This is a genomic window from Aquimarina sp., assembly GCF_977115655.1.
Window position 1 is genome coordinate 1 of sequence record NZ_CDSBKO010000006.1, and the last position, 115343, is coordinate 115343.

The 115343-nt window shown below is 35.0% G+C and carries 52 protein-coding genes, 1 tRNA gene and 1 pseudogene (1 of these 54 running past the window's edge); 4 read left to right on the top strand and 50 right to left on the bottom strand.

The features are described 5' to 3' along the window. Window positions 1–764 precede the first annotated feature (764 nt). The 14 genes and pseudogenes from ACZIYX_RS03905 to ACZIYX_RS03970 all read right to left on the bottom strand — a co-directional run bounded on the left by ACZIYX_RS03905 (window position 765) and on the right by ACZIYX_RS03970 (window position 19048). Window positions 765–2609 carry an IucA/IucC family protein gene (locus ACZIYX_RS03905; RefSeq protein ID WP_462680889.1) on the bottom strand — a complete coding sequence of 615 codons (1845 nt, stop codon included), beginning with the start codon at window positions 2607–2609 and terminating at the stop codon, window positions 765–767. Between the two features lie 5 nt (window positions 2610–2614). Beyond that, window positions 2615–3223, bottom strand: coding sequence for a GNAT family N-acetyltransferase (locus tag ACZIYX_RS03910; protein ID WP_462680890.1), 609 nt, complete (start codon window positions 3221–3223; stop codon window positions 2615–2617). 12 nt (window positions 3224–3235) lie between these two features. Next, complete coding sequence (locus ACZIYX_RS03915) at window positions 3236–5698, bottom strand: GNAT family N-acetyltransferase (protein WP_462680891.1); 2463 nt, start codon at window positions 5696–5698, stop codon at window positions 3236–3238. A 9-nt stretch (window positions 5699–5707) separates the two neighbouring features. After that, complete coding sequence (locus tag ACZIYX_RS03920) at window positions 5708–6865, bottom strand: MFS transporter (protein WP_462680892.1); 1158 nt, start codon at window positions 6863–6865, stop codon at window positions 5708–5710. A gap of 226 nt (window positions 6866–7091) precedes the next feature. Further along, window positions 7092–8426 (bottom strand): lysine N(6)-hydroxylase/L-ornithine N(5)-oxygenase family protein, encoded by a 1335-nt coding sequence (locus ACZIYX_RS03925; protein WP_462680893.1) that lies wholly within the window; start codon window positions 8424–8426, stop codon window positions 7092–7094. A 12-nt stretch (window positions 8427–8438) separates the two neighbouring features. Continuing rightward, the gene (locus ACZIYX_RS03930) at window positions 8439–9944 is read right to left on the bottom strand and encodes a pyridoxal phosphate-dependent decarboxylase family protein (RefSeq protein WP_462680894.1); all 1506 of its coding nucleotides are present in this window, start codon (window positions 9942–9944) and stop codon (window positions 8439–8441) included. Between the two features lie 321 nt (window positions 9945–10265). Continuing rightward, window positions 10266–10652, bottom strand: coding sequence for a protein-export chaperone SecB (locus ACZIYX_RS03935; protein ID WP_462680895.1), 387 nt, complete (start codon window positions 10650–10652; stop codon window positions 10266–10268). Between the two features lies 1 nt (window position 10653). Continuing rightward, the gene (locus ACZIYX_RS03940) at window positions 10654–10878 is read right to left on the bottom strand and encodes a hypothetical protein (RefSeq protein WP_462680896.1); all 225 of its coding nucleotides are present in this window, start codon (window positions 10876–10878) and stop codon (window positions 10654–10656) included. Continuing rightward, window positions 10865–11440: a hypothetical protein gene (locus tag ACZIYX_RS03945; RefSeq protein ID WP_462680897.1), complete on the bottom strand. Its 576-nt coding sequence runs from the start codon at window positions 11438–11440 to the stop codon at window positions 10865–10867. Before ACZIYX_RS03945 ends, ACZIYX_RS03940 begins: the two co-directional genes overlap by 14 nt. Before the next feature lie 134 nt (window positions 11441–11574). Beyond that, window positions 11575–12678, bottom strand: a complete 1104-nt coding sequence (locus tag ACZIYX_RS03950) for a phosphoglyceromutase (RefSeq protein WP_462680898.1) — start codon at window positions 12676–12678, stop codon at window positions 11575–11577. 30 nt (window positions 12679–12708) lie between these two features. After that, on the bottom strand, window positions 12709–14163 hold the full coding sequence (locus tag ACZIYX_RS03955) for a SusD/RagB family nutrient-binding outer membrane lipoprotein (RefSeq protein WP_462680899.1): 1455 nt from the start codon (window positions 14161–14163) through the stop codon (window positions 12709–12711). A gap of 10 nt (window positions 14164–14173) precedes the next feature. Next, on the bottom strand, window positions 14174–17383 hold the full coding sequence (locus ACZIYX_RS03960) for a SusC/RagA family TonB-linked outer membrane protein (protein ID WP_462680900.1): 3210 nt from the start codon (window positions 17381–17383) through the stop codon (window positions 14174–14176). Window positions 17384–17659: 276 nt separating this feature from the next. After that, a pseudogene (locus tag ACZIYX_RS03965) lies at window positions 17660–17974 on the bottom strand (LptF/LptG family permease); the annotation flags it as partial. A 189-nt stretch (window positions 17975–18163) separates the two neighbouring features. Further along, window positions 18164–19048, bottom strand: a complete 885-nt coding sequence (locus tag ACZIYX_RS03970; protein ID WP_462680901.1) for a diacylglycerol/lipid kinase family protein — start codon at window positions 19046–19048, stop codon at window positions 18164–18166. A gap of 551 nt (window positions 19049–19599) precedes the next feature. Here ACZIYX_RS03970 and ACZIYX_RS03975 point away from each other — a divergent pair. Both ACZIYX_RS03975 and ACZIYX_RS03980 read left to right on the top strand, forming a co-directional pair. Continuing rightward, complete coding sequence (locus tag ACZIYX_RS03975) at window positions 19600–21555, top strand: LTA synthase family protein (RefSeq protein ID WP_462680902.1); 1956 nt, start codon at window positions 19600–19602, stop codon at window positions 21553–21555. A 126-nt stretch (window positions 21556–21681) separates the two neighbouring features. Beyond that, window positions 21682–21903, top strand: coding sequence for a hypothetical protein (locus ACZIYX_RS03980; RefSeq protein ID WP_462680903.1), 222 nt, complete (start codon window positions 21682–21684; stop codon window positions 21901–21903). Between the two features lie 299 nt (window positions 21904–22202). Here ACZIYX_RS03980 and ACZIYX_RS03985 read toward each other — a convergent pair whose 3' ends face one another. The 6 genes from ACZIYX_RS03985 to ACZIYX_RS04010 form a co-directional block, all read right to left on the bottom strand. Beyond that, entirely contained in the window at window positions 22203–22871 is a 669-nt protein-coding gene (locus ACZIYX_RS03985; protein ID WP_462680904.1) for a DUF2490 domain-containing protein, read from the bottom strand. A gap of 1 nt (window position 22872) precedes the next feature. Further along, window positions 22873–23499, bottom strand: a complete 627-nt coding sequence (locus tag ACZIYX_RS03990; protein ID WP_462680905.1) for a carbonic anhydrase family protein — start codon at window positions 23497–23499, stop codon at window positions 22873–22875. A gap of 11 nt (window positions 23500–23510) precedes the next feature. Next, window positions 23511–24353, bottom strand: a complete 843-nt coding sequence (locus ACZIYX_RS03995) for a universal stress protein (protein ID WP_462680906.1) — start codon at window positions 24351–24353, stop codon at window positions 23511–23513. Between the two features lie 12 nt (window positions 24354–24365). Further along, window positions 24366–25961, bottom strand: coding sequence for a SulP family inorganic anion transporter (locus ACZIYX_RS04000; RefSeq protein ID WP_462680907.1), 1596 nt, complete (start codon window positions 25959–25961; stop codon window positions 24366–24368). A gap of 150 nt (window positions 25962–26111) precedes the next feature. Then, window positions 26112–26441 (bottom strand): hypothetical protein, encoded by a 330-nt coding sequence (locus ACZIYX_RS04005; protein ID WP_462680908.1) that lies wholly within the window; start codon window positions 26439–26441, stop codon window positions 26112–26114. A gap of 1 nt (window position 26442) precedes the next feature. Further along, window positions 26443–27111, bottom strand: coding sequence for a TetR/AcrR family transcriptional regulator (locus ACZIYX_RS04010; protein ID WP_462680909.1), 669 nt, complete (start codon window positions 27109–27111; stop codon window positions 26443–26445). 194 nt (window positions 27112–27305) lie between these two features. Here ACZIYX_RS04010 and ACZIYX_RS04015 point away from each other — a divergent pair, with 194 nt between their 5' ends. Then, window positions 27306–28877: a protein adenylyltransferase SelO gene (locus tag ACZIYX_RS04015; RefSeq protein WP_462680910.1), complete on the top strand. Its 1572-nt coding sequence runs from the start codon at window positions 27306–27308 to the stop codon at window positions 28875–28877. 76 nt (window positions 28878–28953) lie between these two features. On the opposite strand, the gene ACZIYX_RS04020 is transcribed toward ACZIYX_RS04015, so the two are convergent. The 5 genes from ACZIYX_RS04020 to ACZIYX_RS04040 form a co-directional block, all read right to left on the bottom strand. Next, complete coding sequence (locus ACZIYX_RS04020; RefSeq protein ID WP_462680911.1) at window positions 28954–29523, bottom strand: RNA polymerase sigma factor; 570 nt, start codon at window positions 29521–29523, stop codon at window positions 28954–28956. A gap of 221 nt (window positions 29524–29744) precedes the next feature. Further along, entirely contained in the window at window positions 29745–30413 is a 669-nt protein-coding gene (locus tag ACZIYX_RS04025) for a response regulator (protein WP_462680912.1), read from the bottom strand. Window positions 30414–30562: 149 nt separating this feature from the next. Then, window positions 30563–32404 (bottom strand): tetratricopeptide repeat-containing sensor histidine kinase, encoded by a 1842-nt coding sequence (locus ACZIYX_RS04030; protein ID WP_462680913.1) that lies wholly within the window; start codon window positions 32402–32404, stop codon window positions 30563–30565. 32 nt (window positions 32405–32436) lie between these two features. Continuing rightward, on the bottom strand, window positions 32437–32595 hold the full coding sequence (locus ACZIYX_RS04035; RefSeq protein ID WP_462680914.1) for a hypothetical protein: 159 nt from the start codon (window positions 32593–32595) through the stop codon (window positions 32437–32439). Window positions 32596–33146: 551 nt separating this feature from the next. Beyond that, a complete protein-coding gene (locus ACZIYX_RS04040) occupies window positions 33147–33386 on the bottom strand; it encodes a hypothetical protein (RefSeq protein ID WP_462680915.1) in 240 nt (79 codons plus the stop codon). Window positions 33387–34502: 1116 nt separating this feature from the next. Between ACZIYX_RS04040 and ACZIYX_RS04045 the strand changes: the two genes are divergently transcribed. Next, on the top strand, window positions 34503–35177 hold the full coding sequence (locus tag ACZIYX_RS04045) for a DUF4386 domain-containing protein (protein ID WP_462680916.1): 675 nt from the start codon (window positions 34503–34505) through the stop codon (window positions 35175–35177). A gap of 51 nt (window positions 35178–35228) precedes the next feature. Here ACZIYX_RS04045 and ACZIYX_RS04050 read toward each other — a convergent pair whose 3' ends face one another. The 25 genes from ACZIYX_RS04050 to ACZIYX_RS04170 form a co-directional block, all read right to left on the bottom strand. Further along, on the bottom strand, window positions 35229–35870 hold the full coding sequence (locus ACZIYX_RS04050) for a 4'-phosphopantetheinyl transferase family protein (RefSeq protein WP_462680917.1): 642 nt from the start codon (window positions 35868–35870) through the stop codon (window positions 35229–35231). Between the two features lie 2 nt (window positions 35871–35872). After that, window positions 35873–36802, bottom strand: coding sequence for a phosphoglyceromutase (locus ACZIYX_RS04055; protein WP_462680918.1), 930 nt, complete (start codon window positions 36800–36802; stop codon window positions 35873–35875). Between the two features lie 6 nt (window positions 36803–36808). Next, a complete protein-coding gene (fabD, locus tag ACZIYX_RS04060; RefSeq protein WP_462680919.1) occupies window positions 36809–37966 on the bottom strand; it encodes an ACP S-malonyltransferase in 1158 nt (385 codons plus the stop codon). 33 nt (window positions 37967–37999) lie between these two features. Beyond that, window positions 38000–39280: a beta-ketoacyl synthase N-terminal-like domain-containing protein gene (locus tag ACZIYX_RS04065; RefSeq protein ID WP_462680920.1), complete on the bottom strand. Its 1281-nt coding sequence runs from the start codon at window positions 39278–39280 to the stop codon at window positions 38000–38002. A gap of 79 nt (window positions 39281–39359) precedes the next feature. Then, window positions 39360–39620 (bottom strand): acyl carrier protein, encoded by a 261-nt coding sequence (locus ACZIYX_RS04070; RefSeq protein WP_462680921.1) that lies wholly within the window; start codon window positions 39618–39620, stop codon window positions 39360–39362. A gap of 61 nt (window positions 39621–39681) precedes the next feature. After that, complete coding sequence (locus ACZIYX_RS04075) at window positions 39682–40386, bottom strand: MBL fold metallo-hydrolase (protein ID WP_462680922.1); 705 nt, start codon at window positions 40384–40386, stop codon at window positions 39682–39684. A gap of 59 nt (window positions 40387–40445) precedes the next feature. Continuing rightward, a tRNA-Cys gene (locus tag ACZIYX_RS04080) sits at window positions 40446–40520 on the bottom strand. 38 nt (window positions 40521–40558) lie between these two features. After that, window positions 40559–41524, bottom strand: a complete 966-nt coding sequence (locus tag ACZIYX_RS04085) for an acyltransferase domain-containing protein (protein ID WP_462680923.1) — start codon at window positions 41522–41524, stop codon at window positions 40559–40561. Between the two features lie 188 nt (window positions 41525–41712). Further along, window positions 41713–43068, bottom strand: a complete 1356-nt coding sequence (locus tag ACZIYX_RS04090) for a DUF1302 family protein (protein WP_462680924.1) — start codon at window positions 43066–43068, stop codon at window positions 41713–41715. 357 nt (window positions 43069–43425) lie between these two features. Further along, a complete protein-coding gene (locus ACZIYX_RS04095) occupies window positions 43426–44211 on the bottom strand; it encodes an enoyl-CoA hydratase/isomerase (protein WP_462680925.1) in 786 nt (261 codons plus the stop codon). Beyond that, a complete protein-coding gene (locus ACZIYX_RS04100; protein ID WP_462680926.1) occupies window positions 44199–45458 on the bottom strand; it encodes a hydroxymethylglutaryl-CoA synthase family protein in 1260 nt (419 codons plus the stop codon). Before ACZIYX_RS04100 ends, ACZIYX_RS04095 begins: the two co-directional genes overlap by 13 nt. 382 nt (window positions 45459–45840) lie before the next feature. Beyond that, window positions 45841–47838 (bottom strand): aminotransferase class V-fold PLP-dependent enzyme, encoded by a 1998-nt coding sequence (locus ACZIYX_RS04105; protein WP_462680927.1) that lies wholly within the window; start codon window positions 47836–47838, stop codon window positions 45841–45843. 65 nt (window positions 47839–47903) lie between these two features. After that, window positions 47904–48524 (bottom strand): class I SAM-dependent methyltransferase, encoded by a 621-nt coding sequence (locus ACZIYX_RS04110; protein ID WP_462680928.1) that lies wholly within the window; start codon window positions 48522–48524, stop codon window positions 47904–47906. Window positions 48525–48871: 347 nt separating this feature from the next. Continuing rightward, a complete protein-coding gene (locus tag ACZIYX_RS04115) occupies window positions 48872–50074 on the bottom strand; it encodes a cysteine desulfurase family protein (RefSeq protein WP_462680929.1) in 1203 nt (400 codons plus the stop codon). 18 nt (window positions 50075–50092) lie between these two features. Continuing rightward, window positions 50093–50914 (bottom strand): C-GCAxxG-C-C family protein, encoded by an 822-nt coding sequence (locus tag ACZIYX_RS04120; RefSeq protein WP_462680930.1) that lies wholly within the window; start codon window positions 50912–50914, stop codon window positions 50093–50095. A gap of 217 nt (window positions 50915–51131) precedes the next feature. After that, on the bottom strand, window positions 51132–65006 hold the full coding sequence (locus tag ACZIYX_RS04125) for an SDR family NAD(P)-dependent oxidoreductase (RefSeq protein WP_462680931.1): 13875 nt from the start codon (window positions 65004–65006) through the stop codon (window positions 51132–51134). A gap of 67 nt (window positions 65007–65073) precedes the next feature. Continuing rightward, window positions 65074–66312: a hypothetical protein gene (locus ACZIYX_RS04130; RefSeq protein ID WP_462680932.1), complete on the bottom strand. Its 1239-nt coding sequence runs from the start codon at window positions 66310–66312 to the stop codon at window positions 65074–65076. Between the two features lie 28 nt (window positions 66313–66340). Then, window positions 66341–80767, bottom strand: a complete 14427-nt coding sequence (locus ACZIYX_RS04135; protein ID WP_462680933.1) for an SDR family NAD(P)-dependent oxidoreductase — start codon at window positions 80765–80767, stop codon at window positions 66341–66343. 34 nt (window positions 80768–80801) lie between these two features. Then, a complete protein-coding gene (locus tag ACZIYX_RS04140) occupies window positions 80802–91490 on the bottom strand; it encodes an SDR family NAD(P)-dependent oxidoreductase (protein WP_462680934.1) in 10689 nt (3562 codons plus the stop codon). 10 nt (window positions 91491–91500) lie between these two features. After that, window positions 91501–110838, bottom strand: a complete 19338-nt coding sequence (locus ACZIYX_RS04145) for an SDR family NAD(P)-dependent oxidoreductase (RefSeq protein WP_462680935.1) — start codon at window positions 110836–110838, stop codon at window positions 91501–91503. Window positions 110839–111165: 327 nt separating this feature from the next. Further along, window positions 111166–111996 (bottom strand): SRPBCC family protein, encoded by an 831-nt coding sequence (locus ACZIYX_RS04150; RefSeq protein WP_462680936.1) that lies wholly within the window; start codon window positions 111994–111996, stop codon window positions 111166–111168. 87 nt (window positions 111997–112083) lie between these two features. Next, window positions 112084–113352 (bottom strand): GMC family oxidoreductase N-terminal domain-containing protein, encoded by a 1269-nt coding sequence (locus ACZIYX_RS04155; RefSeq protein ID WP_462680937.1) that lies wholly within the window; start codon window positions 113350–113352, stop codon window positions 112084–112086. 98 nt (window positions 113353–113450) lie between these two features. Continuing rightward, window positions 113451–114338: an outer membrane lipoprotein-sorting protein gene (locus ACZIYX_RS04160; protein ID WP_462680938.1), complete on the bottom strand. Its 888-nt coding sequence runs from the start codon at window positions 114336–114338 to the stop codon at window positions 113451–113453. A gap of 74 nt (window positions 114339–114412) precedes the next feature. Next, window positions 114413–115141, bottom strand: coding sequence for a DUF4386 domain-containing protein (locus ACZIYX_RS04165; RefSeq protein WP_462680939.1), 729 nt, complete (start codon window positions 115139–115141; stop codon window positions 114413–114415). 146 nt (window positions 115142–115287) lie between these two features. Beyond that, on the bottom strand, window positions 115288–115343 hold the end of the coding sequence (locus ACZIYX_RS04170) for an efflux RND transporter permease subunit (RefSeq protein WP_462680940.1). The gene runs 2521 nt beyond the window's last position; 56 of the gene's 2577 nt are visible here — the last part of the coding sequence; the start codon falls outside the window, past its right edge; its stop codon occupies window positions 115288–115290.

A 115343-nucleotide genomic window follows, 5' to 3' on the forward strand; every position in this document is an offset into this window, starting at 1 on the left:
ATATAGAAAATTATCAACCAAATATTTGTTTTTAAGCACAGTTCATCCCAGTGCAAACTGGGATCTACTTTATGATACATTGGTGTTACTGGATTCCGTTCTGCAACGGAATGATACTACTTCGACAGGCTCAGTTTGACAAAGCAACGCTCTATTCATTTTTGTCATCCCAGTGCAAACTGGGATCTATTTACTATACATTATAGTACTACCGGATTCCGTTCTGTAACGGAATGACAATACTTCGACAGGCTCAGTTTGACAAAGCAACGCTCTATTCATTTTTGTCATCCCAGTGCAAACTGGGATCTATTTACTATACATTATAGTACTACCGGATTCCGTTCTGTAACGGAATGACAATACTTCGACAGGCTCAGTTTGACAAAGCAACGCTCTATTCATTTTTGTCATCCCAGTGCAAACTGGGATCTATTTACTATACATTATAGTACTACCGGATTCCGTTCTGTAACGGAATGACAATACTTCGACAGGCTCAGTTTGACAAAGCAACGCTCTATTCACTTTTGTCATCCCAGTGCAAACTGGGATCTACTTTATGATACATTAGTACTACTGGATTCCGTTCTGCAACGGAATGACAATACTTCGACAGGCTCAGTTTGACAACACAACGCTCTATTCATTTTTGTCATCCCAGTACAAACTGGGATCTATTTTATTATACATTACTACTACTGGATTCCGTTCTACAACGGAATGACAATACTTCAACAAGCTCAGTTTGACAACACAACGCTCTATTTATTTTTGTCTTCCCAGTCTATACTGGGATCTATTTTACGATACTTTGCTATAGGGTTTTTTAATGTTCCTACCAATCGTAAACTTCCTATTGGATCTGCCAGGTTTAACATGTGTTTTGTATTACTTAATTGTAATCGGTTTAAACAACAACGATCAAATTCTGGTTTAAAAAGGTCATATCTTAAAAATTTCTCTTTTAATTCGGGATGTTCTTTTTGGTAGGTATGTATACATTCTGCAACCAGTTTCCAAAATGATTCTTCTGGATAATCGCCGTGTTCTGCTAATATATCTGCCATGAACCTAAAAAAGCAATCAAACACATCTGTAAAAATGGTAAGGATCTTCATCGTATCTGTAGTCTCGGTATACAATCGTTTTACTTCTGCTGGCAGCTCCATATCTGGATTAAAAACAATGACTTCTTCGGTAATATCTTTCATCAATACTTTTACCGGGGTATGGTTTTCCATAACCATAATCAGGTTTTCGCCATGGGGCATAAAAACCATTTCGTAGGTATAAAAACAGTGTATCAAGGGGCTTAGATAGCAATACAAATATTTTTGCAACCATCTGGTAGTATCCAAGGGCGAAGATTTTATGAGTTCTGCTAACAACGAATTACCATACGCATCTATATGTAAAAATGCTGCCATGGTCATTACCTGCTGCTTTTCTTTAATTTTAGACATCGGGGATTCTCTCCACAATGCCGAAAGCATTTTATTATATGCACTTGCCTTACCTAAAGCCTCGTAGCTAAAATTTCTATATCCTACCGTAGCAACTTCTCCCAGCATGGTAAAATCTGTTTTAGCTAGATATGGGTCTTTTTCTAAAAGTTGGGTTATCCAAGAGGTGATATGCGGGGTACTTTGCATATAATATGGGGATAACCCTCTCATAAATCCCATGTTTAAAATAGAAAGTGCCGTTTTAGTGTATAGTTTATGGGGATTGCTCTTATTGTATAGCGTTCGTATGGATTGCTGTGGGGAGTAGTAGTCTTCTCCTTCTCCTAAAAAAACAAGCTCTCTGTTTGCTATTTCTTTTGCAAAAATTTGAATGATCTTATTCTGCCATTGCCACGGATGTACTGGTATAAAAATATAAGATTCTATATCCAACCCTAAAGTTTCTAATCTGTTGTTAAATTGAACAATACTCGATACTCCTAGTTCTCGTCGCATTAAAGATTTATATTCAAATCCTTTAACACAAGTAAATGTCGCTTTGCTTTTATGTCCTGCTAACCAAATAATCGGAAAGGTAGTATCGCTTTCTGGAGCATATTTACCATAATCTTCGGCATCAAAGCCAATTCTACCATTATTGGCTACAAAACAAGGATGTCCCTCTGTCATGGCATGTTCTATGACTTGAAAACTACCGTTTACTAATTCTGAAGCGCTTAATCTTTTGTGTTGAAATTTATATGCTGCACCAGATAAGGTACTGGTAATTTCTTCTAGATAGGTTGGCAACATATCTTCTGGAATCCCTAAAATATCTTTAAACTCGATAATAAAGTCCATAGCGTCTACTGGTACCTGTATTCCATTTTGCTTCTTTATTAACGTAGCTTCATTGATGTGCCAATGATCCAGTTTTCGTTTTTTAGATTTAAACGTATAGATTATCCCAGAAATATCGGTAGATAGATGGTAATAAGTCCAATCTTTTTCCTGGTATTGTGGTTTTGGTTCTATTAATAGTTCGTGCGCAAACTCGCTAATAGCTTTTTTTACTAATGCCAGATTTACTGTATTCCAAATTTTGGGTTGAAGATGGGTAAGTTTTGTTTCTGTTTTAATGGGTCTATCTATCGTAATCATCGGTCTTAATTTTGGTTCGCACTTTTATTTGCTTCTTGTACAAGTGCTTTTTCGTATGCTTTTCTGGTACAAAATGCCAGTGCTGCTTTTTTATGAGGTAGTTCTATTTCTTTTAGGTATTGAAAACCTGCTCTTTTATTAAGGGTATGTATCTTTTCGTTTCGTACATCTGGCTCTACTACAATACGTTCTGTTTTTGGATTATGAAAAAGAAACTCTATGATGGTAGAGAATATATGCCAGGTAAAATTTGGAATCCTTTTTTCTGCAGGGCTAACCAAAATATGCATTCCGCAATCTCCTTTTTTAACTTCATAATGTTCTGCTATTATATCTTTTGAAGGATTATAGCGCTCCATTAAAAAAATAGGTTGCTCATTTAGCACTCCTATAAAAGCATCATGATCGGGCGATTCTACTATTTCTTGATAGGTTTGTTTAACTTTATCCAAAGTATGTTCTTGCATCCCCCAGTAGGTAGCATAAGGTTTTGTAACCCAATCATAAATGGTTGTACTATCTTTTTTTATTGAAAAAGGTCGTATTTGTATGTCTCCAAGCCCTTGAATATTTTTAGAAAAAATAATATTTTGGGGTATCACAGTAGTATTCATAAACAAATGTTTTTATATAGTAAAACCAGATTTTTCTCTTTTAAAAGCAGCGATAGGGTTTTGTAATTTTCCTGCAAATTGTAGTAATGCTACAGGATCGTCTAAATCAATCATTTGTTTATGGTTATTAAGTTGTAATCGATTAAGACAGGATAAATGAAAATCTGGTGCAAATAAATCGTATTGCGTAAACTTAGCTTCGTATTGTGGGTATCGCTCTTGATATTCCTGAATATTTTCTGCTACCAACTCCCAAAAATTTTCTTCGGGATATCCTGCATGTTCTACCAAAATAGCAGACATAAATCGAAAGAATCCGTCAAAAATATCTGTAAAAACCGACAACAGCTTAACATCTTCTGGTACGGGAGCATACATTCGTTTTAAATATTCTGGCAATTCTACTTCGGGGCTTAAAACACAGGCTTCTTCAGTAATATCTTTAAGCAATGCTTTTACCGGAATATTATTTTCTAATACCATAATAATGTTTTCGCCATGTGGCATAAACACTAAATCAAAATGATAAAAACAATGTAATAGCGGGCTTAGATATGCTTTAAGATAGTTACGCAACCAATCTGCGGTAGATAGCCCAGAGGCTTCTATAGTTTTAGGCAAAAATGCTACTCCTGTATGATCTATATGTAAAAAGGCAGCCATCGTCATTGGGGTTTGTCCTTCTGTTACTGCTGACATCGGGCTTTCTCGCCATAAAGATGCCAACATTTTGTTGTAGTCGTTATGTGGTCCAAATTCTTCGAAATAAGGGTTTACATAACTAACCGAACCTATTTCTCCCAACATTCTAAACCCTGTTTCCTTAATATAAGGGTCTTTATACAATAGGTTTTCTAGCCAAACTGCCATTTTTGGGGCGGTTCCCAGATAATATAATGGCAATCCCCTCATGAATCCCATATTTAAAATAGAGAGTGCTGTTTTGGTATAAAACTTAGTTGGATTAGAGATATTAAATAGTGTTCTAATAGACTGCTGGGCGAGATATTGGTCTGGTCCATATCCAAGACAAATTAGAGTGCCTTTGGCTATTTCTGGAGAAAAAATATTGGCTAATTTATTAAACCATTGCCAAGGGTGCATGGGTATAAAGTAATACTCTTTAGGATCTAACCCTTTGTTTTTGATTATGGTATTAAATGCGGAAATGGTGTCTGGATCCAATTCTTGCTGTATCAACACCTCATAAGGTAAATCTTCGATAGCGGCATATACTGCATTGCTTTTATGCCCTGCCAGCCAGATCAGGCTAAAGGAGTTTCCTGCCTCTGGTGCATAGGATCGATAATCACTACTATCAAATCCTATTCTACCATTATTAGCTACAAAACCAGGGTGTCCCTCCATCATAGATTGTTCTATGGTCTGAAAATCGGCAGATACTAAATCGGCAGATACCGGATTTCCTTTTTGGTGCTTAAAGGCACTCCCATACAGCGTACTTACTATTTCTTCTAAATACACTGGCATAGCAGTATCTTGTATCCCCAATTGCTTTCTGAACTCTTTAATAAACAAAATAGCATCTAGTCGAACCGTCTCTCCATCTTTGTGTTTTTTAATGGTCGCCTCGTTAATCCATAAATGCTGTAATGCTAATGGTTTTGCCTCAAATTTATATTGAATGGTAGGGTTATCTGTTTTTAAGACATAACTATTCCATCCTTCTTCTTTATTTTTTAAGATTTCAGGCTGGATAAGTAATTCGTGGCTAAATTCGCAAATTGCTTTTTTAATAAGTAAAGTATTTACTTTATCCCATAACTGGGGTTGCATGTGGGCTACGGATTGCTGAGGCGAAACGGCATTATCTAAGGTGTTCATAGCACTTCGTTTATTTATTTGTGGAATTATTTTAAGTTGTTGGTGTTTTTTTCTGGTTAAAAAGGCTAATTGCGCAGTTTTATGGGGGAGTTCGACTATGGCGTCTAGCTTAAACCCTACTCGTTGACATATTGCAAACATCTTTTTATTTCGTATATCCGGCTCTACAACTATTCTGTGTATGTTTTTATCCTGAAAAACAAAATTCATAATAGTATCAAACATATACCATGTAAAATCGGGGATCTTACCTTTCTTTGCTGGTGGTGCAACGATAATATGTATCCCACAATCTGTGTCTTTGGCAGGATAATATTCTCCTACCAAATCTTGTTGTGGGTGGTATCTTTCTAGTATAAAAACGGGCTGTTGTTTATACTCTCCTACAAAAATATCGTAATGATCGGGCGCTAATAACCTGGTATATTCCTCTTTTACATTTTGTAAAGTAGATTGTTGCATCCCCCAAAATATGGCATACTCCCGATTTACCCAATCGTGTAGTACTTCGCTATCTTTTTGAACCTTAAAATGTCGTATATAGATTTCTCCAAAACCCGAATAAGAGTAGGTAAACTCGAATCTGCTTTTCAAAGAATTTATAGTATTGTTATGTTCTTGAACTGGCATATCAAATAGTTACGTTTTTGCTAGTTGTTTTGTTTTTTCGGTAAATACAGTACGAAACAGCACATAGTAAATCCCTAATGTTACCAGAAAACCTATAAGCGATACGGTAAATGGAATTTGTAATCCATGATGGTCTACCAAAATACCTACCGAAAAGGATGCGAGTAATACCCCCAGATTCTGAAAAAAGTGCACTTTACTATAGTCTGTAGCATAGTTTTCTGGAGTGCTATATGCAAATAATAGTACATCAAAACGTACTACTCCCTGAAAAATAGCCCATCCATAAATGATTCGCCCTGTGATTACAATTGCACCAAAAGGTATTCCTTGAAGCAACAATCCTATTATTCCTAAAAATAATGCCCCCAGAATACCTTGGTATCCATTTTTTTGCTTTCGTTTTGAGTTGATCCAAAGGGCTAGTAATGCTACAAAGCCCGGGATAGCATAAATGGTTCCTGAAATTAGTTTATCGGTATACCCCGAAAGGGTTTCCCAATACACAGAGAAAAAAGGGCGAATAAGAAAATCACTAAAATATAAGATCATGGTTACTATCCCAATCTTTAAAATAAAGCCTTTGGGGATGCCTTTATTTTTGTGCTCGTGAGTAGTTTCTATTTCTTCTATTTTTTTTGTATCATATTTTTTACTTGCTAATACATAGGCACTTATTCCCATCTGTACAAAATCTCCCATTGCCATAATCAAAAAGATATAACTGGCATCTACCAGATCTACGGTAAGCCCTCCTAGTACGGCTCCTAAAATCCCTCCTAAATGCACAACTACCGATAATAAACCTATGGTAGATGTGTGTTCTTTTGGGGTGATTACTTTTAAGATATAGGGATAAACCAATAGGTAACTACCTTTAAAAAGAACCATTACAAGCGATAGTATCCAGAAGTTTATATAGGAATCTGTAGCATAGCAAAACAATGCTAATATACCTGCTACAGCTTGTGTGTATATCAAAATACGAAGCTCTGCTGTTTTTTTGGATATGTATGCCCAAAATGGAAATGCAATCATGACCATAAAACAAATTGCAGCAAAATAATATCCTACATATTTTGGGTCTGTAACGCCAAAACGGGTTTCAAAAAATTGTGGGTAAAAAGGGTGCAACAGATAGTCACTTACCACTGCTACCAAAGTCATTAGTATTAGAATGTTTTTTAGGTTCATGCTAGCTTTATGATTATGAGGTTGTCTAAAAAGAGAACTGAGCTTATCAGACTGAGCTTGTCGAAGTCCGGTAAAATTGATGTTTTTAATTACATTTCGACAAGCTCAATGTGACACCCAAATATGCTATTTTGACTAAATACTAGTACAAGTTCAGGCTAACAATTTGGATTTGAGTCGACTTAATAGACAACCTCTTTTAAGAAATTAAAGTCTTTTCAATACTAATTTCCTCTTCTTCAGTTACTTCAAATTGCTGAAATGCAATGCGTTTTTCTATTGGATAGTGTTCTTTTCCTGTTAGTTCTTTAATAATAAAAGAATTACGATAGCATGCCATTCCCAAATCTGGTGTTACAAACCCATGCGTGTGCAATTCGGCATTTTGCACAAAAATATCTTGCGCTCTTTTATCAATACTATAATTGCGATGTACTGCGTACCGGTCTTTATCATCCCAAAGGATTTGATCTGTAATCCCTTCTATAAATTCAGGTTTTTGATATGCATATCCGGTTGCCAGTACTAACGCTTCTGTTTGATGTCTGTATCTTTTGTCTTGCTCTATTTGATGTAATTCTAAATCAAATTTTTGTTGCGATGTATCATATTGTGCTAAGGTTAACTCTGAGTTGGTACGTAGTTTAATGTTAACCGTATTGGTTAATTGCTTTGTATAGATCATATCAAAAATACTGGCGATAAGATCCTGATTAATCCCTTTAAAAAGATGTTTTTGATTTTTAATTAAGTGATCTCTTTTGGATACTGGCAAATTATAAAAGTAATCTACATACTCTGGAGAAGTCATTTCTAAAGTTAGTTTAGAATACTCTAACGGAAAAAATCTTGGGGATCTGGTAATCCAGTTTAATTGGTATCCCAGAGTATCTATATCCTGCAACAGGTCATAAAATATCTCTGCAGCACTTTGCCCACTCCCTAAAACGGTAATAGATTTTTTGCTTTGTAGTACCGCTTTATGATGAAGGTAAGACGAGGAATGAATTGCTTTTCCTTTTAAGTGTTTACAACAATCTGGTACAATAGGTTGTGTTCCTGTTCCTAAAACCAGTTTTTTTGCTTTATAGATTTTTAATTCTTCTGTTTTTGTACATTGTGAGGTAACTACATAATACTTCTCCTCTTCGTTATATTGAATATGAGTTACTTTGGTATTAAAAAACAGATTAGGTAATTGCTGGATTACCCATTGGCAATATTGGTTGTACTCGTTACGAAGTAGTAAAAAGTTTTCTTTTATATAAAAAGAATACATTCGCCCTTGTTTTTTGATATAGTTTAAAAAACTAAAAGGACTGGTTGGATCTGCCAAAGTAACCAAATCTGCCATAAACGGGATTTGCAAGGTGGTGTCTTGCAATAGCATGCCCGGGTGCCAATCAAATTTTGAGTTTTTATCTAAAAAAACACCTTCTAAGCCATTAATGGGATTTGTTAAACATGCTAAACCGAGATTAAATGGGCCTATCCCTACTGCTACAAAATCTATTATTTTATCTTTAGTATTCATCTTTATTTTGTTTTAATTATTTGCAGTATAGGCTAGTCCTTGTTCTTTAATCATTTTAATAACCTCTATCAGATCTTGTTTTGTAGATCGTGGATTTAACAGGGTAAATTTTAAATATGTTTTGCCTTGTAATTTTGTACTGGCAACAGAGGCTTTTCCAGATTTAAACAGGGTATTTTTAATATGCATATTTATCATATCTAACACCGTATTATCTTCTACTCCCGGTATTTTAAACCGAAACACCAGCGTGCTGAGTTCTGGTTGGTGGGCAACTTCAAAATAGATATCGTCTTTGATAATATCATATCCTTCTAATGCCAGATAATGTACTTTTTCCAGAAAAGAACCCAGAGTTTTAGCTCCGGTAACCTTTAATGTAAACCACAGTTTTAAAGCATCAAATCTTCGGGTGGTTTGAATAGATTTTTCTATAAGATTAGGATATTCTTCATCCCTGCTTTCTAAAGGATTCAAATAATCGGCGTAGTACGATATATATTTAAAATGAGTCGTATCCCTTACCAAAAAAGCGCTGGAACATACAGGTTGAAATAATGTTTTATGAAAATCGATAGTTACAGAATCTGCTTTTTCTATTCCTTTTAATACCTGTTTATGGGTATCGGTTAATACATAACACCCTCCATACGCGCCGTCAACATGAAACCAGATATTGTATTCTCTTGCTATTTTTGCCATGGTATCCAACGGATCAAAACTTCCAAAATCTGTGGTTCCTGCGGTACCAACAATAGCAATAGGAATGTTACCTTGTTGTTTTTCTTTTTCTATAGCTTGCACCAATGCATCTGCCCGCATTTTCATTTTATCATCGGTAGGTACTGGTATTACAGAATCATATCCCATACCTAGTAAAGCTGCATTCTTTTTAATACTAAAATGCGCTTTATCGGAACAAAAAATACGAAACTTACTTACCTCATCAGACCAACCGTTTTCCTTTAGGTTAATACCATAATGGGTAAACGCATAATGGTCTCTTGCCATTAAAAGGGCTTTGAAATTAGATTGTGTCCCTCCGCTGGTAAAAACCCCGTCTGCTTGTGAGGGTAAGTTCATTTCGTTGCAAATCCAACGAATAATTTCTTGTTCAATCAAGGTTGCAGAGGTGCTCTGGTCCCAGGTTTCTACAGCTGTATTTACCGATGAGGCTATTAAATCCCCTACTAATGCTGGTAACAAAACAGGGCAGTTAAGGTGTGCTACATAATGTGGATGATGAAATGAAATTGCATGATCTAAAAAGATATCTTTGATTTCTTGCAGTGCTTCTTCCAGGGTTATATTAGTTGAAGAACTTACAGAAATTCCTTTTTTACGGGATTTTAATCGCTCTGATGATTCTCCACTATAGAAACAATCGTTATCCAAAAAGGTTTTAATATATTGAACTGTTTTTTGTATATATTCTTCGTACTCATATTTAGAATGAGCATCAAAAAGGTAATCAACCGCAAGATTGGGTTTTAGGGTAAGTTGGGTTTCCGATAGCATTTTATTTTTATTTGATCTAAATAAGTTTTAATGCAAAACTACGGAGCAACAGAATTAATAAAATGACGGGAACTGGATAAAAAAAGACGTGGTGAAGATTTTATATTCTTGTCTTATTTGTTTTTGATGATGATTCCAGATCGCTATAGTTTTCAAAATATAATAGAGGTAAATATTAAATTTTGAAAATAGTAATACCTTATAAAATGATTCTTAACCTCTTAATTTAAAACAAAAAGGGCTGATTTAGTAAATATATTTGATACCTAAAAAGAATACTTATTCTATAGAAAAGGTGTTAATAACAACTTAGAAATTGATTTAAATATCCTCTCTTTCTTTGGATAGATTTACAAAATTAATTGAAGGCAGAATAACAGATTCGTATCCTGATTGTAATGTTAAGTTTGAAATGTATGCTCTTAAATATGGAAAAGCTATTGCGGGAGCGTTAATTTTAGGAAAATCTGAAAGTTTAAATTCCTCAGTAATATTATTATCTAATTTAAAAATAAATACAGATTCAATATTTAAGTCAAATCTTTTATCTCTTACTTCAATTTCAAAACTGATCTTGAACAATTTTGGATTATCTTCTGGAAAAAAATGTACTGTACTAAGATCAAATGAATTTTCTTTTTTATTTTCCTCTGGAGTAGCCGAAAAATTCAAATTTAACACTTTCCAATTTTCTAATTGAATTTTCATATTATGCCGCTAATGCCATTGAATCCTGAGTATTTGAATCTATACTATTATCGATACTTGATGTATAAAAAATCTGCTCAATAACTTCAAAAGACTGATTATCGATATCCAAATCTATATTTATTTCAAAGCCATATTTACTGACAGCCACTTCATAAAGTTCTTCTGCAGTAATATTCTGAAAATAATTGTCAATTTTTGCTTTTATGTCTTTATTTAGTTTCATCTTTTATATCTCCTGTAAAAACAATATTTGTGTCTACTATATTAGTATCTGGTTCAAAAACTGTACAAATTGTACAATTAGGAGTTCTTAAGTTAATTCGCTTAATTCTTTCTTTAGCAAATTTAATGTAAAAATTTCCTTTTACAACGTCAATAGGTAAAATACCTTCTCCTCTTGCTAAATTAATTAGTAATCCATCCAAAAAATCTAATTTTTTATTAAGTTTATTGATCTTATTTTCAAAACATTCAAGAAAATAATTTATTATTTCAACTCCTTCTTCTTTTGTCAAATCCAATAAATTATCTTCATTTACTTCAATTATTGATTTTATTACACAATACTGTTTGTACTTATCCCTATGATTCAAATTGTCCCAAGCCTGAACTATTGCCCATTTTTTTGCTTGCTCTTCAGGTTTAGAACTTATACCTTCTATAAAAAAGTAAACTCCATTTCCTAGCCACTCCTTATCTCCTATTGATCTTTTATAATTAGAAGCAATAATTTCTTTAGCCGAATTAACACTTGTACCATGATACCCTTTGAATCGGTGCGTCATCAATCTTTTTTTAACAAACTTAAAAAAATAAAACTACCACTATGATAATAAACATTGTATAATTATCCTATTTCATAAAAAACGACCAATTTTAATAAACTGGTCGTTTTTTACCTTACTGTATATAGATGCAATTACTTTTTTATAGGCACTATAACATCTATAACTTTTCCTGCTTTTTCTACAGGGTATTTTTTACCTATTATTGCAGAGACCGTAGCAGCTATTTGATTACTATATAGCTGCTCTTCTGTACTTACTTCCCCTATAGGGGTTATTCCTTTACCAAAGGTTACTATCCATACTTGTCCTGCTCCTTTTACTTTTTTACCATGGCTTTTCCAGGTATCTAAAGGATTGGTTCCTCGTCCATGATCTGTAGAAATGATAAACACAGTATTATCTTTATAAAAAGAATCCTGTTGTGTAAACTCCCATAATTCTTTAATCAGGTTATCTGTATTATGTGCTGCATTCAGATAGGCTTCATAATCTCCATCGTGTGCAAAATCATCGGTTTCTCCATACGCAATATATACTAATTCGGGATGTGTTTTTTTCATATATTCTAACGCATAATGATGGGTAAAGGCATCTAATCTAACCGAACTCCAAGGGCTTGGTATTTGCTCTTGTAATTGATTTAAAAACACTTCTCTTTCACTTAGATTAACACCTTTTGCAGCCTCAAAACCTGCATTGACAGGAACTTGAGATCGCTCTTCATTTACGATAAACGGAAAAACATCCCAACTACCAAAAGCAGCTACTTTTCCTTTATACTCTGGCATTTCATGGATTATCTCTAATACTGTTTTATTAGGGTTATTTATTTTATCGTTGCTATGGATGTTTTTATCATCGGCAACTCCTGTTAAGATTTCATTATACCCGGGGTACGAAAACCACATAGTATTAGTTAGATCTACTTTACTCCCTAGATTTCTGTTACCGTGCAATTGCCCCATTTTACTTATGTTTTTCCAGAAAAATGGTAATAAGGCTTCTCTTCTGTCTTTTGGATTAGATCTCCAAAAATCAGATTTTAATTTTGTAGTATCTTTTACATAGGTTTTATTTGCTACCAATAAGGAATCTGCGCCAGAGTACAGTTCCTGCCAACGTAATCCATCTAAAGTGATCCAAATGACTTTAGTTGTACTTTTTTCTTGTGCTTTCCCTCTACTACCAAAAAGTAGTAAAGCAAAAAATATACTATATATTATATTTTGTTTCATCTTTTTGTTCTATAATTGATTTCACAGGAATTAGTTTTCCCACCAACCTTTTGCATTAATGGTATTTCCTCCTATTTCTGAAACTGCTTGTTCGTAATTTTGGCTGTTTAAAGTCTGCTCGTTATCCGGATACAGAAAACGTACAGGTACCTTATCGTTGTTTACATTATCTGGTCCCGGAGTAATAAATGATGGTAATCCTGTTCTTCTAAAATCATACCACCCTTCATATCCGACCAAAAAAGAAGCCAGCCATTTTTGGGTGATTATCGTTTCCAATCTGCCATCGTACACCACTCCTGTTTGTAAAAGATAGGCGTTGATATCCTGATTGGTTTCCCAATAGGCAAAAGATAGTCGTACTCCTTCTTCATAAAAAGTTTTTGCATCGCCTGCTATCCAACCTTGTTGTGCTGCTTCTGCAAGTATAAATTGTACCTCTGCAGCTTGTATTATAGCTGCTTTTACACTGTTTGGAGATCTATAAAAGAACGATTCCCTTAATCGGGATACATTTTTTGCCCCCCCATTAAAGGTTGAAGCATTGTCTTCACTTAAACCATTAGGTAAACCAACATATAAATCAGGAGCATCCTCTGGATTATCGGTTGGTTGAAACCATGAAAATAAACGACCGTCATTAAATTTCTTTAATATGGTTTCGCTGGTCTGACTAAGCCTGTGCTCATCAAAACTACCTATTCTGCTAGTACTTATTGACCAGGAATCTGTTTGTGTGGTTGCCGGATAGGTCATTACAGCATTTTCCTGATTTGTTTTTATAAACATACCATTATCTACTATCGTCTTCATTTCTGAAGATACATCTACTTTATTCGAGATTCTTAGCAAATACCGTAGCCTTAGAGAATTTGCAAACTTTAGCCATTTTTTGGTATCTCCTTCATATAAAATATCTCCTCCATTCAAAGTTCCTGCAATACGAATCGTTTTTCCCAATGCTAATAATTCTGATGCTTTTTTAAGATCCTGAAGGATGGTCTTATAAATAACTTCTTGATTATCATATTTTGGGGTAAAATTACCTTCTGTACCCTGTAATGCTTCGGTAAAAGGTATATTCCCCCAATTATCGGTTAAGATAGAAAACACATACGATCTTAATACCAATGCTATCCCCTCGTACGTAGTATTTTTGGTTTCTTCTTTTACAGAAGATTTTAAAATAATATCTATTTCCGGAAGAATCCCATAATATTCATCCCATAAACCAGATTCTGATCCCCACTCATAACGGTCAAAACCTGTAAAGTTAATTTTTGCGGTTAGTTGTCCTACGATATTACCACCATTCCATCCGGATTGTACTGCCCGGTTTGCTACGGTAGATATTGCAGTAGATAACAGAAGATCCTGACTAGCTGTTTCTGGTTCGTTAAGGTTCGTATTTGTTTCTTCAAAATCATTGGTACAGGATAGTATTGTTATACATATCATTATTCCTGCTACTATATATTTTTTCATCTTTTTTACTTTAAAAAGTTACATTTAGATTTAGCCCATAGCTTCGAGAGCTTGGTAATGCCATGTCTTCTACTCCAGGCACAATAACGCCACCATTAAAAGAGATGGTTTCGGGATCAAAATGAGGGTTCTCTGTCCATAGTGCCAGATTTCTACCTACTATAGACAGGGACATGCTTTGCATAAAAGTCTTTTTAAGAATACTATTAGGAAAATTATATCCCAAACGTACTTCGCGAAGTTTTAGAAAAGAGGCATCAAATATTCCTATTTCTTCGTTATTTCGATTATAACGCCACCAGTAATAATCCCGACCAGATAATACAACATCATTGTTTCTATAACTACCATCTGTATTTTGTATTACTCCTTGTGAGATAATTCCTGACTCTCTGCCTTGTGCCGTAAAATCCATCATACCAGAGGTACCCCCAATCAAAGTGGTTCTGGACATTATTTCTCCTCCTTGTCTCCAATCTAATAAGAATCCAAAATTAAACCCTTTGTATGTAAACGTATTTTGCCAACCTACTGTAAAATCGGGGTTATAATTTCCTAGTTTTTTTACATTAGGATCCCGTATCGAAAATCCATCTTCGTTATGAACTACTTGTCCAAAAAATGCACTTTTAGGATCATCAACGGTTACAAAACCGGTACCATAAATATCTCCCATTCTGCCTCCAACTTTTGCCAGTACATCCACATAGTTTGAAGAAATCTCGTACGTATCTAAATCATCAATTAATGATTTTACTTTACCGCGGGCACTGGTAAAGTTAATATTGGTATCCCATGTAAAGCCTCCTGTTGTTTTTATTGGTTTAGCATTTAATACTACTTCAATACCTGTGTTTTCAATTTCGCCAGCATTAATGATTCTTGATTTAAACCCAGAAGTATTAGGTACTGGTAATTTTAGGATTTGGTTTTTTACGGTAGATTTATAGTAAGTAACATCCAACCCTAAACGATTATTAAAAAATCGAAGATCTGTACCAAATTCTACTGAGGTAGCTTCTTCTGGCTTTAGGTTTTCGTTTCTTAAAATATCCGACGCATTTACCCTTTGATAACTTCCAAAAGGCTCACTAAATGAAAACGTGTTTTTTAACGAGTATGGATCTGTATCATTACCTACAACTGCCCAACCTCCCCGAAGTTTTACAAAGGAAAAAACTTCTGGCATTTCTATCATATCAGATACTATTGCACTAAGTCCTACAGATGGGTAGAAGTATGAATTACTATTCTTTGGCAGGGTGCTTGACCAATCATTTCTTCCTGTTATATCTAAAAAGAGGAAGTTTTTGTACGCAAGATTTACAAAGGCATATAGTGAGTTAATCTTACGTTTGTCGTTAAATTGTGTTTTTGCCAATGGCTCGGCTGCATTTTCAAAATTATATATTCCTGGTACAGAAAGGGAGTTTGCGCTAATTCTTTTATACCGATTTTCCTCTTCTCTAAGGTTACCTCCAAAAGATAATCCTACGCTAAAGTCATCATTAAGTGATTTATTATATTGCAGTAAAAAGTCTGTATTTTGTTCTTTAAAAAAGATATCATCCTCGCGATACTGTCCTTTTGCAAATCGTTGTGTACTGTAGGCTCGTTTACTTACTCTTAATTCGTTAAAGTAATCTACCCCTGTACGCAGCATAAGAGAGAGGTCTTTGGTTATCTGTATATCTGCTCTGGCATTACCAAAGATCCTGTTTTTATCAAATCCGTTTGTGTTTTCGTTTAATGTAAAAAAAGGATTATCGTGCCAGTTATAATTATAATTAAACTGTTGTCTTCCTTCTAATCCTGGTTGCCAGTAATCCCTTAGGGAATTCATGTTAATTTGTCGACCAAACCACACCCATAAATACATTATGTTTTCTGTACCGTAAGAGTTATTGGGTCTGTTATCACTTTGACTGTTTACATAGTTAACCGAAGAAGATATTTTTAACCATTTGGACAGGTTATAAGATCCGTTTAAGGCATACGTTCTTCTGTCGTAGTCTGTATTTGGTAAGATTCCTTCACTTTTTAAATTAGTTAAAGAAAGTCTTACATTACCGTTCTCATTACCACCGGTCAAGGCTAAATTAGTGGTTAATGTAGATCCTGTTTTAAAAAAGTCTTCAATATTACCAGGGTTAGATTTCCAGGGTGTAGGAATGATTTGGTCTGCAAAAGTGCCATCTGCATTTCTTGGTCTTCTGGCAAAATCCCCTGCTCTAAAACCACTGGTAGTAGGGCTATCATGTTGTGCTATTAGCTGACCATTTAATCGGGGTCCCCAACTCTCATCGATATTATCGTTTGTTCCTCCTCCAAAACCGTCTAAAAATTCAAATTCTCCTCCGGCTCCTTGTCCGTATTGATTTTGATATTTTGGTATTCTTAATGCGTTCTCAAAAGTTACATTTTGCGTAAAACTAACTCCTAATCCTTTTGATTTTTCTCCTGATTTTGTAGTAATTAAAATTACTCCATTTAACCCTCTCGATCCATAAAGTGCTGTTGCATTTGGTCCTTTAAGGATAGACATGGATTTAATATCGTCGGGGTTTATATCCTGCGCTCCGTTACCAAAATCTGTTTCCAGATTGCCTTCTGCACTGTTACTTACGGTACGATTGCTTATAGGTATACCATCTACAACAAACAAAGGGGAGTTATTGCCAGGGATAAGAGAACCTTCTCCCCGTATTGTAATTAAAGAGGTAGAACCTACACCAGATCCTCCTCCTGTTATTTGTACCCCGGCAGCACGACCCGCCAAAGAATTGGTAACGTTAGTTTCTCTTGCGGTTGTAAATTGATCTCCCTGTACTTCTTGTACGGCATAACCTAATCGTTTCTTTTCTTTCTCTATACCCAAAGCAGTTACCACCACCTCATCCAGAGCTTCTGCAGAAGCTATTAATGCAATGCTTCCTAAATTTTTAATCTCACCAGAATTTATGGTAATTGAAATAACCTTATCTTCAAAACCAAGATAAGAGATAGCAATGTTGTATTGCCCTTCTGGTATGCCTGTTATTTCAAAATTACCATCAAAATCTGTAACTACTCCTTTTTGAGCTTCCCTAAGCATAATGTTTGCCCCCGGAAGCGGAGTTTGACCATCTGTAATTATTCCCTTGATACTAGATTCCTGACTGCTGACTACAATAGAAAAAAAGTAAAATAGTACTGAAAAAAGTGTTAATGAACTTTTCATTTGCGAAGTTTAAAATTTTACTAATACTAAATTTATTGGTCAAAATTGTATATAAATTTCAATATTTGTAAAGTTTTAACATTATTTAATCATTACTATACTAATGAGAAATCGTAAACCCAGTGTTAAAAATATTAAATGAATTTAATCACTCGCTATCGATTAATGAAAAGCTATTGTGTTTTTAAAGCTATAAGAAATTGCTATTAAGGAAAATAAGTCTGCATAAAAATTATCCAGACAAGTACCCAAAGACTTTTAAAATAAATGTTCCTTTTATCGTTTAGCCGATATAAGCAGGTATATTGCAAGAACCCCAAATACAATATTTGGCAGCCATACTGCTATCCAGGGTTCAAAATCAGCCTGTACTGCTAAGATACCCAAAACTTCATCTATAAAAATAAAACCAAAAGCCAAAACAATACCTAGTGCCAAATTAACTCCCATTCCTCCACATCTTTTCACAGAAGACACTGCCACTCCAATTATAGTAAGTATAAATGCTGAAATTGGTATACTCCATCTTTTATAAGCTACCGCCTTATACAGGTTAAGATCGGGAGAACCATATTTTGTTTCGATCTCTACTTTCTGAAAAAAATATCTTAGTAATCTCCTGCACCTTGCGAGAGATCCATGTATATATTGTAACGATCTCCTGTACCCTTGCGAGACTTAAATAGTATTTTTAACCAGGGAAACACCGATTGTTAAATAAAATTATCGTGAGAAAAGTCGAATCCTTTTGGATTGTAAATAAAAAGAAATGATGTTCCTTTATGTAGTGATCACATTAAGAGATTTTTCTTTTAAGGAGATGGTGATATCCTTTTCTTCAATATGATATAGCTCTCCATCAATCTGTGCCTCAAAAACACTTCCTTTCACTCTTAAAAGATGCATACTTTTTGTTTGAGAAATTTGCGTTTCTTTAAGAATTTGATGTTTTCTAAAAAGCATTAAAGCACCAAACAGAATGACCTTTAATTTACTTATTTTAGGTATAATAATGGTATCCAATAAACCGTCTTGTAAAGAAGCCTTGGGGGTTAAACTTATTTTATAGCCTAATTCGTTTGAGTTGGACACAAAAATCATAAATGGATTTACCAATATGGTTTTATTATCCATATTGATTTTAATTTTTTTTTGCTTATTAAGCTCTCTAAATGATTTTAATGAGGCTTTTATATAATTATACAGCGTTCGCTGATTTGAGGCTTCGTAATTTTTAATCACATTTGCATCAAAACCAACTCCGGCATTACTAAAAAAATAATGTTCGTTAATTGTACCAACATCTATTTTTGTAACATTTTCTTGTTTGATTAATGCAACTGCCTTTTCTATAGTTTTTGGTATATTAAGGTTAGAAGCCAGCCCGTTTCCTGAGCCTGTTGGTATAATCCCCAGTCTAATCGATGTGCCCACAATACAAGATGCAACCTCATTAACTGTTCCATCACCCCCACAAGCCACAATAATGGTTGCCCCTTCATTTATAGATTGTTTTGTTAACTCTATTGCATGCTTTTTATGGTCAGATAACTTTATAGTCAGCTTATACTTGTCCTTTTCAAAATATTTATGCAAAGTATCTCCTGTAAAAACATTATTGCCAGATCCTGCAATAGGGTTTATGATAAAATGAATGTGCTTCACTTAGCTATTTACTTAATTTAACATTTTTATTATACAGCATTCCATCATTGATAATCTATCTTATACTTATAACCACACTTGACTTTTATTTCCTACAAAATCAAGCTATCTGATAATTTTTCAAATAGAATCAATTAAATGGGGTGACGTGAATATAATTCAGAAATCTAAAAATAAAATCCAACTCGTAATCGTTAGTAATATGATACCAAATCTGTCATTTTATGGTAATAATAAATAGTTTTTTACATAAAACCAAATTTACTTCAAAAGTAGTTAATCTCATTTCTTAAGATTATCTTTACGACTTGGTAAGGTTTGGTTGCCAAAGTTTGAATTACAGAGTTATAAGCCTTGTATTGTAATTAAATATAAAACATGGCTTATTAAAATATTTATTGTTTTTTATTATAAACAACCTTAGAGCAAGCTAGTTGGTATGCTTCTGAAAATATGTTTTGTTTTTGTTTTTGAAGCAAACCCCGAAAGAATGAAACCCTCAATAAAGGGCTCTAATCGTAAAAAAACAAAAAAATTAAAACATTATACTATTGAAATTACTTAAAGAGTTACCAGGTAAAACTACTTTTTTAAAGCCAATTTTAAAATTTTATATTATTGGTTTATCCATTACTACAATAAGCAGGATATTTTTAACCCTGATCTTTTGGGAAAGGGTTACTGCTACTGCTAATTTTTGGCACCTTTTTTTTATTGGTATCCGAATGGATATTATACTACTTACCTATATTGCTAGTTTGCCTACTATTTTACTTATATTTTTACCAAATCCAATACTAAAAAAATTAAATGGGTTTATTAGATATTTCTTAGCAATATGTTTGTTCTTTTTGGTGTTTATGGAAATTGCAACCCCTACGTTTTTGTTACAATATGACACCAGACCAAATAGATTATTTGTAGAGTATTTGTTGTACCCAAAAGAAGTTTCTAATATGCTTGTAAAGGGTTTTGGGTTACAATTGCTACTGGCTTTTATTGCTTTGGTTTTTGCAGCTGTATTTTTATTTAAAAGATCCAAACGTTGGTTCTGCTTGGGAGAAGAGGTGCCTTATACATCCAAACTCTTGCTTTTTCCTATTGTAGGTTTTTTACTTTTTTGGGGAGCAAGATCTTCTCTTACATCTGTTAGACCTATTAATGCAAGTAATGCCATCTTCTCTAAAGATCAATTTACCAACAGCTTAGCACTAAGCTCTTTATACACTGTTTCATTTGCTGTTTACTCCTTAAAAAATGAAGAAGACAGCTCTAAAATGTATGGTAAAATGGATGAGAAAGAGGCAATAGACCGAACTCGTAAATATATGAGTACTGTTCCCTCTGATTTTACAAATAGTGAAATCCCCTTATTACATAAACAAAAAAGCACCCATAAAACAGATAAACCATACAATTTGGTTATTTTTTTACAAGAAAGCTTAGGGGCAGAATATGTGGGTTGCCTTAATGGATTACCACTAACCCCTAATATAGATAAACTTTCTAAAGAAGGAATGCTGTTTACAAACCTGTATTGTACAGGAACAAGAAGTGTGCGTGGAATAGAGGCTGTTGTTACCGGTTTTTTACCAACACCAAGCAGAAGTGTTGTTAAGTTGGGTAAGGCTCAAAATGGTTTTTTTACCCTTGCTGATGTGTTGGGCAGAAAAGGCTATGAAACCAGTTTTATCTACGGAGGGTTTTCTAACTTTGATAATATGGCATCTTTTTTTAATGGCAATGGATTTAAGAAAATTATTGATGAAAATGATTTTAAGAAAGATGAATATGCCTTTAAAGGGGTATGGGGAGTATCTGATGAGGATCTGGTAGCAAAAGCAAATGACCTTTATAAATCTTATGGGGACACCCCGTTTTTTTCTTTAATGTTTTCCTCTTCTAACCATACCCCTTTTGAGTTTCCGGACGGCAGAATTGAACTTTATGACAAAGAAAAAAACACGGTGAACAACGCTATTAAATATGCCGATTATGCTATCGGTAAGTTTTTTGAAATGGCAAAAAAAGAAGCTTATTATGATAATACTGTTTTTGTCGTAATTGCAGATCATAATACAAGAACCTATGGCAAAAATCTAATTCCTGTTCATAAATTTCATATTCCTGCATTTATAATTGCTCCCGGTATAGAAGGTGGTGTAAATTATGAAAAACTATGCAGCCAGATAGATATCCCTCCTACCTTGCTCGACCTTACCGGTTTGGACATACAAACACCAATGCCCGGCAGAAATTTATTTGATTTAAAAGATGATGTGCCTGGCAGAGCAGTTATGCAGTTTCATACCACAAATGCTTTTAGAGTAGGAAATGAAATGGTCGTGTTACAACCCAATAAAGAACCCGTACAGTTTGAAATAAATGGAGACGAGAATTTGAAAGAAAAACAAGTAGATCCCGAACTAGCAAAAGATGCTCTTGGACATATTATTACAGCTTCCTCTATGTACAAAAAAGGAACTTATAAATTACCTGAAAATTAAGTTATATATATCCAAAAATATTTTCTATACAACAAAAACAAAGCTAATTCCTATAAAATAGTTAATTTTGCCTAAATACATGCTTATATTTTTTAAGTGTTTTGTATTTTTAAAAAAAAGCAGATTATGGAATTAATGAAAAGAGCTATAGAATTCGAAAGCCGAAAAATGATTAATATGTCTACAAGTGACAGAGTTGCTGCCTCCAGAGAGGCAAAAGAGCTTATCCTGGCTTTAAACGAAGTTTATAAAGAAACTAAAGATTCAGAAATCATGGATGTCATGAAACTTCTAACCGCCAAGAAGCAGAAAATAGAAAAACGTCTTAAAGGACTTCCTAGCGTATAGTGTATTTTTTTTTTAGTATTTGGGCATTATTTTCTCTGCACAAAATTATAGGTTCAAAAAAAAAAAAACATTTTAAACAATTTACTTTTTAAATGTTTAAAAAGTAAATTGTTTAAAATAGTATGGATAATTTTGAATAAAATTTTTATACGCTATCCCGAGCCTTTCCCAAAGAAAACAGAATACCTATCAACAACTTTGGGAAGGACCAGAGATCAAACACGTTCTTTAAAATCAATTGTCCTACATTTTTTCATTATCAATAAAGCTCTAAACAAAGCTATATTAAGGTACTTTGTCTAGTTTTTTTTTCGAAGATCTGTATTAAATACAACTCCAAATTGAATAAATCCCTTTCCTGTGTCTCTTAGTCTTTGGTACAAAAACCCTGCTTGTACATTTAGATTTTTAGAAAATTGATAGCCAAAACCTCCATAAAGCCTGTTTCTATCAAAAAGTTCTTCTTTACCATTAATAAAAATTTCATCATAAACTCCCAAAAACAATGTCCCTTCCTCAATCTTAGGTTTATTAATTGGTAAAAAAATCATTAAGCGGTATCTAAAGCGTGTATTAAACTCATTTTCAATAAAACGTTCTTCCATACGATAACGATGTTCAAACTTTGATCGCCATATAGTATTGGTGGTAATAAACTGCTGCCAGATACGATGTTCTTCAACCTCCGGGCTATTACGGTCAGATTCATATAAATGATTACCAATATATGCATAACCAGCTGTTACAAAGGCATTTTTGTCAAAATGATAATTAAGACCTGTCCTCAATAATAATTGCTCGATATTAACTGGTGCAATAGTATGATTTCGATATTGTATTTCTGTATGAATACTTAATTTTTCATTCACCTTATTTGTACCAAAATACATTAACCAATTCCCTGTTTCATCTTGCCCAAAAACTGATGTAGCTATCCAAAACAGGAATAAAAAAAAATTAAATTTCATTTTAAAAGAATTTAACCACGCCAGTTTCAAGGTCATACATTCCTCCTACAATTTTTATTTCTCCTTTGTTTTCCATTTCTGCCAGAACCTCGCTTGAAGAACGAATATTATCCATCGTCATCATCACATTTTTTTCTGCAACTTCATTAACAAAATCTATATTTTTTGAATTTCTCAATGCTTCGTCTTTTGGCTCTTTAACTGCATCGACTGCGGGCTCTATCTTATTTATCAAAGCGGTTAAGTTACCTAACCTGGCATGATCACAAGCGCCTTTGATTGCCCCACAGGCAGTATGCCCCAAAACTACCAGCAACTTTGTGCCTGCTAATTTACAAGCAAACTCCATGCTTCCCAGAATATCTTCGTTTACAAAGTTCCCTGCAATTCGTATACTAAAAATATCTCCCAACCCTTGGTCAAAAACTAACTCGGCAGACACTCTGGAGTCGATACAGCTTAATATAGTAGCAAAAGGAAATTGCCCGTCTGCTGTTTCATTTACCTGCTGCAATAAGTTTCTATTAGCCTTTAGATTGTTTTGAAAACGTTCGTTCCCTTCGATTAAAAAATCCAAAGCTTTTTTTGGGGTCATTGTACGTTGTGTTTCTTTTGTATGTGCTTTCATAAGTACTATTTTTAGTTAGCCAGTATAAGAACCGGAACATTTATTTTATTAATGGTTTGCTTTATTTTTGTATTTATTAACCTCAGGGGTTTATTTGGTTTTAGATCCTTTGTTCTCTTTATGCAAAGTAGCTCTACCTTGTTCTTTTCGATATATTTTGAAAGACTGTCACTATTACCTGCTCCTTCTTCAAACTCAAAAACTGTTGTATTTATAATTCCTTCTTGTTCTGTTGATTTTAAAAAGGAAGTCTTCTTTTTAACACTGTTTGTTTTTTTAATTTTAAAAAGTGTAAAAGGTTTACTCGAGTTTTTCTTTAAATCTTGTGTTATTTCAATTTCATTACTCATCGACATATCATCAAGAAAACCAAGAGAGACATTAGTATAGGATTTTAAATTTTTCTCATCCCCGGAAATAAGAATCCCTCCTTTATGATTCTTTAATAAGTAAGAGGTTAAACCATCTCCCAAAAAGTTTATCATTTTAGTTTTTCGTTTACCAATAACAACAATATCTGGCTGTGTTTTGGTAATATGATTTTGTATTTCTGCAATAACGTTTCCGAAGGTAAAACTATAAATCACAGGGATGTTTTCTGAATCTGATATAGTGTTTACTAGTTTTTGCATTGCTTTTTTTAAAGCTATCCTCTCCTCTTCCAATGTTCGTATTACTGCTATTTGATTATCCTGTTTAACAACCTGAATAGGGGGTTTAACATAAAGCACCTCTATTCCTGCATCTATCACCTTAGCTAAGTTTACTGCATTACGCAAAGCTGTATAAGAAGATTTGGTCTGGTCGATTAATACCAATAACCTGTATTTAGATTTTAATATGTTAGTTATCATAAGTCTTTAGTTTTAAGAATTTTTAGGTCGAAGTTTAAAAAACTGAATAAAGCTTTCCGGATTTTCTACAGTACCTCTTTCTGAAATAAGATGGATATCGATATTTCTATTTCTTGCTTTTTCAGAAAAATCTTCCAAAATTTCAATGATATCATTATCTAAATATCTTGTTTTACGAACGTCAAGTTCTAAGTAGGTATCCCAGGGAAGACTATCTAACTCTTTAAGTATTGCTCCTTTATTAAAAAATGTTACCTCTTCTGCTAATGTCATCTTAATTTTATGTTTTCCATTACTCTTATCTTCGATATGCAAGAAGTGTGAATTTTGAAAACTTTTAATTAAAATAACTACAATCCCAACTGCCAAACCAAGCCCTATACCTATTAACAGGTCTGTAAACACAATACCTATAACCGTAACTATAAATGGCACAAATTGTTTCCAACCCAGTTGGTACATTGTTTTAAACAAACCTGGTTTTGCAAGTTTATATCCAACTATAAGAAGAATAGCTGCCAAAACCGATAAAGGAATTTTATTTAAAAGCCTTGGGATTAAAATAACGGATATTAATAATAAAAGACCATGTAAAATAGCTGCCATTTTTGTTTTACCACCGGATTGAATATTGGCAGAACTACGAACAATTACCTGGGTAATAGGAAGACCTCCTATAAGCCCGGAAATAATATTTCCTGTTCCTTGCGCTAGTAATTCGCGATTAGTTGGTGTTACTCGTTTACGAGGATCTAATTTATCTGTTGCTTCTACACATAATAAAGTTTCCAGACTAGCTACCAAAGCTATAGTAAATGCGGTCACCCATATTTGTGGATTAGTAATCGCTCCAAAATTCGGGAAACTAAATTGTGCTAAGAATGAAGACGCATCCTCTGGCACAGGAACACTTACAAGGTGCTCTGAGGAAACCCCCCAAGTGGCGTTATCCTTTGTAACTATAAAATATATAATACCCGCAGCAACTGCCACTAAAGGGCCTTGAATTAATTTAAAAATTTTGCCTTTATCAGAAAGCACATTACTCCATAAAAGAAGAATTACTAAACCAATAACAGCTATCAAAGTAGCTCCCGGGCTTATTAAATTAATTGCATTTAATATTTCTGAAAACGTATTTTCTCCATCTACCTGAAAAAATGCAAAATCACCTTCCGGATCTTTATCATAACCAAAAAAATGAGGTATTTGTTTCAGTATAATTATAATCCCAATTCCTGTTAGCATTCCTTTAATAACAGAGGAGGGAAAATAATACCCTATAATACCTGCTTTTAAAAAACCAAATACCAATTGTATAACACCTCCTAAAACTACCGCTAAAAGAAAGTTTTGGTATCCTCCTAATGCACCAATAGCAGTTAAAACAATTGCTGCAAGTCCTGCGGCCGGACCACTAACACCTACTGGGGAACCACTTATAGCTCCTACTACAATACCACCTATGATACCAGATATCAAGCCAGAAAACAAAGGAGCTCCACTAGCCAATGCAATACCTAAACATAAAGGCAATGCAACAAAAAATACAACAATACTTGCCGGAATATCGGCTTTAAAATTTTTAAAAGGACTTAAACTACTCATAGGTATAACGATTTGAAAAATGCCATAGATATATCTGTTTACCAAAGCATTTATCAATTAATAATAATATTACATAAATTAACAAGCTCCTTATCAATGGAACTTTCTGGTGTTTTTATAGCTTATAAGCTAAAAAGTGTGGGGTATTAATTATATGAACTCTGGTGGTGGGATAGGGATTTCAATATCAAAATCCCATAAAGATTGCAATACTTTATAACAAGAACATTCTGATAAGAATGCAAAATTAATTTGACTAGAATTTAAAATCTGAAGTTCGATTTTCTCATCTTTACTGTCATCTTCCTGATTTCCTTCCTCATCAGAATCTTCTCCCATACCTAGTTCTACTAATTCAAAACCATCCTCTGTAAAAAAAGTGATGGTCTTTATTGCAGGCTGTAATAGTACACCAAAAAGTACCGTAAAAAATACACTATACCTTATAAAACTTAATATGTTACTACAGAACAACTTCATTTTATAAAATAGTTTTTTGAACTAAGTCTGTATAAAATCGAACAATATTATTTTTACCTTCCTTAAAATCTGTTAAGGCAGGAAGATGTTTTGAAAAATAATGTTGATGATGCGCTCCTTCAATTACCGTAGATACAAGCATGTGAGGAAACTCAAACTTTGGGTTTACCTCCAAAACAATGTCACTCACTCTTTGTACTAATCTTTTATATGTTTTATAAAAGCCTTTTTTATTTTCCTCATCTATATCTTTTGTATAATAAGCTTTAGCAGACTCTGATATGATGATTTTACTAAGTAGTATTTCATTAATAAAAGTAAAAGAGTTGTCTTCTTTTACCTCCTGAGTAAGTAATGTAATAGCATTGTTCAATTTGTCTGTTGCCGAAACAACATTGGTTGTAGCAAACACTAATTTATACTCTATCCAACTCCAGTACCAATTGATTAAATAAATTAACAATGCGTGTTTACTTTCAAAATATCGATAAATTGAGCTTTCGTTAGAACCAATAGCAACTCCCAATTTTCTAAATGTAAAAGACTCAAACCCTAAATCATTAATCATTTCTATACTAACACGCACTATTTTCTTTCCCAATTCTGAAGATTCGGGATTTTTTGTGTACAATTCAGGATTGATTGTGATATGTATAGGTAAATTTTCCATTTATAAAAACAAATATATGAAAGTATTACTATTATATTTAATAAGTTTAACTTTTTTTTACAATTGTACTAGTTTCTTTGGTGATCTATATAAAAAGAAATGATCAAATTCCTATAATAAAAAAGACCGTAATAATAAAGATGCTAATTAATTAGTACTTATAATATCTTTGTAATAAATAAAACAATTGCACTTTGGATTTCAAATTGAACATACAAGATAAATTTAACAAGGAACTCCCCGAGGATCCTAATACAGAAAATAGCAGAAGACAAGTTACCAAAGCTTGTTTTTCTTATGTAACTCCAAAAAAAACCGCAAAACCACAAATAATACATACTTCATTAGAAATGCTAGCCGCAATAGGACTTACCAAAGAAGATGCTAAGAGCGCTAGTTTTTTGAATGTTTTTACAGGAAACGAAATACTACCAAATACCAATCCCTATGCTATGTGTTATGGAGGGCATCAATTTGGTAATTGGGCAGGGCAGTTGGGAGATGGTCGTGCCATAAATCTGGCAGAAATAGAACATGATAACAAAAATTGGACTTTACAACTAAAAGGAGCCGGAGAAACCCCCTACTCCAGAACTGCCGACGGCTTGGCTGTTCTAAGATCATCCATACGCGAATACCTATGTAGTGAGGCTATGCACCACCTAGATGTGCCTACTACAAGGGTTTTATCCTTAGCTCTTTCCGGAGATCTCGTATTACGGGATGTTTTATACAATGGTAATCCAGAGTACGAAAAAGGAGCTATTGTATGCAGAGTAGCACCATCTTTTTTGCGTTTTGGAAATTATGAGATATTTGCATCCAGACAAGATACCAGTACTTTAAAAACACTTGTGGATTACACCATAAAAAACCATTATTCTTATCTAGGAAAACCATCTAAAGAAACCTATATCAAGTTTATAAAAGAGGTTGGAGATAAAAGTCTGGATATGGTTATGCATTGGCAACGTGTTGGCTTTGTACATGGGGTTATGAATACGGATAATATGTCGATTCTGGGATTGACTATAGATTATGGGCCATACGGCTGGCTAGAAGGATATGATCATGGCTGGACTCCTAATACAACAGATAACACCCACAAAAGATATCGGTATGGCACACAACCACAGATTATACTTTGGAATCTCTATAAACTGGCAAATGCCCTATACCCGCTTATAGAGGAAGTAGAGCCTCTGGAAGATATTTTGATGGCATACCGTGAAAAAATAGAGGATGCGTATCTAAAAATGATGAAATCAAAAATTGGTTTATTTGCTGAAGATAAAAATGATAATCTACTAATCGATGCTCTGGAAACTATATTACAAAAACCGGAAACGGATATGACTATATTTTTCAGGCTTTTGGCAAACTTTGACAGTAATAATGCAGCAACAGAAGATCTTTCTTTAATATCCAAAGCTTTTTATACCCCTAATCAAATAACAGATACTATAAAAGAGGAATGGAAGCAGTGGTTTTTAAAATATCAAAAACGATTACAAAAAGAATCCTTAAGTAATGAGGAACGAAAAAAAGTAATGAATACTATTAATCCAAAATATGTTTTACGAAATTATATGGCTCAATTAGCTATTGATGAAGCAAATAAAGGTAAATACGAATTAATAGAAGAGTTTTATCAATTACTTAAAAAGCCTTATGACGAGCAACCAGAAAATGAAAGATGGTTTGCTAAACGTCCTGAATGGGCAAGAAACAAAGCAGGTTGCTCTATGCTTTCTTGTAGTTCTTAACTATTACAATTAACAATGGTTAAGGGTAACTAAAAATAACTTATTTGTGCTGTTATCCAGGCTAAAATTTTATGAATCAATATACCACTCTTAACTCTTTATAGATAGGATCTTTTTCAATCATTTCTAATAATTGTTTTTTAGCTTGAAATTTCTTTTTTCGGGTATATCCTTCAGAATATCCTATGATTTTTGAAATTTCCAGCATGGACCTTCCTTCAAAAAAAAGAGATAATATTTTTTTATTATCTGTGTTAAGTTTTTGAAAATGTTTTCTATAAAGATGTTCTCGTTCTTGATTTTCGATATCTACCATTACAGGGGCTTCAATTCCTACATCAAAACGATTTTCTCTATCCTCCATAAGTAATTTTTTCTTTTTCCTTAATCGATTTCTCCATACGTTTTTACAAATCCCATAAAAATATGTTTTTACAGGAACTTTTAATTCTAAAAAATCAGATTTCAACTTCTGATACAACACAACTAAAGCATCCTGAAAGACATCTTCTACATCTTCTGAGTTACCGCTGTTGCGAAGAATATATCCTTGAATATATCGTATATTCTCTTTGTAAAAACAAGTTAGTATTCTTTCATCCCCGGTAATGATTCCATCTATGATTACTTGATCTTTGTACATCATTATAGTAGTTTGTATCTTTTCAGGTTTAGGACAAGCTCATTATCATATACATCTTCTTGCTTTTACGGTACAAACATAAATGGACTACAGTATATCTCTATACAGATTTCTGTATTACGATTCATTTTTTTCAAAAACAAAAACATAATCACTTAAAAATAAGCGTTTTAAGCTATGTATTTTTTTTGTTAATTTAAAAATTCAGATAGTATTTTATACTACTATAATAATCCTAAATCTTTTACTATTGCTACCAGATGGGTGGTGTTTTTAGCTTTGAAGTCTTCAAAAAGCCTGCTTACTCTTTTATCAATAGCGCTCTCCCCGTTTGGAGTTATTTTTTGTTCTTTTAGTTTGGCTCGAATTTCTTTTTTGGTAAATCCCTGAGATAATTCCTCTAATAATATCATATCCAAATTATCCAGATGAATCATTGTATTTGCAGCAGAATTATTAGTTAATTCTGGTGGCAGCATCGTTTTACCTTCATAAACACCACTTACACAAGTTATTAATTCTTTTATTGCATGCTGACCTTTACAAACATAACCGTCGATGTTTAGTTTATCGAACAGCATATTGATTTTATCTGGTCTGTTTTCCTGAGAGTATACAATAATTTTGATATCTGGTTGAACTTTTTTGATATCCTTTATTAATTCGATACCCGAGGTCCTGGTCTGGACTTTATGATCTTGTCTAAAAGAAAGGTCTGTAATCAATAATTGGAACGCTTCCTGACTATTATATGCCTTTCGGAATTTTAAATAAGCATCATCACAATATTTGGCTTCTTCAATATCGTGTATACCGATTTTTTCGTTTAATACTTTTATAATACCCTGATTGGCTATCTCATAGTCTTCTGCCACCAACACTTTAGTAAACATCTTGCTAACTTTTTAATTAGGAATTTGTATCTCGGCTGTAAAGCCTTTATCTTTTTCAGATTCAAAGATAAGTGTTCCTCGTATAGCACGAATACGGTTTTCTGTATTTCGAAGACCATTTTTGGATTTTATATGCTCCTCTGTAACTCCTACGCCGTTATCTGTGTATTTAAATTTAAAAAATCTTTAGTATTAGAAAACACTAATTTTACCAAACTGGCTTTACTATGTTTCTGCATATTGGTCATCAACTCCTGTAGTACTCTGTATACTGTTATTTTAATGGTTTTATCGAGTTTGTTCCAATCTATCGTATCAAATCCTATTGCAATTAACCTAATCCCGTTTTGGGTATAGTTTTGCAGCATATTATTTAGCTCTTCGGCATACGTATCCCCAATTTCAAACTCATTATTTTCGCGTGATATATCCCGTGCTTTTATATACGATTTATTGAGTTTATCTTTAATTTGCGGATCGTGTGGATCGTTTTGATATTGCATCATCACTTGAAAAATATCGTTACCTAACTCATCATGCAGCCTTTTGGCAATACGGGTTTCTGTTTCGTAACTGGCTTGAAACTGTATTATCTTATTTTCTTGATTAAGATACCGCATTTGTTGTCTAAAAAAATAGATCACAAATCCAATCCCAGTAACCAATAATAATATCCCTAGTAAGTATATGGTGTTTTGGTTTCGAACTTCGGATATTTTTAGATTTTTTTCTTCATTCTGTTTTAATAAACTTTCATTTTCAAAACGAGTAGGCGCATAGATTTCACGAGTCTTTTTACGCAGTTGCATAAGTTTAAGACTAGCGTCTTTAAAACGCTGATGATCTTCTAAAGAATCCGGATTCAACTCGGTAATTAGTGTTAGTACTTCTAACAATGCTTCATAATCCTCGAAACCTTCTAAACTTTGATATGCTTTATATGCATGATGTTTTGCTTTTTCAATATTTTTATCTCTATAATATTTAGTAAGATGTATATTACTATTATATAACCCAAAAATGTCTTCTTCTTGCTCTCTGATATCAAGCGCTTGTAATAACATCGTTTCGCTTTCTGGGTTTTTCGGATTTTGAAGAAACTTAATATATCCCAAATTACTTAACACTTGGGCGTAATCTATTTCGTTTTCAAGTACATTCTTATCCTTTAATAAGGCTTGTAAAATACGAATGCTCTCTGCATATTTTTGCTGCTCTGCTAAAATATTTGCTCGAGTATTTTTAAAGATAGGAAGATTATGAACCCCAATATATTTTTTTGCGATGGAATCGTTACATAGATGTAGAATTTTAGAATTCCACAGCAGTGCTTCTTCTTGATTTCCCAATTCTTTAAATGATATAGAAATCCCATGATATAATCCTGACATTATTCTATATTCTGTTGAATTTTCTAGATATTTTAAACCATCGGTAGCCGTTGTTTTACTGGCGTTATGATCTCCTAAAGCTCTTTGAACATTGGACATTTCTAGCAAGCATTTACCTGCAATGATGCTATCCTTTATATTTCTGTTAATCTTAAAAGCTTCATTATAAAACTGAAAAGCTTCTATATAATTATCTAATCTTTTATTATACAATCCTAATTTATATAATGCTTTCCCCATATAAAAACTATCATTATTCTTTTTTGCCAGTTCTAACAAACGATAGGATTGCTCAATTGCTTTTGGGGTATTCCCATACTTGCTAAGAAGTTTTGTTTGTAAAATGAAGCCTTTATATTGTAAAGAATCAAAGTTAAACACTTTTGTTCCTTTTAAAAAGTGATCAAGAGCGTCTAGTTTTTTTTCCTTATCGTTAGAATCTTTAAAAGCAAAATCATAATAACTATTTAGAGAATCTATTTTCTTTTGTGTGGCTAAAGGGACCGATATCTCTTCTGGATTTTCAGGCCCACACGAATTAAATACAACTAGTATCCATATTCCTAAAAAAAAGAGGGACGCAACAGTATCATGTTTCATCCCCCAAAAATACTAAATTAAATTATTTATGGTTAATTATCTCCTCCATCTAATTCTTTGTCTGAACCTCTAGTTCCTAATACTTCTGTATGTAGGATTTCGTTTTCGTGTACGCTATCATCTGGCGTACAAGAAGTAAAGGTGGTACAAAAGAGTAAAACGACAACGAATATGTATTTTAAAGTTTTCATGATATTATTTTTATTGTATTCCAGAGTTTAGGGTGTAGCTCATAGGTGTCCACCCCAGATCGGTATGTTGTGCATACCAAGTACCTATGAGAAATGGTCAATTAGTTGTTTGGGAAAGTGCAATCCTATACAGTCGCGATACCCTACTTTCCCGTTTTTGGGTAGCAGCGAACTGTAGTTTGGATTTTGTGAGGGATCAATTAGGTATTTTCTATAGAATCCTAGTGCATACCAAGTAGTTTACTTGGTCTACATAACTTTTAGGGTATAAGCATATACACTATGGACAGTTTGTAAGATGATGTTCTTTAAAACTTTATATAGATATATACACCTAGTTATTATAGAAAATATGGACTGGTTAGTTAAGTAATCTGACTTATAAGAGATTAATAAATAGTAGATAACAATTCATTTTCTTTCGGAATTTTTCTGATAGCATTTGCTTGCAGAAATTAATTATGGTTCCAAAATAAAAAACCTGTTGTCTAGCTATTGTGATGTTTAACAAAAATGTTACACCAGACCTCTTAAGATTACTTTTCTGTAGCTTACGAGATGAAAGCTTTATGAAAAGTATAACAGTCTTTGATTACTATGTTACGAAAGTTATTACTTATAATTGAAAGTACTCTTTCCAGTCTTTTGATACCTTTAGATTCGGTCATCGTTTCTGGAAGAAGGTTAACAACCGAAGTATATAAACCCAATCCAAGGATGCTCTCGAATGCAACGGCTAACAGATAATTTCTGTCCTCCTGTCCTTTTTTAGAAAATTGATTATACTTCATTGTTTTTATTTTTTTGTTTTTAATTACACTGCAAATATCCAGTATTAGTACGCATTCTTTTTGCGCAGTAAATAATTATTTTTTCTAATACCTGAACTAATAAATTATTGCTTGTATTGAAATACAAAGATGTGTATATTTTTTTGATTCTGCAAATATTTTTAACAAATAACTTGTTGATTATCAGTTAATTAACCTATATATTAAGCAAAGGAATACCTGTTCGTTTTTTAACGAATTTTTGGATATTTTGGCAACTGTCTATTGCTCTGATACTTGCTTTCCAAATACTAATCTTTATGTGTTAATTAACTTTTATACATTCGTTTAAAAAATTTATAATTTTATTTTCAAATTATTTAATTACGTATTCATATTAATGTGACTTTTTATATTATTTTCTCTCTTCAACTTTATTATTCAGACTAATTTTTAAGCTTTTTGTGGATTTGAGAAAATAAAAAAAGCGTCCAGTTTCCTGAACGCTTGCTACTTTATATTAGTTTTTATATTTATATTATTTTAAATAATGATCATAATAGTAACATAGCGCCCTGTTATTTACGGATACTTTATTAATCCATCGACAATCTCCTAGATTAAATAACAATACTGGTTCGATATGTATACTATTCTGTTTCATTTTATTACGATAATTTAGCGCTTTTTAAGATGCTTTCAAAATTATTGTTCAAAAATACTCTTATAAATTTAACTTATTCTATTATTAATAATAAAAACATAGTTTTTTTAAAAAATCATAAAAAAATAGTTTTTGTAATTTCAAAAAAATGTATATAAACAAAAAACCACTTCGAAATTGAAGTGGTTTTTTTGTAGAAACAGAGCTTTTGAATTTTAAGCAATTCATCTTTCTGTTTATTGATAAAAGTCGTGAAAATATTTTCTGTTTGAAGAATCTTTAATATTACAAATCCAGGTCTAAAAAAAGCAGGATAAAAGGTATAACCATTAAACGGTTTGGGGATTACCTTTTATAAAATAAATCCCTTTATGGCAATCTAGAATTATCTGAAAAATAATAGAAATTCGATGGTGTTATGTACCTAATACGTGGAGTATTTTTAATAACTTTATTATGCCTTATTATCATACATGAAACTTAAAATAAGAATTGCAGGTTTATTGTTCGTAACCGGAATAGTTGTTGGTGTTTTTAGTATAGTACCATCGATTGACTGTCCACAATATTTAACAGAAGCAGCTAAAAATAATACTCAGGTAATAATGGGTGCTGTTTGCCAGTTTATTATCTCGTTAACATACTCTGGCATTGCTTTTTTACTATATCCTATTTTGAAAAAATATGACAATAGTTTAGCTCTTGGTTTTTTAACCTTCAGAATTATTGCTTCAACACTACTAATCATAGGAACTATTGTTTTACTATCGATTCTTGTTTTAAGTAAAGAATTTGCAAAAATCCCACATCAAAATACATTAAATATTGAAGTTCTGGGTAATGTTTTAAAAATGACAAGAGACTATATAAATCATGTATTTATGATTTTGGTTTTATGTACAGGAAATTTTTTGCTATATATCATACTATTAAAATCAAAATTGCTACCACAATGGTTTCCTGTTTGGGGATTATTTGGAACATTATTATCTGCAATTGCTAGTTTTTTAATATTATTTCAGGTTATAGAAATTATTACTCCCGAATATTTGATTTTAAACGCACCAACTGCTTTGATTGAGTTATCTTTTGGAATGTGGCTAATGTTTAAAGGTTTTGACAAAAAAGTTTTATCGACTAATGAATAAACAGATTGCCCGAACTTAAATTGCCTTGTATTTAAGGTGCTGTTAATGAAATTAAAAACTTATTTCATGTATTTTAAATGTTGATAATTGATTGGTTGTTACCGCTACACTATAACCACTGGTAAATTCTAACTCTTTTACGAACCACAGATTTTCATCAAGCTGTACAGTATTATTATTCACTTCAAGTCCATCCAAGGGTATAGAGAACCCTCTTCCATCTGCTTTGACCACACTTTCTTTAATTGTCCAATATTTATAAAACATTTTTAAAGGACAACTTGCTTGGTTAATTTCATCCCACTGATTAGGAGTCATAATATTACCAAAATGCTCAAAATTTATATCTTTATTCTTTTCTATATCAACACCCAATCTTATATCTTTACCTACAGCACAAATTACAAAATCGCCAGAATGTGATATGTTAAAATCATATCCATTTAAAGTCAAATAGGGTCGGTGGTATGATGTATATGCTACATGATCCCAAATATTCTCTTCTATCCCATAGATTTTAAGGGCTTCTAAAAGCAATAATCTCCCAAACAAGTGTGCATGCCTGTTCTGCCAACGAATGTAACGTGAATTTGTTTTTCTTAAATCTGCAGATAGCAATGATAAATAATCTGAGAAAACCCCCTGATCTAATGGGTTTTTAAAGGATGTAAAAAAAATATTTACTGGCTGCATTACTACATTTTTTCAAACTGACTAATAGATACAGTACCAAATAGTTTTGAAAACATCCTATCAAATATTTCATTAATACTCCTAATATCTAAAAATTGATGTGCTTTATTACCTATTAAAATAAAAGGAACCGGGTTTTTACTATGCCCTCCAAAAGACAGATCCTCAATATTTCCATGATCACTAGTAATTAAAACCTGAACGTTTTCCGGTTTATTGTGGATGACTCCTTCTAAAAATTTATCAAACATCTCTAAAAACATAATAGATTTATTCATATCCTTTTTGTGCCCAATTAAATCTGGCAAAAAACATTCATATAAAACCAAATCATAGTCATCGGTTAAATTTCTTAAATTTTTACCTGCTGTAAACGGATCAATCAAAGATACCCTATTATTTGGTGTATCTTGCAAAGTAACGTTTGTTATATCCCAATGCACAGCTCTGTTTTCTACAAGATCGTCTAAGGTATTAAATTTATTTTCGGCTGCTAAAACACAACGAGTGGTTACACTATAGTTAGATGAATTACTATCAAAAGATTTGAAAAATCCATCTGTATAAGAATTTGCAAAAATACTCTTGATATGGTTTTCTTTGGCATATTTAAAGATGGATCGTTTATTAATCAATGTTATTAATTGATCATTTGGGTACGCCATTAAATGATACCCCAAATGTTGCTGAGCATTATAGCCTGTAAACAAAGATGTTTGCCCAGTTGCGCTTTGAGGAACCCCCTCTATTCCTAAACAAGCGTCAATACCTTTCACCAAGATATTTTGCTCAGTAACATTTGTGGTATTCGTTAATTTCTCTCCAAGCAGATTAAATATTGTTGGCATAAAAGCTTTAGTAAATGGATTTGAGTCCACTTTTTTCCCTAAACCAACCCCATCTAAAAAAATAAATATTAATTTATTTTTCATACAATATTACTGTTGCACAGGTTTTACTTCTCTTAGATCAAAATATCCATTATAATCTTTCATGTATACTGCTGCTCGATGACCAAATAACATTACTGCTTCTGTTCTGGTCTCTAATTCTGTATCATAAAAATCTGAAATCACTTTGGTTCCTACCGGGTAAGCATGGTTCCATTGCTCAATAAGTTTAGCAGGGTCTGATTGTTCTTTTTCTACTATAGCCTTTATTTTTGAAATACTTTCTTTTCCTGATTTAGCATCGATATGTTTTTCTGGAGTAGCGGCTATCTTTTCTTCAGACTGTGTACTCTTATCTTTGGCGTGATCTCTTTTGATATATCCTATCAATTTGGTCAACACATTTCCTACTCCAAGTTCTTCAAATTCCATCTCCCCTTGATTCAATAAATAGGTAATACTTTCTGACCATTTTACACTATTAGATAACTGATCTGTTAAGTGTTGTTCTGTATTTTCAAATTTATAGGGTCTACCTGTTACATTGGCTATTACTTCAATTTTTGGTTTAACAAACCTGGTTTTCTTTATCCATTTTTCAAACTCAGCTGCAGCTTCTTTCATATAACGAGAATGAAATGCCCCACTGGTATTTAAAGGGATAAACATCGTATTAGCTTTTTCAAAATATGACTGTGCTTTTACAATATCTTCACTTAAGCCAGAAATAACGATCTGAGAAGGCGCATTTAGATTCGCAATATCAATAGCGAGATTAGCTTCTTTTAATATTTCCTGAATTTGTGCCTCTGATGAGTTTAAAATAGCAGCCATACCTCCGTTTTTAGCCTTACTCATTAGCTCTCCTCTCTTCTTAACCAGTCTAAGACCACTTTCAAAACTAAACACTCCTGCTGCCTGTAATGCATTATATTCTCCTAAACTATGACCTGCTAAAAAATCAGGTTTCTTTTCTCCTTCTTTAATTTTTTTCTCATACGACAGAGCATTTACTACATATAATGCTGGTTGGGTGTATTGGGTTTGATTTAACTGCCGATTAGGATCTTCTAAGCAAAGTTCCTTTATGGAATACCCTAATATCTTATCTGCTTTTTTGGTTAACGCAGGAAACTCATCAAAAAGATTTTCCCCCATTCCCTTTTTTTGTGAGCCCTGCCCGGGGAATACAAATGTTTTCTTCATTTTTTTATTATTTTTATTATTTTTTATATCCTTTTAATTTTGTGCTTTCTTTAGCACGATTGAGGTGTTTATTCCCCCAAAACCAAAAGAGTTACTCATCGCAACATCTATGTGATGATCCAAAGCTTCTGCACCGCAAAATTGTAAATCATCACAAATAGGGTCTTCGAGATTTTTATTTGGATGTAAGAATCCTTTGCTCATTTGTTCAACTGTTGCAATAAGTTCTACTAATCCTGCGGAATATAAACAGTGCCCTGTTAAGCTTTTTGTTGAATTTAACCACAAATTAGAAGTATGGTTTTTAAAGACCTTTTGGATAGCTTCTGCCTCTGTTTTATCCCCTAAAGGAGAAGAGCTTCCATGGGTATTTATATAATTAACATTTGAAACTGACAATCCTGCTTGGCTTAGTGCCGAAAGCATAGTTTTTGCTTCTCCATCTACATTTGGATTGGCAGAACTATTACTGTCCAGATGAAATGCGCTGCCTTTAACTTCTGCCAAAAAAGGAACACCTCTATTAACAGCACTGGATTCTGATTCAAGAATTACACATGCACTTGCCTGACCATAAATAAAACCTTCGTGTTCTTTATCAAAAGGGCGGCAAGCTTTTTCTGGGTGATTTATATATTTTTTACCACCCATAGCTCCAATATTTATAAAACCTTGAATATCCATAGGAGAAAGGTCTGCTACAACACCAACTACCAAACATACATCTACTATACCCGAAAGAACAAGTTGGGAGCCTTTAATTACTCCCACATTTCCGGTAGCAGAGGCTCCTCCCACAACAAATCCCTCTCCTTTTATATCAAACAATTCACTTAAAACCCCCACTTGATTGGTTTCTAAAAACTCAAGTGCGTAACGGGGAGAAAGGTATTCTGGATTTTTTTTAAATTTTGAAACTAAATCATATTGATAATTTTGAGTGCTATTTTGCCCTGCAACAATAACTCCTATTCGTTCTGGCAAAATCTTGCCATCATACAATCTGGCACTACTCCAAGCCTCTAAAGCTGATAGGATAGATGTTTGAATAACAAAAGGAGCTCTTCTTCCTAATCGATTAGCGAGATGATGTTTTTTATCTGATATATTTTGAAAACGATCTACAGAATCTGAAAAGGAAAATTTTTCTATTTTGGCCGCGATATCCACAGATACTCTCGGCTCTTTTAAGTTTGGTACTTGCTTAATTCCAGAGGTGCCGTTCCTTAAAGAATTACTAAATGCAGAAACATCGTTGCCTATAGAGGAAATAATTCCCATACCTGTAATTCCAACTTTATTGGTTGTAAACATTATTTATTTCATTTTAATCCCAAATCAAAATAATTAACTCATTTTTTTTGTTAATCTATTCGTATTACTCTGTGCTAGCCTAATTACTTTTGACAGACGTCACATAATTATCTGTTAATACGTCGACCATACCTTCAATATTACCAACTTGTGCAAAACTCATTAAAGGTATTTTAAGATCTAATTCTTCCATAGACATGGTAACAATCTCCATTCTATCAATCGAGTTAGCTCCAAGATCTTTCAAACTTTTTTCTATGGAAATCTGATCTAATTCTACATCAGGAAGTACTTCCACGATAATATTTTTTACTACTTCAAAAACATGTTCTTTTGACATAATTTCTCTTATTTTAATTTATATTATTATATGTACTAATTTTTGACTTTTATATCCTTTCTTATTTAAAATCGAAAAAGCTTACTTTATTTTGCCCTTTTCTTAACCGATAGGCGGTAAAATCATTTTTGTTATTAAATTGCAGGTATATATTATTTTTCAATACGAATGAAAATGTTTGCCCTGGTGGTCTTCCATAACTATGCCCGGGAAAAATTAGGGTTTCTGGTTTAAGCTTGTTTTTTAGACATTCGATACTTTTAAACATATCATGTGCAGACTGTACATCCGGACATAAACCACAACCTTCTATAAATAATGTATCGCCTGTAAACAGACTGTTCCCTATTAAGTAACACATCCCTCCTGGTGTATGACCTGGTGTAAATATAGGTTCGATTTGTATTTGACCAACAGACCATGGTGTTTTATCTATACCAACTAGTTGGGGGGCACTAAACCCGGAATCCTCTATTTCTTCATTTGACATCCATATCGGACAATGATATTTTTCTGCTAATGGTTTGGCTAAATGGATATGATCAGGATGAGAATGTGTAAGTAAAATTCCGCGCAAAACTGTTCCTGTATCTTCCAAGGTTTGCTCTATTTTTTCCATATCCCAGGCAGGATCTACAATAATTGCCTGATTATTAATATAATCCAATATCATATAGCTATAGTTTACTATAGACATATATGTCATTCTATGTATAACAACCTGTATTACACCGCTATATCCAACATCTATATGTTTACTATTCATTCTTAAATTTTCAATTTTTATGGATGTATAAATTTTGTGTTTTATTATGATTTTTTTAGAGGCGCCGAGTGGATTCGAACCACTGAAATAAAGGCTTTGCAGGCCTTTCCCTTAAACCTCTTGGGTACAGCGCCGTTGTTTATAATAAGTGTTTAACTATTTTTTATATTTACTATAGCTGATGTTGTTGGTACAAACAAGTTTTCAGTTTTTCAATAGCACTCAAATCCCTTCCAAATTGATTTATCGTCTGTATAGAAATTGAAAAAGAATTGGGAGAAAGTATATATTTAACGAAAGTTGACAAGGTTCCGCTTGGTCCGACATCAATAAAAATATAATCGCCCGTTTGTTCTATTCTTTTAACCGTTTGTTCAAAATTAACCGGATACCGGATAGCTTTCCATAAATAATCACCGTCTAGCTCCCGAACTATTCCTTCTTTTAATGAAGATATCACAGGGATTCTGGTTGGTGATATATGTATGTTTTTAACCAGTTTTTTAAAATCCTCTTCTATTGGATCTATGAGCTCTGTATGAAAACCATAGTTAACTGGCAATATTTGAGACATTATATTCTTTTTCTTCAAAATTTCATGAAGATCTTTTATAGTGTTCGGTAACGCACTTACCACAAAATTATCCGAAAAATTCTCTGCGGTAAGCCAACAGTTTAAAAAAACATCTGGAAAATCAGTTATTATTGATTTTGACCCCATAATGGCGAGCATATTCGCAGGTTTGGTTTTTTCATTTGTAAGCTTGCCTATATTAAATGCTAACCTAATCCCGTCTTCTAAGCAAATAGCCCCCGAAACAACGGCTGCATTAAGCTCGCCTATGCTGTAACCCATTAAGAAATCTGGTTGAATATCCATTTCTTCAAGTACATTAAACATACTATATTGGATACATAATAAGGCAGGGGTTGTATAAAGAATGTTATCAAAGGGGTCACTTTTCCCCTTTCCTTGATAAAGAACATCTATTAAAGAGGTTTTTATTAATGGAGAAACCATTTCATTACAATGATCCATCCAATATCTAAATTGTTTATGCTGCTCGTAGAGTTCTTTACCCATTTGGTAGTATTGAGACCCTTGCCCGGAAAACATAAATATATTGTGTTTATTCATTTCATCGTTTTTGTTTTATAAAACAGCTATTTGTAATTCCGTTTGAACGTTTAAGCTTACTTTCTTTATAAGAGTTATAAAAATTCTGCGGTTATCTGATAAGAAAATACTTTTCTATTTTTGTTTAAATTTTTCCAGACTATTTGTAATATCCAAAGAGTATTATAAGTAGACTAAATTTAATCTGGCTAAAGTTGGTATAAGATCCTAAAAGCAAATTGTTTTTGATCCCGATAAGGATAAAAGCCGCTTTTAATATCCTTGGTGATGGGAATAAGCATATCACAATTTAATGTAATATGGTCATTCCAATTATAGGAAGCTGATAACACATTAAAAAAATTGGTATAGGGCCCATTATACATAGACGCCCAACTAAGGGATAAATCATTTTTCATTAATTGTTTGCTCAAGGCCAACAACAATATGTGATTGTTTCTGGGAATGCCCTGAATTTCATCTGTCCAATTTATTATATGATAGTTTACGGCTTCCATACTTACTGTAAAGGTACTGTTGGGCGAATAGTCAATCCCTAGTGATGCGTCTAGTGCATCTTTTTTTACCATCTGAAACGATGCATCATTATATGTTTTTTGTGATTTTATCGCTACCTCCCCTTTAACCAGAAAATTATTTATTGCACGATTGAAGGTCACACCAGTCATAAAAAAACGTTCTTTGCTTCTGGATATAAGATCAGGAGCAACCATCGTTAAGGCATATTGATTGTCTATCAAACTGGCTGCCATAATACTAATATCACTTTTCCCGAAAGTTTTTCTCCATCTTAAGCCATATTCAAAAAAATTTTCATCCTGTTTTTTCTTTTCATATTCAACATTTACATCAAAAGGATCATAATAATATCCTGTCCCTTTTCTTGGCTGCTCATTAAATTGAGGATAAGGCACAAAAAATGCACTCCAATTCCCATAGGATGTGTACTGATCAACAGTAAGCATTGGTTGTCCAATCCTTAAATCATCTATATTAAGACTTAAAGGTTCTCTGTAATCCAAACGACCTATTTCATTTGTAACAATTGCATAATCAGATTCTCCCCATACGATTATCTGGATTCCTGCTTTTATACTTGTTTTTTTAAAACTAGCCTGTAAATAAGCTTCCCTTGTCCTTCCTTCAAACGACATTATATCCTCTTCACTTTTAATCCTATGATCTTTTTTGAAAAAAGTAAATACCTTAGTATCCACATGAAGTGAAAAATAATCTAAAAAAGCCCGAGAATATTCTAACCGATATGAAAGCCTGTTGTTCATTATTTTGTCTGGTTTTTCAAATTTATATGTAATATCATATTGTATTCCCAAACGCATACCTTTAAATATATTCGAACTCCATGAGGAAGACTTGTTTTTATCTTCATTTATAGAAGGTTCTATATCGATCATATTAAAATCCTCCCAACTTCCTATAGAATCCTTTTCAACAGGAACTTGACCATAAGCAAATGAAAAACAAAAAAATAAGATACTAATACTATATGCACTATTCTTGACGAAGTTGGAGTTACCCTTCATACTTTTCTTAAAAGTAAATTATAATGATTTATATTTTTTATACCTGCCTCTAAAATCTATCAGAAAATAATCGACGACAGAATCTGTTAAACTATATGGGTTTGACTTTTTATAGAAATATAAAGCATTAGTCAAACCCAGTTTATAGAGTATTTTATCTGGTTAAATTAGTGTCCAGATCTATTATACCATTTACACTTTGAAGTTACCGCAATAAAACACCCTTTTTTTCCTTTCTATTTCATCATAAAATGAAACCGTAACTAAGGGTATGCTTTAATTTTCTAATTCATAAAAAGAAAAAAATCATTATTTTCTTTTACGGTAAATTCAAAGTATAATTGGTATTATTTGTATTCATTCCCAAGGAAACTGACCTGTTTTTACAAACCTTGCTATTTTATCCAGGTTATTTTGATCAGAAAACACTTCAATATTAGCAGCTAAAGCATGTTCTTTAGAAGCCCCATGAAAATTATTTAGTTTGTTTATGTACCCTTTATAACGAATAACTCCTTGTTTTGATAGTAATCGTAGTCGTAACAAATGTTTTCTTAACAAATTCTCACTATTTTCTTCATATACATCGACCAACCCCCATTCGTGTGCTTGCTTTGCTAATACAGGCTGCGTCATTAATGTCATATAATTTGCTTTAGAAAATCCAACCCGACGGATCAAAAAAGGGAGAACACAAGCAGGCATCAACCCAAAAAGAAGTTCAGACAGACTAAATACTGCTTTTTCTTCACAAAGTACTATATCACATGCAGCTACAAAACCAATTCCCCCGGCATTAGCTTTCCCTCTAACATGTGCAATAGTAATGTAGGGACCTGAGGACAGTTTCGCCCACAGATCATACATTAATTCTGGATTTTGTTCCTGATGCAGAACACCATTTTCAAGACTCTCCTGAATACTTTTAAAATCTGCCCCAAAACAGAACACTTCCTTAGAACCTTCAATAACTACTATTTTAATCTGCTCTTCACACAAATTAAGTACATTAGTAAATTCTTCGACTAAACTATTATTAATTGCATTATTAGCTTCCGGGCGATCGATTTGAATAAAACAGATATCTTCTTCAAATCTCACTTTTATGGTTTCGTAAGATGTTGTGCTACTTAAGACCTCCATTCGTATATTCTTTTAAATTCTTTAATTTCCTTCAAAAACAGTGTTTCTTTACCAAGTGCTTTTTGGGACTGGGGAATAAAATCAGCATCCAGAGTTACATTACGTGTACCAAATTTTACTGCATTGCTACCAACTAATAGATTTTCGTATTCATCCATCGTTAGTTCATATCTTTTATCAAATTGTTCCTTAATATTAAATTTTTGCATACTTTTTTGGCTTTCCGGGCTAACTATACCGCTAAAAAATTCGGAACAACAACCAGATCCGTATGAAAAACATCCTACTCTTTGTGGCCCGTCAAAACTACCATTCTCTATAGTACTTGCCAGAGACATCATAGCGGTAGCTCCCATAATATTACCTATGCGCTGACAGTAAATTAACCCAGGAACTACACGGTTCTCAAAATCTATTTCAATATCCTTAGTTTTTGCTTTCACTGTTTTGCGCATTAAATTACGATGAGCTCCCTTGACCATTCCTCCAAAAGGAGTGTGAAATGCCAGATAACTAAAAGTTTTGGCATAGTCTGCCTCAGGAACACGTTTTTGATATTCATAAAAAGCATTCTCGCTACAATCTAAATAAGATAGTAATGACAAATCTGAATCCCCAGCTTCGCCATCTGTAGTTGGTCTGCAAGTATCCATTACCTGATAACCATAATACCCATTAGCGCCAATATCTACCTGAAATACATGAGGTTTCTGGCTAACCAACATTGCGACAGCACCTGCACCACCGCTGGGTTCTGCAAATGACCATTCCATAGTGAGGGCATCCCCTCCTTCTTCAATCATAAAACGGGATACATCGGTTGCGATCACCAAAGCTTTTGCCCCGGGTGAAGTTTGGGACAGAATAAAATTAACTGCCATTTGAAATCCTGCTACTCCGGAATAACATGCATTTTTCACCTCAAATAATCGACAGTTGCGACTTAAATCTAAAATTTCATGAAAATAAGTACTCATTGATTTACCAAAATCAAAAGACGATTCTGTGCATGAAATTACCAACTCGATACGATCTTTTTCTTCTGGACTAAGAGCATCGATAATGGGTTTCGCTGCATTTACTCCAAAAGTAACCGGATCTTCATACGGTAATGCTACGGTTTTTTCTTTCATAAGAAGGTTTTTAAATCGGGATGTATCCAATTTACGATGTTCTGCAAGCTTTTCTACATCCAAAAATGTTGTGCCTGCAAAGACGTTCATCGCTTCAATTCCTGCTATTCGCATATATTTTTTATATTATTAAATGATTAAAAATTAAATTTTCCCTGTTTGATCCTGCTTACTTTTTAGTGCATTGTGATAGATCTCAAAGCATCTACAGTAGCTTCAAAACACAGGGAATTACCACTGAAATGTAATTTGCAACAATTCGTGATTATACTATTTACAATAAGGTCTTTACTTATATATTCATTTTAAGATGGATATACAGCTATAAAGGCTTAATTAAGAATATGTTTCATGGTAATAAATAAAATCTCTTTTTGCCTGATAAAGACCATGTAAAAAGTTTAAGCTATAAATGCTTCTGGTTATTATACTTATGATATGGGGTAAGGCTTTTACCTTTTAATAAATATTTGTTATTGTTTATTACCTTAAACAACTATGCGTAAACTCGTTGGATGGCGGTTTTTGAAAATTCGTCCAACTGTTTCTGAAAATCAGATTCTGCCTGAGTGATCGATTTCTTTTGTTCGCTACTAACTTTTCCTTTGGATTGATTGGTTAGTTTATTTAAAACTTCTATTAAAGTATCAATATCCTCTTCTGTATTTTCTATCCCAAGGCTCACTCTTATAACTCCGGGAAGCTGCGTTTTTGGAGAAACGGTTAGCACAGCACGTTGAACCTGCTCAAGTACAGGGTGAGTTTTAAGCAAATGCTTGATCAATAAATGAGAGCAGTGACAGCCATATCGCACCCCAATACCTCCTTTATGAAACATTTCTTTAGCCAATTTGTTGTGCAGAATTTCTCTTGTTTCAAAGACAATAACCCCAATTTTTTGGTCAAATTTAGGAGAATCCAAATCCTTCATTCCAAAAACCCTAAGACTTGGTATGTCTGCCAACCCTTTTAATACTCGTTTGGTCAGTGCTTGTTCTTCTTCATGGATCACATCCATACCAATACGTCTTAAAAGCACAAGTGCTTTTCCTAATGATGCAATACCTCCTATATTTTCTTCTCCAGAGGATTCAAATTGTTTTATTTCATGTAGATTATAATTAAGTAATCCTTTTTTAACAACCAATACTCCTGTACCAAATGGTGCATATACTTTATGAGCTGAAAAGGCCAGATAATCGATCCCGTCTTTTTCCATCTCAACCTTACGATGTGCAACTACCTGAGCGCCATCTACCAAAAGTTTTGCTCCGTATTTATGGGTAATCGAGCTTATCTTGTCTATATCATTACATATCCCTAAGACATTAGAAGCACCACTTATAGCTACAATTTTAATTCGTTTTTTTCCGTGCTTGTGTTCTTGGTTATGTTCCCGTAGATTTGTTTCTAACTCGGCTAAATCAATAAAACCGTCGGTATCGATTCCTAATCTAATCAGTGACATTTTGGATGTCATTCGCCAAGGCAAATCATTAGAAGAGTGTTCTAATAACGATATTAGCACTGTAGGCTCAATATCTTTTTCTGGTTCGTTTGCCAAACTTTCAGATACCAAATTGATCGATTCTGTGGTGTTTTTAGTAAAAATAATATCATACGTATCCAATGGTGCCCCAAGGATTTCACTACAAATAGTTTTTACTTCCTGAACCAAATCTTGTTTTCTTTGTTCTGGTAAGCGAATTGCATGGCGAAAAGCATTCCATATCGGGGTAAATGTAGGGGTACTTGCGCTATTATCCAGATTTACAAATTGCTTTTTACCTTCCATTGTTGGTACAATAAAGCCCCTCCCTATTAATGTCTGCCTAAGTTGCTTGATAAGCTCGGCTCCAGAGTATTTCTCCAATTCATCTTTATAAAGCAATTCTTTTACATCATGGTCTGTATTGGGTAATTTCTTAAATATATCTTTTCCATATTGTTTTAACAGTATAAGTGACTTACCAAATGCAATTACATTAACAATAGCCGGGGTACCTGCTTCAAATTTATCTGGTCCGTTGTTCCAGATTACCCAACCTGCTGCAACAAGTCTTGCTGTTCCTCCACCACATTCTGATGGTGTGCCTTTTGGCAATGCTTTTTTTTCTATAGCAACTGCTGTTATCCCCAGTGGAATTCCTATTTCCTGACTTGTCAAACATTGGTATGTTCCTGGTTTAAGTTGAGATTTCAGGTTATTTGTTCTTTTTGAAGAGCAAAAAACAACTATGTATTTGTTTTCATCCAGCCCCATATATCCTAAGGTGATTTCTCTTGCCTGATCATATAGGTTAGAAGATATCATAGAGTTATGTCCACTCCCGCGATGTACGTTGGAATACGTTTCTAGTGCTGCATGCACACCTCGCTCCAACTCGGCAAATGCTATTTCTGATTTATTATTTTTTTGCATGCCTTTTTCTTCTTGCTTGGATTGGCTAGTACTTGATGCCCCATCCTCGTTATTATAAATAGTTGTTTTCATTTTAATCTCTTTTAATTAATTTTTTGTGTGTTTTATTTTTAATAATCTTTATATCGTTACTTCTCTCAATTCTTCTTTGCTACAATAAAATATTGCTGCCCTTTTTTTTGTAAACATTCTTTTTCAATAATCTTAAAATCCTGATTTGTAATGAAATTTTCAAGTTCAGAAACACTATATGTTTTCAGACTTGGAATTAATCCTATTTTGCTCAAAAGGGATAATGATATACCGGTAAGGGTTCTTTTTCCTAAGCAAGGTGTTACAGAAATAAAAAGCCCTCCTGGTTTTAACAATTCATTTATCCTACTTAACACCTTAGGCATATCGTCTAACAAGTGAAGTACATAAACTCCTAAAATAACATCAAAGGTCTCTTCCTTATAGTTTTTATCAAATATCGTTGTATGAGAATAGTTTACATTTTGAATGTTAAGCTCATTGGCTTTATTTTGTGCGATCTGGATCATTTTTGACGATATATCCATACCATAAACCATTTCGGCATTAGCTGCAATTTGGTTTGCCAATATTCCTGTTGCGCATCCATAATCTAAAACATTATCTTCTTTTTTGAGATATCTTTTAGTTCTTTCAAGGATTTTAGCTCGCCCATCTTTATCCTTCATTTCTTCCTTATCATACCCATTTGCGCTCTTATCCCAAAATTTTTCGGATTTATCCATTTTTACACATTTTATTTTTAGTAATCATTTAACATCTATTTAGTTACAAAACAAAGAGTATGAATAAACATTTCGTTCCTGTATTAATAAATTTAATCAATTACTTTTCAAAAGCTGATGTTTAAATTCATCCATATTCGTTTCATCTTTCCTCTTTTTTTACTTAAAAAGTTATACCAGTTCTGATTTAAAAATACTCAAATAAAATACAGGTATTTTTTGTTTAGGCAAAAAAGAAAATGCAAGCATAGTCAAGGCTATGATTAAATTTTATTTTGAAGCATAAACTAAAAAGAGCAAATTTTAGGGGGTAATTTTAAGTCAGAAATGGTATTATATTTGGTTATCTATGCTCCAGACTCATTGAGTTTTACAAGCGGGTTTAATTCTTTCTCTTTTTTTTCCTCCAGAAGATATTGTTTCATCACTTTTAAGGCGTATTTGATATGCTTATCTTTTGTCTTTACACCAAAACTTATTCTAATAGACTCCTGCGCTTCATCATCTGTTAAGCCTATTGCTTTTAAAACGTGTGAAGGTTTGTTTGAAGAAGCACTACATGCAGATCCCGAAGAAACCGCAATACCATTATAATCGAGCATTTTCATCAATTCACCGCTGCTAATGCCCGGAAAAGTTAAATTAATGGTGTTCACTAAACAATTGTCTATTGGAGAATTTACTATCAGATCCTTTTTTATTTCTTTTAGTTCATTAATAAACATCTTCTTAAGAGGCTCGTTTTTCACAGAAAGGGAAACAAACTTATTTACATGTTTACAAGCTTCTCCAAAACCTGCTATATTATGTATGGATTCGGTTCCTGCCCTCATTCCCTCTTCCTGACTTCCTCCATGTATATATGGTTCTAAGGGGCAACTAATTTTGGCGTACCAAGCGCCAACACCTTTAGGCCCATATAGCTTATGAGCAGAAAACGTTGCATAATCCACTCCTAATTCCTTTACATTTATTGGAATTTTACCCAATGCCTGAACACAGTCTGAAAAAACCAATGCATTTTTGGCTTTCGCCATTACGGATATCTTTTTAATATCCTGAATCGTACCTATTTCATTATTTGCCAACATACAGCAAACCAGAAAAGTTTTATCATCGATCATTGCTTCAAGTTCTTTAAGCACTACGCGTCCAGAACTATCTACCGGGCAATATTGAACATCTATCCCTTTGGTTTTTAAATACTCTAATGTTTTAGTCACCGATGGGTGCTCTATTGGTGTGGAAATGATTTTGTTTTTCTCAGGATAGAAATGATTGCTCACTGTTTTTAATAACGCATTATTAGATTCTGTTGCACAACTCGAAAAATATACCTCATGTGAATGAGCCCCTATTGCAGCTGCAACATTTTCACGGGCCTTTTCGATAATTTGTGCAGACATTTTTCCTTTTGCATATCCAGAGGAAGGATTCCCCCAATAAGATTTCAAAACCCTGTTCATTACCCTTCTTACGTAAGGTGCTGTATAGGTTGTTGCGTTATGATCGAAATAAATATTTCGTTTGCTCAATAACTGTTTTAACATGATACTTGTATTTTTAAATTATAATGCAGCCAATGCATCAATTATCTTCTTGCAGCCTCCGCTTTTTATATAATCAGAATGATCATCTATATCTTTAAACTCTTTGTTGGTAATCTTGCTACATAATACCTCCGAATCGGTTTGAACATAAAAAGCTCTTAACATCTTTTTAGTCTCCTGACTATCAAATGAGGATATTGATTTACCCGGATTCTTTTTAATCCAATCCACCATCTTATACCAAATCGCTGCACTTAATGCTCCACATTCTTTGCCACTTAAGCCAAGACCTCCAGCGTATCCTGCTACCATAAGCATCTCTTCATCTGTAGCCCCCATTTTTTTCACAACTTCTGAAGCACAACTTACAGATCCCGGGCAAAAACTTACAGTCTCGTCAGACAAACCCTCATCTGCAGACTTAATAGCATCGGGTGCCCATTTTCCTGCGAGTTTCATACAAGTAAATGCTTTACCTGTTACCAATACTTTTAGCGGAGCTAATTTTCCTGACAGATCCATTTCGGTTATATCTCTGCAACTTATAGTATTTGTCTTCTTTTTAAAAGATTCCATAAGGTGTTGTGTGGCTGTTATTGCCATTGCTATAGCATCTCCCGTATCTTCATTTCTGCGATATGATTCTGCTCCGGCAGCCAAAACAGCTCCTCCTATCATTCCACATTGAAATCCTCTATTGAGCAACCCTCCTGCAAAGGGAGATGCTGCTATCTCTGCTATTTCGTTTGGAACACCATATTCACTGTTTAGCAGTGAACAAAATGCCGTACCACAAGTTCCTCTGGATAATACCTTTAAGCCTTCTTTAATTGCTTTCATAAATGAAAATTTTAGTGAGTTTTTTTAAATTAAGTATAGTCCACAATCCTCTCCATTTTTTTCTATCAAAATAGTTGAATTATGTGTATTGAAAGAAACCCTTTATTACTGGTTGAGTACTTTCATTGGTTTCTTTTCAGAACCATTATTGTTTTTTGAAATATGACTTATGCTGTTACCTGAGCTCCTGATTTCGCTAAATTTTAAGCCACTCTTCTTACAAGCTCACAGCGAGAGCCATATTGTTTGCTTCTATCGCCAAATCATCAAGCTTATCCACCTTACCAAATGCTCTTACATAAAAGTTTTTAATCTCAACTAAAACATCTCCTGCTTCATTGATAATTTTTATAGTAAACTTTTTGATATCTGACGGAGAACGAGCTTCTACATTAACCACTTGCACATACGCATAACATGTTTGAGGTAAAGAACGGAATATCTCAATTTCATCAATCGCAAACGGTACATGTGGAACTGTAGATCCTGTCTGACCAATTAGTCCCGCAACGGTTTGTAAGGCACCATCAATAATAGAAGGATGAAGAGTGAAACGATCAAAATTAACCTTTAAATGATCTGCCAGTTTTAGTTTTGACAATGCAAAAGATTCATGAACATAAAATTCCTGAATGGTCTTAAACGCTAATCCATAATTAAAGCCTGCCTGATTAAAAACTTTATAATAATAAGAACTCTCCAAAGATTCAGAACATTGTTCTTTAAGTTTTTGAATCGAAATGTTTTCAATACTTATCGAAGGATTGTTATTATTTTGAAAAAATAACTTCCCTTCAGAATGTACTATTTGCTCGTTTTCATCATCATGAGAAGTAATTTTAAATTCAGTGCCACTACCATTGGGTTTAAGAGATGTCTGAATAAATTGTGGCCCTTTCTTAAAACTTAATGGGTGAGCCCAAACAATATCCCTGATTTTACAAACTTTTTGCTCCCCTGCAAGGTTTCCTGAAACATTTGCAATTTCTATGAATCCCGAACCTGGAAAAATTTTCTCTCCATTTACCTGATGATCTATTGCATAAAACTCGCTGTCTGATAATAACGAAGTAAAACGAACTTCTCTTAATGTAGATGAATTATATGAAATTAAAGGATGTAATTGACTTCTTATTGGTTCTGCTACTGCTCTTTTTTCTTGGGCTACTTGATCTGAAACCCAATATCTCTCTTTAGCAAAGGGATAGGTTGGCGCTGAAATTCGATTGGGTTTATTTCTGGTATATAAACTCTCCCAATTTACTTCTATACCAGTGATCCAAAGTTGGGCTAATTTATCCAGGTTTCCTGTATTAAAAAAGGTCTGAAGTTCTTGTTCCTTATCTGGAGATTTTTTTCTTCTCATACCAGGATCAAGTTTGCCTTGATAAATATGTTTATCTGTATTATGCTTCTGCCAATCTTTTAATCGCTGAATTAGTTCTGCTTTATCTGAAAAAATAATTGCCAATCTATCTGACATAGCCTCTCTGCCCACCTGTAATGTGAAAGACAAGTTTGCCAGATTTATATCCTGTTCTTTTTCTAAATACGTGAGTATATGATTTGCATATTCTATAAGGAGTTCTTTCTTTTTTGCAGAAAGCACAAACAAATATGGTCCAGATTCCTTATACTCTTGTATTATTTTTGATTTTTTATATTCTTCCAGTACTAAACATGCATTAACTCCTCCTGCCCCAAACGAATTTATAAGAGCTCTTCTGGGGTGACCTGTTGAAGGTTCCCAAGGAGTAAGCTGATGCTGAAGATAAAATGGGGATTCTTTAAATTCGATATTAGGGTTTACCTCATCAGAATTAATAGATGGTACTAACTGTTGCTGTTTCATTTGCAAAAGCACCTTTGCAACACCTGCGATTCCTGCTGCGGACTCTGGATGCCCAATATTAGCTTTAACTGAGCCAATAGGAATAAATTGTTTTTTCTCAGTATATTTTTGAAACGCATTCGTTAAAGCTACAATTTCTAGACTATCTCCTAATTGTGTTCCTGTGCCGTGACCTTCTACATAACTAATAGTTTCAGGATGAATCTTAGCTTTTTGAAGGGTTTGTTCGATTAAATTTGCCTGAGCATTTGGGTTAGGCGCAGAATATCCATTAGATCTACCACTATGATCAAACGAACTTCCTATTAGTGTACCATATATGTGATCCCCATCCTCTATAGCTTTACTAAGTGGTTTTAATAAAACGGATCCGATCCCTTCGCCGGGAACAAAACCATCATCCCCTGCTCCATAACTATAACATTTCCCGCCAAGGGATATCATTCTATTTTTACATAAAGAATGGTACTTAGACGGATGCAAATATAAATTTACTCCACCTGCAACAGCAACCTGACACTCTTGTTTTCTAAGACTTTCGCAAGCAAGATGCATTGCTACTGAAGAGGATGAGCAAGCTGTATCAACAGGCATACTAGGTCCGTTAAAATCGAATAAATAGGAAACACGATTCGCTATTGACCAAGGGTGTGCGCTGGGGACTGTATTTCCTTTGCTCCAGTTTTCTGATGCTAACAGATTATATGTATTTGTTGTGACTCCAACAAATACGCCTACATCAGCACTTTTGGCTTTTGGATGCCGCTTTTTTAAACTATCTTTTGTATACCCCGCATCTTCAATAGCAGCCCATACAGATTGTAAAAAAAGTCGTTCCTGAGGGTCCATTATTATGGCTTCTTCTGCAGTAATATTAAAAAACTGAGGATCAAATTTATCAACATCGCTAATAAATCCCCCTGACTTACAATAAATTTTTCCTTCGGCTGCCTTTGCCGGATCTTTATCATAAAATTCCTCATAATCCCATCGGCTTTTGGGAACCATATCTGTTACATCTTTTCCTTCTTTTAGGTTTTCCCAATAGGCATTCAAATCTTTTGATTTAGGATAGCTTCCATGCACTCCAATAATTGCGATAGGCTCAGAATCCTCATATTTAAAAGGTTCACTAATTTTATCTCGGGACTCTACCTTACGCTCTCTTATAGATGTATCCGGAGCTTCTATTTTATAATTTTGCAGATCTTGATTACTTGAATTATTTACGGAATACTCTATGTTTAGGAATCTGATCAACGCCTCCTGTTCTTTCTGTATCAGATAGTTTGCTAATTCTTCTATCGTTGAATATTCGTAGAATAAAGTTTTAGGCAAAGTACCTAAGTCTCTCTCCAGATTTATATTTATCTGACTTATAATTATAGAGTCAATACCAAAAGATTCAAACAGTTCTGTGGTATCCATCCGCTCTGGATCAAGTTTAATCTCATTTCCGATCAGAGCTTTGAGATATGTTTCTGTTTTTTCAAGAAGAATTTCTGTATCTATAGAATTAGAATTAATCCACTGGTTTTTATCCAATTCTTTAGCAACTTGAGTTATGTAAGGTCGGATTTTGGATAAGAACCCATAAAGAGGAATACCTTGTGATAGATCAGACAACAAAAACTCTTCCATGAATTTTATACCCTCTTTAATTGGTATAGGGCAAAGACCCGTTTCCTTTTCAATTAGAGTAATTTCTTCATTAGAGATATGCATCCCACCTTCTTCCCAATAAGGCCAGTTAATAGATAATGTTTTACCAAAACGTTTTTGTTCTTTCACTAAACCATCTCTGATTTCTGCAAATGAATCAAGAAAATGATTACCATAAGCATAATCACATTGCCCTATATTACCCATTATTCCTGCAATTGAAGAAAACAGAATAAAGACATCTAAATTTTCTCCTCTCGTTGCCAGATCCAAATTAACTGTTCCATAAACTTTTGGGGCAAGCACCTTATTCATCTCTTCTGGCGATTTCTTAAAAATAAATGAATCTTGATTAATACCTGCACTATGAATAACGCCATTGATTTGTGAGAAATTGGTTTTTGCAGCTTTAACAACTGCCTCCATATCTTCTAACTTTGAAACATCGGCTTGTAAATAAATAATTTGAGTACCGTAGGTTTTGAGTTTCTCGAGTTTTTCCTGTTGAACTGGTTTAATTACTGACCGTCCAAAAAGGATTAAATTACACTGGTAATTTTTCACCAAATATTCGCTAAAAACAAGGCCTAATCCACCTAAGCCTCCTGATACTATATAAACTCCATTCTGTTTTAATGGTAAACGGTTTTTATTACTTTCAACATGAGGCAACTGTACTAATTCTTTAATATTACGGACATAGGCTTGATTTTCTTTTTGAAATTTGTACTGAATTTCATTTTTCTTCCAGTTTATATCATTGAATTCATCCTGAATGATACGGACTTTCTCTTTTATAGATAGTTGCTTATTATCCAAACTATCCTGAATCTCTATAACTTTTGCTTGGTAGTATGGGTTCTCCAGAGCGAGAGTTTTAAAAAATCCTCCCAATGCGGCGTTTAGTGAATTGGATAAACTCATATTCCCTAAGAAAACAGATAATATCTGAAGGGATATATGTTCTTTTTGTTCCATCAAAGCTTTACATAAATGGAACAGTGAATAGATGCTATAATCTAGCTGACGGGTTATGTCTTCCTTTTTATCAAAATTGCCTGCTTCTAACCCACCATGAATAATTCGATAAGGAAGCTGTCCTTTTGTACTAAGGTTTTCTACTAATTGTTTAAAATGTTCTTTTTGTTGAGGATCAATAGTAAAAATTGAGGATTCTACTTCTTCATAAACATGCCCTGGTTTTACCAAAATATACGAATTCCCTTCTGTATCTTGTTTTGATTCTTTCTGTAACGTAAGAAACAACTCATCTGTGGTATCAAAAATCAAAATGTAACCACTTGTAGATTTTTCTTCTGAAAGACTTAGATTACCCTCTACCCATTTAGGATAGTAATGTAACTTTTGTTTTTCTTCTATAGATACCTCCTTTGTATAAAACTCTTGTATAGCTACATTATCTGTAGTTACAGAAATTTTTGGTGTATTAAACCAATATCTCTCCTTAGCAAAAGGATATGTAGGAAGAGAAATACGCATTGGATAAACATCCTGATAGAGTAGAGACCAATCAATATCTGCTCCAGAGATCCAGAGTTTTGCTAATTTTTCCAGATTTCGGGTATTCATTATTACTTTTAGATAAGCATTACCTTCTTCTCCTTCTAATAAAGCTCTGGTATTAGATGGAGCATCTTTAATGTTAGCATAGTAAACCCCTTCTGACTCCTCTGTATTTCTTTCTAATACTTTAGAATCTTTTATCTTATGAATGTGTAACCACTGCTCTAGTTTTTCCTCAAGTTCATCAATACTAGTGGCAACTATTACAAGACGTTCGTTCATTGGCGTTCTCCCCACTTGTGAAGTATACACTACATCTGTTAGTGAAATATCTTTATTACTTCTAAGAAAATCTATCATTTTTTCTGCGTACTTTAAAAGTACACTATGATTTTTAGAAGAAAGAACAAATGCTTGTGGCGTCTTATTGGTGGATTCGCTTACTTGTCTATTTATTCCATTATATTCTTCTATAATAAGATGTGCGTTAGAACCTCCAGCACCAAAAGAACTAATACTTGCTCGTCTTGGATGTGTGTTAGAAGATGCCCAAGGTGTTAATTTTTGCTGTACATAAAATGGGGATTCTTTAAAATCTATATTTGGATTTAATGTTGCTGAATGTAAGGAAGGAACCAATTGTTTATGCTTTAACTGGAGTAACACTTTTGTAACTGCTGCTATTCCTGCTGCTGATTCCAAGTGCCCTATATTTGATTTAACCGAACCTATAGGACAAAATTGTTTTTGTGATACAGACTCTCCAAAAGCTTTCTTTAATCCTGTAATTTCTATTGGATCTCCCAAAGCAGTACCTGTACCATGAGTTTCGATATAGCTTAACGTTGAAGGATCAATTTTAGCTTTTTTAAGAGATTCAAAAATTAAATCTCCTTGAGCATTGGGATTCGGTACAGAATATCCATTGGTTTTTCCTCCGTGATTAATTACACTGGATTTAACTACTCCATATATATGATCTCCATCCTCTATTGCTTTATCAAGCGACTTTAACAAAACGGCACCTACACCTTCGCCAGCTACATATCCATCACCACCTTCTCCAAAGCTTCGGCATCTGCCATCACTAGCTGCAAAATTTCCCTGACTTAGCATAAGATATTTATGAGGATGTATAGAAACGTTAACTCCACCGGCAATAGCTGCTTCTATTTCACCTTTTCGTATTTCTTCGCATGCTTGATGAATAGCTGTAAGAGATGAAGAACACATAGTATCTAAAGCAATACTAGGCCCATGCAGATCCAAATAATAAGAAACTCTGTTTGCTATGGAAGCATAAGATGAACCAGGAACAATTGCATTGCCTGCCAACATAGCCTCAGCTCCGTAAAGTTGATATTGCCCATACATAACTCCTACATATACTCCTACCTTACCTATTGCTGAAATACTGTCTTTACTATATCCTGCATCCTCAATAGTTTGCCAGACCGTTTCTATAAAAAGTCGCTCTTGCGGATCCATTAATTCTGCCTCTTTGGGGGATATGTTAAAAAATAACGGATCAAATTTATCTACATCGCTGATAAATCCTCCCCACTTACTGTAGCTTTTTCCAGTTTGATTACTCTTAGAGTTAAAAAACTGCTTGGTATCCCAACGTTCTTCAGGAATTTCTGTAATACAATCCCGGCCATTTTTTAGATTTTCCCAAAATTCTTGCAAATTCTCTGCTTGTGGGTATTTGCCACTCAAACCTATAATAGCTACTTCTCGTTGCGTATTAACGTCTCTACTAAAAAAACGTTTGCTTGAATGTAACGCAGAAATCAATGGTTGTTTCTTTCTATTATTCTCTGATAATTCTACTACTGAAGATACTGTTTGTTTGATCCCAGCTTGTTCTTGAATAACCTGAGGGTATGTTTTTGCAAAGAACCCAGCCAGACTTTTTATCGTTTGGTATTCAAAAAATAGTGTTTTAGAAAGAGAACCAAAGGTTTCCTCGAGTATATTGGTCAATTTCATGGCCAGAATGGAGTCTATACCATAATTTTCTAAAGGAGCTTTTGGATCAAGCTCCTGAACAGAAAGTTTTAATGTTCCTGCAAATAATTTACGTAAATAAACTACCGTTTGATCCAGAAGCCTATTTGAATCTACTTTGAAAACTGGTGAAGATTCTGCCTCGATTTTACCTATAACCGCGGATGAAGATTCTGTGTGACTAGTCTGGTTTGGAAGCAGAATATGACGCATTTTCTCCATATCGCCTTCCATAATCAATGTTTGGCTATTTTGTAAAGCCATACTGCTATAAAATGCCTGAATACCAGACGTTGTTTGCATAGGCTCTATACCTGTTGCCTGTCGTAGCATATCTATATTCTTCTCAGAAATGCTCAAATTACCTTCACTCCATAAAGGCCAATTGAGAGAAATAGTTCTTCCTTGTCTTAATTTTTGATCTACCAACTGATTGCGATACATAGCAAACTGATCCATAAACGCATTCGCAGTTGCATAATCTGCTTGCCCCAGATTACCCATTGCTCCTGATAAGGAAGAAAACAATACTATAAAGTCAAGGTTAACATCCTTGCTTGCCTGATCCAGATGATAGGTTCCTTTTACTTTTGGAGTCAGAACCTTACTAAATTCAACGCTAGTTTTCTTAAGGATAAAATTATCCAATATCATACCTGCACTATGAATAATACCGTTTAGCTGCTTTTCTTCCTTTATAATTGTACCTATAAGAGCATTTACCTGATTAGGATCACTTAGATCAAGTTGTTTGTACACAACCTGATTAGTATTTACCGACAGTTCGTTTATAATTGCCTGTTTTTCTTCTGTTAGTTCCGAGCGTCCCGTTAATATTACTTTTGCCTCCTTGGTTTGTTGTAAAATTTCCTTAGTAAACAAAATTCCTAAAGCACCGAGTCCTCCTGTTATTAGATAAACCCCTTGGTCTTTAAATTTATTTTTAGTTGTATCTTCTTCTGGCTGTACTTCCTTCCAACGTAAAACATAGGATATATCTTTTTCGTATCTAATGAAAGATTCTTCAGGTCTGGTTTCTGCTTTCTTCAGTTGTTCGGCAAGTTCCTCTGTATTTACATCTGATTTTGTGATAACGATTTGACCTGTTAATTTAGGGTTTTCCTGAGCGGCAGTTTTTAATAATCCTGACAACCCGGAAAAAAGTGCTTGTTCCTTAATGTCATCAATAACAATTTGGATAAGGATCTTTTCTTCGGGTTTACTCTTTATTATCTCCTGAACCCTTTCAAAACAAGTCAATGCATGTTCTTTATACCTTTCTGCTATATTTTTTTGTGATGCTTCAAGCAATATACAATGACTATTATGAATTAATGCTTCTAACTGGCTGGCATTTGCTCCGGGTATTTCACATAGTATAATGTGTTTTTGCACGAATTCATCTTGTCTGCTTTCTGATTCCTGAACCATTTCACATATTTCCCATAAAGGATTCGCTAATATAGTCCCGATGCTCCTATTTTGTGCTTCAACCGTATCTATACTTAATTGCCTAGAGGATAATCCTCTCATTTGCACAGATATATTTCCTTCCTGATCACATAAATCAATATCTATTTTGGTAATTGAATCCGTAGGTTTACTTCCTTTTGAGTAACGAACCCAAGCAAACATGGTTTCTGTACTGGCAGATATTATGCGTATCATATCCAATGCAAAAGGCACTGAAGGTTGTGAAGGAAGTTTAGAGAAATCTTCAATCAAGCCAAAAGCAGCTTGTAATGAGCTATCCATCATACCGGGGTGTAACAGGTAGTCATTTTTATCTCTTTCCTCCACAGACGGTAAACTCAATTGTGCAATAAGTTGTTTTTCGCCTTGATAAACTTTAGTGATTCCTTGATAAGCAGGACCATAAAAAAGCCCCATAGAGTTAAAAATAGAATACAAACTGGCAGCTTCTATACTGCCTTTATTCATTTTTCCTTTAAGTTGCTCTACATCTAGTTTTTCTGGTAAAGGAAGTGTACTATAACTAGCTATTCCTTGACAATGAATAGTTTCTTGTTCCTTATCTTTACTGTAAATTTCATAATTAATCTGGTCGTTATTCTTAACAGATAAGGCTATTTCTACTTGCTTTTCTTCTGCTACTACAAGCGGCTGAGCCCAAGCGGTATTATGCAATTCTAATATACCTGATCCTGCTGTAACAGAGGTAGCTTTTTCTACTGCTACTCGTGCCATTTCAAGATAAGCCACTGCTGGTAGTACCTTGCTAAAATATCCTTCTTTAATTTTTACTTGATGATCTTTAAGGAAAAATTCTTCACCACTAAAGATAGAACTATAACTCTGTTTGCTGAGGTCTGAAGTATTACTATGAAGTAAGGGATGAAGTACTGATGTCATCCTTTCATTACCCTTATTTTGTTCGCTTATTTTAATATCAATCCAATACCGATCTCTGGCAAAAGGATATACAGGAAGACTTATACGTTTGGGTTTATGATCCCCGTAGAAATTATCCCAATCCAGATTCAAACCTTTAACCCATAGATCCAAAAGTTTAGATGTTTTTTTTCGAGCTATCCATTTATGAACCGTTTGCTCAAAATCTGCATCTGCATTAAACCAAGACAAAGTATCTTCCTCCTGATCTATTCTTCCTTGATAGATATCTTCGATATAATCTTCCTCATCAATATACTTTTTAAGTTTTTCAATTAAATCATCCAAAGATTTAACCACAAATGCAAGTCGTACATCCATAGCTTCCCTACCTACCTGAAGAGTATATGCCATCTCTTCCAAATCAAAAGAGCTACCAGTTTTTTCTACTTTTTTTACTTTTAATTTCTTAAGAAAGTCAAAAAGATCAAGGGTTTTTTGGTGAAGCTGTTCTGGTGTTCTTGCGGATAAAGGAATAATTATTTTTGAATCTAAATCCTTAGAAACTATAGGTTTACTTACTTTTATTGAAGGCTCATATTCCTGAACAATAATATGTGCATTCGACCCACCAGCTCCAAAAGAAGAAACACCCGCTAATCTAGGTTGTGAGATTCCATCAACCATAGGTTGTTCCCAAGGTTTTAAGGTTTGGTTCACTATAAATGGAGTTTTCTCAAAATCGATATTAGGATTTAAACTTTTTGAATGTAAGGACGGAACGATTTGTTTATGTTTTAATTGTAACAATACTTTGGTTAAACCAGCTATTCCTGCAGCAGACTCACAATGACCTATATTGGATTTTGCAGAACCAATCAAGCAAGGTCCCACATCGGATGTATTCTTTTGAAATGCCTGACTTAATGCCACAATCTCTATAGGATCTCCCAATTTAGTTCCTGTACCGTGCGCTTCTATATAACTTATATGACGAGGGTCTACATTTGTTTCTTTTAGTACGTTACTAATAAGGTTTGATTGTGCTTGTGGATTAGGTACACTATAACCATTAGTCTTACCTCCATGGTTTAGCGCACTACCTTTAATAATTCCATATATATGATCCCCGTCCCGCTCTGCCTCGGATAGTCTTTTTAATATAACTACTCCCACTCCTTCTCCAGGAATATACCCTTCACCTCCTTCTCCAAAACTTTGACAATGACCATCGCTTGAAATGTATTGTCCTGCACTGATCACTAAATATTTATTAGGATGAATACTAACATTTACTCCTCCGGCAATTCCCAAGCTCGTTCGCCCTTGTTGCAGATCCTGGCAAGCCAAATGAATAGCTGTTAATGAGGAAGAACACATGGAATCTACCGTCATGCTGGGACCGTGTAAATTTAACACATAGGAAACCCTATTAGCGATGCTGGCATAACTACCAGGAACTCCCATTCGCTGACCTTTTTTACTAGCCTCAATACCAAAAAGTTGATATTCACTGTACATAACTCCTGCATAAACTCCAACTTGCCCTGCCAGTCCTTGTTCGTGAGGTATTTGTAGTCTGGATCTTGTATAACCAGCATCTTCTATGGCCATCCAGGTATGTTGTAAAAATAACCGTTCCTGAGGATCAAGTATCTCTGCTTCGAGCGGTGAAATATTAAAAAATAAAGGATCAAATTCATCTACTCCTTCAATAAAACCACCCCATTTACTATAATGATATCCACTTTTACTACGGTCTTCATTATAATATTCTCGCCAGTCCCATCGGTTTTTTGGCACCTCGGTAATACAATCTTTGCCATCCCGCAGGTTATCCCAATATGCTTCAATATTAGCAGACTCTGGATAGCGACCACTCAAACCGATGATTGCAATAGGATCTGTATCCATTTTATTTTTTCTTTCTGCAGAAATATCGATGTGTCGTTGGCGCTTAATAATTCTTGAATGAGCCTGCTTGGTTTGAGTTTTAATAGGTGGAGCTATGGAAATCCCCTCTATTTTTTCTTTACTATTTTTTATAGAAACAACGGTAAAAAGCGAAGTCAATTTAGCTACATGTGATTTTATAAAATATCCCGTAAGCTCATGAATCGTTTGATATTCAAAAAAGAGTGTTTTTGGCAAAGAACCAAATATTTTTTCTAATTGATTGATTAGATTCATTGCCAGAATAGAATCGATACCATATTTTTCTAAAGGAGCATACGGATCTATCTTATGGGATGGAAGTTTAAACAATTCTGAAAGTTGTTTTTTAATGTAGTCCTGAGTTTTATCTTCAAGACTTCCTGAATCCATTTCAACAACAGGTTCTTTTTCCTCTTCAGTAGTAACTTCAGGAAGAGATACCTCTGCTGTATCTGTAGCAAATAGTGTATGATGCAATTGTTCTAAATCACCTTCCATCACAAACAACTGATTTTGAGCCCCCTCTAAACTACTATAAAATGCATGTACCCCTGTCTTTGTCTGCATGGGATACATACCCGTGCTCTGGCTTATTATTTTTTGCTTTACCGGATCGATCTTCATCCCTCCTTCTTGCCATAAAGGCCAATTAACTGCAATCGTTTTCCCTGTTCTTTGTTTTGCTTTAACCAATTGATTTCGGTAAGCCGAAAACTGATCCATAAAACTATTAGCTGTAGCATAATCTGCCTGGCCACTATTTCCTGTTACAGATGAAACAGATGAAAATAATGCCATAAAATCCAGATCAATATCTTTAGTGGCTTCATCTAAGTTATAAGTTCCCGTAACTTTAGGGGCAAGAACTTCTGTAAAGTCTTTAGAAGCTTTTTTCAATATAAAACTGTCTGAAATCATTCCTGCACTATGAATAATTCCATGAAGATGCGTATATTTCTTTTTGATCGAAGTAATCGTTTGTTTTACCTTATCCAGATTGGTAATATCCAATTGCTGATACATAAGCTGGCCAGTATTAACTTCCATTTCGTTAATTAAAGCTTGCTTTTCCTTAGTCAACTCTGATCTTCCTGTTAAAATAATTGTAGCATTCTGAGTTTGTTGCAGAATTTCTGTAGCAAATAATCTACCCAGTTTTCCTAGTCCTGCCGTAATGAGATAAACCCCATTATCCTTAAAAGCAATTCTAGGTTCATTACCTTCTACCTTTATTTCTTTTAGACCTAATACCTGCTTGTTACCTTGCTCATATTTTATGATTACATCTTGCGTTCTAGTTTGGTTTTCTTGCAGTTGTACTGCGAGTTCTTCTACTGTTATTTTCTGACTTGTAATGATAACCTGCCCAGCCAACTCAGGGTTTTCAAGAGTTGCTGTCTTTAATAATGCAGAAAGTCCTGTAAAAATGGTTTGTTCATAATCATTAGTCATAACGACCTGAATACCTATTTTTCCTTGGGGTTTATCAGAAAGTATTGCTTGGATCTGCTCAAAACAAGTCAAAGCATATTCGTTAAATCGTTCTGCGATATTCTTTTGTTTCTTTGCCTGTAAAGGTATTACTTGACTTTGTGCAAGTAAAGCTTCCAATTGTTTCCCTTTTATCTTGGGCATCTCACATAAAAACACATATCGTTGCTGCAAATGATCTGCTGTATTGGTATTAAATTGCTCTTTACTTATAGTGTCTTGCCATTCAGGAGTTGCAAATACAGCTCCTGTTTCTTTACCAGGTTTTTTAATAGTTTCCTTATCTGTATGAAGTAAACGTGAGGAAAATCCTCTCATTTGAACAGCAACCATGCCCTGTTCGTTGCACAAATCTATATCTAGTTTGATAACCTTGTCTGTAGATTTACTCCCTTCAGCATACCTTACCCAAGCATACATTTCTTTAGTACAACCTGAAAAAACTTTTAATGATTCTAAAGCAAATGGAAGTGAAGGGTGCTCTGGTATTTGATCCAGCCCTCCAAACAAACCAATGGCAGATTGCAAAGCGCTATCCAACATGCCCGGATGTAAAACATACTTCTCTGCCTCTGTTATTGCTGGTAAATTTAATTGTGCTAGTAATTGTTCATTACCTTGAAATATTGTTTTTACACCTTGGTGCGTTGGTCCATAATTTAAACCCAACCTAGAGTAAACTTCATAGATATCTTGTGATTCCAGCTTTCCTTGCTGCATTTCTTCCTTGAGCTTATCTATATCCAGTTTTATAGGTGTTGATATATTATTAAAGACAGCCTGACCCTGGCAATGGATTATTTCTTGAATATCACCTTCTGTATCTACACTATATACTTCATAATGTATCTGCCCCTCATCTATTTCAGTTTCATCTGCAAATAAGGCAATGGTGATTTCTTTCTCCTCATTAACTATAATGGGTTTTGCCCATATAACATTGCGTAGTTCTATGACAGATTCTTTCTGAAAAGGCATCGCTTTTCTAACAGCAGCCTGCGCCATTTCTAAATAAGCAACCCCTGGCAGAACCTTTTGTTCTTTAATTTCATGATCCTTAAGAAAGAATTCATTACCATTAAATGTAGAAGTAAAACTTTGCTGACTCAAATCCGACGTGTTTATGTGCAACAAAGGATGTATAACTGCTGAATTGGAATGAGTTTTTGAGCGATTACTAAATTGCTTTATAAGGTTTAGAGCATTCGCTTTTGATAGTCTCTTACTCTTCAATTCTAAAACTACATATTCTATGAAATCTATCATTATAGTACTGTGCTATTGGGATTATTGGTTTTAAGATAATATGGAAGTAAAGCTGTTAGATTGCTTTTTATTGAAAAATTTTTGATGAAATCGTATCGCCAATTTCGCAATCTGACAGAAATTTTTCTTGTCCTACTGTTTTTGTAAAATACATTACTGCTAATTCATTAGGTCTGGCTTTAAATACTACTGCCGAGTCTAATGGAAATGCTTTTTTTGAATCATACAAAGGAAGATGAAGTAATTGCTGGCATTTTTCTAAATCATGGCTTTCCTGAAAATCACTCCAACTACTAATCAAGCTGAACTTACATTTCATAGCTTCGCGAAATTTAGGAAGAGGTTTAGCAGTAGAAGGAACTGGTAATCCTGCCTGAAAAGATTTACGGATTTTGGTTGGTTGAGAACTTACCTCATTATCAAATAAAAGCCCACCTGCATAGTTTCCGGCATCATTACTACCAATATCTTTTACCCAACTTCTTAGGTTAACTGCCATAATACAAATACGAGAATCGGTAGCCTTTGCAAAACTTGAGCTTAGAATATCATTGGTTGAAATAAAATCTACCCCAGATGCAGGGCTTTCCTTAACTTGATTTTTAACCTTACTGATCTTTTCTGGATCCACATAAAACCCATGAGACTTGGTCTTTTTACCAAAAATTGCTCCGTTTAGTAAGTTTACAATAAAAGGTGCTGAGTGAAAAAACTTAAACGATTTCTGCCCTACAACATCAATTATCTTGTCTGCTGCATCTTGCTTTCGTTTTACTTCCAAATATTCAACAGGTTTATCTGTAAATAATTGATTGAATATCTTATAATAGGTATATCCATCAGCCACAACATGAGAAATAGAAAAAATAAGCGCAAATCCTTTTTCCGGGGAATGTATATCCGGAACAATAGTAAGACGAGTAATCGGATCTTGTTTGTTTACTAACTTGACCCCTTTTTTTACTATTGCAGATTTTGCTTCTTTAAACAATTCCTCATATCCCATTTTAGATCCTATTTTAATCGAAGATGGATTATCATGAAAAACAGGCTTCATCTTATCCTCTGACAAGGCTCCGGAAGGATACGCCAATTGCAAGCCTTTATGTTTCTTATTTTTAACCAGTCGTCCTGCCAACCATGGATTAACATGAATAATCTCTTTTAACCGGGTTTGTAAAGTAGTAAATGCCCCTGCCAGATCCCCTTCATAAAAGGTTATAGTTGTTATCCCGTTTTCTCCTTTTATTATAGTAGATGATTCCTCTTTTAATAAAGGAATTATAGTTTCGTTTATACCTTGCATAATTAATTTATCTTAAGTAAGTCTTTATTTAGTTTATACTATATTTTTTTAATAAATGGATAGCCTGATCTGTCTCAATCGATTCATTTTCAATTTCATTTATAAGATTTTCTAAAATTTCGTGATTTTTATCTGCCTTAACAAAGTTCCTATCCTCCACTTGTTTTGAAATTGGTTTTTGTATCCAATATCGATCTTTGGCAAATGGATATTTTGGTAAACTAATCAACTTAGGCTTGGCTTCTCCATAAAGTTTGTTCCAGTCTAATTTTAAACCTTTTACCCATAGCTCCAATAATTTTGAAAACTTTTTATTTTCTATCCACTTATCCATAGTTTCTTGTAAATCGGTATCTGCGTTAAAAATAGATATGGATGTGTCATAATGTTTCACTTCACCTGTATAAACTCCTTCAAGGTTTCTGTCTGCCTGCAAATAAGCTTTTAGTTTACTTGCCAATTCTTCAACAGAACTTACAAGAAGGCCTAAACGAACCTCCATTGTTTCTCTGGTTATTTGTAATGAATACGCCAAAGAAAACAGATCTACAATTTGATTTTTAGTATTTATAAAATCTAACAGGTCTCTGGTCTTTTGCTGTAATTGTTCTGTTGTTTTAGAAGACAAAACAATGATTACTTGCGAACCATCTGAAAGATTGGTAACAGGAGAAGGTTGTACCTCTACTGGTGATATGTATTCTTCTATAACAACATGAGCATTGGTACCACTTCGACCAAAAGAGCTTACGCTTCCCATACGAGGTGTATTAGATTCTTTTTCCCATTTTTTTGTGGTTTTATTAATATAAAACGGGCTGTTATCCCAGTTTATGTAATCATTTTCCTCCTCACAATTAATAGTAGCAGGTATTTTATTATACTGCAATCCTTTTAACAAACTAACGACACTCACTAATCCAGAAGCTGCCATGGTATGCCCCAAGTTACTCTTACAACTAGTTATAGCACAACTATTTATTTGTTCTGATCGAGATTGCTCCTTGTTAAGTTTTTTGAAAGCATCATTCAAGGCATTAATTTCGATAGGATCTCCTAATTTTGTTCCTGTGCCATGAGCAACAACATGTGAAATATCCTGAGGATTAATATTGTAATTTGTATATACTTTTTTAATTAATTCTTCCTGACTTTTACCACTTGGTGCAGTAACCCCATTTGTCTTTCCATCAAAATTAATCCCACTGGCTTTAATAGTTCCATAAATAGGATTACCTGCTTCAATAGCAGCTGACAGTGGTTTAAGCATGAGTACTACAACTGCCTCACTTGCTCCAATACCATTAGCTTGTCTCGCAAAACTATAACATTGTCCATCTTGTGAAAGCATACCTGCCTGGCTCATCTTTACATAAAACTCCGGAGATAAGATTAAAGAAGAAATACCCGCAACTAATGCTGATTCGCATTCTTCGTTTCGTAAACTCATGATTGCCTGATGTAAGGCCACCAATCCTGAAGAACAAGCTGTATTGGTTGCAATGGTAGGACCATGTAAATCCAGATAATAGGAAAGCCTAGAGGATATCATAGCATTACCACTATTTCCTACTCCTTGTTCGTTTGAAATAAGCTTATCATACTGGCTTTCTTCCATCCCTACAAAAACACCAACCGATGTTCCTCGTAACGATGATGGAGCGATTTGGGCATCTTCTATTGCTTTATATGCTTCCATAAGAAGCATTCTTTGACCAGGGTCTGTAGCTTCTGCTTCTTTGGGAGTAATTTCGAAAAACAAAGGATCAAACTCATCTACATTATTAATAAAACCACCTTTATTCGTATTAATTTTATTACCAGGATCACCAGCTGCTTTAAAATAATCCCGCCAATCCCAACGGGATAAAGGGATTTCACTAATACCGCTCTCTCCTTTTTCTAGTAACGACCATAGTTGATCTACCGTATCCGCTTTTGGAAAACGTCCTGACATACCTATAACTGCAATAGCTTCCTGCACCACGCCTGTAGTATATAACTTACTATTGGATCTGGTTTGTAAGAAACGTTTACGCAATGATGTTTGATTAATAACCGGTTTGGTAACTGTTATTGTTTTTTTATCCTTCACATCGCTTTGAAGCTTACTATAAAATTCCTCTATGTGCTTAAGATAATCCTGAGTAAAGTAACCGCTTAATTTTTCAATTGTTGGATAACTATATAATAAAGCAGGGGTTATAGTAATTAAAAAATGTTCTGCTAATTCTTTAGAAAACGCAGTTAAACTAATCGAATCAAATCCATAATCTACCAGATTCGTTATTCCATCTAGTTTCTCAGATGGTATTTTTAAACTTTTAGATACTAGCTTGATAAGATCTGAATACACACAATCTTTTAAAGAAAGATCTTGATATTGTATCTTCCAACCTTTACTTATATGAGAAGGTAGTTTTTGAGTATTTGATTCCAATTGATCTGGCTTTTCCACTTCATAAATCCTATGTAAAAATTGTTCAGTGCGAGTTGGTTTCCCTTTTATTATCAACGTTTGTTTTTGATCTGACTTAATAATATCGTGCCATATCTCTATTCCTTCTGATGTTTCAAGAACTTCTTGACCACTACTTTTTAAATAAAATTCAGCCTGCTCAGAGTTCCCTTTACCCATACCGCCATCTTTCCAAAATGGCCAGTTAATAACTATGGATTTTCCTTTATTACTATTTTTCTGCTCACGGTAATGGGTATACCCCATTAGAAAACGATTAGCAATGGCATAATCACAAGATCCAAAATCTCCCAAAATAGCTGCCGATGATGAAAAATAACAAACAAAATCCAAAGGATGCCCCTCTAGTATTTCATCTAATAAAATAGTACCTGTAGATTTAGACTGAAGAACCTCTTTGATACTTTTTGTCGTTTTTTCAAAGAAAACCTGAGTAGCTTCCACTCCGGCTGCATGAATTATCCCCGACAATTCAAAAGGAAGATTTTTCGCCCAAGATGTTATTGATTTTTTATCACTAATATCTACAGACTCATAATATACTTCTTGCGCCCCTGCATTTTTTAATTGCTGGATCTTTTCCTCTATATCAGCAGTATTTGGGCTTCTGCCAAGCAATACTAGTTTTGCCTTATATTCCTTAGCTAAATAGTGCGCAAACTTAAAGCCTAATTTTCCAATGCCTCCTGTGATTAAATAACTTCCATTCGTTTTTAATATGGGTTCTTGGGCTACACTATTCAAATCATAAGACGCAAATGATAGTATAAACCTGTGTTCCCCTTTATACCAAATTATTTCAGGATTATGTATCGCATCTAATAATTGATGAGGAGTATAAACAGAATCATTCGTATAAAGTAGGGATATCTTTACATTAGGTAGTACTAGTTTTAAAGATCGCTCAAACCCAATCCAAGAATGATCCCAACAAGTATCTACAGATGAAGGCTCATAATGGCCCATCAACGTGACATCGATAGGTTGATTAAATTCTTTAATGGCTTTGAACAAATTAAACAAGGCAAGAATGCCTGTTTCTTTACGATCTTTTGCCCAAGAATACATTAATGCTATAGATTCATTGGATTTGTTGGCTGCACTATGAAGTAATTTTTGAATATCAGACGCATTATTGAAACGACAGTGGTAAATACTATCAGATACTTCTTTATATTTCTGCCCTTGGAATACATAAATTGCTTTAGTTAACTGCTTAGCATCATCACTACTCATTATTTTTTCTCGAAATTCTTCATCTGCAAAAATTATAATTTGCTTGTTTTCTGATATCGAATTATTGGAATCAAATGGCTTGTCTTTCCAGTATTCCTTAAAAAATAATTGTTGGGATTCTTCTTTTGATTGTGGGATTACTTTATCATAAGTTACATCAAACGAAGTCGTGTCTTTTTCGATGTTTTCAAGAATATCTGTATCTATATTAAATTCTTGTAAACACAACCCTTTTATTTGTATGCATATATTACCTTCTTGATCTATAAAATCAATATCCAATGAATGGTTAATTGATTCTTTTTTATTACTACGTACCCATACGATCATATCCTTGGTACAGGCAGATATTATGTGTATAGAATCCAACGAAGCAGGAAATACTGGTTGATTCAACGAATCCAAATCATTTATTAAAATTATAGCTGCCTGTAAAGCTCCCTCCATTATTGTAGAATAAAGTATCCATTCCTCTTGATCCTTTTCCTCAGAAAGTGTCGTGCTTAATTCAGCCAATAATTGATTATCTCCTCTATGAACAGTTTTGATTCCTTGAAAAATCGAACCATACGTATATCCTATTCGGGTTAAAACCTTATAAATATCTTTGGATTCTGGAACAACTTCTTTCATCTGCTCTTTGAGCAATTCAATATCGATTTTAGCTGTTTCCTGTTGTTGTCTATAAATGGCTTGCCCTTGTAAATATGCTATCTCCTGATCTGTTTCAGTCGTGTATATTTCAAAATCGATTTGTTCCTCAATACTATTATCTGTATCCCTTGCAAATAAGACTATTTCTATTTCTTTGTTTTCTGTTATCGTAAATGGTTGTATCCAGAAAACATTATTTAATTCAATAACTGTGGATTCTTCATGAGCTGAACTAGCCAAAATTACAGCAATACGAGCCATTTCCAGACAAGTCATTGCTGGTATAACCTTATCTTCTTTAACCCCGTAGTTTTTTAAGAAAAATTCTTCTCCGCTAAAAGTACTGTTATAGCGTTGTTTGCGAAGATCAGAGGTGTTTTTATGAACTAAAGGATGAAGCATATCTATCGTCCTTAGCGTTTCTTTAGTAGTCTGTTTATCCGAAGTTGCTTCAATCCAATATCGTTCTTTTGCAAATGGATACAAAGGCAGACTTATACGTTTAGGCTTATGGTTTCCATAGAGCTTGTTCCAATCCAACTCCAGACCTTTTACCCATAAATCCAGTAATTTTGATAATTTCTTTTGACCTATATATTTCTCAACAATGGTCTCTTTCATATCATCATCACTAATAATACTAATACTTTCTTTACTATATTTTACATGTCCAAGGTAAAGATCCTCAATATAATTTTCTCCCTTAATATATGCCTGAAGCTTTTCTTCTAATTGTTTAATGCCAGCTGCCATTAGACCTAGACGAACATCCATGGCTTCCCTACCTACTTGTAGCGTATACGCCATTTCTACCAGATCAAGGCTATCCCCTTCTTTTTCAATAAATCTCAGCAAATCTGAAGCTTTTACTCTTAGTTGCTCCTCAGATTTTGCCGATAATGGAATCATTAGTTCTGAGTTTTGGGTAATCCCCTGAACAGGGGTTTTTATGGCTCTCTTAGTAGTATACTCTCCCAAAACCAAATGCGCATTAGTGCCACTAAAACCAAAGGAACTTATAGCGGCTTGACGGGGTTGATTTTCATCTACCTTCCAATCTTTTAATTCTGTATTCACATAAAACGGACTCCCCTCTAATCCTATATGTTCGTTCAGTTTTTCAAAGTTAATTGTTGGAGGCAACTGTTGGTGTTTTATAGCCTGAAGTACTTTAATAAATCCTGCTGCCCCAGAAGCCGTTAAACAATGTCCGATATTACTCTTTACCGAGCCCAAAGCACAATATGCTTTTTCTTCGGTATATTTTTTAAAAGATTTTCGCAATCCTTCTACCTCAATAGGATCTCCCAGCTTAGTACCAGTACCATGCGCTTCTATTAACTGAATATTATTAGGATCTATATCGAATTGGTCATATACCTGTTGTTCTAAAAGTGTTTGGGATTCTGCGTTTGGTGCTGTAATTCCGTTTGTTTTACCATCCTGATTAACCCCCCAACCTTGAATAACCCCAAGAATAGTATCCTGATCCTTTTCTGCATCTTCGAGTCTTTTTAGCATAACTACCCCAACGCCTTCGCCTGGCACAAAACCATTGGCTCGTTGATCGAAGGTATAACATCTACCATCTGCAGAGAGCATACCTGACTGTGCCGTTTTTATATGCATATCCGGACCTGACATCACATAAACTCCTCCTGCTAAAGCTGAATCAATACTACCAGATACCAAGCTATCGCAAGCATTGGCGATAGCCACCAATGAGGAAGAACAAGCCGTATCGATAGAAATGCAAGGGCCTTGTAAATTTAAAAAATAAGAAATTCGTGCCGCTAATATTGAAGTAGAACTACCAGTAAAACCTTGTGCGCTTAGTTGCTGCTCTCTCGATAACATTTGATAGTCTCCATAAGCACATCCAACATATACCCCACATTTACTACCCGATAATGCACCCGGGCTATATCCTGCATTTTCTATAGTATGCCAACAGCTTTGTAAAAACAAACGTTGTTGTGGATCCATACTTTCTGCTTCCACCGGAGAAATCGTAAAGAACATAGGATCAAAAAGATCATATTCTTCCAAAGCTCCCATCCATTTACTATAGGTTTTTCCAGAGACTACTTCTCCTTCGCTGTAATGTTCATCTATATCCCAACGATCTTTACTAACCTCTCTGATACAGTTTTTACCTCCTGCTATATTTTGCCAAAACTCCTCTACATCTTTTGCCTCAGGAAACTGTCCCGCCATACCTATTACCGCAATAGCTTGCGATGAGGTACCCCTCTTACTTTTAGATGCTATTCTTACCGATTTTGAACTATCCCGCCAGGAAATAAGTTTCTTTTTCTTTTCTATTTCCTTTCTGGAAACTCCTCTATCTATTACCTTTTGTTGCCTATCTTCAAAAGTAGATTGCTCCCCTACAAGGGTGCCTAGTTTTTCTGCTTCTTCCTGAACATGCGCACTAAGTTTGGCAAGGGTAGAATAACTATACACAATCGTAGCTTGTAATGGTATGCTATAGGCATCACTAACCTTACGAATAAAGGTCACCCCTACAATAGAATCCAATCCTAAATCCACAAATTGGCTGTCTTGGTCGATCTCCTCTTCTTCTAAATGTAACTCCTGAGCTAAAAGCTTTTTAAGATTCGATATAATATCGGGTAAAAAGATATCTCTACTCTGTGATATTTTTGATATGGTACTCCTGGTATCTATTGGATCCTGATAAACGGGTTTACTTACTAATACTCCTAGCTTTTCTGCTTCTTCCTTAACATGTGCACTAAGCTTGGCAAGGGTGGAATAACTATACACAATCGTAGCTTGTAATGGTATGTTATACAAATCACTGATCTTACGAATAAAGGTGACCCCTACAATGGAATCCAGTCCTAAATCTACAAATTGGCTATCCGGATCTATTTCCTCTTCTTCTAAATGTAACTCTTGGGCTAAAAGCTTTTTAAGATTTGATATAATATCTGACAAAAAGATATCCCTACTTTCTACTACTCCTTCTGTCTTATAGTCCTGTATATTTTGCTCTGGGATTGTATTTGTCTGTGTATCGGTTGCTGCATTATAAAAATTACGTTCAATCTGTTGTAAGGTTTCTGTCTTGCCTACAAAGGTTTTTTCGTGCATCTCCAGTTCCAAACGATAGGTATCTTCTAACTGATCTCTGAGGTGTTTGGTGAGTTGTTCCTTGATCGCTATCAAGCTATCCCGGGAGTGCTTTGCTATTTCTTTGGCAATATCAAATGCCTTAGACAACAATTCTTCCCGGGGGAATACAGGGTAATAAAGCCCTTTTTCTTGTAACTCTCTTCCTGAATATTCCACCGCAGTCAGTAAAGTCTCTCTGGCAAGATCATATCCCGTTTTGTCCGGAAATGCAAGGGTAGCCGCAGCTCCGGGGGTAAATCCATAATTCATATAAGGACTTACATAATGACTCTGTTCACTAAACAAAATAAAGTCGGAAAACATCCCCAAAGACCAGCCTGCTCCGATACCATGTCCCTGCATCGCTGCTATGACAGGTATCTTACACTCCATAGCTAATTGAAAAACCTTCGTATCTGTAAATTTGGCCTTTCCTTGTTGAATCGCCAATAGGCTTTCTTTGGTACCTCCGGATGCAAAATAGGTGTCATACCCTGTTAATACTACTACCTTATAGGTAGCAGTAGCTGCTATGTGCTGAAAAACCTCGATGATCCCTTCTAAAAATGCGGTAGAAAACATGTTCTTCGCATCTCTGTCTTCCATCTTCACCTCTAAAATACCATCCGGATAAAGGGTGGCTTGTAGTACTTGGGTATAAAGTGCTATTGCTGTAGGTACCTTAGGAAAGGATATCTCTGTTGGTGCTTTGGTTTCTGACCAAACCGGAAGCTGTTCTATCTTTTCACGGATCAGCAAAGCGTGTTCCTGCTTCCAGGATGTTACCCTGGCTAATGGTAGCTTGCTCCATTGCTGTGCCAACTCCTTGGCTTTTGCCAATACCTCTGCCTTGGCTGCTACCGTTACAGCTCCTAGTTGCTGTTGTAACTCTGCTCCTGTATATGTTTTTCCTCTTAAAAGGAGTTCCTTGCAAACATACGGACTTAGGCGATCTGCAAAAACCATAGCTGCTCGTTTGGCTAATTCTGGTCTTTCTAAAAGCTTGCTTGCAGAATACTTCCCCTCTGTTTGGTAGATACATCCATCACAAGACTGGGCGATCCATAGCGAGATATCTTTTGCATCGGATCTAATAGCCGCTATCACAGGAATTGGGAATCCATAGATCAAATCCTGAATCCTCAAGACCTCTTCTACCGAAGTGTCTCTATCGGATACCGAAATGAATTCTGATCCATCACTGGTAAGTACAATTGCTTTATAATACTTGCTTTTTGCAACCTGATTAAAAATATCTGTAAAACCTGAAATCAGGTCTGTAAGTGTATATGGTTTTTTGCCTGTACTTATTTGGATCGTTAGTATATGGGAGGCTGTATTTTCTAACTTCAAATATTTCGAAGAACAAGTAATCTTAACGGTACTAACTTTGGAGTTACTTTCTTCTCTTACTGCTTCAACTGTCTTTAATTTTTTTGTGTATTTTAATATATGACGCCCTAAATGCTGCTTTAGCAAACGTAGTGCAGTTTGGGATTTCTTTGAAAGGGATACTGCTAGTTGTTCTGCATACTCCTCTACCTGTTCTGAGGCAAGAACTGGAAAGCTCCAACCCTTTTGCTCCATCTCTTTTCCTTGTAATACTCTCGATTGGTATAACAAATCTAAGGTCAAAGCTTCTCCAAAGCGTTCTTTAAACAAGGCTTCTTCTTCTACAGAGGCAAACATCCCTGCATCAAGATCGCTATACCCATACGTACTTTCTTTGCTGCATATCATAAAATCACTTAGGGCTCCTATCAAAAAGCCTGCTCCTGTAGCGTCTCCCTGCATAACAGAAACTAAGGGATAAGGAAAACTCGATATGGCCACATACAGATTTTGTAGAACTGCTTCATTATATGCCTCCCGATCTCCTTGTAAGAAAACACTACCGCTTCCCTTCAACATTAAAACTTTTAAAGAGGATATTTTTTGTACAAATTCAAGGGCTTCTACCAGTTGGTTGATAACTTCTTTTGAAAGTGTATTCTCATTAGTTCTGCAATCTATACGTATCGAATACATCCCATTGCCATGATCCAATAATCGTACATAAGAAACCCCAACAGGAACATGGGTTTCTCCTAAAGTATTTGCCTTCGTACTGGAAAGACCTACTTGTAATTTTAAAACAGGAACTTCTTGTTGCCCTTCTGCTGCTTGTAACTCTTCTGGGGAAACCAGTAAAATACCAGAGGGCTTTTGCAAAGGAATCTCTGTAGAAACTTCTTTTTCTCCTGTATGAAATGTATCTGCTTTGTTACTATTTGTTAATGGTATATAGATTTCTTTGGGGGATTCTTTCGGTTCTTCTTTTTCTTCTACCTCTAGTTGCTTTGGTGATGCTACCTGCGCATAACTTTCTTGTTCTACAGGGCTAAAAGTTTCTTCCTTGTAATAAGCACCGCGTAGCTCCACACATATATGCCCCTTAGAATCACAAAGGTCTATATCCAGTTTGGTATCCAAATCCGTATCTGCACTATAACGAACCCAGGCAAACATTTTCTGGGTGCATGCTCCTAAAACCTGTACGCTATCCAATCCATCCAATACCATCGATCGAACCGAAGCCTGGTGGATATCTCCTCCCAGTAAAACGATACCTGCTTGAAAACCACTCTCTACTATACCGGGGTGCAAGACATAGTCTTGTAAACTTGATACAACAACTTCTGGTACTTCTAACTCTGCCAATAGTTGCCTATCTCCCAAATGAATCGTGCTTATTCCTTGATAGGAAGCACCATAAGAGCACCCCATTCTGGTGAAAAAATTATATATAGTAGCAGAGTTTTCCTCTCCTGCTCTTGTTTGTCTCTTTAAATCTGTGAGATCAAGAACTCTTTTTAAAGAGGATGCCTTAACAGTAACATATCCCTGACAATGTACTAGCTCTTTATCTGTATCTGTACTATACACCTCAAAAGCAAATTCTTGTTTGGTCTGTGCTAAAAGGGCTATATGCACCGGGATGTTTTCTGTAATCTGTACCGGATCTGCCCAAACAATATCCTGCAACTCCAAAATATAAGGTTCCTCCTGCGATGCTAAGGCTTCTGTAATTGCAGCATGAGCCATCTCTAAATACGCAACTACTGGAAGTACTTTTGGTTCCGAACCCGGATCGGCCCCTAATTTATAATCCGATATAAAAAACTCCCCTCCGCTAAAGGTCGAACTATAACGTTGCTCTTCGAAATCTGATGCGTTTTTATGTAACAACGGGTGTAAAACAGATCCGGATCCTGCATTGGATACCGTATTGGTTTTCTCTGAAACAGCGATCCAATACCGCTCTTTGGCAAAGGGATAACCAGGCAGACTAATAAATTTAGGGTACTGACCTTTGTATAATTCCTTCCAATCCAAATCCTGTCCTGCTACCCATAACTCCAATAATTTGGAGGTGTTTTTATCCGATAGCCCGTCATTTACGGTTTGCTTTCTTTCTGTATCACTTCCTAAACGGGATAAAACAGATTCTTTATCTTTTACTTGTCCTTGATAAAAGGCTTTGTTATTTTTTTCGCCTCCCAGATACGCCTCCAGCTTTTCTGATAAATCAACTACAGAATCTGTCAAAAGACCCAAACGTACATCCATTGCTTCCCTGCCTACTTGTAGGGTATACCCCATTGCAAAAAGATCCAAAGAATGCCCTTCTTCCTTTGATCTCTTGAGAAAACGCAATAAATCATGAGCTTTTTGCTCCAATTGTTCTCCCGTTCTGGCAGATAAAAGGATCGCAACACTATCTCCGGATTCCGTATCAGAAGGAACGGAAGTGGTTTCTACATATTCCTCTATAATGATATGGGCATTAGAGCCTCCTGCTCCAAAAGAGGAGATTCCTGCTATTCGTGACAGAGTCTTCCCGGCAACTACTGGTCGGTCCCAATCTGTTAAGCTCTGGTTTACTATAAAAGGGGTTTTCTCAAAATCAATGTGAGGGTTTAGTCGGGTGGAGTGTAACGAAGGAACGATCTGACGGTGTTGCATTTGCAACAATATTTTGGTAACTCCTGCAATACCTGCAGCGGATTCACAGTGACCAATATTGGACTTGGCAGAACCCAATAGGCAATACCCCGTATCCTGACCTTCTTTATGAAAAGCTTTGGAAAGGGCTGCTATCTCAATGGGATCTCCCAGTTTTGTGCCCGTACCGTGGGCCTCTATATAACTAATATGGCGAGGATCGGTCCCGGATTCCTGCAAGGCATGCGTGATAGCACTCGCCTGAGCTTTTGGATTAGGAACACTATACCCATTGGTCTTACCGCCATGGTTCAAGGAACTTCCTTTTATGACTCCATAAATATGGTTCCCGTCTCTTTTGGCTTCTGATAACCTTTTTAATACAACAACGCCAACGCCTTCCCCTGGAATATAGCCATCACCACCTTCTCCAAAACTTTGACAATGACCAGCACTGGAGATAAACTGACCAGAACTAAGCATTAAATATTTATTGGGATGGACACTAACATTCACCCCTCCGGCAATACCTAAATCGGTACGGCCTTCCTTTAAATCCTGACAGGCAAGATGTATTGCCGTTAAAGAAGAAGAACACATCGTATCCAATGTCATACTGGGACCATGCAAATTTAAAAAGTAAGATACCCGGTTCGCTATGCTGGCAAGGCTGCCAGATAGATTATATTCACCATACATCACCCCCGCATATACACCTACCTGACCAGCCATATCCCCATGTGGTATTTGAAGGCTTGCCCGGGTATATCCCGCATCTTCTACTGCCATCCAACTATGTTGCAAAAACAAACGCTCCTGGGGATCTATCGATTTTGCTTCCCGTGGAGAAATATTAAAAAACCTTGGATCAAACTCATCTACACCTTCTATAAAACCACCCCATTTACTGTAATGATGACCGCTCTTAGTACGATCCTCACTATAGTATTCCCGCCAATCCCAACGTTCTTTGGGTACTTCGGTGATACAATCTTTACCTGCACGAAGATTATCCCAGTAGGCTTCGATATTAACAGACTCTGGGTAGCGACCACTTAAGCCTACTATAGCAATGGGGTCTGTATTAGGTGATGGTTTAGAATTGGTTAAATCAATAAAAGGGCGAGAATTAATAAAACGCTTACCTGAGATCATTTCCTGCCATATTTGATCGTTAATCTGAGGCTGGATATCTTTATCTTTTGACTTTTTATTATTTGTATTATCTGGTTTTGTATTGAAAAGGTCAGCTAATTGAGCTGGATGAGAAGTTACAAAGTACTCTGTGAGCTCTCTGATATTCTGATACTCAAAAAATAAGGTTTTAGATAAAGATCCAAAGGTTTTCTCTAACTGGCTCGTAAACTTCATCGCTAATATAGAATCAATTCCATATTTCTCTAATGGCTCTTGAGGATCTATCTTTCGGGAAGTCAACTTTAATAATGAAGAGAATTCTTTACATAAATAATCCTCTGTTTTTTTGAAAAGATCCATATTATCTGAAACTATTTGAGAATCTATAGCTACATCATTAGACAAAGGTTCTTTTTTCACCTCATGATCTATATTTTTAGTATTGCCTAAGTCCGATAAATCATTCCCTTTCATCACCAAAACCTGATTATGAGGGAACTCCAGACTACGATAAAATGAATACATCCCCAGGATTGTTTCCATTGGTTGCACATCTATCGTTTGTTTGAGTATTTCTTGATTTTTTTGATCTATTTGCATGCCTCCTTCTTGCCATAATGGCCAGTTGATGGATACGGTATGCCCTTGTCGATCACCTGAAGAAACTAATCCATTGCGATATACAGAAAACCAATCCATAAATCCATTGGCTACGGCATAATCTGCCTGACCTACATTACCTAATAAGGAGGCTACCGAAGAAAATAATACCATAAAATCCAAATCCAAATCCTTACTCGCTAAATCCAGATTAAATGTCCCTGAAACTTTTGGTGTTAGAACTTTACCAAATTCATCATTGGTCTTTTTAATAATAAAATTATCCGAGGTCATCCCCGCACAATGAAGGATACCATTAATTTGCTTACCTCCATCGCCTATAGAAGAAATCAAAGTGCTTACCTGAACCAAATTGTTTAGATCTAATGGATGATATTCTACCCTACTATTTCGTACTGGCAATGCATCCAGAACTGCTTTCTTTTCCGAGGTTAATACAGAGCGACCTGTTAAAATAATCCGAGAATGCGTTGTTTGTTTAAGAATCTCTTTTGCGAATAAAAGCCCTAAACCTCCCATACCTCCTGTGATAAGGTATACTCCATGATCTTTGAATGCGATCTTTGGATCGCTATGAGTTGCTGGTATCTCTTTATTTCTTAAAACATACCGAATATCCTGCTCATATTTGATAACAGGATCCAAAAACATGGTTTGGCTTTCTTCTAATTGTATGCAAAGTGTATTTGCTTCTACCTCTGGATGGGTAATAATAACCTGACCTACTAGTTTTGGGTTCTCCAAACCAGCTGTTTTTAATAAACCTGAAAGACCTGCAAAAACAGCCTGTTCTGTACTGTTACCTGTTACTATTTGTACTAATATTTTACCCTGAACCTTATTGGTAAGCAGAGTACGCAGGTAATCGAAACAAATAAGGGCATAACTACTGTATCTATTTGCGATATTTTGTTGCGGATCTAATTGTAAAACTAAAACCTTACTATGTGGAAAAGATGCCTTAACTTCTTCTTCTTTAATTTGAGGTATTTCACACAGAATAATATGTTGTTGAACATACTCTGGCGTATTCTCAGAGGCTATCTTCAAAGAAGTAGCTTCCCATACTTGATTAGAAAGCAATGCCCTTGTAGTCTTACCTTGTTCCTGTTGTTTGATAACCTTAATCTTTTCCAGAGCTTCTTTTTGTGTGAGCTTGCCGCTGGAAACATCTTGAAATATTTTTTTTAAGTTTTCCTTCATCTTTTCTTTTAAATTTTTCTCAAGAATTCAGTTTTTAAACTAATTCCACAGCTTCTTCATCAGAAAGCTCTTTGTTTAATACACTTTGAATAAGTTTCTGATAATAGGTCTCATTAAAAGTTGATGTACCGTTCGCATTTATAGGACTGTTATTGTTTTCCATGACACGAAAAGCAATTCCCTTAATTTGTACACATATATGTCCTTCCCGATCACAAAGATCTATATCCAGTTTCGTGATTCTGCTATCAGGGTTACTTTCTGGTGAGTAACGAATCCATACCACCATATTTTTTGTGCAAGCAGAAATAATACGTACAGATTCCAAAGCAAAAGGAAGTAATGGTTGTGGTGAGATTTGATTCAAATCCTGAAATAAACCAATAGATGCTTGCAGAGCACTATCCATTAAACTTGGATGTAACAGATAACTTTTTTCTTCAGTTTCAACTATAGCTGGTAAAATTAAATCTGCCAACACTTGTTGCTCCCCTTTATAAATTGCTACGACACCTTGGTGTGCAGGTCCATAATAAAGTTCCATTTGATTAAAAACTGTATAAATATCATTCTTCTCTAACTTACCTCTTATCATCTGGTCTCTAAGTCCTAGTATATCTAGTTTTTCTGGAACTTGTTGACTACCAAACATTGCTTGACCCTGAAAGTGAATAATTTCTTCCCCTTCATTATAACTGGATACCTTATAATGTATTTGTTTGTCTGCTGTAAAGTCTGAATCGTCTAAGAGTAAAGTTGTATTTATTTGTTTTTTGTGATCTACAACAAAAGGCTGAATCCAAGCAGTATTGTTCAGCTCCAGAATAGCCTGTTCTACAGGAGCAGGCATTGCTTTTTTAATAGCTACTTGAACCATTTCTAAATATGCTACTCCAGGAAGAATTTTTTTATTAAAAACCTGGTGATCTTTTAAGAAAAATTCTTCTCCGTTGAATGTACTACTATAACTTTGTTTACTAAAATCTGAAGTATTCACATGTAATAAGGGATGTAAAACAGACGCTGTCTGTTCTATTTCTTTATCCTGCTTATTTGGAGTCGCTTCAATCCAATATCGTTCTTTAGCAAATGGATACAGAGGCAGGCTTATACGTTTAGGTTTTTGGTTTCCATAGAGTTTGTTCCAATCCAACTCCAGACCTTTTACCCATAAATCCAGTAATTTTGATAATTTCTTTTGAGATATCCAATTTTGGATGATAACTTCTCTCATTTCATTATCATTACTAATGATCCGCAAACCTTCTTTATTACGTTTCACATGCCCTTGATAGATCCCATTAATAGTATTCTTTTGCTTGACATACATCTTAAGTTTTTCTGCTAATTGAAAAACACTACTCACCATAAATCCAAGTCGTTCTTCCATGGCTTCCCTACCTACTTGTAACGTATACGCTATTTCTACCAGATCAAGACTATCGCCTTCTTTTTCAATAAATCTCAACAAATCTGAAGCTTTTGTCCTTAGTTGTTCCTCCGATTTTGCCGATAATGGAATCATTAGTTCTGAGTTTTGGGTAAGCCCCTGAACAGGGTTTTTAATGGCTCTCTTAGTAGTATACTCTCCCAAAACCAAATGCGCATTAGTGCCACTAAAACCAAAGGAACTTATAGCGGCTTGACGGGGTTGATTTTCATCTACCTTCCAATCTTTTAATTCTGTATTCACATAAAACGGACTCCCCTCTAATCCTATATGTTCGTTCAGTTTTTCAAAGTTAATTGTTGGAGGCAACTGTTGGTGTTTTATAGCCTGAAGTACTTTAATAAATCCTGCAACACCCGCAGCCGTTAAACAATGTCCGATATTACTCTTTACCGATCCTAAAGCGCAATATGCTTTTTCTTCGGTATATTTTTTAAAAGATTTTCGTAATCCTTCTACCTCAATAGGATCTCCTAGCTTTGTACCAGTACCATGCGTTTCTATTAACTGAATATTATTAGGATCTATATCGAATTGATCATATACCTGTTGTTCTAAAAGTGTTTGGGATTCTGTGTTTGGTGCGGTAATTCCGTTTGTTTTACCATCCTGGTTAACACCCCAACCTTGAATAACCCCAAGAATAGTATCCTGATCCTTTTCTGCATCTTCGAGTCTTTTTAGCATAACTACCCCAACGCCTTCGCCTGGCACAAAACCATTGGCTCGTTGATCGAAGGTATAACATCTACCATCTGCAGAGAGCATACCTGACTGTGCCGTTTTTATATGCATATCCGGACCTGACATCACATAAACTCCTCCTGCTAAAGCTGAATCAATACTACCAGATACCAAGCTATCGCAAGCATTGGCGATAGCCACCAATGAGGAAGAACAAGCCGTATCGATAGAAATGCAAGGGCCTTGTAAATTTAAAAAATAAGAAATTCGTGCCGCTAATATTGAAGTAGAACTACCAGTAAAACCTTGTGCGCTTAGTTGCTGCTCTCTCGATAACATTTGATAGTCTCCATAAGCACATCCAACATATACCCCACATTTACTACCCGATAATGCACCCGGGCTATATCCTGCATTTTCTATAGTATGCCAACAGCTTTGTAAAAACAAACGTTGTTGTGGATCCATACTTTCTGCTTCCACCGGAGAAATCGTAAAGAACATAGGATCAAAAAGATCATATTCTTCCAAAGCTCCCATCCATTTACTATAGGTTTTTCCAGAGACTACTTCTCCTTCGCTGTAATGTTCATCTATATCCCAACGATCTTTACTAACCTCTCTGATACAGTTTTTACCTCCTGCTATATTTTGCCAAAACTCCTCTACATCTTTTGCCTCAGGAAACTGTCCCGCCATACCTATTACCGCAATAGCTTGCGATGAGGTACCCCTCTTACTTTTAGATGCTATTCTTACCGATTTTGAACTATCCCGCCAGGAAATAAGTTTCTTTTTCTTTTCTATTTCCTTTCTGGAAACTCCTCTATCTATTACCTTTTGTTGCCTATCTTCAAAAGTAGATTGCTCCCCTACAAGGGTGCCTAGTTTTTCTGCTTCTTCCTGAACATGCGCACTAAGTTTGGCAAGGGTAGAATAACTATACACAATCGTAGCTTGTAATGGTATGCTATAGGCATCACTAACCTTACGAATAAAGGTCACCCCTACAATAGAATCCAATCCTAAATCCACAAATTGGCTGTCTTGGTCGATCTCCTCTTCTTCTAAATGTAACTCCTGAGCTAAAAGCTTTTTAAGATTCGATATAATATCGGGTAAAAAGATATCTCTACTCTGTGATATTTTTGATATGGTACTCCTGGTATCTATTGGATCCTGATAAACGGGTTTACTTACTAATACTCCTAGCTTTTCTGCTTCTTCCTTAACATGTGCACTAAGCTTGGCAAGGGTGGAATAACTATACACAATCGTAGCTTGTAATGGTATGTTATACAAATCACTGATCTTACGAATAAAGGTGACCCCTACAATGGAATCCAGTCCTAAATCTACAAATTGGCTATCCGGATCTATTTCCTCTTCTTCTAAATGTAACTCTTGGGCTAAAAGCTTTTTAAGATTTGATATAATATCTGACAAAAAGATATCCCTACTTTCTACTACTCCTTCTGTCTTATAGTCCTGTATATTTTGCTCTGGGATTGTATTTGTCTGTGTATCGGTTGCTGCATTATAAAAATTACGTTCAATCTGTTGTAAGGTTTCTGTCTTGCCTACAAAGGTTTTTTCGTGCATCTCCAGTTCCAAACGATAGGTATCTTCTAACTGATCTCTGAGGTGTTTGGTGAGTTGTTCCTTGATCGCTATCAAGCTATCCCGGGAGTGCTTTGCTATTTCTTTGGCAATATCAAATGCCTTAGACAACAATTCTTCCCGGGGGAATACAGGGTAATAAAGCCCTTTTTCTTGTAACTCTCTTCCTGAATATTCCACCGCAGTCAGTAAAGTCTCTCTGGCAAGATCATATCCCGTTTTGTCCGGAAATGCAAGGGTAGCCGCAGCTCCGGGGGTAAATCCATAATTCATATAAGGACTTACATAATGACTCTGTTCACTAAACAAAATAAAGTCGGAAAACATCCCCAAAGACCAGCCTGCTCCGATACCATGTCCCTGCATCGCTGCTATGACAGGTATCTTACACTCCATAGCTAATTGAAAAACCTTCGTATCTGTAAATTTGGCCTTTCCTTGTTGAATCGCCAATAGGCTTTCTTTGGTACCTCCGGATGCAAAATAGGTGTCATACCCTGTTAATACTACTACCTTATAGGTAGGAGTAGCTGCTATGTGTTGAAAAACCTCGATGATCCCTTCTAAAAATGCCGTGGAAAACATGTTCTTCGCATCTCTGTCTTCCATCTTCACCTCTAAAATACCCTCTGGATAAAGAGTTGCTCGTAGTACTTGGGTATGAAGTGCTATCGCTGTAGGGGTCTTAGGAAAGGATACCTCTGTTGGTGCTGTGGTTTCTAACCAAACCGGAAGCTGTTCTATCTTTTCCTGGATCAGCAAAGCGTGTTCCTTCTTCCAGGATGTTACCCTGGCTAATGGTAGCTTGCTCCATTGCTGTGCCAACTCCTTGGCTTTTGCCAATACCTCTGCCTTGGCTGCTACCGTTACAGCTCCTAGTTGCTGTTGTAACTCTGCTCCTGTATATGTTTTTCCTCTTAAAAGGAGTTCCTTGCAAACATACGGACTTAGGCGATCTGCAAAAACCATAGCTGCTCGTTTGGCTAATTCTGGTCTTTCTAAAAGCTTGCTTGCAGAATACTTCCCCTCTGTTTGGTAGATACATCCATCACAAGACTGGGCGATCCATAGCGAGATATCTTTTGCATCGGATCTAATAGCCGCTATCACAGGAATTGGGAATCCATAGATCAAATCCTGAATCCTCAAGACCTCTTCTACCGAAGTGTCTCTATCGGATACCGAAATGAATTCTGATCCATCACTGGTAAGTACAATTGCTTTATAATACTTGCTTTTTGCAACCTGATTAAAAATATCTGTAAAACCTGAAATCAGGTCTGTAAGTGTATATGGTTTTTTGCCTGTACTTATTTGGATCGTTAGTATATGGGAGGCTGTATTTTCTAACTTCAAATATTTCGAAGAACAAGTAATCTTAACGGTACTAACTTTGGAGTTACTTTCTTCTCTTACTGCTTCAACTGTCTTTAATTTTTTTGTGTATTTTAATATATGACGCCCTAAATGCTGCTTTAGCAAACGTAGTGCAGTTTGGGATTTCTTTGAAAGGGATACTGCTAGTTGTTCTGCATACTCCTCTACCTGTTCTGAGGCAAGAACTGGAAAGCTCCAACCCTTTTGCTCCATCTCTTTTCCTTGTAATACTCTCGATTGGTATAACAAATCTAAGGTCAAAGCTTCTCCAAAGCGTTCTTTAAACAAGGCTTCTTCTTCTACAGAGGCAAACATCCCTGCATCAAGATCGCTATACCCATACGTACTTTCTTTGCTGCATATCATAAAATCACTTAGGGCTCCTATCAAAAAGCCTGCTCCTGTAGCGTCTCCCTGCATAACAGAAACTAAGGGATAAGGAAAACTCGATATGGCCACATACAGATTTTGTAGAACTGCTTCATTATATGCCTCCCGATCTCCTTGTAAGAAAACACTACCGCTTCCCTTCAACATTAAAACTTTTAAAGAGGATATTTTTTGTACAAATTCAAGGGCTTCTACCAGTTGGTTGATAACTTCTTTTGAAAGTGTATTCTCATTAGTTCTGCAATCTATACGTATCGAATACATCCCATTGCCATGATCCAATAATCGTACATAAGAAACCCCAACAGGAACATGGGTTTCTCCTAAAGTATTTGCCTTCGTACTGGAAAGACCTACTTGTAATTTTAAAACAGGAACTTCTTGTTGCCCTTCTGCTGCTTGTAACTCTTCTGGGGAAACCAGTAAAATACCAGAGGGCTTTTGCAAAGGAATCTCTGTAGAAACTTCTTTTTCTCCTGTATGAAATGTATCTGCTTTGTTACTATTTGTTAATGGTATATAGATTTCTTTGGGGGATTCTTTCGGTTCTTCTTTTTCTTCTACCTCTAGTTGCTTTGGTGATGCTACCTGCGCATAACTTTCTTGTTCTACAGGGCTAAAAGTTTCTTCCTTGTAATAAGCACCGCGTAGCTCCACACATATATGCCCCTTAGAATCACAAAGGTCTATATCCAGTTTGGTATCCAAATCCGTATCTGCACTATAACGAACCCAGGCAAACATTTTCTGGGTGCATGCTCCTAAAACCTGTACGCTATCCAATCCATCCAATACCATCGATCGAACCGAAGCCTGGTGGATATCTCCTCCCAGTAAAACGATACCTGCTTGAAAACCACTCTCTACTATACCGGGGTGCAAGACATAGTCTTGTAAACTTGATACAACAACTTCTGGTACTTCTAACTCTGCCAATAGTTGCCTATCTCCCAAATGAATCGTGCTTATTCCTTGATAGGAAGCACCATAAGAGCACCCCATTCTGGTGAAAAAATTATATATAGTAGCAGAGTTTTCCTCTCCTGCTCTTGTTTGTCTCTTTAAATCTGTGAGATCAAGAACTCTTTTTAAAGAGGATGCCTTAACAGTAACATATCCCTGACAATGTACTAGCTCTTTATCTGTATCTGTACTATACACCTCAAAAGCAAATTCTTGTTTGGTCTGTGCTAAAAGGGCTATATGCACCGGGATGTTTTCTGTAATCTGTACCGGATCTGCCCAAACAATATCCTGCAACTCCAAAATATAAGGTTCCTCCTGCGATGCTAAGGCTTCTGTAATTGCAGCATGAGCCATCTCTAAATACGCAACTACTGGAAGTACTTTTGGTTCCGAACCCGGATCGGCCCCTAATTTATAATCCGATATAAAAAACTCCCCTCCGCTAAAGGTCGAACTATAACGTTGCTCTTCGAAATCTGATGCGTTTTTATGTAACAACGGGTGTAAAACAGATCCGGATCCTGCATTGGATACCGTATTGGTTTTCTCTGAAACAGCGATCCAATACCGCTCTTTGGCAAAGGGATAACCAGGCAGACTAATAAATTTAGGGTACTGACCTTTGTATAATTCCTTCCAATCCAAATCCTGTCCTGCTACCCATAACTCCAATAATTTGGAGGTGTTTTTATCCGATAGCCCGTCATTTACGGTTTGCTTTCTTTCTGTATCACTTCCTAAACGGGATAAAACAGATTCTTTATCTTTTACTTGTCCTTGATAAAAGGCTTTGTTATTTTTTTCGCCTCCCAGATACGCCTCCAGCTTTTCTGATAAATCAACTACAGAATCTGTCAAAAGACCCAAACGTACATCCATTGCTTCCCTGCCTACTTGTAGGGTATACCCCATTGCAAAAAGATCCAAAGAATGCCCTTCTTCCTTTGATCTCTTGAGAAAACGCAATAAATCATGAGCTTTTTGCTCCAATTGTTCTCCCGTTCTGGCAGATAAAAGGATCGCAACACTATCTCCGGATTCCGTATCAGAAGGAACGGAAGTGGTTTCTACATATTCCTCTATAATGATATGGGCATTAGAGCCTCCTGCTCCAAAAGAGGAGATTCCTGCTATTCGTGACAGAGTCTTCCCGGCAACTACTGGTCGGTCCCAATCTGTTAAGCTCTGGTTTACTATAAAAGGGGTTTTCTCAAAATCAATGTGAGGGTTTAGTCGGGTGGAGTGTAACGAAGGAACGATCTGACGGTGTTGCATTTGCAACAATATTTTGGTAACTCCTGCAATACCTGCAGCGGATTCACAGTGACCAATATTGGACTTGGCAGAACCCAATAGGCAATACCCCGTATCCTGACCTTCTTTATGAAAAGCTTTGGAAAGGGCTGCTATCTCAATGGGATCTCCCAGTTTTGTGCCCGTACCGTGGGCCTCTATATAACTAATATGGCGAGGATCGGTCCCGGATTCCTGCAAGGCATGCGTGATAGCACTCGCCTGAGCTTTTGGATTAGGAACACTATACCCATTGGTCTTACCGCCATGGTTCAAGGAACTTCCTTTTATGACTCCATAAATATGGTTCCCGTCTCTTTTGGCTTCTGATAACCTTTTTAATACAACAACGCCAACGCCTTCCCCTGGAATATAGCCATCACCACCTTCTCCAAAACTTTGACAATGACCAGCACTGGAGATAAACTGACCAGAACTAAGCATTAAATATTTATTGGGATGGACACTAACATTCACCCCTCCGGCAATACCTAAATCGGTACGGCCTTCCTTTAAATCCTGACAGGCAAGATGTATTGCCGTTAAAGAAGAAGAACACATCGTATCCAATGTCATACTGGGACCATGCAAATTTAAAAAGTAAGATACCCGGTTCGCTATGCTGGCATAGCTACCAGAAACCCCTTTGCGATCACCACGCATACTAGCTTCTGCCCCAAATAATTGGTATTCACTATACATCACCCCTGCATATACACCTACCTGACCAGCCATATCCCCATGTGGTATTTGAAGGCTTGCCCGGGTATATCCCGCATCTTCTACTGCCATCCAACTATGTTGCAAAAACAAACGCTCCTGGGGATCTATCGATTTTGCTTCCCGTGGAGAAATATTAAAAAACCTTGGATCAAACTCATCCACCCCTTCTATAAAACCACCCCATTTACTGTAATGATGGCCACTCTTGGTACGATCCTCACTATAGTATTCCCGCCAGTCCCAACGTTCTTTGGGTACTTCGGTGATACAATCTTTACCTGCACGAAGGTTATCCCAGTAGGCTTCTATATTAACAGACTCCGGGTAACGACCACTTAAGCCTATTATAGCGATTGGATCTGTCTCAGTTGCATTGGTTGTGTTTTTTGAAGTAATGCTTTTTCGCTTACGAATTAGACCTTTTTTATTGATATTTCTTATTGGAGGTTCTGGTCGTTCTTCAATTATTTTTTGTTGACTATTCTCTTTATTCGTAAAAAGTTTGGATAGCTGCAAAGCATGAGACTTAATAAAGTATTCTGAAAGTTCACGAATAGTTTGATATTCGAAAAATAGAGTTTTAGGTAAGGAACCAAAGGTTTTTTCCAGTTGGTCTGTAAGACTCATCGCCATTATAGAATCAATTCCATATTTCTCTAGTGGTTCCTGAGGATCTATTTTATGAGAAGTGAGTCTTAATACTGTTGCAAACTGCTTACATAAATATCCCTCAATTTTCTCTTCATAGCTTTCAGAACTCCCTTTTAAAGCAATTTTCTGCTCCTCATTGAATGGTGTTGGTATTCTTTGTTTCTGTATTTTTTGATCTTCGAGAAGTGATTGACGCATTTGTGCTACATCCCCTTCCATAATTAAAGCCTGACTTTGTCCCAACTCCAGACTACGATAAAATGCATACATTCCAGTAGTTTTAGGCATGGGATACATTCCAAAAGTTTTACGCAATGCCTCTTGATTTTTTTGATCTATTTGCATGCCTCCTTCTTGCCATAATGGCCAGTTGATGGATACGGTATGCCCTTGTCGATCACCTGAAGAAACTAATCCATTGCGATATACAGAAAACCAATCCATAAATCCATTGGCTACGGCATAATCTGCCTGACCTACATTACCTAATAAGGAGGCTACCGAAGAAAATAATACCATAAAATCCAAATCCAAATCCTTACTCGCTAAATCCAGATTAAATGTCCCTGAAACTTTTGGTGTTAGAACTTTACCAAATTCATCATTGGTCTTTTTAATAATAAAATTATCCGAGGTCATCCCCGCACAATGAAGGATACCATTAATTTGCTTACCTCCATCGCCTATAGAAGAAATCAAAGTGCTTACCTGAACCAAATTGTTTAGATCTAATGGATGATATTCTACCCTACTATTTCGTACTGGCAATGCATCCAGAACTGCTTTCTTTTCCGAGGTTAATACAGAGCGACCTGTTAAAATAATCCGAGAATGCGTTGTTTGTTTAAGAATCTCTTTTGCGAATAAAAGCCCTAAACCTCCCATACCTCCTGTGATAAGGTATACTCCATGATCTTTGAATGCGATCTTTGGATCGCTATGAGTTGCTGGTATCTCTTTATTTCTTAAAACATACCGAATATCCTGCTCATATTTGATAACAGGATCCAAAAACATGGTTTGGCTTTCTTCTAATTGTATGCAAAGTGTATTTGCTTCTACCTCTGGATGGGTAATAATAACCTGACCTACTAGTTTTGGGTTCTCCAAACCAGCTGTTTTTAATAAACCTGAAAGACCTGCAAAAACAGCCTGTTCTGTACTGTTACCTGTTACTATTTGTACTAATATTTTACCCTGAACCTTATTGGTAAGCAGAGTACGCAGGTAATCGAAACAAATAAGGGCATAACTACTGTATCTATTTGCGATATTTTGTTGCGGATCTGCTTGCAAAACTAAAACCTCACTATCGGGAAAAGATGCCTTAACTTCTTCTTCTTTAATTTGAGGCATTTCACACAGAATAATATGTCGTTGAACATAATCTGACGTATTCTCAGAGGCTACCGCTAAGGAAGCAGCTTCCCATACTTGATTAGAAAGCAGTGCCCCTGTAGTCTTAGTTTGTTCTTGTTGTTTGATAACCTTAATTTTTTCCAGAGCTTCTTTTTGTGTGAGCTTGCCGCTGAAAACATCTTGATATATTTTTTTTAATTGTAATTTCATGTGTTTAAGGTCAATTTAACTTCGCAGCTTCCTCCACTGAGATTTCATTATTTAAAATTTTCTCAATTATATTGTTGTAAAAATCATCATCATAGGGGCGATCATTCAAATTGTTTTGAGATATAATCCCAATTTCTCCTTCCAAAGTCCGAGATGAAAATCCGTGCATCTGGACGCAAATATTCCCTTCCTGATCGCATAGATCAAGGTCGAGTTTAATAAGCTTATCTCCAGGTTTGCTTCCTTTAACATAGCGTGCCCAAACAAACATTTCTTTGGTACAAGCAGAGAGTATACGTACAGATTCCAAAGCAAAAGGAAGTAATGGTTGAAATGGTAAATTATCTAAATCAACCATTAAACTAATACAGGACTGAAGCGCACAATCTATCAAACTAGGATGCAGTGTAAAATCATTCTGGCTAGCCTCCACAACTAGTGGTAAGCTAAGATGCGAAAGGAGTTGATCTTCTCCCATATATATCGCAGTTACGCCTTGATGAGCCGGGCCATAATCAAGTCCCATCTGTTTAAAAGAATTATAAACCGTATAGGGTTCTATACTACTATACTGCATTTCTTCTCTAAGCTGATCTATATCAAGTTTATTGATTGCTTCTTTCCTTTTGAGGATTGCCTGCCCTTGACAATGTATCACTTCCTCATTCTGACTATCTGTTTCATTGTTTGTACTGTAGATCTCAAAATCAATTTTTTTGATAGCACTATCATCTTCGTCATTTTCGAATAAGACTATAGAAACCTGTTTATATTCTGTCACAACAACAGGCTGTAACCATACTACATTTTTCAGTTCTAAAATGAATGGCTCTTCCTGTACAGGCAGTGCTTTATTTACAGCAACCTGAGCCATTTCTAAATAAGCTACTGCAGGTAAAACTTTATGTTTATTTACTTGATGATTCTTCAAAAAGAATTCTTCTCCATTAAAATTAGTAGTATAGTTTTGTTGGTTTAAGTCTGAAGTGTTTTGATGTAATAACGGATGAATTACTGAGGAAAGAACACTTTCTTTCTTCGTAAGCTCCTTGTTTTTAGATTTATGGAACCAGTAACGTTCTTTTGCAAACGGATATGATGGTAAATGAATCCGATTAGGCTTAACTTCTGCATATAATTTACCCCAATCCAGATCAACTCCTTTTACCCATAGATCTATAAGGCTATTTAATTTGTTTTCGACTATCCATTTATCAATAATTTCCTGTAAATCAACATCTCCACTAAATAAAGTTTGAATATCTTTATTTGGCTTACCATGTCCTATCCATGTGTTTTCTATATTACGCTCTCCATTACTATACTTGTGAAGCTTTTTTTCGAGATCTTCTACTGAGTTTACAATAAAGCCTAAACGTTCTTCCATAGCTTCCCTGCCTACCTGTAAAGTATACCCCATTTCTACCAAATCAAGGGTTTCTTCTGATGACACCGAGCTGTCCTTCTGTACATTAATAAATTCTAAAAGACCCATAACTTTTTGTAGCAACTGCTCTGATGTTTTTGCCGAAAGCGGTATTATTACCGGATGTATTCTTTTAGAAACCGGAGTATTCTTAGGTTGTATATATTCTTTAACCACCAAATGTGCATTGGTTCCACTATGTCCAAAAGAGTTAATCGCTGCCATACGAGGTGTATCTTTTGATGGTTTCCAATCCTGTACATCTGTATTGATGTAAAAAGGAGAGTCCTTAAATTCTATCAAAGGGTTAATGGTTTTGAAATTTAGTAACTTAGGTATCTTGTTATGTTGAAGGGATAATAAGACTTTTATCAATCCTATAACGCCTGCTGCAGCTGCAGTATGACCGATGTATGATTTGGCACTACCAACGGCACAAAATTCTTTATTTTTAGTAAAAGTCTTAAAAGCTCTTACTAAAGCATTTGTTTCTACGGGATCTCCTAGTTTCGTTCCTGTACCATGTGCTTCAACATAGCTGATTTTCTCTGGATCTATTTTAAATTTATTATACGTATCCACAATAAGCTTTTCCTGAGCAGCTCCGTTAGGTGCTGTAATCCCATTACTTGCTCCATCTTGATTAATACCCGATCCAGAAATAAGTCCGTAAATTTTATCTCCCGATTCCATAGCATCCTCCAAACGTTTCAACACAACTATACCAACTCCCTCTGACATAATAGTACCATCTGCATTTTGATCAAAAGTGAAACAACGACCACTGGGAGATACCATTCCTATTTCATCTAAACGGACTAACATATCTTGTTCTAAACAGGCATTAATTCCTCCTGCCAAAGCCATGTCTGTTTCTTTATTTCTTAAACTTTCACAAGCCAAATGAAGAGCTACTGCTGAAGAAGAACAACCTGTATTAACAACAAAAGAAGGCCCATTCAAATTTAAAATATAGGATAATCGAGAAGCTATAATGGCATCTGAGTAGCCTGTAAAAGTTTCTCCTGAATAGCCTGTGGGCTCTGCCCCTATATATATGCCTGTCTGAGATCCAGAAAACTCCCTAGGATTATATCCCGCATTTTCGATAGCGTTCCAGCTTTCCTGTAAAATCAATCGTTGATGGGGATTCATGGACTCTGCTTCTTTTGGAGAAATGTTGAAAAATAAAGGATCAAAACAATCTCTATCTTCTACTATTCCACCCCATTTACAACGAGTTTTACCTGGTTGCTTTTGAGAACTGAAGTAGTTTTTCTTGTCTAAGTAACGATTAGGAAGTTCTTCAACTCCATCAACTCCTTGCTCTAAATTCTGCCAAAATTTTTCAATATTATCCGCTTTCGGGAACATTCCAGATATTCCTACTACTGCAATCTCTGATCTGTCGACTTCTTTTTTTCCAGAAAACCTTCTTGATAAGGGTTCGTTTCTAAAAGTAAATCTATTTTGAGGTAACCTACTTACTTTACCATTTGTATTTTGTTCCTGTATATTTGGTACCGGATCCTCATTTGTAATAATCGTATTATCCAGATGCGGTACCATATTGAGTTCTATTTGGGATTTATAAGAACTCATTACATATTTGCTTAAACGATGTACAGATGAATGTTCAAAAATAACTGCTGTATTGAGCGAAACAGAAAGCGACTCATTGATTTGTTTTATAAAGCTTACTCCCAGAATTGAATCAATACCATAATCTGAAAACGCAATATCCGGATCGATACTTTCTGAAGATATTTTTAAAGATTCTGACAAGCTATTTAATATTTGAGTACGAATATATTCTTGTACTTTTTGTGAAGGTTGTGATACAATGTTTGATTTCTGTAATTCAACATTGTTCTGTTTTTGTAACTGAACAGTTTTATTTTTCACAATTGTTGAAACTGGCAGAGTTATTTTCTCTTCTTTTTCTACTGATATTTTTTGTCTTACTACTCCATCGCTTTGTGCAAATATTATTTGTTGTCCGAGAATATGTGCTTCTTTTGCAGGGAACAATACTGAAGGAAATCCTTCTTCCTCAAGAATTTGTTGCCAACCAACAGGATATAACCCCGGACTCCCCGGCATTCGAAGATCTGCATCTTTAAAAAGCCACCATCCATCTAACAACCCAAATGTTAAATGATTAAATAGTGCCGGAGTACTTAATTCATTAATTAATAAATATCCATTTTGATGCAGGGTAGTTTTTGCATTCTGAATGGTATATCTTATATCTTTTGTAGCATGTAATACATTGGCTGCAATCACAAGATCATAGGTTCCAACTTCAATACCCTGATCTTCTATAGGTTTTTCAATATCTAGTAGTTGATATTGTATATAAGGATTATCAGGAGCATAATTTTTTTCTGCATGAAAAAGGAATGCTTTTGAGAGATCTGTGTAGCAATATGTATCGATAGACTCCTTAAAGGGTTGCAAACTTGCAAAAACAATCGAAGATGTACCTCCTGTGCCTGCCCCAATCTCCAGAATCCTTAAACGTGCTTTTGGGTCTGCTTGTACTCTTTGCTGAACGTAAGCAACAACAGCATTTGCTACAACCTCATTAAACATATCTGACATCAGATTGTTTTTGTATACTCCTTCCACTTTTTCCATAGAAGAATCCGGAAATATAACATCTGTAGCAAGAATATCGCCTTGTAGGATTTCTGGTAACTTTTCTAAACAATCATTTACAAGTGCCACCCATGCTTTACGATCCGGATCTTGTAAATATTTTTGTTTTTCTACTTGCCATTTTTCCCAAATCGTTTTGTTATCTACCTTTTTCCAATCGATAATAGTGTCTGCTTCCCATTGAATATAATTATTTTGGCGAAGCTTATCGAGACAAACCTCCCACCAGGGGATATATTTATCTAAAATTCTACATTGTTTATGAAGATCCGATACTTTTAGGTTTTTTTGTTCACTACTACCTAACTTTACTAATCGATCTATCTGACAGAACAATAATTGCGTGATCCAGTCTTCTAGCTCACTCGTTTCTTCCCTGCGTCTTAGTTCTTTAATCTTTTTATGCGGAATTTCAATTATACTTTCTGATAAGGATATTGAAGACGACATTGGCATACCAGTAAGAGAAATCTGCTCTTCATCATTACAATTCATCAGAGTTTCAATATGTTTTGATGCTTTCATACATAAAACCTGATGAACCCTTCCTTTCTGGAGTTCATGAACAAACTGCTCAAAACATTTGAATCCTTCATTATCTTCCAGAGCGTCAAAATTTCCTACCGCAACTTCGTTATCTCTTTCTGTAATGGTTTCTATGGTAGATTTCCAAAATCCCCAATTGATAATTCCTACTGGAAAATCAGCGTGTTTTTGAATGGAACGAACAAAACTATCTGAATATGTAATACCACTAGCATACGCTGAGAGTTTCGACGCTCCAGAAAAAGAATACGCTTGCCCCGAAGAGAAGTAACACATAAAATCAAGGGGTTCTGCTTTTAGAGCATGGTAGAATACCCAACTTCCCTTAGCTTTTAAATCAAAAATTGATCTGAATTCTCTTTCTGTAGTTTGGTCTACTGAATTTTCGAAGTTAAAGACCATTCCTGCAAAAATGGCTCCATTTATATTGGAATATTTTTGTTTAATAGATGCTACTGCTTGTTGCATAGAATCTAAATTTGTTGCATCTGCCTGTATGTAGAGTAGTTTTTCACTAAATTCTTCAAACAGTTGCAAAGCTGTCTGTACTTTCTCAGAGGTTTCTGTACTTCTTCCTAACCACACTACATTAGCTTTGTACTTTTTGATTAAATTACGTGTCATAATCTTACCTACAGTACCGCTTCCTCCTACAATAATATATGTCCCCTTCTCACGAATAGTCGAATGCGTATCTGTATCCCAGTTTAATTTATACTGAATTTGACGATACCGCTTTCCTGATTGAATTTTAAATAACTCTCCTCTATCTGTCGGTGCTTCCTGAAGTATATTCTCTAATAATTTTTTACGATCTTCTGGTGTTTTTAAGTCTTCTGAAGATATATCTAAGTTTCTTACACGGAACTGATAATTACCTTGGGCTAAAGAATAAGCCAAACCAGTAATACCTGCTCCTATAAAATGATTAGGTTTTGTATTGATTGAACACGTATCTACCGTTAACACATAAGACTCGATATTATCTTTTATCTTATTCCCTTGCTTAAGAGATTTAATCAGGCGCAAAAATTGAATTTCATTTCTTTCATAGCTTTGCTCCAATTCTTGTAATACGTTCGAATCTAAATTTGACCCTGCCATGGATAGAAAATATAATGTATCTATATCCTTAATATCTTGTAAACAGTTTTGAAATCCCTCAGGATCATTTAAGCCACATAACCACTCTGTATCAGACACCTGCTCTGTTTTATCTGCTATTCTGATCAGAAATGTTTTTATATCCTTATTCTGCTTGTAATATTCCTGAATTTCTTCTTCAAACCCTAAAGTGACACTACTACAAACAATTAATACGGTTTTATGAGAAATAATAGTATTTTTTGTCCGTATCGGTTGTTCTTCCCACTTCGTCAGGTAACTTACTTTATCCCATAACTGAGGTGTTGTTGTTGTAATTTCTTTTGGTGCAATTATAACAGGAACGTTACGAAAATATTCGAGTTCCAAACCTTTCATTATTACTACAATATTACCCTGCAAATCACACAGATCAATATCGAGTTTAATACCCTCTTTATCCAAAGGAGTTCTTTGTGAAAATCGTACCCACGCAAACATTTCTTCAACACAGGTCGTCACAACGGTTAAAGATTCTAAAGCTATTGGCACTAAAGGTTCTTTATTTTCCATTAAAACCATACTTGCTTGCAATACACTATCTATTATACCGGGATGCAACACATAATTGTCTTGCCCAGCAGATGGTGTTTTAAGCCTTACCAGCAACTGTTGATTTCCTTGGTATACTTCTTTTAATGCCTGAAGTGAATGCCCATAACTTATACCTATATTGTTTAACACTTTATATAGATCAGATACTTGTACCAAATCTTCACTCATTTGTTTCATCAGCTCCTGAAGATCTAATTTTGGAATGCTCGACTCTACATCAAAAACCACATTTCCTTGAAAATGAAACGATTCTGCATCGTTTTCATAACTAAGAATTTCATAACTTATTTGGTTATCCTCTTGTGCTGATAATACTGTCTTAATATTTTTATCCTCATTTATAACGCACGGTTCTGCCCATTCTAAATCATACATCTTCATAATTACCGATCCTTCTGTTATTGGCATCGCCATTTCAACTGCTGCTCTTGCCATTTCTAAATAAATGGCTGCTGGCAACACTTTATGTCCGCTATATTCATGGTCTTCTAAAAAGAATTCGTTTCCTCTAAAAGTAGAACTATAGCTTTGCTGAATGAGGTCTGATGTATTTTGATGTACTAATGGATGAAGTTTATTTAAAAAACTTTTTGATACTGTTAGCGGATCTTTTGTCGTTGTATGTATCCAATAGCGGTCTTTTGCAAATGGATAAGCAGGCAAAGCGATACGTTTGGGTTTACTATTGCTATAAAATTTCTTCCAATCGATAGTCAGACCTTTAACCCATAACTCCAATAATTTAGAAAGTTTTTTACGAGCGATCCATTTATCTATCGCCTCTTTCATGTCATCATCATTATTGAGGATCGCAATATCTTGTTGATTACGTTTTGCTTTGCCTTTATAGGTATCTTCCATATCTTCTACTCCATCAAGATACGCTTGAAGTTTTTCACTTAACTGAGCAATAGAGCCTACCAAAAACCCTAGACGTTCTTCAAACTCTTCTTTACATACCTGAAGGCTGTAAGCCAAGTCATTTAGTTGAATAGTCTTCTGTGATGGTGATATAATATGATTAAATAAATCATGAGCTTTTTGTTGCAATTGTTCTTCAGTTCTTGCAGAAATAAGAATAATTACTTTGTCATCCTGAGGGGTTACGGGAATAGACTGTACTTTATCTACGGGTTCCTGATATTCTTCTATAACGACATGAGCATTTGTACCACTTCGCCCAAAGGAACTTACAGCTCCCATATACGGTTTGCCTTCTTCTTTATTCCACTCACGGTTTTTTTTATTGATAAAAAACGGACTATCCTTCCATGTAATATAATCGTTTTCCTCTTCGCAGTTTAGGCTTGCCGGAATTTGACGGTATTGCATCGCCTTCAACAAATTAACCACACTAACTAATCCTGAGGCTGCTAATGTATGTCCTACGTTACTTTTGCAACTTGTTAAAGCACAATGTTCGCGTTTAGTATCTGATTTTTGATTATCCTTTAGCCTTTTAAAAGCCCTAACCAAAGCGTTTATTTCAACAGGATCACCAAGTTTTGTCCCTGTACCATGAGTTACAATATAGGACAGGTCGTTGGTATCGATTTGGTAATCTGTGTAAACTTTTTCTATTAATTCTGCTTGTCTTTCTCCATTAGGAGCAGTAACTCCATTTGTTTTACCATCGAAGTTAATACCACTACCTTTGATGGTTCCGTAAATTGAATCTTCTTCTGCTATTGCGACAGATAATGGTTTTAACATTAATACTACAACAGATTCTCCTACTCCAATACCGTTTGCCTTTTTTGAGAAAGAATGGCAATGACCATCTTCTGAGAGCATTCCTGCCTCACTCATCATTACATAATTCTCTGGTGAAAGGAGTAATGAAATACCTGCTACTATTGCTGTTTCACATTCGCCCTGACGCAAACTTGAAACCGCCTGATGCAGAGCTACCAATCCAGAAGAACATGCTGTATTTGTTGCAATGGCTGGCCCATGCAAGTCGAGGAAGTAAGAAAGTCGTGAACTTATCATAGCATTACCACTGGTAGTAATGCCTTTTTGTTTTGTAATCCCGTCATATTGTCCTTCTTCCATTCCCACAAAAACACCTACCTTTTTACCTCTGATATCATTGGGAGATATTCTTGCATCTTCTATTGCCTTATATGTTTCCATAAGGAGCAGACGCTCGGCAGGATCCATGTTTTCGGCTTCCTTTGGTGAGATTTCGAAAAATAACGGATCAAATTCATCTACACCATGAATAAAGCCTCCTTTGTTCGTCGTTATTTTATTATTGGGATCGCCAGCAACAGTAAATTGAGTATGCCAGTCCCATCTGGTAGAAGGTATTTCGGTAACCGCATCTTTACCTTCTGCAAGCAATGCCCAAAATTGATCTACTGTTTGAGCTTTTGGAAAACGCCCGGACATACCTACAACAGCAATAGGCTCCTTATTAAGTGCAACAGGGAGTTCTGCATTAACCCGAGAGGTAAAACGGTAATCTGATAGTTTAATACTTTTTAACGTAACTGTATTTGTTTTTCTTTTATTGGTTCTATCAAGGGTTTTGGGCGGATTATAAAAGCTCTCCAAATGCGTAGAATACTCTTGCAGAAAATAATCGCTCAACTTGCTAATCGTAGTAGCACTAAAAAATATTGCTGGTGTTATTTCTAACCCGAAATGAACGGTTAGTATTCTTGCAAATTTGCTTAGACTAATAGAATCAAAGCCGTAATCCGTTAGATTTTCGGTGGTATTTAGTTGGTTTTGATTGATTTTTGTTACTATGGACACCTGTTGTTTTATATCAGATGTAATACATTCCTTCAATGATAAACCTTGATATTGAGGTTTCCACCCTTTATCAGCTATACCTATTGCCTTATCCGAGGTGATTTCGACATTTATAGCCAACCCGGTTTGATATAATCGATTCAACATCTGCTCCATGCGGGATGGTTTGCCGAGAATTACGAATGTTTGCGTACTATCGGATCCCAAAAGGTCATCCCAAAGATTTATCCCGTTTGATGTTTGTAATGGTTCTTGCCCACTACTTTTTAAGTAAAATGAGGTCTGCTCTGAATCGCTGGTACCCATACTACCTTCCTGCCATAATGGCCAGTTGATCACTACTGTTTTTCCATTATGTGATTCTTTTTGCTCACGATATTGACTATACGCCATTTGAAAACGACTGGCTACTGCATAATCGCACGAACCAAAATCACCTAGTAAAGCGGATACAGATGAAAAGTAACAGATAAAATCTAGTGAAGGTTGGTCGAATACCTCATCTAATAACACAGAACCAATGGATTTTGGACGAAGGACTGTATTGATATCTTGTGTTGACCTATTGTAAAAAGGTTCTGAGGATTCTACACCTGCCGCATGAATAATACCTGAGAGGTTAAAAGATAACTCTGATTTTAAAGCAAGTAATGCTTTTTTGTCACTAACATCAAGAGATTTATAGTGTATTTCTCCAGTACCAGACTCTCTTAACGTATTAATTTCTTCCTCAATATCAGAATTTACCTGACGTCTACCTACCAATATAAGGTTTGCATTGTAGTTTTTTGCCAGATAATGCGCAAACTGCAGCCCTAAACTACCACAACCCCCTGTAATTAAATAACTTCCTTTTTGCTTAAGTACAGATTCTTTGGTTGTTTTATTGATTTTACATGATTGTAATGATAGTATATATCTTTTTCCATTCTTATACCACAATACTCCGTTATGCTGTGATGCATCTAACAACTGCTTAGGTGTATATGAAGCTTTATCTGTATAAAGTAAGGATAATTGAATATTTGGTAGTAGTAGTTTTAAGGATCGTTCAAAACCAATCCAGGAATAATCCCAACAAGTGCTTACTTCTGAAAGGTTATAGTGCCCAACAAGCGTTACATGAGTTACTAAGGATTTTGATGATTTAATAGTTTTAAATAAATCAAACAACATGTGAACCCCTTTTTCACCCTGATCTTTTGCCCAAGTGTAAATGATATGGACAGGTTTATTTTTTTCAGAAGTAGCCTGATTAAGTATTGTGCCAATATCATCCGGGTTATTAGAACCACACTGATATGATTTTGGTGTTACTTGTTCAAAAACATTTGCTTGCTCAACAATAATGGCTTTGGATAATGGATTCTCCTTTTCTTCGGCTAATCTTTCACCAAAATATCTATCTGTAAAAATAATAGTTTGTTGATCGTTTGACCTTAATGGAGTATCTGTGTAGGGTTGGACTTGCCAATCTTCCTTAAAAAAAAGTGTTTGTACTGCTTCCTCTATTTCCTCCTGTCTTGAGCTGATTGTATTTTCGCTATCAGTTACTTGTATGTTTTTTTGATCATTAATCCCTAATACTAATTCTTTCATCTGTACACAAACATTACCTTGCTCATCATACAAATCAATATCCAAACTAAAAGTTTCATCGTTAGGTTGGTGATTTTGTGAAAAACGAACGGATACAAACATATCCTGTGTACAAGCAGATACTATTTGTATGAATCTTAAGCTTAATGGAATTGTTTGCTGATGGTCATCCAAAAAGAAATTAGCAACTTGTAACGTATGCTTCATGATCACTGGAAAAAGTACAAATCTACTTTGATCGAGCACTGTATTATTTAATAACCTTAACTGAGCTAGTAATTGATTTTCCTCCTGATATATATTTATAATTTCTGGATTAACGATACCTAGTTCTCCTTTTTTCATCTGAGCTTTAAGCTTCTCTATATCTTGTCTATCAGATACTGATGAGTTGCCAGTATATGCAGTTCCCTGGCTATGAATAATTTCTTCATTTTCTAAATGACTGCAGATTTCATAATCAATTTGACTATTACTTTTTTCATATAAAGAAATAGTAAACTCTGTATGTTTAGTAGCTACCATTGGTTCTGCCCATACTATATTATTCAACTCAATAATCCCTTCCTTTGGTAGTGATGGTAAAGAATGTTCTATGGCTGCACGAGCCATTTCCAAAGAAGTAAATTGAGGTAAAACTTTTAGTCTACTATCATGATCTTGATTTAAAAAAGATTCTTCTCCACTAAATATTGAGCTATAACGCTGCTCATGAAGAACAGAAGTGTTTCTATGCAGTAAAGGATGTAATAAGACATCTGAACCATTTGGAGTTAAGTAATGACTAGTTTCTGTGACATCAACCCAATATTGCTCTCTTGCAAAAGGATATACCGGCAAATTAATACGTCTGGGCTTAGCATCACCATACAACTTATTCCAATCCAGATTATATCCTTTAACCCATAAATTGACAAGGTTAGAAAGCTTTTTCTGCTGTATCCATTTGTCAACTGTTTCTTGCAAGTCTGAGTCATGGACAAATAAGGAAATAGTATCTTCATTACGTTTTGCTTTTCCTATAAAAATGCTATCGATACTCTGACTACCTTTAATATAAGCTTCTAATTTTTTAGCTAATTGCTCTATTGAACTTGCTACAAACCCCAGGCGTTGTTCCATTTCTACCCTACCTATCTGTAAGGTGTATGCAGTCTGTACAAGATCCAGGGATGCTTTTTCTTTATTTACATAATCTAATAGATCTCTAGCTTTTTCCTGCAACTGCTCTTCAGTTCTCGCAGATAGCGGAATAATACAGTCTGTATTTTGAACACTATTTCTTATCGCAGTATTTGCTTCGAACGATACCGGGTATTCTGCTACAACCATATGTGCATTGGTCCCACTAAAACCAAAAGAACTAATGGCAGCCAAACGTTTTTGCCCTTCTTCAACTTCCCAGTCTTTGAGCTCTGTATTCACATAAAACGGGCTATTTTCCAGACTTATATGTTCGTTTAACTCTCCAAAATTAATTGTCGGAGGTAGTTTTTTGTGTTTTAGCGACATCAAAAGTTTGATCATACCAGCTACTCCGGCAGCCATTAAGCAATGTCCTATATTACTCTTCACAGATCCCAGAGCACAATATTCTTTTTTCGGAGTATATTTTTTAAAAGATTCTACCAATGCTTCCACCTCGATAGGATCACCGAGTTTTGTACCGGTACCATGTGCTTCCACTAACTGAATAGAGGCTGGGTCGATTTTATATGTATCATAAACCTCTTGTTGTAACTTCGATTGCGCTTCTGCATTAGGAGCAGTAATACCATTGGTTTTACCATCCTGGTTAACACCCCATCCCTGAATAACACCTAGTATATTATCTTGATCTTTTTCTGCATCTTCCAGTCGTTTTAGCATAACAACCCCTACACCTTCACCCGGCACAAACCCATTAGCCCTTTGATCAAAAGTATGGCATTTACCATCTGGAGAAAGCATACCCATTTGTGAAGTCTTAACGTGCATATCTGAACTGGCACCTATATACACTCCTCCTGCAAGTATAAGATCACTCTTACCCAGTGTTAAGGAATCACATGCGTTGGCTATAGCTACCAGTGATGAAGAACAGGCAGTATCAATCGTTAAACAAGGTCCTTGTAAATTAAGAAAATAGGATATACGTGCAGCCAAAATAGAATTATTGCCCCCAGTAAAACCATAGGCACTTATTTGTAAATCTTTCGATAATAGATGATAATCTCCTTGACCACAACCTACAAAAACACCACATTTACTATTTGCCAATGATTTTGCATTATATCCTGCATTTTCTATAGCATGCCAGCAAGTCTGTAAGAACAGCCTTTGTTGCGGATCCATACTTTCTGCTTCTGAAGGTGAAATATTGAAAAATAAAGGATCAAAAAGATCATATCCATCCAACGCTCCCATCCATTTGCTATACGTTTTTCCAGAAACTGCATCTCCTTCCTGATAATACTTGTCAATATCCCAGCGTTTTCTGGGAATTTCTTTAATACAGTTTTTACCTTCTGCTATATTTTGCCAAAATACCTCTATGTTTTTGGCTTCAGGAAACTGACCTGCCATACCAATTATAGCAATAGAATCTGATTTTGAAGAAATATCTGATTTTGACTCTAACAAATCCCTTTGGGAACTCAACTTCTCTAATCTTGGTATAGAAGTATCTATGCTTTGTACCTTTATAGAATTATTATCTTGATTAACTTGTTTTTCTTGAACAGGTAATGTTCCATTTTTTTCTGCTTCTGCTTTTACATAGCTACTAAATTCGGTAAGATTTGGATGGCTATAAATTTTGGTAGCATTAATGGAAATCTTATATTTTTCATTAATCTTTCGTATCCAGGTAACTCCTATAATAGAATCTAAACCAAGATCCACAAACTGGCTATCTTCATCTATTTCCTCTTCCTGCATGTGTAACTCTTGTGCTAACAGTGTTTTTAGACTTGCAAGAATAACAGGTAATACATCTATATCCTGGGATATGTTTTGATATCCAGAAGGAATGGATCTTTCTGTTTGGATAGTATGATTTTGTGTATCTGCTGCGGTATCATTAAAATTATTCTCAATACGTTCTAATGTTTCCGATCGACCAACAAAGGTTTCTTCATGCATAGCAAGCTCCAAACTGTATGTTTCTTCCAGACGAGCTCTTAATTTGCCAGTTAATTGATTCTTAAGATTAATTAAACTGGTTCGAGAATTACCCGACAACTTTCTGGCAAGACTAAGTGCTGTAGAAAAAATTTCTTTACGGGGTAAAACTGGTAGAGATAATCCTTTTTCCTTTAACTCTTGTCCTGAGTATTCCTCTCCTGTCATTAAAGTACCTCTTGCCAGATCATATCCTATCCTCTCTGGAAAGATCAGGGTTGATCCTGCTCCGGGTGTAAAACCATAATTCATATACGGACTTACATAATGCCCTCCTTCACTAAATAATGTAAAATCACAAAACATCCCCATCGACCAGCCGGCACCTATGCCATGACCCTGCATAGCACCTATTACAGGAATCTTACATTTAAGTGCTAAATGATATATTTGAGTATCTGTAAATTTAATTTTACCTTCCTGAATGTCCAGTAACATTTCTTTTGTACCTCCTGAAATGAAATAATTATCATACCCTGTCAATATCACTACTTTATAAGCTTGAGATTCTTCTATATGCTCAAATATCTCTGTGATACCTTCCATAAAAGCTTCAGAAAACATATTTTTCGCCTCCCGATCCTCAATCCTTACCTCTACTATCCCTTCCGGGTGTACAGTGGCTTTTATAACTTCTGATCGTAGCGGAATAGCCTCAGGTGCCTTTGGTAAAGAAGTTATTGTTTCTTCTTTCGTTACTTGATGCAGCGGTAACTGATCTATCTCCTCAAGAGTAACTAATACCCGATCTTTTTTCCATTTTTTTATAGTTTCTGTTGAAAAGGTACTCCATAGAGCTGCCAGTTCTAAAGCCGATGAAAAGGAATCCTTGGATACAAATACTCCGCCCGCTTGTCGCTGAAGTTCAATACCTTTGTATATTCTACCAGATAATAGTATTTCCTGACATACATAAGCTCCTAATCGTCTACTGAATATGTATCCTGCTCGCGTGGATAACTCAGGTATTTCTAAAAGTTCAGAAGCTGAATAGTTTCCATCTGTTTGATAAATACAAACATCACAAGACTGAGCAATTAGCCAGCCTGTATCTTTCGCATTTTTTCTTATTGCTGATATTACAGGGATTGGGGATGCTATAAGCAGCTGTTGAAGCTTAAGAACCTCTCTTACCGATCCTGATATATCCGATACCCTAAGAAAACCTTCATCATCACTGGTGAGTACGATCGCTTTATAGTATCCTTTCTTCTCTACCTGTTCAAGGATATCAACAAGTCCGGATACCAGAGTCTTTAATTGATATTTCTTATTTTCTGTATGTATCCTAATTACCAGTACTTGGTTCTCTTTTTGTTCTATTGTTATATACTTTGACCGGGAAGAAATCTTGATAGGTGCCAGAACTGTCGTATCTTCTATTTTTGATGGTTCAACTGCTCTTAGCTCATCTGTCAATCTTAAAATATGCTTTCCTAAATGTTGTTTAAGAAGATGTAGAGAAACTCTTGGCTTTTTGTATAGAGACTGAGCTAGTTTTTCTGAGTATGTCCTTACCTGCTCAGAAGGGATGATTGGAATACTCCATCCCTTTTCCTTTAGTTCATACCCTTTTGATGCTACTGATTGATAAAGAAAATCTCTTGCTAAGGCTTCTCCAAAACGCTCTATAAAAAGTAATTCTTCTTCTAATGTATGCAATATCCCTTTATCATAGCTTGTGTAAGAATATTGAGCCTCTTCACTAATTATCATAAAATCACACAGCATACCTAATAGAAAACCTCCACCAGTGGCATCTCCCAACACTTCTGCTATTATAGGGTAGGAAAAAGAGGCTATCGAATGATAAAGACTCTGTACTACCGATTCGTTATATCCTTCACATTCTCCATGAAAAAAAGTACTTGCATTACCCCGAAGCAACAATACTTTTAGGTCTGGTATCTGTTGTACATACTCTAGGCTATGTACCATCTCACCCACTAACTCACAGGAAAGGGTATTATTTCTGGGTGCATCTACCTCCAGAGAGTAAGTGCCATTACCTTGGTCAAACAATTTTACATAAGAAAGACTGTTTTTAATATAATTTTCTGCTACAATCCCCTTTAATGGGTTCGAAAGCGTAAACTGTACTTTTTGGTCGACAGCGTGTTCTATTTTTTCTTTTTTAGATTGTCCCGGGGGTATTAATGAAATATTAACAGGTTTTGCCAGAGTTTCCTTATTAAAGTCCTGAATTAACGAAACCTGCTTCTCTTCCTTTTTTAAAATTCGTAAAGGAATAGAGAGTTCTTTTGAAATGTCAGACGTTTTTATTTCTGATTTTTCTTGTACTCGCTGTATGGTTATTGCAGAGTTTGTCTTATCAAGATCTTCTGGTATTTTATAGGAAACCCAATGTTCCTTTTTGTGGTCGAAAGGGTATGTTGGAATTTCTATAGTTTTGCATCTGATTGGATATAAATTCTCCCATTTTATGATACTACCCTGACACCATTGCTCTGCTATATAATCTAAATTGAAGCTATCAATGATAATTTCATTATTATCTAACTGATCTAGTTTTGATTTTTTTATTCTACCTACGCAAATATTTGACTGGTAAGTCCCTTCTATAAAACTTATTAAAGATGTTTGGAGGTCCTTAACAGTATTATAAACAAAGGCTAACCTGTACTCCATCTCTTCTTTAGTAACCTGTAGAGTATATGATAATTGATAAGGGTTTACTGAAGGGTTTTGATGTACATAATTCTGTATTTTTTTTGCATAGTCTTTTAATATTTCTTCCCGTCTTGCAGATAATACAAACAAGTAAGATCCTTTGGTTTTTAAAGTATTCTTTACCTCATCTTCTTTATAAGATTCTACAACGATATGAGCATTAGCTCCTCCTATACCAAAACTACTTACTCCAGCAATAAGTGTATTTTGATCGTTACTGGGCAGCCATTCCATTCCATTTTCCAGAATATGAAAAGGCTTATTATGGATTTCAATCTTACTGTTTATATTTTTAAAATTTTGATTAGGGGGCAGGTAATTATGTTTCATCGCCATAATTACCTTTAGCAACCCTGCAATTCCAGATGCTGCTTCTAAATGACCAATATTTGTTTTTACAGATCCTATTCCACACCAAGGAGCACTATCCTCTTTTTCATCTTTTTTATCCTGTAAGGATTGAAAAGCTTTGGTTAAGCCTAATACTTCTATTGGATCTCCCAGACTAGTACCTGTGCCATGTGCTTCTATGTATGAAACATCTTGTATAGAAATGTTAGCTTTTGTATATGCCTCTTCAATAAGTTGTTTTTGTTTGTTTGGGTTAGGTACGGTTACTCCGCCAGAGTAGCCTCCATGGTTTACAGCTGTACTTTTAATTAATGCTAATACATTATCCTTATCGGCAATCGCTTTTGATAAAGGTTTTAAAAGTAACATTACCGCTCCTTCTCCTCTTACATACCCGTTAGCTCTATCGTCAAAAGTGTAGCATTTGCCATCCACACTTAGCATATTAGATTCTCTGTAAGCAATACTCTTTGTCGGTTCACACATAAGGTGTATACCTCCTACTATTGCTTGTTCACATTGATTTTGTTGTATGGAAGCTACTGCATTATTTATGGCAACCAACGATGAAGAGCAAGCTGTATCTATTGTTAAACTAGGACCATCAAGATCATAAAAATATGAGATCCGGTTGGAGAGCATTGCCATTGCTGTTCCTGTAGCAGAAAACTCTTTAAGGTCAGGGTTTTTATATAATAAAGTTTCATAATCACTCCCACTGGCTCCAATAAAAACGCCTGTTTTACTCTTTTTTAACAAAGAGGGTTTGTATCCGGAATTTTCTATTAGTTCCCAGGTGAGTTCGAGAAGAATTCTTTGTTGTGGATCTATTAATCGTGCTTCTCTTGGGGAGATTTCAAAAAAAGATGCATCAAATTTATCTATATCTTTTACATATCCCCCATAATTAATACCTTTATGAATCCCCTGTATATCAACCCCTTCTGGCCAGTCCCATCTCTCTTTTGGTGTAGTTGTAATACTGGAATTTACATTTACCAGGTTTTCCCAAAACTCTTCTTTAGTATTTGCTCCCGGGATTTTTAATGAAAGTCCTATGATAGCAATGTCATCAGAATTTGTAAGGGTTTCTTTTTCACTTACTACTTTGCTATCTTTTTTTACATTTGGTGATATCTTGTTGGCTGAAAGCAGAAAAGTAGTAATTTCTTTCACTGTAAAAAGCCCGTAAAATATACTAGGATTACTCTGTAATCCATACTCTAAGTTGAGGTACTCAGAAAGTTCAATATAAACAATAGATTCAACTCCTAATTTTCTTAAATCTGTATGTACGGTAATCTCATCTTTTTCTAAAAAGTCAGAAAAAAAGTTAATTATAGTACTACACAGTTGTTCTTCACTTAAATCATTATTCTCTTTAAATTTTTGATTCTGTTGTAAAGAATGGTCAAGTGATATTGTATTAGTTGTCTGATCTATAGTATTCAAATTAGAGGCATTTTCTACTAAAAAAGATTCCCTTTTTTCCTCCTCTTCACCTCTAAACCAAGTACTTGCTATTTTTAAAGGTTCTGATAGTTTTTTAATCGTAAATATCTTTGCTATCAACACCCCATCTTTTTTTCTTACTAAAGAAGAGCTTAGTTTAATTACACTTTTATCCAGGTACGAAAAATGCTCTAAACTGTACACCAATTCTTCGTTTGCATTCGCATTTCCATAGTAGTGTATATCTCTTGCAATGGTTGAGCTGTTTTTAGCCCAATTATAGTTGTCGATTTCTCCAATGTATTTTTCCTGAAAAAAACTCAACTCACATTTATCGCTTATTTTTGGGTAAGAGGCAAAATATAAAAGACCAACACCATTAATGTCATCATAAGAGTCTATTTGGTATTTTTTTTGAAATAATGGTTTTACATCTGTAAAGATTTCAAATGAGCTATCGTTAAGAGTTACCTCTTTTATGCTGCTATCTTCTTCATTATTTTCAGATTGAAAAAAGCAAGATTTTACTTTGAAAAATGTTTTTGCAACTTCAGGAAGTTTATTGTAAACAGGAATATTTTTATGTTCAACATTTAACGGTTTTCCTTTTACCAGTTTTTGATTGTTTTCTGAATTTCGAGAAGAAAAAACAGACATTAATTCTGTTTTTATTTTTTTGTTATTCCCGATTACCTCTCCATTGCTAAAAAACATCTTGTTACCATACTTTGACAGGTAACTTTTAGCTTTTATTTCTTCGTTTTCACTAAATTCACTCAGGCAACTATTAGATTCCCATTTTATCCGAACAAAGCTAGCATACAGCCTATTACCATTACTATCTACTAATTTGTCTGATTCTGTTTCTAGTCCTTCTGATATCATTTTCCAATGTATATCCCCCAGTTCTTTCATCAACCAGTTTTCAGACAGTCCATCCCATAGCATTTGTGGTATATTTAAACTATAAGTTCTATTTTCAGACACTTTATTCATCATATTTATAATCATTAAAATTGGAAAACAGGCATCTACGCCAGGTCTTTTATGTCCTTAGCTAATTGAATATATTAATTGGGGAGTAGTAGGTATAGTTTTACCTTTTTAAGGAATTATGCTTAGGTGTTTCAGCTACCTCTTTATAATATAGAACCTGCTGATGCACCTAAGCTAAACACAAAGTTTTTAATCTGTGGATTTATGGCATACAAATAAGCATGACCAAACAATTATATATACTAATGTTTGCCCAGATACAATTTGTATAAAACAATTAATGTTACTTAAAAAAGATTAATTGATTTCCTGTTTTTTTTTGAAAAAACTCTATGCCATTGCCTCTACAGGCTCATCAACTTCCTGGACATAATCTACTTCGGCATTGCGGTATTTTTCTTTATCCAGTATTTTTGACATTTTTGAAAATGCAAAGGGTAGCATACTTGGAATAAGCCAGTTAGCCAATGCATAAGGAAAGTATCCTCCCGGATCAACGGCATCATATATAAATTCATATTCTACCTCACCATTTTGTAATGGTGTGTATCTCCATTTATTATGCATTTCTGTTACGCGGTGGTAGCGTTTATTAACGGGTAGTTTATCTGGAGCTGCTACAAAATTAAATTTCATTTCTTTAGTTACAGGATCCTGTGAGAATTCAGATTTTACCACAAATTCCCGATGTTTGAAAGGAGGAAAGAGTTTTTGTTTAAAAGTATAGTATACCAACTTTGGGTCTACCCCATCCAGCTTTGGATCCCATCCTTTTATATAATGCGAATCAAACATGCCTACGTCTTTAGCAGCATCAGGATTTCGCATAAGTGTTAAAATACTTTTTAATTTTGCATTAAGTCTTCCTATTATTTTGATCTTCAACCATGTTTCGCCAGGAACTTTTAGGGTATAAAGCTTCATTCCTTTCTTATCTGATTTCAATTTCCATTCCCCAGAACCTGATTTTTTCCAAATAGAATGTGTTGAGGTTAATATGAAGACAAGCAGTAACACTTCAATTAAGACTAATGTAATTACTCCTAATTGTCCTTCTATAAATCTATTCCATACAAAAGGTGCAGCAACGGCGACCGCAATACTTAATAGTATCAATGCTACCGAAAAAGCATTGGTCTTATTTTTTTCTGAATGTTTCATTTAGTTTCTAATTTTTAGTGTAGTTAATTAAAATCATTGCTGTACAACAATTTTGGTTATATCTAATTTGGTGAATTAATTGTTTTTTTAAACAGAGGTTAGTAAATGTCTGGACAAATATTTGGCTAAACACACAAGAGTAAGCGTTGGTGTGATCCTTTCGTTATCTGGTAATACAGAGCCATCACATACAAATAAGTTATCATATTCTGTCTGAAGGTTTGCATCTATATGTTCCTTAATTTTGATTGTTCCTAATGCGCCTCCTGATATAAGACCTGTTTTAAAGATTTTTTTGGCTCCGGCATTTTTTAATATTTTATCTGCCACATCCATCCCTCTTTTCAATTTTTGGTGATCATTCTCTGTTAATTCCTTATGATACTTACCTTTTTCGGTTAGTTCTCCCCCTACTGGTTCTTTTACTTTAACGGTAACTCCGATATGTTTTGGGTAGGATGCTATACGCAGAGGTTTACCTGAAAAAAGCATCCCAACATTAAATAGGAAACGATGAAAATTGGCATCCATCAATTCAATATCGTCCTCTAACTTTGCTCCCATACAACCACAAAAATTCTCTGCGGATGACAGACCCGGAACAGAGCCTATAAGACCAATACTTGGATTTATATAATACCCATGGTTTACTACATTTTTTATTCCGCTATTTCTTAAAATTATTGGTGACGCGAGAGAACCTGCTGCAAGAATTATTTTTTCTCCGTATGCTTTCAGCACATTCTTTTTTTTTCCTATAGTATATTCAATACCAATAGCTTTTTTATTTTCATGTATAACCTTTGAAACGACAGCTTGGTTAACCAGTGCTACTCCATTACTAAGTGCTTCTTCTACATAGGTTTTGGCTTTCCATTTTACTTCATAATAATTTTTATGGTTGAATTTGGATTGATCTATGAGCATCAGTTTCTTTTTCCAATCATATCCCAGTTGTCTGGCACTTTCCCCTAGTTTTTTTGCCTGAGCGCCAATTAATCCATCAGATATTTCGGCAATTGGTAATTCTTTACGCACTTGTTCCAGATCTTCGGTAAGATCGATTCCCAGATTCTTAAAAGTTTCTATAGGCGGAAGATCCGCTACAGCAAGGTACATTGCTGTAGTTCCTCCTGTTGTAAAAGCCCTTAAATCTTTTAGTTTATCTGTAACGCGTACTTCGTTAGAAATTTTGGCATACCCCAAAAGGGATTCTTTAAGTGGTGAGTTATCCCCTCTTTCCAGAATTAAGACTTTTTTATTTTGCTTGCTCAATTCTCTAGCAATTGTAGCACCGCAAGTTCCCGAACCTACAATAATTGCATCAAAATGCCCCTCTTTGTTTGAATATTTCATGGATACTATTCCTTATGTGGTTTTATGAGTTTATGATGAAGTGTTTAGAACAAAATACTAAAATGTCCTGGTTTGATATAGCATTTATGGTCTGTTATTTATTTTAAATTGTCGCGGAATTTGGTCAAACTACGTTCTCTAAAAGCAAAATCTTCCAGGGTTCTTGTAGTTAAAAACTCATCAGAAATTTCTTGATCGAATGCTACTGAAACCATATTCATAATGCTCAATGTACGTGTGGAAAGATTATTCATAGTTAGTTTTTTTGCTATCCATACATCATCTATTTTTTCAATGTCTGACATAGTCAATTGTTTATAGGGTTCTCCATGTACATATATGTTTTTCTTTAAACTGATATATCTTTCTTTATCTATCCAGGATATAGTTTTGCTGTATTTTGATTTTTTTGCTCTTTCTGCATTAGGAGTATATTCAATAACCCAAGCATCGCGTCCTTTATACTTTTCTTCACTCAAAATCCTGAAGGTGTATTCATTAATTTTCAAATCTTCCATATCCTCAAGAGAAAATTCTGAACCAAAAAAACTTCCGCTGTTATCATTACTGTCTGCACTTGATGCCAAGCGTTTCACTTTGCTTAATTCTGGTAAGTAAATCCAACTGTCATTATCCTTACCCGGCTCCCCATACTCATAGGTTAACATTCCTACTCCTTTTTCCTTTTTAGGTTCGATTATAATAGATACAGACCGGCTGTCTTGCTTATTATCCCCATAATTTTTTGCTACACTTTCCAGCAGCTTATTTCTAGATTCTTCTGTACATACTATCCTTTTATCTGATATGGTATATTTACAAGTGGATAGTTTTATTCTTTGAATTGATGTATTAAAGGATTCTTTAGTAACCTTTTTCACCTTTATCATAATATCTTTTGGTGACTGGGCTGAAATTGTATTAATCGATAATGACGGTATAAAAACAGCCATGGCAATCCATAAAAAAATCTGATTTTTTTTCATTATTTACGTAATTAGGTTAAAAGAGTTTTTAATACTAAAAAATATGTGACTTTTGACTTACTATAAACAAATGGTTAGTTTGTACTTACAACAGTTAGGTGTTTATATTTCCCTACTTTAAACAAAAGACAAAAAACAAAAGACATTTCCCCAATGAATGAAAATAATAGAAATAAGGAAGTAATCATTGTAAGCATTTCACTATCTGGTATAAGGAAGTTCTTGAAACTTTCTGATAAATGACCTAAGGAACCAGCCATCATTAATATTCCTGAAATTTTTGGAAAAAATCCAGACTTAAAGATCAAATACCCGAATACCATTAAATGAAGAGCAAAAAATATGCTCCATATATATTCTCCATACTTATGTGCATTTATAAAAAGCATAACCAGAGCATATAACTGATCTGTTTCGAAAACTGCCAGATAAGATGCTCCACTTAAAAGAATTAAAACAAAAAAGTAATTCAATAAGTTAATACTCATAACAAATGCCATAGCAAGACGATAAAGAACAGCTATCATCGAAAGCCTTCTGCTTACATGCCTAAGTAATTCATACAAAAGTACAGCCAGAACTATTTCACACAAAAAAACGATAACATCACAAAGCAAACTGAGGCGGAATAAAAAATTAAACGTTCTGATATTACCGATCGTAGTTACTACGTTTTCGTTTGCAAAAAGCTTAGAAGGAATATATAGAATGCTAAAAACAGAACAAACAATAATAAAAAGATATAATATTCCTATCGTTATGTTTATTCTTCGATTGGCTAACTGGTTAAAATTACTTTTCATTTTATTCTCCTTTTAAGCAAATGAGCTTTATCATCATGGTTTAAGTCCGTTATTAAAGGGATCATATATATTGACACTAATAGAACATTACTATATGCATAATGATTAGGCTTTCAATTTCTTTAAAATGAACTTTTGAGTTATTTTTATTCCATTACTGCCTGTTGGGATTTTAATTTGCTTCTCTTTTGAAATTTTGGTT

What these genes read in the sequence shown, in the direction of transcription:
- ACZIYX_RS03905 (WP_462680889.1), bottom strand. Translation starts at nt 2,609, where the DNA reads ATGATTACGATAGATAGACCCATTAAAACAGAAACAAAACTTACCCAT.
- ACZIYX_RS03910 (WP_462680890.1), bottom strand. Translation starts at nt 3,223, where the DNA reads ATGAATACTACTGTGATACCCCAAAATATTATTTTTTCTAAAAATATT.
- ACZIYX_RS03915 (WP_462680891.1), bottom strand. Translation starts at nt 5,698, where the DNA reads ATGCCAGTTCAAGAACATAACAATACTATAAATTCTTTGAAAAGCAGA.
- ACZIYX_RS03920 (WP_462680892.1), bottom strand. Translation starts at nt 6,865, where the DNA reads ATGACTTTGGTAGCAGTGGTAAGTGACTATCTGTTGCACCCTTTTTAC.
- ACZIYX_RS03925 (WP_462680893.1), bottom strand. Translation starts at nt 8,426, where the DNA reads ATGAATACTAAAGATAAAATAATAGATTTTGTAGCAGTAGGGATAGGC.
- ACZIYX_RS03930 (WP_462680894.1), bottom strand. Translation starts at nt 9,944, where the DNA reads ATGCTATCGGAAACCCAACTTACCCTAAAACCCAATCTTGCGGTTGAT.
- ACZIYX_RS03935 (WP_462680895.1), bottom strand. Translation starts at nt 10,652, where the DNA reads ATGAAAATTCAATTAGAAAATTGGAAAGTGTTAAATTTGAATTTTTCG.
- ACZIYX_RS03940 (WP_462680896.1), bottom strand. Translation starts at nt 10,878, where the DNA reads ATGAAACTAAATAAAGACATAAAAGCAAAAATTGACAATTATTTTCAG.
- ACZIYX_RS03945 (WP_462680897.1), bottom strand. Translation starts at nt 11,440, where the DNA reads ATGACGCACCGATTCAAAGGGTATCATGGTACAAGTGTTAATTCGGCT.
- ACZIYX_RS03950 (WP_462680898.1), bottom strand. Translation starts at nt 12,678, where the DNA reads ATGAAACAAAATATAATATATAGTATATTTTTTGCTTTACTACTTTTT.
- ACZIYX_RS03955 (WP_462680899.1), bottom strand. Translation starts at nt 14,163, where the DNA reads ATGAAAAAATATATAGTAGCAGGAATAATGATATGTATAACAATACTA.
- ACZIYX_RS03960 (WP_462680900.1), bottom strand. Translation starts at nt 17,383, where the DNA reads ATGAAAAGTTCATTAACACTTTTTTCAGTACTATTTTACTTTTTTTCT.
- ACZIYX_RS03980 (WP_462680903.1), top strand. Translation starts at nt 21,682, where the DNA reads ATGGAATTAATGAAAAGAGCTATAGAATTCGAAAGCCGAAAAATGATT.
- ACZIYX_RS03985 (WP_462680904.1), bottom strand. Translation starts at nt 22,871, where the DNA reads ATGAAATTTAATTTTTTTTTATTCCTGTTTTGGATAGCTACATCAGTT.
- ACZIYX_RS03990 (WP_462680905.1), bottom strand. Translation starts at nt 23,499, where the DNA reads ATGAAAGCACATACAAAAGAAACACAACGTACAATGACCCCAAAAAAA.
- ACZIYX_RS03995 (WP_462680906.1), bottom strand. Translation starts at nt 24,353, where the DNA reads ATGATAACTAACATATTAAAATCTAAATACAGGTTATTGGTATTAATC.
- ACZIYX_RS04000 (WP_462680907.1), bottom strand. Translation starts at nt 25,961, where the DNA reads ATGAGTAGTTTAAGTCCTTTTAAAAATTTTAAAGCCGATATTCCGGCA.
- ACZIYX_RS04005 (WP_462680908.1), bottom strand. Translation starts at nt 26,441, where the DNA reads ATGAAGTTGTTCTGTAGTAACATATTAAGTTTTATAAGGTATAGTGTA.
- ACZIYX_RS04010 (WP_462680909.1), bottom strand. Translation starts at nt 27,111, where the DNA reads ATGGAAAATTTACCTATACATATCACAATCAATCCTGAATTGTACACA.
- ACZIYX_RS04020 (WP_462680911.1), bottom strand. Translation starts at nt 29,523, where the DNA reads ATGATGTACAAAGATCAAGTAATCATAGATGGAATCATTACCGGGGAT.
- ACZIYX_RS04025 (WP_462680912.1), bottom strand. Translation starts at nt 30,413, where the DNA reads ATGTTTACTAAAGTGTTGGTGGCAGAAGACTATGAGATAGCCAATCAG.
- ACZIYX_RS04030 (WP_462680913.1), bottom strand. Translation starts at nt 32,404, where the DNA reads ATGAAACATGATACTGTTGCGTCCCTCTTTTTTTTAGGAATATGGATA.
- ACZIYX_RS04035 (WP_462680914.1), bottom strand. Translation starts at nt 32,595, where the DNA reads ATGAAAACTTTAAAATACATATTCGTTGTCGTTTTACTCTTTTGTACC.
- ACZIYX_RS04040 (WP_462680915.1), bottom strand. Translation starts at nt 33,386, where the DNA reads ATGAAGTATAATCAATTTTCTAAAAAAGGACAGGAGGACAGAAATTAT.
- ACZIYX_RS04045 (WP_462680916.1), top strand. Translation starts at nt 34,503, where the DNA reads ATGAAACTTAAAATAAGAATTGCAGGTTTATTGTTCGTAACCGGAATA.
- ACZIYX_RS04050 (WP_462680917.1), bottom strand. Translation starts at nt 35,870, where the DNA reads ATGCAGCCAGTAAATATTTTTTTTACATCCTTTAAAAACCCATTAGAT.
- ACZIYX_RS04055 (WP_462680918.1), bottom strand. Translation starts at nt 36,802, where the DNA reads ATGAAAAATAAATTAATATTTATTTTTTTAGATGGGGTTGGTTTAGGG.
- fabD (WP_462680919.1), bottom strand. Translation starts at nt 37,966, where the DNA reads ATGAAGAAAACATTTGTATTCCCCGGGCAGGGCTCACAAAAAAAGGGA.
- ACZIYX_RS04065 (WP_462680920.1), bottom strand. Translation starts at nt 39,280, where the DNA reads ATGTTTACAACCAATAAAGTTGGAATTACAGGTATGGGAATTATTTCC.
- ACZIYX_RS04070 (WP_462680921.1), bottom strand. Translation starts at nt 39,620, where the DNA reads ATGTCAAAAGAACATGTTTTTGAAGTAGTAAAAAATATTATCGTGGAA.
- ACZIYX_RS04075 (WP_462680922.1), bottom strand. Translation starts at nt 40,386, where the DNA reads ATGAATAGTAAACATATAGATGTTGGATATAGCGGTGTAATACAGGTT.
- ACZIYX_RS04085 (WP_462680923.1), bottom strand. Translation starts at nt 41,524, where the DNA reads ATGAATAAACACAATATATTTATGTTTTCCGGGCAAGGGTCTCAATAC.
- ACZIYX_RS04090 (WP_462680924.1), bottom strand. Translation starts at nt 43,068, where the DNA reads ATGAAGGGTAACTCCAACTTCGTCAAGAATAGTGCATATAGTATTAGT.
- ACZIYX_RS04095 (WP_462680925.1), bottom strand. Translation starts at nt 44,211, where the DNA reads ATGGAGGTCTTAAGTAGCACAACATCTTACGAAACCATAAAAGTGAGA.
- ACZIYX_RS04100 (WP_462680926.1), bottom strand. Translation starts at nt 45,458, where the DNA reads ATGCGAATAGCAGGAATTGAAGCGATGAACGTCTTTGCAGGCACAACA.
- ACZIYX_RS04105 (WP_462680927.1), bottom strand. Translation starts at nt 47,838, where the DNA reads ATGAAAACAACTATTTATAATAACGAGGATGGGGCATCAAGTACTAGC.
- ACZIYX_RS04110 (WP_462680928.1), bottom strand. Translation starts at nt 48,524, where the DNA reads ATGGATAAATCCGAAAAATTTTGGGATAAGAGCGCAAATGGGTATGAT.
- ACZIYX_RS04115 (WP_462680929.1), bottom strand. Translation starts at nt 50,074, where the DNA reads ATGTTAAAACAGTTATTGAGCAAACGAAATATTTATTTCGATCATAAC.
- ACZIYX_RS04120 (WP_462680930.1), bottom strand. Translation starts at nt 50,914, where the DNA reads ATGAAAGCAATTAAAGAAGGCTTAAAGGTATTATCCAGAGGAACTTGT.
- ACZIYX_RS04125 (WP_462680931.1), bottom strand. Translation starts at nt 65,006, where the DNA reads ATGATAGATTTCATAGAATATGTAGTTTTAGAATTGAAGAGTAAGAGA.
- ACZIYX_RS04130 (WP_462680932.1), bottom strand. Translation starts at nt 66,312, where the DNA reads ATGCAAGGTATAAACGAAACTATAATTCCTTTATTAAAAGAGGAATCA.
- ACZIYX_RS04135 (WP_462680933.1), bottom strand. Translation starts at nt 80,767, where the DNA reads ATGAAGGAAAACTTAAAAAAAATATTTCAAGATGTTTCCAGCGGCAAG.
- ACZIYX_RS04140 (WP_462680934.1), bottom strand. Translation starts at nt 91,490, where the DNA reads ATGAAATTACAATTAAAAAAAATATATCAAGATGTTTTCAGCGGCAAG.
- ACZIYX_RS04145 (WP_462680935.1), bottom strand. Translation starts at nt 110,838, where the DNA reads ATGATGAATAAAGTGTCTGAAAATAGAACTTATAGTTTAAATATACCA.
- ACZIYX_RS04150 (WP_462680936.1), bottom strand. Translation starts at nt 111,996, where the DNA reads ATGAAACATTCAGAAAAAAATAAGACCAATGCTTTTTCGGTAGCATTG.
- ACZIYX_RS04155 (WP_462680937.1), bottom strand. Translation starts at nt 113,352, where the DNA reads ATGAAATATTCAAACAAAGAGGGGCATTTTGATGCAATTATTGTAGGT.
- ACZIYX_RS04160 (WP_462680938.1), bottom strand. Translation starts at nt 114,338, where the DNA reads ATGAAAAAAAATCAGATTTTTTTATGGATTGCCATGGCTGTTTTTATA.
- ACZIYX_RS04165 (WP_462680939.1), bottom strand. Translation starts at nt 115,141, where the DNA reads ATGAAAAGTAATTTTAACCAGTTAGCCAATCGAAGAATAAACATAACG.